Source organism: Ectopseudomonas toyotomiensis, assembly GCF_900115695.1.
GTDB classification, from domain to species: domain Bacteria; phylum Pseudomonadota; class Gammaproteobacteria; order Pseudomonadales; family Pseudomonadaceae; genus Aquipseudomonas; species Aquipseudomonas toyotomiensis.
This window is the reverse complement of the sequence record NZ_FOXK01000004.1, coordinates 343,671-453,298: the sequence shown is the minus strand read 5'-3', so window position 1 is coordinate 453,298 and position 109,628 is coordinate 343,671. Positions and strand designations below refer to the sequence as shown.

At 61.9% G+C, this 109,628-nt stretch carries 111 protein-coding genes, 1 tRNA gene and 1 pseudogene (2 of these 113 cut by a window edge); 58 read left to right on the top strand and 55 right to left on the bottom strand.

The features are described 5' to 3' along the window. Together BM186_RS10890 and BM186_RS10885 are read right to left on the bottom strand one after the other, a co-directional pair. Positions 1-148, bottom strand: partial view of an SCP2 sterol-binding domain-containing protein gene (locus tag BM186_RS10890; protein ID WP_003459932.1) — the beginning only. 164 nt of this gene lie to the left of the window's left edge; 148 of the gene's 312 nt are visible here — the first part of the coding sequence; the start codon lies at positions 146-148; its stop codon lies off the left edge, out of view. Positions 149-204: 56 nt separating this feature from the next. Next, complete coding sequence (locus BM186_RS10885; protein WP_074915229.1) at positions 205-903, bottom strand: histidine phosphatase family protein; 699 nt, start codon at positions 901-903, stop codon at positions 205-207. A gap of 199 nt (positions 904-1,102) precedes the next feature. Here BM186_RS10885 and sohB point away from each other — a divergent pair, with 199 nt between their 5' ends. Together sohB and BM186_RS10875 are read left to right on the top strand one after the other, a co-directional pair. Further along, the gene (gene sohB, locus BM186_RS10880; protein WP_074915227.1) at positions 1,103-2,122 is read left to right on the top strand and encodes a protease SohB; all 1,020 of its coding nucleotides are present in this window, start codon (positions 1,103-1,105) and stop codon (positions 2,120-2,122) included. A gap of 61 nt (positions 2,123-2,183) precedes the next feature. Next, the gene (locus BM186_RS10875) at positions 2,184-3,173 is read left to right on the top strand and encodes a YhdH/YhfP family quinone oxidoreductase (RefSeq protein WP_074915226.1); all 990 of its coding nucleotides are present in this window, start codon (positions 2,184-2,186) and stop codon (positions 3,171-3,173) included. A gap of 37 nt (positions 3,174-3,210) precedes the next feature. Here BM186_RS10875 and BM186_RS10870 read toward each other — a convergent pair whose 3' ends face one another. Next, complete coding sequence (locus BM186_RS10870) at positions 3,211-3,648, bottom strand: hotdog fold domain-containing protein (RefSeq protein WP_072423850.1); 438 nt, start codon at positions 3,646-3,648, stop codon at positions 3,211-3,213. A 103-nt stretch (positions 3,649-3,751) separates the two neighbouring features. Between BM186_RS10870 and BM186_RS10865 the strand changes: the two genes are divergently transcribed. After that, a complete protein-coding gene (locus BM186_RS10865; protein ID WP_074915224.1) occupies positions 3,752-4,336 on the top strand; it encodes a TetR/AcrR family transcriptional regulator in 585 nt (194 codons plus the stop codon). Here BM186_RS10865 and BM186_RS10860 read toward each other — a convergent pair. Then, positions 4,333-5,100, bottom strand: a complete 768-nt coding sequence (locus BM186_RS10860; protein WP_072424203.1) for a DODA-type extradiol aromatic ring-opening family dioxygenase — start codon at positions 5,098-5,100, stop codon at positions 4,333-4,335. The genes BM186_RS10865 and BM186_RS10860 overlap by 4 nt on opposite strands. 105 nt (positions 5,101-5,205) lie before the next feature. On the opposite strand from BM186_RS10860, the gene BM186_RS10855 reads away from it, so the two are divergent. Next, positions 5,206-5,862: a thiopurine S-methyltransferase gene (locus BM186_RS10855; RefSeq protein WP_072423852.1), complete on the top strand. Its 657-nt coding sequence runs from the start codon at positions 5,206-5,208 to the stop codon at positions 5,860-5,862. 58 nt (positions 5,863-5,920) lie between these two features. Here BM186_RS10855 and htpX read toward each other — a convergent pair whose 3' ends face one another. The 3 genes from htpX to BM186_RS10840 form a co-directional block, all read right to left on the bottom strand. Beyond that, complete coding sequence (gene htpX, locus BM186_RS10850; protein WP_072423853.1) at positions 5,921-6,793, bottom strand: protease HtpX; 873 nt, start codon at positions 6,791-6,793, stop codon at positions 5,921-5,923. 94 nt (positions 6,794-6,887) lie between these two features. Beyond that, positions 6,888-7,334, bottom strand: coding sequence for a hypothetical protein (locus tag BM186_RS10845; RefSeq protein ID WP_074915222.1), 447 nt, complete (start codon positions 7,332-7,334; stop codon positions 6,888-6,890). A 6-nt stretch (positions 7,335-7,340) separates the two neighbouring features. After that, entirely contained in the window at positions 7,341-8,552 is a 1,212-nt protein-coding gene (locus BM186_RS10840) for a pyridoxal phosphate-dependent aminotransferase (RefSeq protein WP_074915221.1), read from the bottom strand. 273 nt (positions 8,553-8,825) lie between these two features. Here BM186_RS10840 and msrB point away from each other — a divergent pair, with 273 nt between their 5' ends. Further along, positions 8,826-9,221, top strand: a complete 396-nt coding sequence (gene msrB, locus BM186_RS10835) for a peptide-methionine (R)-S-oxide reductase MsrB (protein ID WP_017676757.1) — start codon at positions 8,826-8,828, stop codon at positions 9,219-9,221. Between the two features lie 41 nt (positions 9,222-9,262). On the opposite strand, the gene BM186_RS26630 is transcribed toward msrB, so the two are convergent. Next, the gene (locus BM186_RS26630; protein WP_162843953.1) at positions 9,263-9,436 is read right to left on the bottom strand and encodes a PA1571 family protein; all 174 of its coding nucleotides are present in this window, start codon (positions 9,434-9,436) and stop codon (positions 9,263-9,265) included. Between the two features lie 147 nt (positions 9,437-9,583). Between BM186_RS26630 and BM186_RS10830 the strand changes: the two genes are divergently transcribed. Genes BM186_RS10830 through BM186_RS10810 form a run of 5 tightly spaced genes read left to right on the top strand, consistent with a single transcriptional unit; the run spans position 9,584 to position 13,896 of the window. After that, positions 9,584-10,699, top strand: coding sequence for an ATP-NAD kinase family protein (locus BM186_RS10830; RefSeq protein WP_074915219.1), 1,116 nt, complete (start codon positions 9,584-9,586; stop codon positions 10,697-10,699). A 9-nt stretch (positions 10,700-10,708) separates the two neighbouring features. After that, complete coding sequence (locus BM186_RS10825) at positions 10,709-11,299, top strand: DUF1287 domain-containing protein (RefSeq protein ID WP_074915217.1); 591 nt, start codon at positions 10,709-10,711, stop codon at positions 11,297-11,299. Continuing rightward, positions 11,296-11,730 carry a thiol-disulfide oxidoreductase DCC family protein gene (locus tag BM186_RS10820; protein ID WP_074915215.1) on the top strand — a complete coding sequence of 145 codons (435 nt, stop codon included), beginning with the start codon at positions 11,296-11,298 and terminating at the stop codon, positions 11,728-11,730. Before BM186_RS10825 ends, BM186_RS10820 begins: the two co-directional genes overlap by 4 nt. Beyond that, entirely contained in the window at positions 11,723-12,130 is a 408-nt protein-coding gene (locus BM186_RS10815; protein WP_074915213.1) for a DoxX-like family protein, read from the top strand. The genes BM186_RS10820 and BM186_RS10815 overlap by 8 nt, the downstream gene beginning before the upstream one ends. An 8-nt stretch (positions 12,131-12,138) precedes the next feature. Next, positions 12,139-13,896: an ABC transporter transmembrane domain-containing protein gene (locus BM186_RS10810; RefSeq protein ID WP_074915212.1), complete on the top strand. Its 1,758-nt coding sequence runs from the start codon at positions 12,139-12,141 to the stop codon at positions 13,894-13,896. Here the strand turns inward: BM186_RS10810 and rhtA are convergent. The 3 genes from rhtA to BM186_RS10795 form a co-directional block, all read right to left on the bottom strand. Beyond that, positions 13,893-14,744 carry a threonine/homoserine exporter RhtA gene (gene rhtA / locus BM186_RS10805; RefSeq protein ID WP_072423860.1) on the bottom strand — a complete coding sequence of 284 codons (852 nt, stop codon included), beginning with the start codon at positions 14,742-14,744 and terminating at the stop codon, positions 13,893-13,895. The two genes, BM186_RS10810 and rhtA, sit on opposite strands and share 4 nt — an antisense overlap. A 234-nt stretch (positions 14,745-14,978) precedes the next feature. Next, positions 14,979-15,260, bottom strand: coding sequence for a pyrimidine/purine nucleoside phosphorylase (gene ppnP / locus BM186_RS10800; RefSeq protein ID WP_072423861.1), 282 nt, complete (start codon positions 15,258-15,260; stop codon positions 14,979-14,981). Between the two features lie 121 nt (positions 15,261-15,381). Continuing rightward, on the bottom strand, positions 15,382-15,930 hold the full coding sequence (locus tag BM186_RS10795) for a 3'-5' exonuclease (RefSeq protein ID WP_045735996.1): 549 nt from the start codon (positions 15,928-15,930) through the stop codon (positions 15,382-15,384). Between BM186_RS10795 and BM186_RS10790 the strand changes: the two genes are divergently transcribed. The 3 genes from BM186_RS10790 to BM186_RS10780 all read left to right on the top strand — a co-directional run bounded on the left by BM186_RS10790 (position 15,922) and on the right by BM186_RS10780 (position 17,983). Then, positions 15,922-16,992, top strand: a complete 1,071-nt coding sequence (locus BM186_RS10790; RefSeq protein ID WP_338153441.1) for an NAD(P)-dependent oxidoreductase — start codon at positions 15,922-15,924, stop codon at positions 16,990-16,992. The two genes, BM186_RS10795 and BM186_RS10790, sit on opposite strands and share 9 nt — an antisense overlap. A 73-nt stretch (positions 16,993-17,065) precedes the next feature. After that, positions 17,066-17,317, top strand: a complete 252-nt coding sequence (locus BM186_RS10785) for a YkgJ family cysteine cluster protein (protein ID WP_074915210.1) — start codon at positions 17,066-17,068, stop codon at positions 17,315-17,317. Positions 17,318-17,383: 66 nt separating this feature from the next. Further along, a complete protein-coding gene (locus tag BM186_RS10780) occupies positions 17,384-17,983 on the top strand; it encodes an START domain-containing protein (protein WP_079783685.1) in 600 nt (199 codons plus the stop codon). Between the two features lie 67 nt (positions 17,984-18,050). On the opposite strand, the gene gltA is transcribed toward BM186_RS10780, so the two are convergent. Further along, positions 18,051-19,334 (bottom strand): citrate synthase, encoded by a 1,284-nt coding sequence (gene gltA / locus BM186_RS10775; protein WP_017676770.1) that lies wholly within the window; start codon positions 19,332-19,334, stop codon positions 18,051-18,053. A gap of 363 nt (positions 19,335-19,697) precedes the next feature. Between gltA and sdhC the strand changes: the two genes are divergently transcribed. From sdhC to sucD, 9 genes are all read left to right on the top strand, one after another. Next, positions 19,698-20,072, top strand: coding sequence for a succinate dehydrogenase, cytochrome b556 subunit (sdhC, locus tag BM186_RS10770; protein WP_072423864.1), 375 nt, complete (start codon positions 19,698-19,700; stop codon positions 20,070-20,072). Next, positions 20,066-20,434 carry a succinate dehydrogenase, hydrophobic membrane anchor protein gene (gene sdhD / locus BM186_RS10765; RefSeq protein ID WP_024308045.1) on the top strand — a complete coding sequence of 123 codons (369 nt, stop codon included), beginning with the start codon at positions 20,066-20,068 and terminating at the stop codon, positions 20,432-20,434. The genes sdhC and sdhD overlap by 7 nt, the downstream gene beginning before the upstream one ends. Before the next feature lie 3 nt (positions 20,435-20,437). After that, a complete protein-coding gene (gene sdhA / locus BM186_RS10760; RefSeq protein WP_003459985.1) occupies positions 20,438-22,210 on the top strand; it encodes a succinate dehydrogenase flavoprotein subunit in 1,773 nt (590 codons plus the stop codon). 11 nt (positions 22,211-22,221) lie between these two features. Continuing rightward, positions 22,222-22,929 (top strand): succinate dehydrogenase iron-sulfur subunit, encoded by a 708-nt coding sequence (locus BM186_RS10755; protein WP_013715382.1) that lies wholly within the window; start codon positions 22,222-22,224, stop codon positions 22,927-22,929. 249 nt (positions 22,930-23,178) lie between these two features. Continuing rightward, entirely contained in the window at positions 23,179-26,010 is a 2,832-nt protein-coding gene (locus BM186_RS10750; RefSeq protein WP_072423865.1) for a 2-oxoglutarate dehydrogenase E1 component, read from the top strand. A gap of 65 nt (positions 26,011-26,075) precedes the next feature. Next, complete coding sequence (odhB, locus tag BM186_RS10745; protein WP_074915208.1) at positions 26,076-27,305, top strand: 2-oxoglutarate dehydrogenase complex dihydrolipoyllysine-residue succinyltransferase; 1,230 nt, start codon at positions 26,076-26,078, stop codon at positions 27,303-27,305. Positions 27,306-27,371: 66 nt separating this feature from the next. Then, positions 27,372-28,808 carry a dihydrolipoyl dehydrogenase gene (lpdA, locus tag BM186_RS10740; protein WP_072423867.1) on the top strand — a complete coding sequence of 479 codons (1,437 nt, stop codon included), beginning with the start codon at positions 27,372-27,374 and terminating at the stop codon, positions 28,806-28,808. A gap of 244 nt (positions 28,809-29,052) precedes the next feature. Next, a complete protein-coding gene (gene sucC, locus BM186_RS10735; protein ID WP_017676775.1) occupies positions 29,053-30,219 on the top strand; it encodes an ADP-forming succinate--CoA ligase subunit beta in 1,167 nt (388 codons plus the stop codon). Then, positions 30,219-31,106 carry a succinate--CoA ligase subunit alpha gene (gene sucD / locus BM186_RS10730; protein ID WP_017676776.1) on the top strand — a complete coding sequence of 296 codons (888 nt, stop codon included), beginning with the start codon at positions 30,219-30,221 and terminating at the stop codon, positions 31,104-31,106. The genes sucC and sucD overlap by 1 nt, the downstream gene beginning before the upstream one ends. A 156-nt stretch (positions 31,107-31,262) precedes the next feature. Here sucD and BM186_RS10725 read toward each other — a convergent pair whose 3' ends face one another. Beyond that, positions 31,263-33,347 carry a TonB-dependent receptor family protein gene (locus BM186_RS10725; protein ID WP_074915206.1) on the bottom strand — a complete coding sequence of 695 codons (2,085 nt, stop codon included), beginning with the start codon at positions 33,345-33,347 and terminating at the stop codon, positions 31,263-31,265. 196 nt (positions 33,348-33,543) lie between these two features. Here BM186_RS10725 and BM186_RS10720 point away from each other — a divergent pair, with 196 nt between their 5' ends. From BM186_RS10720 to gntR, 4 genes are all read left to right on the top strand, one after another. Then, on the top strand, positions 33,544-34,665 hold the full coding sequence (locus tag BM186_RS10720; RefSeq protein ID WP_072423869.1) for a gluconokinase, GntK/IdnK-type: 1,122 nt from the start codon (positions 33,544-33,546) through the stop codon (positions 34,663-34,665). Between the two features lie 49 nt (positions 34,666-34,714). Next, on the top strand, positions 34,715-35,992 hold the full coding sequence (locus BM186_RS10715; RefSeq protein WP_072423870.1) for a TRAP transporter large permease: 1,278 nt from the start codon (positions 34,715-34,717) through the stop codon (positions 35,990-35,992). A 57-nt stretch (positions 35,993-36,049) separates the two neighbouring features. Beyond that, complete coding sequence (locus BM186_RS10710; protein WP_074915204.1) at positions 36,050-37,063, top strand: TRAP transporter substrate-binding protein; 1,014 nt, start codon at positions 36,050-36,052, stop codon at positions 37,061-37,063. A gap of 177 nt (positions 37,064-37,240) precedes the next feature. Then, on the top strand, positions 37,241-38,260 hold the full coding sequence (gene gntR, locus BM186_RS10705) for an HTH-type transcriptional regulator GntR (RefSeq protein WP_017676780.1): 1,020 nt from the start codon (positions 37,241-37,243) through the stop codon (positions 38,258-38,260). A gap of 3 nt (positions 38,261-38,263) precedes the next feature. On the opposite strand, the gene BM186_RS10700 is transcribed toward gntR, so the two are convergent. Both BM186_RS10700 and BM186_RS10695 read right to left on the bottom strand, forming a co-directional pair. Further along, positions 38,264-39,295: a lipase secretion chaperone gene (locus BM186_RS10700; RefSeq protein WP_074915202.1), complete on the bottom strand. Its 1,032-nt coding sequence runs from the start codon at positions 39,293-39,295 to the stop codon at positions 38,264-38,266. A 127-nt stretch (positions 39,296-39,422) separates the two neighbouring features. Beyond that, positions 39,423-40,376 (bottom strand): triacylglycerol lipase, encoded by a 954-nt coding sequence (locus tag BM186_RS10695; protein WP_017676782.1) that lies wholly within the window; start codon positions 40,374-40,376, stop codon positions 39,423-39,425. A 512-nt stretch (positions 40,377-40,888) separates the two neighbouring features. Here BM186_RS10695 and BM186_RS10690 point away from each other — a divergent pair. Then, entirely contained in the window at positions 40,889-41,197 is a 309-nt protein-coding gene (locus BM186_RS10690; protein WP_017676783.1) for a hypothetical protein, read from the top strand. A gap of 98 nt (positions 41,198-41,295) precedes the next feature. Here BM186_RS10690 and greB read toward each other — a convergent pair whose 3' ends face one another. The 3 genes from greB to BM186_RS10675 are packed head-to-tail and all read right to left on the bottom strand — an operon-like array spanning position 41,296 to position 45,035. Beyond that, positions 41,296-41,793 (bottom strand): transcription elongation factor GreB, encoded by a 498-nt coding sequence (greB, locus tag BM186_RS10685; protein WP_003460007.1) that lies wholly within the window; start codon positions 41,791-41,793, stop codon positions 41,296-41,298. Between the two features lie 54 nt (positions 41,794-41,847). Then, positions 41,848-44,352: an ABC transporter permease gene (locus BM186_RS10680; RefSeq protein WP_074915201.1), complete on the bottom strand. Its 2,505-nt coding sequence runs from the start codon at positions 44,350-44,352 to the stop codon at positions 41,848-41,850. Next, on the bottom strand, positions 44,352-45,035 hold the full coding sequence (locus BM186_RS10675; protein WP_072423874.1) for an ABC transporter ATP-binding protein: 684 nt from the start codon (positions 45,033-45,035) through the stop codon (positions 44,352-44,354). The genes BM186_RS10680 and BM186_RS10675 overlap by 1 nt, the downstream gene beginning before the upstream one ends. Before the next feature lie 11 nt (positions 45,036-45,046). Here BM186_RS10675 and BM186_RS10670 point away from each other — a divergent pair, with 11 nt between their 5' ends. From BM186_RS10670 to BM186_RS10660, 3 genes are all read left to right on the top strand, one after another. Further along, on the top strand, positions 45,047-45,652 hold the full coding sequence (locus BM186_RS10670) for an arylesterase (protein WP_074915199.1): 606 nt from the start codon (positions 45,047-45,049) through the stop codon (positions 45,650-45,652). Positions 45,653-45,741: 89 nt separating this feature from the next. Next, positions 45,742-46,023: a hypothetical protein gene (locus BM186_RS10665; RefSeq protein ID WP_074915198.1), complete on the top strand. Its 282-nt coding sequence runs from the start codon at positions 45,742-45,744 to the stop codon at positions 46,021-46,023. 70 nt (positions 46,024-46,093) lie between these two features. Next, positions 46,094-47,050: a L,D-transpeptidase family protein gene (locus BM186_RS10660; protein ID WP_074915196.1), complete on the top strand. Its 957-nt coding sequence runs from the start codon at positions 46,094-46,096 to the stop codon at positions 47,048-47,050. 153 nt (positions 47,051-47,203) lie between these two features. On the opposite strand, the gene oprI is transcribed toward BM186_RS10660, so the two are convergent. Beyond that, a complete protein-coding gene (oprI, locus tag BM186_RS10655; RefSeq protein ID WP_003239826.1) occupies positions 47,204-47,455 on the bottom strand; it encodes an outer membrane lipoprotei OprI in 252 nt (83 codons plus the stop codon). A gap of 271 nt (positions 47,456-47,726) precedes the next feature. On the opposite strand from oprI, the gene BM186_RS10650 reads away from it, so the two are divergent. Next, positions 47,727-49,100 (top strand): GntP family permease, encoded by a 1,374-nt coding sequence (locus tag BM186_RS10650; protein WP_072424205.1) that lies wholly within the window; start codon positions 47,727-47,729, stop codon positions 49,098-49,100. 145 nt (positions 49,101-49,245) lie between these two features. After that, complete coding sequence (locus tag BM186_RS10645) at positions 49,246-49,518, top strand: GNAT family N-acetyltransferase (RefSeq protein WP_017676791.1); 273 nt, start codon at positions 49,246-49,248, stop codon at positions 49,516-49,518. 91 nt (positions 49,519-49,609) lie between these two features. Here BM186_RS10645 and BM186_RS10640 read toward each other — a convergent pair whose 3' ends face one another. Then, positions 49,610-50,686: a 3-deoxy-7-phosphoheptulonate synthase gene (locus BM186_RS10640; RefSeq protein ID WP_072423888.1), complete on the bottom strand. Its 1,077-nt coding sequence runs from the start codon at positions 50,684-50,686 to the stop codon at positions 49,610-49,612. 207 nt (positions 50,687-50,893) lie between these two features. Beyond that, entirely contained in the window at positions 50,894-51,307 is a 414-nt protein-coding gene (locus tag BM186_RS10635; RefSeq protein ID WP_074915194.1) for a PilZ domain-containing protein, read from the bottom strand. On the opposite strand from BM186_RS10635, the gene BM186_RS10630 reads away from it, so the two are divergent. From BM186_RS10630 to cysB, 5 genes are all read left to right on the top strand, one after another. After that, positions 51,306-51,692: a YbbN family protein gene (locus tag BM186_RS10630; RefSeq protein ID WP_074915192.1), complete on the top strand. Its 387-nt coding sequence runs from the start codon at positions 51,306-51,308 to the stop codon at positions 51,690-51,692. The genes BM186_RS10635 and BM186_RS10630 overlap by 2 nt on opposite strands. Beyond that, on the top strand, positions 51,692-52,648 hold the full coding sequence (locus BM186_RS10625; protein ID WP_074915190.1) for a putative 2-dehydropantoate 2-reductase: 957 nt from the start codon (positions 51,692-51,694) through the stop codon (positions 52,646-52,648). Before BM186_RS10630 ends, BM186_RS10625 begins: the two co-directional genes overlap by 1 nt. Before the next feature lie 2 nt (positions 52,649-52,650). Beyond that, positions 52,651-53,556, top strand: a complete 906-nt coding sequence (locus tag BM186_RS10620; protein ID WP_072423891.1) for a 5'-nucleotidase — start codon at positions 52,651-52,653, stop codon at positions 53,554-53,556. 129 nt (positions 53,557-53,685) lie between these two features. After that, the gene (locus BM186_RS10615) at positions 53,686-54,186 is read left to right on the top strand and encodes a universal stress protein (protein WP_017676797.1); all 501 of its coding nucleotides are present in this window, start codon (positions 53,686-53,688) and stop codon (positions 54,184-54,186) included. Between the two features lie 106 nt (positions 54,187-54,292). Continuing rightward, positions 54,293-55,267: an HTH-type transcriptional regulator CysB gene (gene cysB / locus BM186_RS10610; protein WP_017676798.1), complete on the top strand. Its 975-nt coding sequence runs from the start codon at positions 54,293-54,295 to the stop codon at positions 55,265-55,267. 64 nt (positions 55,268-55,331) lie between these two features. On the opposite strand, the gene BM186_RS10605 is transcribed toward cysB, so the two are convergent. Next, entirely contained in the window at positions 55,332-55,952 is a 621-nt protein-coding gene (locus BM186_RS10605; RefSeq protein WP_045736021.1) for a phosphoadenosine phosphosulfate reductase domain-containing protein, read from the bottom strand. 175 nt (positions 55,953-56,127) lie between these two features. On the opposite strand from BM186_RS10605, the gene thrH reads away from it, so the two are divergent. Then, positions 56,128-56,745 carry a bifunctional phosphoserine phosphatase/homoserine phosphotransferase ThrH gene (gene thrH / locus BM186_RS10600; protein WP_074915188.1) on the top strand — a complete coding sequence of 206 codons (618 nt, stop codon included), beginning with the start codon at positions 56,128-56,130 and terminating at the stop codon, positions 56,743-56,745. A 52-nt stretch (positions 56,746-56,797) separates the two neighbouring features. Here thrH and pabB read toward each other — a convergent pair whose 3' ends face one another. Next, positions 56,798-58,156: an aminodeoxychorismate synthase component I gene (gene pabB / locus BM186_RS10595; RefSeq protein WP_074915186.1), complete on the bottom strand. Its 1,359-nt coding sequence runs from the start codon at positions 58,154-58,156 to the stop codon at positions 56,798-56,800. A 164-nt stretch (positions 58,157-58,320) separates the two neighbouring features. Here pabB and BM186_RS10590 point away from each other — a divergent pair, with 164 nt between their 5' ends. Both BM186_RS10590 and BM186_RS10585 read left to right on the top strand, forming a co-directional pair. Next, positions 58,321-61,035 carry a winged helix-turn-helix domain-containing protein gene (locus tag BM186_RS10590; protein WP_241519880.1) on the top strand — a complete coding sequence of 905 codons (2,715 nt, stop codon included), beginning with the start codon at positions 58,321-58,323 and terminating at the stop codon, positions 61,033-61,035. Further along, positions 61,032-63,755, top strand: a complete 2,724-nt coding sequence (locus BM186_RS10585) for a helix-turn-helix transcriptional regulator (RefSeq protein ID WP_074915184.1) — start codon at positions 61,032-61,034, stop codon at positions 63,753-63,755. Before BM186_RS10590 ends, BM186_RS10585 begins: the two co-directional genes overlap by 4 nt. A gap of 84 nt (positions 63,756-63,839) precedes the next feature. Here the strand turns inward: BM186_RS10585 and BM186_RS10580 are convergent, their stop codons facing one another. The 3 genes from BM186_RS10580 to rloA are packed head-to-tail and all read right to left on the bottom strand — an operon-like array spanning position 63,840 to position 66,899. Next, the gene (locus BM186_RS10580; protein WP_072423895.1) at positions 63,840-64,826 is read right to left on the bottom strand and encodes an alpha-L-glutamate ligase-like protein; all 987 of its coding nucleotides are present in this window, start codon (positions 64,824-64,826) and stop codon (positions 63,840-63,842) included. 4 nt (positions 64,827-64,830) lie between these two features. Beyond that, on the bottom strand, positions 64,831-66,357 hold the full coding sequence (gene rloB / locus BM186_RS10575; protein ID WP_074915182.1) for an osmotic stress tolerance membrane protein RloB: 1,527 nt from the start codon (positions 66,355-66,357) through the stop codon (positions 64,831-64,833). A 5-nt stretch (positions 66,358-66,362) separates the two neighbouring features. Further along, a complete protein-coding gene (rloA, locus tag BM186_RS10570) occupies positions 66,363-66,899 on the bottom strand; it encodes a retropepsin-like aspartic peptidase RloA (protein WP_074915180.1) in 537 nt (178 codons plus the stop codon). A gap of 305 nt (positions 66,900-67,204) precedes the next feature. On the opposite strand from rloA, the gene BM186_RS10565 reads away from it, so the two are divergent. The 5 genes from BM186_RS10565 to prpF all read left to right on the top strand — a co-directional run bounded on the left by BM186_RS10565 (position 67,205) and on the right by prpF (position 73,962). Then, entirely contained in the window at positions 67,205-67,942 is a 738-nt protein-coding gene (locus BM186_RS10565; protein WP_072423897.1) for a GntR family transcriptional regulator, read from the top strand. Then, positions 67,939-68,826 carry a methylisocitrate lyase gene (gene prpB, locus BM186_RS10560; protein WP_021488995.1) on the top strand — a complete coding sequence of 296 codons (888 nt, stop codon included), beginning with the start codon at positions 67,939-67,941 and terminating at the stop codon, positions 68,824-68,826. Before BM186_RS10565 ends, prpB begins: the two co-directional genes overlap by 4 nt. Before the next feature lie 30 nt (positions 68,827-68,856). Then, positions 68,857-70,014, top strand: a complete 1,158-nt coding sequence (prpC, locus tag BM186_RS10555) for a bifunctional 2-methylcitrate synthase/citrate synthase (RefSeq protein WP_072423898.1) — start codon at positions 68,857-68,859, stop codon at positions 70,012-70,014. Between the two features lie 14 nt (positions 70,015-70,028). Next, positions 70,029-72,638 carry a Fe/S-dependent 2-methylisocitrate dehydratase AcnD gene (gene acnD, locus BM186_RS10550; RefSeq protein WP_162843955.1) on the top strand — a complete coding sequence of 870 codons (2,610 nt, stop codon included), beginning with the start codon at positions 70,029-70,031 and terminating at the stop codon, positions 72,636-72,638. 136 nt (positions 72,639-72,774) lie between these two features. Next, entirely contained in the window at positions 72,775-73,962 is a 1,188-nt protein-coding gene (prpF, locus tag BM186_RS10545; protein WP_074915176.1) for a 2-methylaconitate cis-trans isomerase PrpF, read from the top strand. Positions 73,963-74,027: 65 nt separating this feature from the next. Here the strand turns inward: prpF and ppsR are convergent, their stop codons facing one another. Then, the gene (gene ppsR, locus BM186_RS10540; protein ID WP_017676811.1) at positions 74,028-74,846 is read right to left on the bottom strand and encodes a posphoenolpyruvate synthetase regulatory kinase/phosphorylase PpsR; all 819 of its coding nucleotides are present in this window, start codon (positions 74,844-74,846) and stop codon (positions 74,028-74,030) included. A gap of 36 nt (positions 74,847-74,882) precedes the next feature. Then, on the bottom strand, positions 74,883-75,080 hold the full coding sequence (locus BM186_RS26860) for a hypothetical protein (protein ID WP_230874291.1): 198 nt from the start codon (positions 75,078-75,080) through the stop codon (positions 74,883-74,885). Here BM186_RS26860 and ppsA point away from each other — a divergent pair. The 8 genes from ppsA (at position 75,027) to BM186_RS10495 (ending at position 83,140) form a co-directional block, all read left to right on the top strand. Continuing rightward, positions 75,027-77,399 (top strand): phosphoenolpyruvate synthase, encoded by a 2,373-nt coding sequence (gene ppsA / locus BM186_RS10530; protein ID WP_074915174.1) that lies wholly within the window; start codon positions 75,027-75,029, stop codon positions 77,397-77,399. The two genes, BM186_RS26860 and ppsA, sit on opposite strands and share 54 nt — an antisense overlap. A gap of 169 nt (positions 77,400-77,568) precedes the next feature. Beyond that, a complete protein-coding gene (locus BM186_RS10525) occupies positions 77,569-78,558 on the top strand; it encodes an alpha/beta fold hydrolase (protein ID WP_074915172.1) in 990 nt (329 codons plus the stop codon). 213 nt (positions 78,559-78,771) lie between these two features. After that, positions 78,772-79,260: a ribonuclease E activity regulator RraA gene (rraA, locus tag BM186_RS10520; RefSeq protein WP_017676814.1), complete on the top strand. Its 489-nt coding sequence runs from the start codon at positions 78,772-78,774 to the stop codon at positions 79,258-79,260. 4 nt (positions 79,261-79,264) lie between these two features. Then, positions 79,265-80,251, top strand: coding sequence for a zinc transporter ZntB (locus tag BM186_RS10515; RefSeq protein ID WP_017676815.1), 987 nt, complete (start codon positions 79,265-79,267; stop codon positions 80,249-80,251). Positions 80,252-80,306: 55 nt separating this feature from the next. Beyond that, positions 80,307-80,552: a hypothetical protein gene (locus BM186_RS10510; RefSeq protein ID WP_017676816.1), complete on the top strand. Its 246-nt coding sequence runs from the start codon at positions 80,307-80,309 to the stop codon at positions 80,550-80,552. A 1-nt stretch (position 80,553) separates the two neighbouring features. After that, a complete protein-coding gene (locus tag BM186_RS10505) occupies positions 80,554-81,378 on the top strand; it encodes a mechanosensitive ion channel family protein (RefSeq protein WP_017676817.1) in 825 nt (274 codons plus the stop codon). Between the two features lie 82 nt (positions 81,379-81,460). Further along, a complete protein-coding gene (gene sigX, locus BM186_RS10500) occupies positions 81,461-82,051 on the top strand; it encodes an RNA polymerase sigma factor SigX (protein WP_017676818.1) in 591 nt (196 codons plus the stop codon). A gap of 108 nt (positions 82,052-82,159) precedes the next feature. Then, entirely contained in the window at positions 82,160-83,140 is a 981-nt protein-coding gene (locus BM186_RS10495) for an OmpA family protein (protein WP_017676819.1), read from the top strand. Between the two features lie 114 nt (positions 83,141-83,254). Here the strand turns inward: BM186_RS10495 and cobA are convergent, their stop codons facing one another. The 12 genes from cobA to BM186_RS10435 form a co-directional block, all read right to left on the bottom strand. Beyond that, on the bottom strand, positions 83,255-83,998 hold the full coding sequence (cobA, locus tag BM186_RS10490) for a uroporphyrinogen-III C-methyltransferase (RefSeq protein WP_074915266.1): 744 nt from the start codon (positions 83,996-83,998) through the stop codon (positions 83,255-83,257). 146 nt (positions 83,999-84,144) lie between these two features. Further along, positions 84,145-86,862 carry a nitrate reductase gene (locus BM186_RS10485; RefSeq protein ID WP_074915170.1) on the bottom strand — a complete coding sequence of 906 codons (2,718 nt, stop codon included), beginning with the start codon at positions 86,860-86,862 and terminating at the stop codon, positions 84,145-84,147. A gap of 87 nt (positions 86,863-86,949) precedes the next feature. Further along, positions 86,950-87,267, bottom strand: coding sequence for a nitrite reductase small subunit NirD (gene nirD / locus BM186_RS10480; protein WP_003460074.1), 318 nt, complete (start codon positions 87,265-87,267; stop codon positions 86,950-86,952). Then, positions 87,264-89,720 (bottom strand): nitrite reductase large subunit NirB, encoded by a 2,457-nt coding sequence (gene nirB, locus BM186_RS10475; RefSeq protein WP_074915264.1) that lies wholly within the window; start codon positions 89,718-89,720, stop codon positions 87,264-87,266. The genes nirD and nirB overlap by 4 nt, the downstream gene beginning before the upstream one ends. Before the next feature lie 356 nt (positions 89,721-90,076). Further along, a complete protein-coding gene (locus BM186_RS10470) occupies positions 90,077-91,744 on the bottom strand; it encodes a bifunctional protein-serine/threonine kinase/phosphatase (protein ID WP_074915168.1) in 1,668 nt (555 codons plus the stop codon). A gap of 116 nt (positions 91,745-91,860) precedes the next feature. After that, positions 91,861-93,072 (bottom strand): nitrate/nitrite transporter, encoded by a 1,212-nt coding sequence (locus tag BM186_RS10465; protein WP_017676824.1) that lies wholly within the window; start codon positions 93,070-93,072, stop codon positions 91,861-91,863. 699 nt (positions 93,073-93,771) lie between these two features. Then, positions 93,772-94,215 carry a thioesterase family protein gene (locus BM186_RS10460; protein WP_074915166.1) on the bottom strand — a complete coding sequence of 148 codons (444 nt, stop codon included), beginning with the start codon at positions 94,213-94,215 and terminating at the stop codon, positions 93,772-93,774. A gap of 48 nt (positions 94,216-94,263) precedes the next feature. After that, a complete protein-coding gene (locus tag BM186_RS10455) occupies positions 94,264-94,953 on the bottom strand; it encodes a polysaccharide lyase family 7 protein (RefSeq protein ID WP_074915164.1) in 690 nt (229 codons plus the stop codon). Positions 94,954-95,049: 96 nt separating this feature from the next. Then, a complete protein-coding gene (locus BM186_RS10450; RefSeq protein WP_074915162.1) occupies positions 95,050-95,841 on the bottom strand; it encodes an ABC transporter ATP-binding protein in 792 nt (263 codons plus the stop codon). A 117-nt stretch (positions 95,842-95,958) separates the two neighbouring features. Continuing rightward, positions 95,959-96,810: a nitrate ABC transporter permease gene (gene ntrB / locus BM186_RS10445; protein WP_074915160.1), complete on the bottom strand. Its 852-nt coding sequence runs from the start codon at positions 96,808-96,810 to the stop codon at positions 95,959-95,961. Positions 96,811-96,822: 12 nt separating this feature from the next. After that, positions 96,823-98,106 (bottom strand): CmpA/NrtA family ABC transporter substrate-binding protein, encoded by a 1,284-nt coding sequence (locus tag BM186_RS10440; RefSeq protein WP_074915158.1) that lies wholly within the window; start codon positions 98,104-98,106, stop codon positions 96,823-96,825. A 387-nt stretch (positions 98,107-98,493) separates the two neighbouring features. Continuing rightward, positions 98,494-98,808: a hypothetical protein gene (locus BM186_RS10435; RefSeq protein ID WP_012018520.1), complete on the bottom strand. Its 315-nt coding sequence runs from the start codon at positions 98,806-98,808 to the stop codon at positions 98,494-98,496. Positions 98,809-98,962: 154 nt separating this feature from the next. On the opposite strand from BM186_RS10435, the gene BM186_RS10430 reads away from it, so the two are divergent. Beyond that, on the top strand, positions 98,963-99,355 hold the full coding sequence (locus BM186_RS10430; protein ID WP_074915156.1) for a hypothetical protein: 393 nt from the start codon (positions 98,963-98,965) through the stop codon (positions 99,353-99,355). A gap of 119 nt (positions 99,356-99,474) precedes the next feature. On the opposite strand, the gene BM186_RS10425 is transcribed toward BM186_RS10430, so the two are convergent. Then, positions 99,475-100,164 carry a crotonase/enoyl-CoA hydratase family protein gene (locus BM186_RS10425; RefSeq protein WP_074915154.1) on the bottom strand — a complete coding sequence of 230 codons (690 nt, stop codon included), beginning with the start codon at positions 100,162-100,164 and terminating at the stop codon, positions 99,475-99,477. 187 nt (positions 100,165-100,351) lie between these two features. On the opposite strand from BM186_RS10425, the gene BM186_RS10420 reads away from it, so the two are divergent. Both BM186_RS10420 and BM186_RS10415 read left to right on the top strand, forming a co-directional pair. Beyond that, the gene (locus BM186_RS10420; RefSeq protein WP_074915152.1) at positions 100,352-100,570 is read left to right on the top strand and encodes a hypothetical protein; all 219 of its coding nucleotides are present in this window, start codon (positions 100,352-100,354) and stop codon (positions 100,568-100,570) included. Positions 100,571-100,663: 93 nt separating this feature from the next. Next, positions 100,664-100,753 (top strand) — tRNA-Ser (locus tag BM186_RS10415). A 55-nt stretch (positions 100,754-100,808) separates the two neighbouring features. On the opposite strand, the gene BM186_RS10410 is transcribed toward BM186_RS10415, so the two are convergent. The 14 genes and pseudogenes from BM186_RS10410 to BM186_RS10355 form a co-directional block, all read right to left on the bottom strand. Continuing rightward, entirely contained in the window at positions 100,809-101,816 is a 1,008-nt protein-coding gene (locus BM186_RS10410; protein ID WP_074915150.1) for a phage integrase, read from the bottom strand. Continuing rightward, entirely contained in the window at positions 101,816-103,093 is a 1,278-nt protein-coding gene (locus BM186_RS10405; protein WP_074915148.1) for a hypothetical protein, read from the bottom strand. The genes BM186_RS10410 and BM186_RS10405 overlap by 1 nt, the downstream gene beginning before the upstream one ends. 145 nt (positions 103,094-103,238) lie before the next feature. Further along, positions 103,239-104,417 (bottom strand): zonular occludens toxin domain-containing protein, encoded by a 1,179-nt coding sequence (locus BM186_RS10400; protein ID WP_074915146.1) that lies wholly within the window; start codon positions 104,415-104,417, stop codon positions 103,239-103,241. Between the two features lie 12 nt (positions 104,418-104,429). Next, complete coding sequence (locus BM186_RS10395; RefSeq protein ID WP_074915144.1) at positions 104,430-104,756, bottom strand: DUF2523 domain-containing protein; 327 nt, start codon at positions 104,754-104,756, stop codon at positions 104,430-104,432. Beyond that, positions 104,756-106,252, bottom strand: a complete 1,497-nt coding sequence (locus BM186_RS26855) for a virulence factor TspB C-terminal domain-related protein (protein WP_241519879.1) — start codon at positions 106,250-106,252, stop codon at positions 104,756-104,758. Before BM186_RS26855 ends, BM186_RS10395 begins: the two co-directional genes overlap by 1 nt. A 146-nt stretch (positions 106,253-106,398) precedes the next feature. Continuing rightward, the gene (locus BM186_RS10385) at positions 106,399-106,605 is read right to left on the bottom strand and encodes a major capsid protein (RefSeq protein ID WP_074915142.1); all 207 of its coding nucleotides are present in this window, start codon (positions 106,603-106,605) and stop codon (positions 106,399-106,401) included. Between the two features lie 5 nt (positions 106,606-106,610). Beyond that, positions 106,611-106,829, bottom strand: coding sequence for a hypothetical protein (locus BM186_RS10380; protein WP_074915140.1), 219 nt, complete (start codon positions 106,827-106,829; stop codon positions 106,611-106,613). Positions 106,830-106,839: 10 nt separating this feature from the next. Further along, on the bottom strand, positions 106,840-107,019 hold the full coding sequence (locus tag BM186_RS10375) for a hypothetical protein (protein ID WP_074678296.1): 180 nt from the start codon (positions 107,017-107,019) through the stop codon (positions 106,840-106,842). A 15-nt stretch (positions 107,020-107,034) separates the two neighbouring features. Then, positions 107,035-107,418 (bottom strand): hypothetical protein, encoded by a 384-nt coding sequence (locus BM186_RS10370; protein ID WP_064496026.1) that lies wholly within the window; start codon positions 107,416-107,418, stop codon positions 107,035-107,037. Positions 107,419-107,781: 363 nt separating this feature from the next. After that, complete coding sequence (locus BM186_RS10365) at positions 107,782-108,069, bottom strand: hypothetical protein (protein WP_074915138.1); 288 nt, start codon at positions 108,067-108,069, stop codon at positions 107,782-107,784. Between the two features lie 4 nt (positions 108,070-108,073). Then, a complete protein-coding gene (gene pflM, locus BM186_RS26850; RefSeq protein ID WP_241519881.1) occupies positions 108,074-108,373 on the bottom strand; it encodes a lysogeny maintenance protein PflM in 300 nt (99 codons plus the stop codon). 121 nt (positions 108,374-108,494) lie between these two features. Further along, a pseudogene (locus BM186_RS26980) lies at positions 108,495-108,617 on the bottom strand (Arc family DNA-binding protein); the annotation flags it as partial. Continuing rightward, positions 108,614-108,763: a hypothetical protein gene (locus BM186_RS26625; RefSeq protein WP_162843952.1), complete on the bottom strand. Its 150-nt coding sequence runs from the start codon at positions 108,761-108,763 to the stop codon at positions 108,614-108,616. The gene BM186_RS26625 and the pseudogene BM186_RS26980, both read right to left, overlap by 4 nt. Next, positions 108,760-108,975, bottom strand: coding sequence for a hypothetical protein (locus BM186_RS10355; RefSeq protein WP_013715705.1), 216 nt, complete (start codon positions 108,973-108,975; stop codon positions 108,760-108,762). Before BM186_RS10355 ends, BM186_RS26625 begins: the two co-directional genes overlap by 4 nt. A 127-nt stretch (positions 108,976-109,102) precedes the next feature. Between BM186_RS10355 and BM186_RS10350 the strand changes: the two genes are divergently transcribed. Further along, the gene (locus BM186_RS10350) at positions 109,103-109,378 is read left to right on the top strand and encodes a helix-turn-helix domain-containing protein (protein WP_074915134.1); all 276 of its coding nucleotides are present in this window, start codon (positions 109,103-109,105) and stop codon (positions 109,376-109,378) included. 141 nt (positions 109,379-109,519) lie between these two features. After that, positions 109,520-109,628, top strand: partial view of an NACHT domain-containing protein gene (locus BM186_RS10345; RefSeq protein ID WP_074915132.1) — the beginning only. 1,724 nt of this gene lie beyond the right edge of the window; only the first 109 of its 1,833 coding nucleotides appear in the window; the start codon lies at positions 109,520-109,522; its stop codon lies off the right edge, out of view.

Here is a 109,628-nt window from a genome sequence, read left to right as displayed (position 1 = left end):
CTTGCTCGAGGGCGCAGGTGCCGTCCTTGACGATCAGCGCGTAGTTCTCGCCATCTTCGATGTTGAATTGGAATACCAGATCCAGGCCTGCAGCGGCGCTGGCGTTGAACTTGGACTGCATGGTTTGGGCGATGTCAGCAACACTCATGGTCTTATCCTTTTTCGGTTTTTTCGCGCAGCCTCACGGCCGCAGTGGGCTGGAGCTCATCGGTAGGTGATGAGCTCCGGCGCCTTCAGCAGCTGTAAATGCACATGGCTGTTGAAGGAAGCCAGACTCACCTCGCTGCCGCGGAATTTCAGCTGGCTGAGCGAGGTATTGACGATTTGCCAATTCAGTTCGAAGGCCTTTGCCGCCGGGACGCCAGTAATCAGGCGGAGCAGGGCGGTGATGGTGCCACCGGAGGTGAACACGGCGATATTCTGTTTGCTGGTGGCCTGTTCGAGGATGCGCCGCAGACCGCCTTCGACCTGTTCGACATAGGCCTGCCAGCTTTGCAGGCCGGGCTTGTCATGCTCCCCGGAAATCCAGCGGCCGATCAGCTTGGCGAACAGACGCTGGAACTCGGCGCGGTTATGCGCACCGTTACGCAGGATATGCAGGGCTTCGGGTTCTTCCGGCAGCAGATCCGGTAGCAGCGTGCGAATAACCGCATCGGCATCGAATTCGTTGAAGGCTTCGTCGACATCCAGCGCCGGCGCTCTGCTCATGTGCTCCAGGGCGGCGTTGGCAGTGTGTTGCTGGCGACGCAGACTGCCACTGACGCAACGATCGAGACTGATGCCGAGTTGCTCCAGGTGCTTGCCCAGCACTTCGGCCTGGCGTATGCCAACGGGTGACAGGACATCATAGTCGTCTGCACCGAATGAGGCCTGGCCATGTCGAATCAGATAGATGCTGCCCACGTCCGTATTGGTCCCGGCACGTTGAATGTTTCGCGAGGGTATGAGGAAGCTCGGGGGCTGTCAATGAAAAAACATACGCTTGTTTGAATTGCTTGTATGTCCATTGTGCAGTGCTGCCGCGCTTGGCCGGCGAGTCGCTGCGCCGGTATGCTTGAGCCTTTGTGCGCTCAGGCGCCGCTGCATTGTCCAAGGGGGATCCGTGGAGTTTCTTAGCGAGTACGCCAGCTTTCTGGCGAAAACCCTGACCCTGGTGGTCGCCATCGTCGTGGTTCTGGTGGCGATCGCCGCCACGCGCAGCAGAGGGCGGCGCGGCGGTGGTCAGTTGCAGGTGCAGAAGCTCAATGATTTCTACAAGGATCTGCGCGAGCGCCTGGAGCACAGCGTGCTGTCCAAGGATCAGCTCAAGGCCACGCGCAAGGCGCAGGCCAAGGCGGCCAAACAGGAAAAGAAAGCGCCGCCCAGCAAACCGCGGGTGTTCGTGCTGGATTTCGATGGCGATATCAAGGCGTCAGCTACCGACAACCTGCGCCACGAAGTGACGGCCCTGTTGTCCATGGCCAAGGCCGAGGACGAAGTGGTGCTGCGCCTGGAAAGTGGTGGCGGCATGGTGCATAGCTACGGCCTGGCTTCGTCGCAACTGGTGCGTATCCGCGATGCGGGTATCCCGTTGACGGTGTGCGTGGACAAGGTAGCGGCCAGCGGCGGCTACATGATGGCCTGCATCGGACAGAAGATTCTCAGTGCGCCTTTTGCCATCCTTGGCTCCATTGGCGTGGTGGCGCAGTTGCCTAACGTGCATCGTCTGCTGAAGAAGCACGAAATCGATTTCGAGGTGCTGACGGCCGGCGAATACAAGCGCACGCTGACCGTATTCGGTGAGAACACGGAAAAGGGCCGGGAGAAATTCCAGGAAGACCTGGAGACCACCCACGAACTGTTCAAGGGCTTCGTTGCTCGTTACCGCCCTCAGCTGGATATCGATGCCATCGCCACCGGTGAGGTCTGGCTGGGCATGGCGGCGCAAGAGCGCCTGCTGGTTGACGAACTCAAGACCAGCGACCAGTACCTGGCCGAGCGCGCCGTCGAGGCTGAACTGTTCCATGTGCATTTCGCTCATAAAAAGAGTCTGCAGGAGCGTGTCGGGCTGGCGGCCAGCATTGCGGCAGATCGCTTCGTCCTGACCTGGCTGAGCAGGCTCAATCAGCAGCGCTTCTGGTAACGCTTCGTTCATGATGGGCTGCGCGCCGCGTAGCCGCGAACCACGACAAGAGGAGAGGGTGATGACCGAGTTCAAGGCCTTGCTGGTCAGCGAAGGCGCCGATGGCGGTTTCCAGCGTGAAGTGGTCCAGCGCAACGTCGAGCAACTGCCGCAGGGCGAGCTGCTGATTCGCGTGCGCTATTCCTCTCTCAACTACAAGGACGCCCTGTCCGCCAGCGGCAATCGAGGTGTGACCAAGGCCTACCCGCATACGCCCGGTATCGACGCGGCCGGTGTAGTCGAAACCTCCAGCGTTGCCGAGTTCGCCGTGGGCGACGAGGTGATCGTTACCGGCTACGATCTGGGCATGAACACAGCCGGCGGTTTCGGTCAGTACATCCGCGTCCCGGCCGCCTGGGCGATCAAGCGCCCACAAGGTTTGCCGCTGCGCGAGGCGATGATTCTCGGTACCGCCGGCCTGACCGCTGCCCTTTGTGTGGACAAGCTGGAGCAGGCCGGCGTTACTCCGGAGTCCGGCACCGTGCTGGTCACCGGCGCCACAGGCGGCGTTGGCAGCATCGCCGTGGTGCTGCTCAAGCAACTCGGTTATCGCGTAGCCGCCGCGACCGGCAAGGCTGAACAGGGCGATTTCCTGCGTGGTCTCGGTGCTGATGAGATCGTCAGCCGCGAAGAGCTGCAGCAAGGTAGTGAGCGTCCGATGCTGAAGGAACGCTGGGCGGGAGCGGTAGACACAGTGGGTGGCGACATCCTGTTCAATGTAGTCAAGTCGCTGCGCCACAGCGGCAGCGTGGCCTGTTGCGGGCTGACTGCCGGTGTCGGCTTCCAGGCCAGCGTGCTGCCGTTCATCCTGCGTGGGGTCAACCTGCTGGGCGTGGACTCGGTGGAGCTGCCGCTGGTGGTCAAGGCATCGATGTGGGACAAGCTGTCGCTGCAGTGGAAGCTCGATCTTGCGCCGCTATGTCAGGAAATAGGCCTGACGGAGTTGCCGACGGCCATCGAGCGGATACTCTCCGGCGGTATGGTGGGCCGTATCCTGGTGCGACTCGATTGAGTGGATCAGAGGCCCGTCAATGACGGGCCTCTGTATTTCAGGCCGGGCTGACGTACATGGTAATTTCTGCGCGGAACACCGGCTTGTCACCAACGTAGGCCATCACTGGCACCTTGATGTCGCCGGTCTGATCCCAATCCACCTTGCTGCCATCGGCCACCGTGCGGATGTCGCCGTCTGCCTTGGTCAGGTATTCCACCGTCATCCCTTTGGGAATCCAGCGGCAACCGTCAGGAATGGAAGCGTCGGTCATGCTGCCGGCGGCAAGCTCGGCAGCATTGCACAAGGCGATGGCGTGCACCGTACCGATATGATTCAGCACTTCACGGCGTTTGGCGAAGCGGACCTCGGCATAGCCGGGGCGCAGCTCGACCATCTGCGGGGCGATGCTGGCGAAGTAGGGGGCGACCTGGCCAATCATCGCGCTGAATTGGGCAGCGCCGGCCTGCTGGAACATCTGCAACATCTGACTCATGACTCTCTCCTGCGTGTTTGCGATTGAAGATGAGCGCGCGCCGGAGCAGTATACGAGCATTAGAAAGTTATTCTAGAAAAATATTCTAGTCATAAGGAGCGGCATGGCCCGTCCATCACGCAAAGACGAGATCCTGCGGGCTGCACTGGCCTGCTTCACCGAGCACGGTGTCGATGTCACCACCATCGAGATGATCCGTGACCGTTCTGGTGCGAGCACCGGCAGTCTGTATCACCACTTCGGCAACAAGGAGCGGATCATCGCTGCGCTCTATCTGGCCGGCACCGAACAATACGCCGAGCTGCTGCAGCGCGGATTTGCCAGCGCGGCCAACGCCGAGGCCTGCGTCAAGTTGCTGGTGACCAGCTACATCGACTGGGTGGTGGCCAATCCTGATTGGGCGCGTTTCATCCTGCACAGCCGTAGTCGGGTCGAGGCGGGGGAAATGGGCGATGTACTGCGCGAAGCCAATCGTCAGCATTTTGCGCAGATTCTCACGGCGCTCGCCGAGTACCGTCGGCAGGGACTGTTCAGGGCGCTGCCGGACGACTGTTTCGCCTCGGTGGTGATCGGCCCGACGCATGATCTGGCGCGCAACTGGCTGGCTGGCCGCACTCAGAGCGAGCTGAGCGAGTGCCGCGAGCTACTGGCGCAGATCGCCTGGGATAGCGTGAAAAACAGCGGCTAGCCGAAGCGATAGATATCCATCCCCAGGGCTCCGTAGGTGAAACCGCTGTGCTCAATCGTGAAGGTACCGCCAGCACCACGTGCGAAGAACAGCGGTAGCAGGTGTTCTTCGGTAGGGTGATTGCGCACGGCATTCGGCGCCAGCTGGCGGTAATGGTGCAAGGCCTCTTCGTCGTCCGCTTCGAGCTTTTCCACCACCCAGTCGCGAAACGTCTTGGCCCAGGGCGTGATGACGTCCGGGCCGGCACGCCAGTTCAGCTCGCCCAGGTTATGGGTGATGCTGCCGGAGCCAATCAGCAGGATGCCTTGTGTACGCAGGTTGGCCAGCGCACGGCCCACGCGGGTCTGTAGCTCGGGGCCAAGGCGGCTGGGTAGCGATAGCTGCAGAACGGGGATGTCGGCTTGCGGATACATCAGCGACAGCGGCACCCAGGCGCCATGGTCGAAGGGGCGTTGCGTATCGAGCTGTGCGGACAGACCTGCGTCGTTCAGTTGCTGGGCGATCTCCTCGGCCAGCTTCGGTGCGCCGGGTGCCGGATACTGCACGGCATACAGCTCGGCTGGAAAACCGCCGAAGTCGTGCCAGGTCTGCGGGTGCTCGCCCGCCGTCAGCAGCAGGCGCTGGCTTTCCCAGTGCGCCGACACCACCACTATGGCGTTGGGTCTGGGTATATCGGCGGCCAGTTTGGCCAGCGCCGGGCCGCTGGCACCGGGCTCCAGGGCCAGCATGGGGGAACCGTGGGAAATGAACAGACTGGGCAGCATGACGATCAGCTCCTGAAGTAGGATGACGCCATCTTCGTTGCTGGATCTATCGGATTCCAGCATAAATAGTTGGTCATTCCTATCGAATTTATGGAGGTTTTATTCATGCATGAGGCGTTCTGGCAGGACAGGTGGGCGCGCAGCCAAATCGGTTTTCATCAGGAAAAGGTCAACGGCTACCTGCGTCGTCACTGGCCCGCGCTCGGGCTGGCGAAAGGTGCGGCGGTGCTGGTGCCGCTGTGTGGCAAGAGTCTCGATCTGGTCTGGTTGGCGGAGCAGGGGCATGCGGTGATCGGTGTGGAACTGGCCGAGCGCGCGGTGCAGGATTTCTTTGCTGAGCGTGATGTGCAGCCACAGGTGTCGCAGTACGGTGCGTTCAAGGTCTACCAGGCGGGCACGCTGCGGATTTTGTGTGGCGACTTTTTTGCCTTGGGCCGTGAGGACGTTGCCGAGTGCCGGGCCTTCTATGACCGCGCTGCGCTGATCGCCTTGCCGCCGGAAATGCGCGAGCGCTACGTCGCTCATTTGCAGGCGATATTGCCGGATGCCTGCCAGGGACTGCTGGTGACGCTGGTATACGACCAGCAGCGCATGGATGGCCCACCGTTCTCGGTAGAAGATGCCGAGGTGGACCGGCATTTCACCGCCGGCTGGACGCTGCGCATGGTCGAGGAAAAGGACGTGCTGACGGGGAATCCGCGCTTCGCCGAGAGCGGACTCGCGGCGGTAGACGAGCGAGTCTTCCATCTGACGCGCCGCTAGCGGCGGCCCAATGAAAAAGGCGACCAGAGGGTCGCCTTTTTCGTGTGCAGCCGAGGGATCAGCCCAGGCGGCGCAGTGCCTCGATACGGTCTTCCAGCGGCGGGTGGGTCATCAGCAGGCCGGCCAGGCCGTTCTTCAGGCCGCCGTTGATGCCGAAGGCGGTGAGACTGTCAGGCATATGCACCGGCACACCCTGTTCGGCGCGCAGGCGCTGCAGCGCGGCGATCATCGCGCCGGTGCCGGCCAAGCGAGCACCGGCTTCGTCGGCCTTGAACTCGCGTTTGCGCGAGAACCACATGACGATGATGCTGGCGAGGATGCCCAGTACCAACTCGGCGAAGATGGTCGCGACGAAGTAGCCGATGCCGTGGCCGTCTTCGTTCTTCAGGATCGCCTTGTCGACGAAATTGCCGAAGATGCGCGCGAAGAACATGACGAAGGTGTTCACCACGCCCTGGATCAGCGCCAGGGTGACCATGTCGCCATTGGCCACGTGGCCGATTTCGTGGGCCAGCACCGCACGCACTTCATCGGGGGAGAAGCGCTCGAGCAGACCCTGACTGACCGCGACCAGTGCGTCATTCTTGTTCCAGCCGGTGGCGAAGGCGTTGGACTCGTAGGCCGGGAAGATGCCGACTTCAGGCATCTTGATCCCGGCTTCGCGCGACAGCTCCTCGACGGTCTGCAGCAGCCACTGTTCGTGACGGGTGCGCGGCTGGGTGATGATCTGCGTGCCGGTGCTCATCTTCGCCATCCACTTGGAGATGAACAGCGACACCAGCGAGCCGGCGAAACCGAACACGGCGCAGAAAATCAGCAGGCTGCCATGGTTCTGGCCGGTGAAGCGGTCGACCCCCAGCAGTTTGAGGGTGATGCTGGCGATAACCAGAACCGCCAGGTTGGTGGCCAGGAACAACATAATGCGCATCATGGTGTGAACGGACTCCTCACGGGGAAAGACGTACGAGTAATGCCGGCTATATAAGGGCGCCCCCCTGGGGCTTTCAACCAGCGACTATTTCAAACTATGTCTCTTGACCCTGTAGCGTGCTCTCGAACAGCAGGCGAGTGAGGCGGGCGGTGCGCTCGCCGTGCTGCTGGGCCAGGGCCTCGCGCAGTTGAAATGCCAATGTGGTGTGTACGCGGCGCACGCTTGGCGGCAGCACTTCACCCTCGCGCAAAGCGTGGGGAATGGCGCGCGACAGGCGCAGAAAACCTTTCTCGCTCAGCACCGCCTGATCCAGCGCGTCGTAAGCGATTGTCGACTCGAAGCGCAGATAGCCTTCCTCGGCCAGCCACAGCAATGCGCCGAGACAGGCCTGGTGACGCTTGCTGGGCAGGCCGAATTCGTCCGGCTCCTCGCGCCCGATCAGGTCTTCCACGTAGAGCGCCATCTTGCGCGGGAAGGCCTGATAGAGCATGAGCAGGCCGCTGGCGGCGTCCTTGTAGAAATCGTCGATCTGCAGATCCATGTCGGCTTACTGGCTGTAACCTTTGAGGAAGTTGCCGATACGACCGATGGCCTGCTCCAGGTCGTCGACGCGGGGCAGGGTGACCACACGGAAGTGATCCGGCCACGGCCAGTTGAAGGCGGTGCCCTGGACGATCAGCAGTTTTTCCGACAGCAGCAGGTCGAGGACGAACTTTTCGTCGTTGTGGATCGGGCAGATCTTGGGGTCGATCTTCGGGAAGGCGTAGAGCGCGCCCATGGGCTTGGCGCAGCTGACCCCGGGAATGTCGTTGAGCAGTTCCCAGGCGCGGTTGCGCTGCTCCAGTAGGCGGCCGTTGGGCAATACCAGGTCATTGATGCTCTGGTAGCCGCCGAGCGCGGTCTGGATCGCGTGCTGGCTCGGCACGTTGGCGCACAGACGCATGTTGGCCAGGATATCCAGGCCTTCGATATAGCTCTGCGCCCGGTGCTTGGGTCCGGAGATGGCCACCCAGCCGGAGCGGAAACCCGCCACGCGGTAGCTCTTGGACAGGCCGTTGAAGGTCAGGCAGAGCACGTCCGGTGCCAGCGAGGCGGTGCTGATGTGCACGGCCTCGTCGTAGAGGATCTTGTCGTAGATCTCGTCGGAGAAGATCACCAGGTTGTGTTGGCGCGCCAGTTCGACGATATCCAGCAGCACTTCCCTGGAGTACACCGCGCCGGTCGGGTTGTTCGGGTTGATCAGCACCAGGGCCTTGGTATTGGGCGTGATCTTGGCGCGCATGTCGGCGATATCCGGGAACCAGCCAGCCTGCTCGTCGCACAGGTAGTGCACCGGCTTGCCACCGGACAGCGCCACGGCAGCGGTCCACAGCGGATAGTCGGGTGCGGGGATGAGCACCTCGTCACCGTTATTTAGCAGTGCCTGCATGGCCATCACGATCAGCTCGGAGACACCGTTGCCGAGGTAGATGTCCTCGATGGTGACGCCTTCGACCTGCTTCTGCTGGTAATACTGCATCACCGCCTTGCGCGCGCTGAACAGCCCCTTGGAGTCGCTGTAGCCCTGGGCGGTTGGCAGGTTGCGGATGACGTCCTGGAGAATTTCTTCCGGTGCCTCGAAACCGAACGGCGCCGGGTTGCCGATGTTCAGCTTGAGGATGCGATGGCCTTCCTCTTCCAGACGCTTGGCGTGCTTGAGCACCGGCCCGCGAATGTCGTAGCAGACGTTGGCGAGCTTGTTCGATTTGCTGACCTGCATGTAAGGATTCCCGAGCTATGGAGAACCCACTGAAGTACGCTGCAAAATTCTCCCGGCAGGGAATCTTGGCAGCCCGTAACGTGGGTGACAGACTGGGGTCGAATCATACGTGGCGACCTGAGCGCGGCAAAGGTATCAGCCCTGCTTTTTTCTGGCCTGCCACGCGGCGCACAGAGGCGCTGCAGTCGCAGAAACCTCGCTCTCGAAGCTGCCAGATGCTGGTGCTGCCTGTACTGCTGCGTATTGCCCAATTACCGAGGAGGAACCCTATTCGTGGATAAAGTCGACAAACCCCTGGATAGCTGGCGCGAAGAGCTGACTGACGAGCAATTTCATGTCTGTCGTCTGGGCGGCACGGAGCGGCCGTTCACTGGCGCTTATCACGACAGCAAGACCCCAGGCATTTACCACTGCGCCTGCTGTGGCGAGGCGCTGTTCGATTCGGATGCCAAATATGATTCTGGCAGCGGTTGGCCGAGCTACTTTCAGCCGATCAACGACGAGGTGATCGCCAGCCTCGACGACTACAGCCATGGTATGCATCGAATCGAAGTCAAATGCGCCAAGTGCGACGCGCATCTGGGGCACGTGTTCCCTGATGGCCCCCGTCCGACGGGGTTGCGCTACTGCATCAACTCACTGTCGCTGAAGCTGGTGCCACGCGATTGAGGCAGGCACGCCAGGCACATTGCGTGCCTGGCGCCTTGGGTTCAAGCCTGCTGGCTGGCGCGCTGGCGGCCTTCTTCCAGGGCGTCGCAGGCCTGTTTGATCATCTCTTCGGTAATGGGCACTTCGCGGCCCTGACCATCAATGATAAAACCGCCCACCGGCTCCTGTTGATGTTTGTTGGTGGGGTACTGGGCAGCGTTGTCTTGCAAGCTCATGGCCTGTCTCCTCATCAGTAATGCGCGCCAGTCTAGGGCTGTTAGATGAAGGCGCGGTGACAGTTGCGACGGCGGAACTCCGTCACAAAACACTTAGCAAAAGTCGTATAGCAGGCTGCGTGCCAGCCTGTGTGGAACGAGGAATTCATGTCGCGTTTTCATATCGGTTTGATCATCAATCCACTGGCCGGGCTGGGTGGTCCTGCAGCCTTCAAGGGCAGCGACGGCATGGCCGAGCAAGCGCTGGCTCTGGGTGTCGAGCCAAAGGCGGCGCAACGTACACGCACCGCGCTTGAGCAGTTGTTGACTCTGCATGAGCGCATCGAGTTCGTCAGCTACCCGGGCGCCATGGGTGGCGATCTTTTGGCGCAGATGGGCTTCGAACATCGCCTGCTGGGGCAGGTCGGTGCGCAGCCGACCACTGCCGAAGACACCCGCCAGGCAGTGCAGCAGCTACAGGACGCCGGTGTGGCGCTGATTCTCTTCGCTGGCGGTGATGGTACTGCGCGTGATGTCTGTGCCGCCGTCAGGGACGGCCAGCCGGTGCTGGGTATTCCGGCGGGGGTGAAGATCCAGTCCGGCGTCTACGCCATCAGCCCGCGAGCGGCAGGCGAGCTGACTGCGCGCCTGGTGGAGGGCGGCCTGGTACGACTGGCCAGCGGCGAGGTGCGTGACATCGACGAGAGCGCCCTGCGCGAAGGCCGCGTCACCGCGCGCTGGTACGGCGAGCTGTGCGTGCCGCAGGAGGGCGGCTACGTGCAGGCGGTCAAGCAGGGTGGTGTGGAGTCCGAAGAGCTGGTGTTGGCTGATCTGGCCGCCTGGCTCGAGAGTGAGTGGGAGCCGGGTGCGCGCTACGTGTTCGGTCCCGGCTCGACCTTGCACGGTCTGGCGCAGAATCTTGGCCTGGAAACCACCTTGCTCGGCGTCGATGTGATCGAGGATGGTCGAGTCATCGCCCGCGACGTCAATGAAGTCGAGCTGTTCGCCCTGGTCGAAGGGCGCCCGACTTATCTGCTGGTCACCGCGATTGGCGGTCAGGGCCATATCATCGGCCGCGGCAACCAGCAGATCAGCCCGCGCGTGCTGCGCACCGTTGGCCTGGAGCGCCTGCGGGTGGTTGCGACCAAGCGCAAGCTGGCAACACTGGAAGGCCGGCCGCTGCTGGTCGACAGTGGCGACGTGAGCCTGGACGACGCTTTTCCCGATGTAGTGCGGGTCTGGGCCGGTTATAAGGAAGAACTGCTGTACCCCCTGAGTCGATAGGAGATCGATATGCGCATGCTGATCGCGCTGCTGCTCTGGTCGCTGGCGTTTGCTGTGCAGGCCATCGAGGCGGACAGGCTGGTGCTCGATGCTCGCCAGCAGGTCGGCGTGACCCTGAGCTATGACCCGGCTTATCGCCGCCTGAGCTATCCGGGCGGCGACGTGCCCATGGCCACCGGGGTCTGCACCGACGTGGTGATCCGCGCACTGCGTCAGCAGGGGCTGGATCTGCAGGAAGCGGTGCATCGCGACATGCGCGGCAACTTCTCCGTCTATCCGAAGAATTGGGGGCTGAGTCGCCCGGACAGCAATATCGATCACCGCCGCGTGCCCAACCTGATGACCTGGTTCAAGCGTCAGGGCTGGTCGTTGCCGGTCAAGCAGTATGCCGCGGCTTACCAGCCCGGCGATATCGTCACCTGGGATTTGGGTCGTGGCCTTACTCATATCGGCATCATCAGTGATCGTCAGGCGCCAACGGCTACGCCGCTGGTGCTGCATAACATTGGTCGCGGCACGCAGGAGGAGGACATTCTGTTCGCCTACCGCATCACCGGCCATTACCGTCCGCTTGCCCAGCGGGCGAGTGCTGTGCAATGACCGCGCAATCGCTGCCGCCCGGTCTTGCCGCTGGCGAGCGCGTGGTGCTGTTCGACGGCGTCTGCAAACTCTGTAGTGGCTGGGCGAAATTTCTCATTCGGCATGACGGCCAGCGCCTGTTTCGATTGGCTTCGGTGCAGTCGGCGCAAGGCCAGGCATTGCTGGCCTGGCATGGGCTGCCGACCGACCGTTTCGACACCATGGCGCTGATCGATGAGGCGGGGCTGCATGTACGCTCGGACGCGCTGCTGCGCATCCTTGTTCGCCTGCCACAGCCCTGGCGTGCGCTTGCCTGGCTGCGTCTTATCCCGCGCCCGCTGCGCGATTGGTGCTATGACCGCATCGCGCTGAATCGCTATCACCTGTTCGGGCGGCACGAGGTCTGCCTGCTGCCCAGCGCGGACCATGCCGAGCGTTTTTTGCATGACTGAACGGCGTCTGGCGCAGATCGCCTGGCTCGCTCGCTTGGCTCTGGCACTGGTATTCATCTGGCACGGCCTGGCGCCGAAGATTCTCTGGCTCAGCCCTGACGAGGTGGCGATGATCGCGGCCCATGGTCTGCCAGATCATCCGCTGTTCGCGCCGCAACTGATTGCGGCTGTCGGCGGTATTGTCGAGATCCTTCTGGGCGTCCTGCTGCTGACGGCACGGCGCCAGCGTTGGCCCTTGCTGGTCGCTGGCGGGGTGTTGCTGGTATTGCTGCTTGATGTTGTGCTGCTGAGCCCCCATCTGTTGATTCAGGCGTTCAATCCGCTTTCGACCAACCTGGCTGCGCTGGCCTTGTGCGCAGTGGCCTGGCTGGCTGAAGCGCCCTCGGCTGCTGACTCCTGAGACCCGTCATGACATCGATGCTTTCTTCTCGCCAGCGTGGCGCCATACGCCTGGCCTGGCGCTTTATTGCGCCTTATCGCGGCCGAGTGCTGGGCGCGCTGCTGGCCCTGATGTTCACCGCGGCAATCACCCTGTCCATGGGCCAGGGCATCAAGCTGCTGGTGGATCAGGGACTGGCCACGCAGTCGCCGGCCGCGCTGCGCCAATCCCTGCTGCTGTTCTTCGTGCTGGTATTGGCGCTGGCGTTCGGCACCTACACGCGCTTCTACCTGGTGTCGTGGATCGGCGAGCGTGTGGTCGCGGATATCCGTCGACGGGTATTCGATCACCTGATCGAGTTGCATCCCGGTTTCTACGAAAGCAATCGCAGCTCGGAAATCCAGTCTCGGCTGACCGCCGATACCACCTTGTTGCAGTCGGTGATTGGCTCGTCGCTGTCGATGGCACTGCGCAATCTGATCATGTTGATCGGTGGTAGCGTGCTGCTGGTGGTCACCAATCCCAAGCTCAGCGGTATCGTTCTGTTGGCTCTACCCTTGGTGGTGGCGCCTATCCTGCTGTTCGGCCGTCGTGTGCGCGCGCTGTCGCGGCAGAGCCAGGACCGCGTGGCCGATGTCGGCAGTTATGTCGGTGAGGTGCTGGGGCAGATCAAGACGGTGCAGGCCTACAACCACCAGAATGAGGACAAGCGCCGTTTCGGCGAATCCGCCGAGGCCGCCTTCGATGTGGCGCGCAAGCGCATCGCCCAGCGTTCCTGGCTGATCACCGTGGTTATCGTGCTGGTGCTCGGTGCGGTGGGGGTGATGCTCTGGGTCGGCGGTATGGACGTGATCGCCGGGCGTATCTCCGGTGGCGAGCTTGCGGCTTTCGTGTTCTACAGCCTGATCGTTGGCTCGTCCTTCGGCACGCTGAGCGAGGTGATCGGTGAATTGCAGCGCGCCGCAGGCGCCGCCGAGCGTATCGGCGAGCTATTGCGTGCCAGTAATGCCATCGTGGCGCCAGAACAGCCGCAGCATCTGCCACAGCCGGTACAGGGGCGTATCGAGCTGCAGGATGTGCGTTTCGCCTATCCGTCGCGTTCGGACAGCTACGCCATCGATGGCGTCGACCTGCAGGTGGCGGCAGGCGAGACGCTGGCACTGGTGGGGCCGTCCGGCGCTGGCAAGTCGACGCTGTTCGATCTGCTGCTGCGTTTCTTTGATCCGCAGGGCGGGCGCATCCTCATCGACGGCGTGCCGATCGATCAGCTTGATCCGCGCGAGCTGCGCGCCAGTTTCGCCCTGGTTTCGCAGAATCCCGCGCTGTTCTTCGGCTCGGTGGAGGACAACATTCGCTATGGTCGTCTGGATGCCAGCCAGGCCGAGGTGGAGGCAGCCGCGCGGGCAGCGCATGCGCACGAGTTCATTCAGCGCCTGCCACAGGGTTACCAGACTCATCTGGGGGAGGCCGGGCTCGGGCTATCCGGGGGGCAGCGTCAGCGCCTGGCGATTGCCCGTGCCTTGCTCGCCGATGCGCCTATCCTATTGCTCGATGAGGCTACCAGCGCGCTGGATGCCGAGAGCGAGCACCTGATCCAGCAGGCGCTGCCGTCACTGATGGCCGGGCGTACCACATTGGTGATCGCCCATCGCCTGGCTACGGTCAAGCAGGCGGATCGCATTGCGGTGATCGAGCATGGCCGTGTGGCTGCCATCGGCAGCCATGCCGAGCTGATCGAGAGTAGTCCGCTCTATGCGCGTTTGGCCGAGTTGCAGTTCGGCAACTAGCTCTTGGGTTTGATGGTCGCGGCTGCCCCGGCCGAGGCGATGATGATCGCACCGACGGCCAGCCACTGGCCCCAGAGCAGCTTCTCGCCGAGAAAGGCCAGGCCGCACATTGCCGCGACTGCCGGCTCCAGGCTCATCAGCACGCTGAAAGTGCGTGCGGGCAGGCGCGTCAGGGCGATCATCTCCAGGCTGTAGGGTAGGGCCGAGGACAGCACCGCGACACCGAGGGCGATGGGTAGCAGGTCCACGCTCAGCAGGTCCGTGCCGGCATGCCAGATGCCAATGGGCAAGACCAGCAAGGCGGCGACCCAGGTGCCCAGGGCGACGGTGTGGCGGCCATGCTGGGCGCCGGCTTTCTGCCCGAAGATGATGTACAGCGACCAGCACACACCCGCGCCGAGGGCCAGAGCTGCGCCGAGAGGGTCGATGGCGCTTTGCGTGGCGCCGGTTGGCAGCAGCATCCATAACCCGATGATGGCCAGAATCACCCAGACGAAGTCCAGCAGGCGGCGCGAGGAAAACAGCGCCAGAGCCAGTGGGCCGGTGAATTCCAGCGCCACGGCGATGCCCAGCGGGATGCTCTGCAGGGACATGTAGAACATCAGATTCATGCCGCCCAGCGCCAGGCCGTAAGCGAGCAGGGCATGGCACTTGCGCAGATCCAGTTTGGCCCGCCAGGGCTGCATCACCAGCGACAGAATGATCGCGCCGAGCACCAGGCGCAGGGCTGTGGTGCCTTCGGCGCCGACCAGCGGGAACAGGTTCTTGGCCAGCGACGCGCCGCTCTGGATCGAAACCATGGCCACCAGCAACAAGGCAATGGGGACGAGAAGTGCACTGCGTGACATGGGCTATGTCCAGGTGGTGATCATCAAAGAAAAAAACCGGCCGCTGGGGCCGGTTCTTCGTGGCGCCTGGTGGCTGCCAGGCCGTTGAAAAAACGTAGGCGAGGCAGGCAAGACAAGGCAAAAGTGACCGAAAAAGCGGAGTTTACAGGCTGTAAATGAGCATTTTGACTGGGCTCGCACGCGAGGTCGCTTTTAACGCGGTATTGCCAACGTAGGTAGTTTTTCAACGGCCTGTTAGCGGTATTCGCAGAGGTAGGCGGTGTCTACGGCCACCTTGAGCTGGAACTTGCTGTTGGCCTCGACGGTGAACGTGCTGCCGGCTTCGAAGGTGTTCCAGCTGTCGCTACCCGGCAGTTTGACGGTCAGGGCGCCGGCGATGACATGCATGACTTCCAGTTGGCTGGTGCCGAATTCGTATTCGCCCGGGGCCATTACGCCGATGGTGGCAGGGCCTTCAGCCATGGTGAAACCGATGGATTTGACGGTGCCGTCGAAGTATTCGTTGACCTTGAACATCTGCGATTCCTCGAAAGGGGTTGGAAAAGTTGCAGGGAGCCATTTTAAACGTCGCGTAGCGACGGCCCGAAGGTAGGCTTTAAAAGGGCCGCCAGTATGCCCAAGCGCCTTTTCTTCGTCATCAGTCTTTGAGAGGCAGTACCAACGGCAACAGGCGCGCGGTGTTGCGTGCATCTTCCAGGGCGCGGTGTTGTTGTCCCTGAAACTGCATGCCGGCCAGCTGCAGCGCGCTGTGCAGGCCTACCGGGCGCTGTAGCTGGCGAGCCTTGGCGAAAGCCTGCTTGAGATTGAGGTGTGGCACATCGGCCAGCAGACTATGCAAGCGGTGCTGGCGCCACTCCTGTTCCAGTTGACGTCGATCATAATCCCCCCAACTGCTCCAGCCGACCAGGCGTGAGGCGTGCTGCATCAGCCAGCGTTCGAACTGAGCCCAGACTTGAGGTAAGGGTGCTGCATTGTCGACGTCGGTCTGGCTGATGTGGGTGAGTTCGCGGCAGAAGTCGGTCAGGCACGGGCGGCGCTGTGGTTTGACGATGCGCTGAAAGTGATCCCGCTCATGGCCATCCACGCCAACCAGGCTGGCGCCGATCTCGATGATTTCCATTTCCTCCATCGCCCAGCCGCCCTCATCGGTGGTGGCCTCCAGGTCGATGACTAGCCAATGCCCCATGGGCGCTCCTTAGAACCTGTCTGCGATCTGTTGCGCTTCGGCCTCGCTGCATGGAAAAGGTTCCTGGCAAGGGCCAGGCTCCAAGCTCAAGCACCCGTTCTGAATAGAACCGCAGGCAGTATGGAAGGCCTTTTCGACCAGGGCAAACGTCGTGTTAGGCTCTGGCGCCTATATCTGCAGGAGGTTGCTATGGCAAAGGTCGCGTTTCTCGGTTTGGGCGTCATGGGGTATCCGATGGCCGGGCATCTGGCTCGCAAAGGGCATCAGGTGACGGTCTATAACCGCTCGCCGGGCAAAGCCGAGCAATGGATGGGCGAGTACGCCGGCAGCTCTGCGCCGACCCCGCGTGAGGCGGTGGCGGGCGCCGAACTGGTGATGTGTTGCGTCGGTAACGATGACGACCTGCGCAGTGTGATTCTGGGCGAGCAGGGCGCGTTCGCCGGTATGGCGCCGGGCGCCATTCTGGTCGATCACACCACCGCCTCGGCCGATGTGGCACGTGAGCTGGCCGCTGTTGCGGCCGAGCGTGGCCTGGGTTTTCTCGATGCACCGGTATCCGGTGGTCAGGCCGGTGCGGTCAATGGCGTGCTGACCGTGATGGTCGGTGGCGAGGCCGAAACCTATGCGATTGCCGAACCGGTCATCCAGAGCTACGCGCGGATGATGCGCCTGATGGGGCCGGCCGGCAGCGGCCAGTTGAGCAAGATGGTCAATCAGATCTGCATCGCCGGGCTGGTTCAGGGCTTGGCAGAGGCGCTGAACTTCGCTCAGTGCGCAGGGCTGGATGGCCATGCGGTGGTCGATGTGATCAGCAAGGGCGCGGCGCAGTCCTGGCAGATGGAAAACCGCTACAAGACCATGCTGGCGGGCGAGTTCGATTTCGGCTTCGCGGTCGACTGGATGCGCAAGGATCTGTCGATCCTGCTCGACGAGTCGCGTCGCAACGGCGCACAGCTGCCGGTGACGGCGCTGGTCGATCAGTTCTACGCCGACGTTCAGGCCATGGGTGGTGGGCGTTGGGATACCTCCAGCCTGCTGGCGCGCCTGCAGCGTAACCGCTGATCGCCAAAGGCCTCGACGGACGGCGCGTGCCTCATTAGGATCGCCGCCGTTCGCTTCCTGTTGAGGTCGTTTAATGGAGTGTCGTGCCGGTTGCGGTGCCTGCTGCATCGCGCCTTCCATCAGTTCACCGATTCCGGGCATGCCTGAGGGCAAGCCCGCTGGCGTGCGCTGTATCCATCTCAATGCCGAGTTTCTTTGCGCCATCTTCGGTAGCCCGGAGAGGCCCGCAGTGTGCGCTGGGTTCAAGGCGGAAGAGCAGCTGTGCGCGGATGATCGCGAAAGCGCCATTCGTATGTTGGGTTGGCTGGAGCAGGCGACTGCCTGACGATGTGAACCGCTCACGGCCCGTGCGGGTCGAAACGCAAACAGTCCCACCGGGAGTTGCTCGAAGATGATGCGTTATTCCGTTCTGGCCATGATGTTGTGCGCGACCGCTGTCCAGGCTGCCGAGAGGCAGTGGCAGCTGGAGCGCGAAGAAGACGGTGTGAGCGTTTACCTGGCTGACGTGCCCGGATCCAAGTACAAGGCCTATCGCGGTGTGGTGACGATCAACGCTGATCTGGCCGCGGTACAGGCGGCGCAGGAAGATGTCGCGGGATCCTGCTCCTGGATCTTCAGTTGCCAGCAGCAGCGACTGCTCGAGACCGAGGGTAATGTGAGCGAGCTGTACACCCGTTTCGAGATGCCCTGGCCGGTGAAGGCGCGTGATTCGGTGATTCAGGTGACCACGCGCACCGATGCTGACGGCGCTGTCACGCGCCTGCTCAAGGCGGTGCCGCAGCGATTGCCGGAGGAGAAGGGGTTCGTGCGGGTGCAGCGTGTCGACGGCGAGTGGCATCTCAAACCGCTGGACCAGGGCAGGGTGGAGGTGACCTACGAGGTGCACACCGAGCCGGGTGGAAGCGTGCCCTCCTGGCTGGCCAACAGCTTCGTCGTCGATGCGCCGCTGCAGACGCTGCAGGGTTTGCGAGCGAAAGTGGAAGGGCGCTGAGCGAGATACTCGCCAGGCAATAAAAAAAGGCTGCCAGATTGGCAGCCTTTTTCGTCTCAGGACGCTATCAGTCGCGGTTGGTCGGCAGGTCGCGCTGCTCGTAACCGGTGTACAGCTGGCGCGGACGGCCAATCTTGTACGGACCCGAGAGCATTTCCTTCCAGTGCGAGATCCAGCCCACGGTACGTGCCAGGGCGAAGATAACGGTGAACATCGAGGTCGGAATGCCGATGGCCTTGAGGATGATGCCCGAGTAGAAGTCGACGTTCGGGTACAGGTTGCGCTCTTTGAAGTACGGATCAGTCAGGGCGATCTCTTCCAGGCGCATGGCCAGTTCCAGCTGCGGGTCATTGGTGATGCCCAGCTCGCCGAGGACTTCGTCGCAGGTCTGCTTCATCACGGTGGCGCGCGGGTCGCGGTTCTTGTAGACGCGGTGACCGAAGCCCATCAGCTTGAACGGGTCGTTCTTGTCCTTGGCCTTGGCAATGAACTTGTCGATGTTCGAAACGTCACCGATCTCGTCGAGCATGGCCAGTACGGCTTCGTTAGCGCCGCCGTGTGCCGGGCCCCACAGCGCGGCGATACCGGCTGCGATACAGGCGAACGGGTTGGCGCCCGAGGAGCCAGCCAGGCGTACGGTGGAGGTGGAGGCGTTCTGCTCATGGTCGGCATGGAGGATGAAGATCTTGTCCATCGCCTTGGCCAGCACCGGGCTGATCGGTTTGATCTCGCACGGCGTGTTGAACATCATGTGCAGGAAATTTTCCGCGTAATTCAGGTCATTGCGCGGGTACATCATGGGCTGACCCATGGAGTACTTGTAGGTCATGGCAGCGATGGTCGGCATCTTGGCCACCAGGCGCATGGCCGACACTTCGCGGTGCTGCGGGTTATTGATGTCCAGCGAGTCGTGATAGAAGGCGGACAGGGCGCCAACCACCCCGCACATGATGGCCATCGGATGGGCATCGCGGCGGAAACCGTTGAAGAAGGTCTTCAACTGCTCATGAACCATGGTGTGGTTCTTGATGGTGCTGACGAACTTGGCCTTTTCTTCCTTGCTCGGCAGTTCGCCATTGAGCAGCAGGTAGCAGGTTTCCAGGTAGTCGGACTGCTCGGCGAGCTGCTCGATGGGGTAGCCGCGGTGCAGCAGGATGCCCTTGTCGCCGTCGATATAGGTGATCTTCGACTCGCAAGAGGCGGTCGACATGAAACCAGGATCAAAGGTGAACCGACCCGTGGCGGTCAGGCTCCGCACATCGATTACATCGGGACCAACAGTGCCGGTCAGAACGGGCAGTTCGACGGGGGCATTGCCCTCGATGATCAACTGCGCTTTTTTGTCAGCCATATGTGGCCTCCTAGTTATGCTTGAAATCATCAGACAGCCCCCCACGCAGGGCCCGCACCACTATAGTGGGATAAATCCGAAAGTCAATTTGCGAGAACCCAGGCAGTAGAAGGGTTTGAACGGTATTTTCAACGAAAAAAGGGCGCTATTTACGCCATTTGTTTAAAGGCTGCAATGCGCTTTTTGGGGGAGGGCATTGCATTGTCATTAGTCTGCTAACTGTCTATACTCTGCGGCCGACCGCCACAGGCTTTAGGGCCGTGTCATGGCGGTTGTCACTCATTGGGTGATGGGTACCTTGCCAGTGCACTTCCCAACAACTTTGCCCTGATCGTTAGGGGCTCTCAGTGTGATAAAAAAGCCGTGAATAGCCAACGACCTGTAAACCTAGACCTTCGGACTATCAAGCTTCCGATCACCGCTTACACGTCCATTCTTCACCGTATCTCCGGTGTCATCCTCTTTGTCGGTATCGCCATTCTGCTGTTTGGCCTCGACAAGTCGTTGACCTCCGAGGAGGGCTTCGCCCAGGTGAAAGAATGCCTGACCAGTCCGCTGGCCAAGTTCGTGATCTGGGGTCTGTTGTCCGCTCTGCTGTACCACCTGGTGGCCGGTGTGCGCCACTTGATCATGGATATGGGCATCGGTGAGACGCTGGAAGGCGGCAAGCTGGGCTCGAAAATCGTCGTCGTCGTGGCGGTGGTAGTGATCGTGCTGCTGGGGGTGTGGATATGGTAACTAATGTCACGAATTTCTCGCGTTCGGGCCTCTATGACTGGATGGCTCAGCGCGTTTCTGCGGTCGTTCTCGCGGCTTACACGCTGTTTCTGCTGGGCTATGTGATCTGTAATCCGGGTATGGGCTACGCCGAATGGCATGGTCTGTTCTCGCATACCGCAATGCGCATCTTCAGCCTGCTGGCCCTTGTTGCACTGAGCGTGCACGCCTGGGTTGGCATGTGGACCATCTCCACCGACTACCTGACGCCGATGGCGCTGGGCAAGTGGGCGACTGGTGTGCGTTTCCTGTTCCAGGCCGTGTGTGGCATCGCGATGTTCGCGATGTTCGTCTGGGGCGTGCAGATTCTGTGGGGTTTCTGATTCATGGCTAGCATCCGTACTCTTTCCTATGACGCCATCATCGTGGGTGGCGGCGGCGCCGGCATGCGTGCTGCGCTGCAACTGGCCCAAGGCGGTCACAAGACTGCCGTGGTCACCAAGGTGTTCCCGACTCGTTCGCACACCGTTTCCGCTCAGGGTGGCATCACCTGCGCCATCGCTTCGGCCGATCCGAACGATGATTGGCGCTGGCACATGTACGATACCGTCAAGGGTTCCGACTACATTGGTGACCAGGACGCTATCGAATACATGTGCTCCGTCGGTCCGGAAGCCGTGTTCGAGCTCGAGCACATGGGCCTGCCGTTCTCCCGTACCGAGCAGGGCCGCATCTACCAGCGTCCGTTCGGTGGCCAGTCCAAGGGGCCGGACAATCCGACCCAGGCTGCTCGTACCTGCGCTGCTGCCGACCGTACCGGTCATGCACTGCTGCATACCCTGTATCAGGCCAACTTGAAAGCCGGCACCTCGTTCCTCAACGAGTGGTACGCGGTTGACCTGGTGAAGAACCAGGACGGCGCCATCGTCGGCGTTATCGCCATCTGCATCGAGACTGGCGAAACCGTCTACATCCGCTCCAAGGCCGTGGTTCTGGCCACCGGCGGTGCGGGTCGTATCTACGCCTCCACCACCAACGCGCTGATCAACACCGGTGACGGCGTGGGCATGGCCCTGCGTGCCGGTGTGCCGGTGCAGGACATCGAAATGTGGCAGTTCCACCCGACCGGTATCGCCGGCGCTGGTGTGCTGGTCACCGAAGGCTGCCGTGGTGAGGGTGGTTACCTGATCAACGCCCATGGCGAGCGCTTCATGGAGCGTTATGCGCCGAACGCCAAAGACCTGGCCGGTCGCGACGTGGTTGCGCGCTCGATGGTCAAGGAAGTCATCGCCGGCAACGGCTGTGGCCCGGACAAGGACCACGTACTGCTGAAGCTCGACCACCTCGGCGAAGAAGTGCTGCACAGCCGTCTGCCGGGTATCTGCGAACTGTCCAAGACCTTCGCTCACGTCGACCCGGTCGTCGCTCCGGTCCCGGTCATCCCGACCTGCCACTACATGATGGGCGGCGTGCCGACCAACATTCATGGCCAGGCCATCACTCAGGACGCCAACGGCAATGACAAGATCATCGAAGGTCTGTTCGCTGTAGGTGAAGTGGCGTGCGTATCGGTGCACGGTGCCAACCGTCTGGGCGGCAACTCCCTGCTCGACCTGGTGGTATTCGGCCGTGCCGCTGGCCTGCACCTGGAAAAAGCGCTGAAAGAAGGCGTGGAGGTCCGTGGCGCCAGCGAAACCGACATCGAACAGTCGCTGTCGCGCCTGGCCGGTGTCAACGAGCGCAGCACCGGCGAAGACGTTGCCCCGCTGCGTAAAGAGCTGCAACAGTGCATGCAGAACTACTTCGGTGTATTCCGTACCGGCGAATACATGCAGAAGGGCATCCAACAACTGGCCGACCTGCGTGAGCGCATCGCGAAAGTCAAAATCGCGGACAAGAGCCAGGCGTTCAACACTGCGCGTATCGAAGCGCTGGAACTGCAAAACCTGCTCGAAGTCGCCGAAGCGACCGCGGTCGCGGCCGAGGCTCGTAAAGAGTCCCGTGGCGCCCACGCTCGTGAAGATTTCGAGGAGCGCGATGATCAGAATTGGCTGTGCCACTCCCTGTACTTCCCAGGCGAGAAGCGCGTTGCCAAACGTGATGTCAACTTCGCGCCGAAGACCGTTCCGGCATTTGAACCCAAGGTTCGGACTTATTAAGGGTGACTGATATGTTGCAAGTCAGTGTTTATCGCTACAACCCGGAGAAGGACGCTGCTCCGTTCATGCAGGACTTCCAGGTCGACACCGGCGGCAAGGACATCATGGTCCTCGACGTGCTGGCGCTGATCAAGGAGCAGGACGAAGGCTTCTCCTACCGTCGTTCCTGCCGTGAAGGCGTATGCGGTTCCGACGGCATGAACATCAACGGCAAGAACGGCCTGGCCTGCATCACGCCGATCTCCGCTGCCGGCCTCAAGGGCGGCAAGCTGGTGATTCGTCCGTTGCCGGGTCTGCCGGTCATTCGTGACCTGGTCGTCGACATGAGCATCTTCTACAAGCAGTACGAGAAGGTGCAGCCGTTCCTGCAGAACGATACGCCGGCTCCGGCCATCGAGCGTCTGCAGTCGCCGGAAGAGCGCGAGAAGCTCGATGGCCTGTACGAGTGCATCCTGTGCGCGTGCTGCTCGACCAGCTGCCCGTCGTTCTGGTGGAACCCTGACAAGTTCCTCGGTCCCGCTGCACTGCTGCAGGCCTATCGCTTCCTGGCCGACAGCCGTGACACCAAGACCGCTGAGCGTCTGGCTTCGCTGGACGATCCGTTCAGTGTGTTCCGTTGCCGCGGCATCATGAACTGCGTGAACGTTTGCCCCAAGGGTCTGAACCCGACCAAGGCGATCGGCCACGTGCGTAACATGCTGCTGCAGAGCGGTACCTGATTCGCAAGTTGCTATACCTGTAACACCTGCGAGTCCGGCTCAGGCCGGCCTCGCAGTAAAGCCAGAGCCGCAGCCCACAAAGCCGCGGCTCATACTCGAAAAATATGACGACCAGCAGGGGCATCCGGGCTGGTACCCGGACTATCTGCGGGAACCCAAGTGGCTTTATCCGAGTCGCAGCATCATGACTTTGATCAGGACCATGCGGTATTCACGCCGGTGGTGTCCCCTTACCGAGGGTGACCAAGCATGCAAGAAAGCGTGATGCAGCGCATGTGGGACAGTGCCCACCTATCCGGTGGCAACGCTGCCTACGTGGAAGAGCTCTACGAGCTCTACCTGCACGATCCCAACGCTGTGCCAGAAGAGTGGCGCACTTACTTCCAGAAGTTGCCGACCGACGGCAGCGCTGCAACGGACGTATCGCATTCGACCATTCGCGATCATTTCGTCCTGCTCGCCAAGAATTCGCGTCGTGCCCAGCCGGTTTCCGCCGGGGCCGTCAGCAGCGAGCACGAAAAGAAGCAGGTGGAAGTGCTGCGCTTGATCCAGGCCTACCGCATGCGTGGCCATCAGGCCGCCCAGCTCGACCCTCTGGGTCTGTGGGTGCGCACTGCGCCATCTGACCTGTCGATCAATCACTATGGCCTGACCGACGCGGATCTGGACACCACATTCCGCACTGGCGAGCTGTATATCGGCAAGGAAGAGGCAACGCTACGCGAAATCCGTGATGCGCTGCAGCAGACATATTGTCGCACCATCGGTGCCGAGTTCACCCACATTGTCGATTCCGGCCAGCGCAACTGGTTCGCCCAGCGCCTGGAAAGCGTGCGCGGTCGTCCGCAGTTTTCTGCCGAGGTGCAGGCGCATGTGCTCGAGCGCGTCACCGCTGCCGAAGGCCTGGAAAAGTACCTGGGTACCAAATACCCGGGCACCAAGCGTTTCGGCCTGGAGGGTGGCGAGAGCCTGATCCCGCTGCTGGACGAAATCATCCAGCGCTCCGGCTCCTACGGCACCAAGGAAGTGGTCATCGGCATGGCCCACCGCGGCCGTCTGAACGTGCTGGTCAATACCTTCGGCAAGAACCCGCGCGACCTGTTCGACGAGTTCGAAGGCAAGAAGACCGAAGGTCTGTCGTCCGGTGACGTGAAGTACCACCAGGGCTTTTCCTCCAACGTCATGACTGCCGGTGGCGAAGTGCACCTGGCGCTGGCGTTCAACCCCTCGCACCTGGAAATCGTTTCGCCGGTGGTCGAGGGCTCGGTGCGTGCTCGTCAAGATCGTCGTAGTGACGCCACTGGCGACAAGGTACTGCCGATTTCCATCCACGGTGACGCGGCTTTCGCCGGTCAGGGCGTGGTCATGGAAACCTTCCAGATGTCGCAGACCCGCGGCTACAAGACTGGCGGCACCATCCACATCGTGATCAACAACCAGGTCGGCTTCACCATCAGCAACCCGCTGGATGCGCGCTCCACCGAGTACGCGACCGACGTGGCGAAGATGATCCAGGCGCCGATCTTCCATGTGAACGGCGACGATCCGGAAGCCGTGCTGTTCGTCACTCAGTTGGCTGTCGATTACCGCATGCAGTACAAGCGTGACGTGGTCATCGACCTGGTCTGCTACCGCCGTCGTGGTCACAACGAGGCCGACGAGCCGAACGGTACTCAGCCGCTGATGTACCAGCAGATCGCCAAGCAGCGCACCACCCGTGAGCTGTACGCCGACGCTCTGATTGCAGCCGGCGTGCAGAGCAGCGACGACGTGCAGGCCAAGATCGACGAGTACCGTACTGCGCTGGACAACGGTCAGCACGTGGTCAAGAGCCTGGTCAAGGAGCCCAACAAGGAGCTGTTCGTCGACTGGCGTCCTTACCTGGGCCATGCCTGGACCGCGCGTCACGACACCCGTTTCGATCTGAAGACCCTGCAGGATCTGTCTTCCAAGCTGCTGGAGATCCCTGAGGGCTTCCTGGTTCAGCGTCAGGTCGCGAAGATCCTCGAAGACCGTCAGAAGATGGGCGCGGGCGGCTTGCCGATCAACTGGGGCTTCGCCGAGACCATGGCTTACGCCACTCTGCTGGTCGAAGGTCATCCGATCCGCATGACCGGTCAGGACATCGGCCGTGGCACCTTCTCGCACCGTCACGCGGTGCTGCACAACCAGAAGGATGCCTCGACCTACGTTCCGCTGAAGAACCTGTACGACGGTCAGCCGAAGTTCGAACTTTACGACTCCTACCTCTCCGAGGAAGCGGTACTGGCGTTCGAATACGGCTATGCCACCACCACGCCGAACGCGCTGGTGATCTGGGAAGCCCAGTTTGGTGATTTCGCCAACGGTGCCCAGGTGGTATTCGACCAGTTCATTTCCAGCGGCGAGACCAAGTGGGGCCGTCTCTGCGGTCTGACCGTTCTGCTGCCGCACGGCTATGAAGGGCAGGGGCCTGAGCACAGCTCGGCGCGTCTGGAGCGTTATCTGCAACTCTGTGCCGAGCACAACATGCAGGTGTGCGTGCCGACCACCCCGGCGCAGGTCTATCACATGCTGCGTCGCCAGGTGATTCGTCCGCTGCGCAAGCCGCTGGTGGTGCTGACGCCCAAGTCGCTGCTGCGTCACAAATTGGCCATCTCGACCCTGGAAGATCTGGCCGAAGGCTCCTTCCAGACCGTAATCGGCGAGATCGATTCGCTGGACCCGAAAAAGGTCGAGCGCCTGGTGCTGTGCAGCGGCAAGGTCTACTACGACCTGCTGGAAAAACGTCGTGCCGAGGGTCGCGAAGACATCGCCATCATTCGTATCGAGCAGCTCTATCCGTTCCCGGAAGACGACCTGGCCGAGGCGCTAGCGCCGTACAAGAACCTCAAGCACATCGTCTGGTGTCAGGAAGAACCGATGAACCAAGGCGCTTGGTACTGCAGCCAGCACCACATGCGTCGCGTCGCTACCGCGCACAAGAAGTCGCTGTTCCTGGAGTACGCCGGTCGTGATGCGTCGGCAGCGCCAGCCTGCGGCTATGCGTCGATGCACGCCGAGCAGCAGGAAAAACTGCTGCAGGACGCCTTTACTGTTTAACGCCTTCATCCGCTAGGTGGCAGGTGCCATCTGGCGGTAAAACCGAATTTAAGGAAACGCATACAATGGCTATCGAGATCAAAGCCCCAACCTTCCCGGAATCGGTTGCCGACGGCACCGTGGCCACCTGGCACAAGAAGCCGGGCGAAGCGGTCAAGCGCGATGAGCTGATCGTCGACATCGAAACCGACAAGGTCGTGATCGAAGTACTGGCCGAGGCCGATGGTGTTCTGGCTGAAATCATCAAGAACGAAGGCGACACCGTTCTCTCCAACGAGCTGCTGGGCAAGCTGACCGAAGGTGGCGCTGCCGCCGCTGCTCCGGCTGCCGCTCCGGCCGCTGCCGCCGCTCCGGCTCAGGCTGCTGCCCCGGCTGCCGCTGCTGGCGACGACGCCATCCTCTCGCCGGCCGCGCGCAAGCTGGCCGAAGAGAACGGCATCGACCCGAACAGCATCGCCGGCACCGGTAAAGGTGGCCGTGTGACCAAGGAAGACGTGGTCGCTGCCGTCGAAGCGAAGAAGAACGCTCCGGCTGCCGCTGCCAAACCGGCTGCTGCTCCGGCTGCTGCCGCTGCTGTCGTCGCCACTGGTGATCGCACCGAGAAGCGTGTGCCGATGACTCGCCTGCGCGCCAAGATCGCCGAGCGTCTGGTCGAGGCCCAGTCCTCCATGGCCATGCTGACCACCTTCAACGAAGTCGACATGACGGAAGTCATGGCCCTGCGTTCGAAGTACAAGGACCTGTTCGAGAAGTCCCACAATGGCGTGCGCCTGGGCTTCATGTCGTTCTTCGTCAAGGCCGCCACCGAAGCCCTGAAGCGCTTTCCGGCAGTCAACGCCTCGATCGACGGCAACGACATCGTTTACCACGGCTACGCCGACATCGGCGTTGCCGTGTCCAGCGACCGCGGTCTGGTGGTTCCGGTACTGCGTAATGCCGAGCAGATGAGCCTGGCTGAAATCGAGAGCGGCATCGCCACCTTCGGCAAGAAAGCCAAAGACGGCAAGCTGTCGATCGAAGAAATGACCGGCGGCACCTTCACCATCACCAACGGTGGTACCTTCGGTTCGATGATGTCGACGCCGATCGTCAACCCGCCGCAGGCTGCCATCCTGGGTATGCACAACATCATCCAGCGTCCGATGGCAATCAATGGTCAGGTGGTGATCCGTCCGATGATGTACCTGGCGCTGTCTTACGACCACCGCCTGATCGATGGTAAGGAAGCCGTGACCTTCCTGGTGACCATCAAGAACTTGCTTGAAGACCCGGCTCGCCTGCTGCTGGAAATCTAAAAGCCAGTCTCCTCCACGGCGGCCCTGTTCTCAGGGCCGTCCGGTTTATTCGAGAAGGAATACGTTATGACCCAGAAATTCGACGTGGTAGTCATCGGTGCCGGCCCTGGTGGCTATGTAGCCGCCATCAAAGCAGCGCAGCTCGGCCTGAAGACTGCCTGCATCGAGAAGTACCAGGGCAGCGACGGCAAGGTCGCTCTCGGCGGCACCTGCCTGAACGTCGGTTGCATTCCTTCCAAGGCGCTGCTGGACAGCTCCTGGAAGTATCACGAAGCGAAAGACGGTTTCGCCGTGCATGGTATCGAAGCCAAGGGCGTGACCATTGACGTCCCGGCCATGGTGGCGCGCAAGAACACCATCATCAAGAACCTCACCGGCGGTGTTGCCGGACTGTTCAAGGCCAACGGTGTAACCCTGCTCGAAGGCCACGGCAAGCTGCTGGCCGGCAAGCAAGTGGAAGTCACTGGCACCGACGGCAAGACCCAGGTGGTCGAAGCCGCTCACGTGATCATCGCCTCTGGCTCCAAGCCGGTCGAGATCCCGCCGGCCCCGGTCGATCAGGACGTCATCGTTGACTCCACCGGTGCCCTGGAATTCCAGAGCGTACCGAAGAAGCTGGGCGTTATCGGCGCTGGTGTGATCGGTCTGGAGCTGGGCTCGGTATGGGCTCGCCTGGGTGCCGAAGTCACCGTGCTGGAAGCCATGGACAAGTTCCTCGCTGCCGCCGACGAGCAGGTCGCCAAGGAAGCCCTGAAAACCCTGACCAAGCAGGGGCTGGACATCCGCCTGGGCGCCCGCGTCACGGCTACCGAGGTCAAGAAGAAGCAGGTTACCGTCACCTTCACCGACGCCAATGGCGAGCAGAAGATGGTGTTCGACAAGCTGATCGTGGCCGTTGGCCGTCGCCCGGTGACCACCGACCTGTTGGCCGCTGACAGCGGTGTGGATCTGGACGAGCGTGGCTTCATCTTCGTCAATGACCAGTGCGAAACCAGCGTTCCGGGTGTATACGCCATCGGTGACGTGGTGCGCGGCATGATGCTGGCTCACAAGGCCTCGGAAGAGGGCGTGATGGTTGCCGAGCGTATCGCCGGCCACAAGGCGCAGATGAACTACGACCTGATCCCCTCCGTGATCTACACCCACCCGGAAATTGCATGGGTCGGCAAGACCGAGCAGCAGCTGAAGGCCGAAGGCATTGCCGTCAATGTCGGCACCTTCCCGTTCGCTGCCAGCGGTCGTGCCATGGCGGCCAACGACACCGGCGGCTTCGTCAAGGTCATCGCTGACGCCAACACCGACCGTGTACTGGGCGTTCATGTGATCGGCCCAAGCGCTGCCGAGCTGGTACAACAAGGTGCGATCGGCATGGAATTCGGCACCAGCGCCGAAGACCTGGGCATGATGGTCTTCTCCCACCCGACCCTGTCCGAGGCGCTGCACGAAGCGGCCCTGGCGGTCAACGGTGGCGCGATCCATATCGCCAATCGCAAGAAGCGCTGAGTGTGCAAGTGGCCGGTAATGTCCGGCCACTGCAGTAGTTGTTGTAAGCCGCCGTGGTAGGCGGGGCGTCGTGTAATCGCCTCATCGCTACGGTGGTGTTTGCAAGCAGAACCACGTCGGGTGGCCCGCGTCGAGTTTGACTCGCGGCGGAAGGCCTGGCGGACTGCTTCGGCAGTCACAGGTGGCGCGGTATCACAAGTGCAGCGCCGAATGCGCAATACCTAAACGAAGACGGTAGACAAGCATGAATCTTCACGAGTATCAGGGTAAGCAGCTGTTCGCTGAATACGGCCTGCCTGTATCCAAGGGCTTCGCGGTAGACACCCCGGAAGAAGCCGCAGAAGCCTGCGAAAAAATCGGCGGCAGCGAGTGGGTCGTCAAGGCTCAGGTCCACGCTGGTGGCCGCGGTAAAGCCGGTGGCGTAAAGCTGGTCAAGAGCAAAGAAGACGCCAAGGCCTTCGCCGCCAACTGGCTGGGCAAGCGTCTGGTGACTTACCAGACTGACGCCAATGGTCAGCCGGTCAGCAAAATCCTGGTCGAATCCTGCACCGACATCGCCAAGGAACTGTACCTGGGCGCTGTAGTGGACCGCTCCAGCCGTCGCATCGTGTTCATGGCTTCCACCGAAGGTGGCGTGGACATCGAGAAAGTGGCCCACGAAACCCCTGAGAAGATCCTCAAGGCCACCATTGATCCGCTGGTTGGCGCTCAGCCGTACCAGGGTCGTGAGCTGGCTTTCCAGCTGGGTCTGGAAGGCAAGCAGGTCGCTCAGTTCGCCAAGATCTTCGTAGGTCTGGCCAAGCTGTTCAAAGATCACGATCTGGCTCTGCTGGAAGTCAACCCGCTGGTCATCAAGGCTGACGGCGACCTGCACTGCCTGGATGCGAAGATCAACATCGACGCTAACGCCATGTACCGTCAGCCGAAGCTGAAGACCTTCCACGACCCGTCGCAAGACGATCCTCGTGAAGCCCACGCTGCCAGCTTCGAGCTGAACTACGTGGCCTTGGAAGGCAACATCGGCTGCATGGTCAACGGTGCCGGTCTGGCCATGGGTACCATGGACATCGTCAACCTGCACGGCGGCAAGCCAGCCAACTTCCTCGACGTAGGTGGCGGCGCAACCAAAGAGCGCGTGACCGAAGCGTTCAAGATCATCCTGTCCGACAGCAACGTCGCTGCCGTTCTGGTGAACATCTTCGGCGGCATCGTTCGTTGCGACATGATTGCCGAAGGCATCATCGGCGCCGTGAAAGAAGTCGGCGTGAAAATCCCGGTGGTCGTCCGCCTGGAAGGTAACAACGCTGAGCTGGGCGCCAAGGTCCTGGCTGAAAGCGGCCTGAACATCATCGCGGCAACCAGCCTGACCGACGCTGCTCAGCAAGTCGTCAAAGCTGCGGAGGGCAAGTAATGAGCGTCCTGATCAATAAAGACACCAAAGTCATCTGCCAGGGCTTCACCGGCTCGCAGGGTACTTTCCACTCCGAACAAGCCATCGCCTACGGCACCAAGATGGTTGGCGGCGTGACTCCGGGTAAAGGTGGCACTACCCACCTGGGCCTGCCAGTGTTCAACACTGTCAAAGAAGCTGTCGAAGCCACTGGCGCTGACGCTTCGGTCATCTACGTTCCGGCTCCGTTCTGCAAAGACTCGATTTTGGAAGCTGCATTCGGTGGCATCAAGCTGATCGTCTGCATCACTGAAGGCATTCCTACCCTGGACATGCTGGATGCCAAGGTCATCTGCGACGAGCTGGGCGTTCGCCTGATCGGCCCGAACTGCCCGGGCGTGATCACTCCCGGCGAGTGCAAGATCGGCATCATGCCGGGTCACATCCACCTGCCAGGCAAGGTAGGCATCGTGTCGCGTTCCGGCACCCTGACCTATGAAGCCGTCAAGCAGACCACCGACGCCGGCTTCGGCCAGTCCACCTGCGTGGGCATCGGCGGCGACCCCATCCCGGGCTCCAACTTCATCGATATCCTGAAACTGTTCCAGGAAGATCCGAAGACCGAAGCGATCGTCATGATCGGTGAGATCGGCGGTTCGGCTGAAGAAGAAGCGGCTGCCTACATCAAGGCCAACGTCACCAAGCCTGTAGTTTCCTACATCGCTGGTGTGACCGCTCCTCCCGGCAAGCGCATGGGCCATGCTGGCGCCATCATTTCCGGCGGCAAGGGCACTGCAGACGAGAAATTCGCTGCACTGCAGGACGCTGGCGTGAAAACCGTGCGTTCCCTGGCTGACATCGGTAAGGCCCTGGCCGAGCTGACCGGTTGGGAAGTCAAGAAGGCCTAAGCCTTCGCTGACTGCTCGCGAAAAGGCCACCTTCGGGTGGCCTTTTTGTTTTTGAGCGCGTGCGTATCTGGCGATACGTATCCTCTGGCGCCTTATCCCACGAGCGGGGCAGGGGGCCTCAGGCCGGACATTGGATGCGCACATGCGCCGCGAGCCTTAATCGAACTGATACTGCACGCCCGCGCCAACATACCAGGCGCGCTCCGGGCCGGGTTCGTAGTAGCGGCCGTTGCCGTCACCGACTATCACCGATCCGATGTACTCGCGATCCAGCAGGTTGTCGATGCGCAGCACCTGGTTGAAGGTCAATGCGCCGGCCTTCTGCTCGAAGCGCGCCTGCCAGTTGAACAGCGCATGGCTGGGCGCCGTCTTGGCGGTATTGCTGTCCTCGACATAGAGCTTGCTGCGGTACAGGCCTTCGACGGCGGTGCTGAAGCCTTCGACCGGTTGCCAGGCCAGTTCGCCATACAGCGTGCGTGCGGGAATGCCGGGCAGGTGGTTACCTTCTTCGATCAGGCGGCCGTTGCTGGTGAAATCCTTGCTGTAGGTGGCATCGATCTCGGTGTAGGCGAGGTTGGCGCGCAGGGTGTCGCTCAAGCGGCTTTCCAGTGCCAGCTCGAGGCCCCTGCGGCGAGTCTGTGCGGCGTTCTGGAAGCGTGAGCGGCCGCCGCTGGCCGACGCCACCACCAGCTCGTCGTCGGTGTCGATCTGGAACAGCGCCAGTTGCAGGCTGGTCGCTTGTGCGAGGCGGGCCTTGAGACCGATTTCAATTTGCTCGCTGGTGGCCGGTTTCAGCTCGAAGCCGAAGCTGTTGTCGGGACCGGAATAGGACAGCTCGTTCAGCGTCGGCGTCTCCAGCCCCTTGCCCCAGCTGGCATAGATATTCAGATCTGGTAGCAGGGCGTAACTGGCGCCAAGAGTGGGCGTGAGCTCACGGTAGGTGACCGAGCCGCTGTCGTCGCCATTGCTCAGAAAGCGGTCATCCACGTCGAACTCCACCTGGCTGTGGCGCAGACCAGCCTGCAGGTCGAGTTTGCCCAGTTGCCAGGCTGCCTGGACGTAGGGCGACAGGCTGGTGACCTCGTTGCGCTCGTCGCGGCGCAGATTACCTTTCACGCCCAGGGTGGTGCCGATGAAGTTCTCGTAGCCCTGACGGTCATCGCGCGAATAGTCGTAGTCCAGGCCGGTGGTGACAGTCAGCAGGCTGCTGCCGAGGTCGAAGGAGTGAATCCAGCGGTTGCCGATGCCGTGGAAGCGGCGTTCGAAATCGATCACGCCACCGGACTGAGAGGCCGGTGTCTGCGCGGCCACAGGGATCGACTGGTACTGGATCACCCGCCGCGTGCCGCTGTAGACCGTGCTCTGCCAGGTGCCGGCGGCGAAGCTACGCTCGTAGTTGAGGGCGAACTGGCGATGATCGACGGTCTTGCGCGTATCGAACTGCAGTGCGCTGGGCGCGGCAGATCGCCGATCAGCCTGTACCTGATCCCAGCTCAGACCCTGCGGGTCTTGTGTGCCGTTCTGATCCAGTTCACTGAAGCTGAGGCTGAGCTTGCTGAGGTCATCCGGGTACAGGGTCAGTTTGGCGAAGGTCTTGTCGAGGATGGCGCCGCTGTGGTCGCGGTAACCGTCTGTCTCGAAATGCGAGCGGTTGATGATGAAACCGGCTCTGTCGTTGCCGCCTTCGGCCGAGACACGGGTACGGCTGGTGCCGTAAGTGGCCTGGGAGGTGTCCAGCGCGACCTTGGGGGCACCTTCGCCATCGCGCGAGAACAGCTGGATGACACCGCCGGAGTTGCTGCCGTAGACGCTGGCGAATGGCCCACGCAGGACCTCGATGCGCTCCAGGGAGTCGAGGTCGAAGGTCGCCGCCTGGCCCTGGCCGTCCGGATTGGACAGCGGCACACCATCAGCCAGCAGCTTGATGCCACGAATGCCAAAGGCCGAGCGGGCGCCGAAGCCGCGTGAGGATATTTGCAGGTCCTGCGCATAATTTTGCCGATTCTGCACCACCAGTCCCGGGACGCTGCCGAGTGCTTCGGAGAGGTTGACGCCGGGTTTGCCCAGAGTGGCTTGTTCGGCATCGATGCGGTTGACCGAGAAGGGCAGTTGCCAGCCGCTGGCCTGATACCGGCTGCCGGTGACCACCAGTGGGTCGGCCTGGTAGGTGGAGTTTTCGGCCTGTGCAGCCAGTGGCAGGAACAGTGTGGGCAGCCAGAAGCGGGGGCTCAGCCGGTACATAAGCGAAATGTCTCCCTCGGGGCAGGTAGGCGATATTGAACGTGTCAGTCAGCAGCGGACCAGAGCTGGGTGATAGCCATTAGCGGAAATGCTCTACGAAATGTTGCCGAAAGAGGGTTGTCGGATGATTTGGATAGCGCTAACATCCGGATCAAACAATGAGCGGTGCCACCTCGATGGTGCCCATGGAGTTCCCATGCAACAGCAGCCTTGCGCATTGCCTGCCCGTACCACCCTGGTGGTCATGGGGGTCAGTGGCTCCGGCAAGAGCGAGATCAGCCAGGCGGTCGCCACCGCACTCGGTTGGCGCCATATCGAAGCCGATCATTTCCATCCTCCCGAAAACGTAGCGCGCATGCGCGCGGGCATCCCACTGAGTGACGAAGACCGTCGCCACTGGCTGGATGCGCTGTGCGAGCAGATGCTGGCCGCGCAGGCCGCGGGTGAATGTTTCGTACTGGCTTGCTCGGCGCTCAAGCGCGCTTACCGCGAGCGCCTGCGTCAGTCGGTTCCGGGGTTGCAGTTCGTGCACCTGGATATCGACCACGCCACCGCGGTGCAACGTGTCGGCGCTCGGCCCGGACATTTCATGCCGACTTCGCTGGTCGACAGCCAGTTCGCCACCCTCGAAAGCCCGGCAGGCGAACCATACGTACGAGTCGTCGATGCGCAGCAGTCGCGGCAAGCGTTGGTGGCCGACATTCAGGCTTGGGTACGTCGCGAAGCGGTGGAGGCCGTGTCGAGCCAGGCTCAGGATATGCTCGATAGCGAAATTGATAGCGCTAACCAGGCGGCTCAGCTAGGCGCCGAGCCGATCTACGAAGGCCGCATCGCGCGCATGTTCGATCGCCTGACCGATGGGCTGATGGCGGTTCTGATGGCCTTCATGGTGGTGGCGGTGTTTACCAATGTGGTGCTGCGCTACGCCTTCGGCACCGGCTGGCCGGGTGCCGAGGAGCTTTCACGGCTGGCGTTCGTCTGGCTGGTCTTCGTCGGTGTGGCCTCTGGTATGCGCCGCGGCGAGCTGATGACCTTCCGCATGATTCGCGACCGCTTCCCGCTGCTGGCGCAGCGATTGGTGGATTCACTGAGCTGGATTCTCGTGGCAGGAGCGAGCCTGCTCTCGGCCTTGGGTGCCTGGAATCAGGTGCAGTTCGGCTGGGGCAATGTCAGTACCGTGGTCGGTTATCCGGTGGTGCTGGCGATGCTGCCGGTGCTGGCGAGCATGCTGGTGCTGGCGATTCTGGCGGTGGTGCAGTTGGTCAACCTCTGGCGGCGTACGCCGCAGGTGAGGCTGACCCAGGCTCACGTCGAATGATGCTGGCCCAATTCCAACAATACGGGCACTGCCCAGCGAGGACCTGCCGATGACTGTCGCGGTATTTCTTTCTTCCCTGCTGGGGTTCATGGCATTCGGCATGCCCATCGCCTTCGCCCTGATCCTCACCGCGGCCGTACTGATGTGGTACCTGGATTTCTGGGACGTGCAGTTGCTGGCGCAGAACCTGCTCGCCGGCGCTGACAGCTTCCCGCTGCTGGCGGTGCCGTTCTTCATACTGGCTGGCGAACTGATGAACGCCGGCGGTATTTCCCGGCGCATCATCGCCATGGCGCAGGCCTACTTTGGCCACCTGCGCGGAGGCCTCGGTTACGTTGCCATTGCGGCCGCCGTGCTACTGGCCAGTATGTCCGGTTCGGCACTGGCCGATACCGCGGCACTGGCCACCTTGCTGTTGCCGATGATGCGCCAGCGCGGTTATCCGGTGCATTCCTCGGCGGGACTGGTAGCCGCTGGCGGCATCATCGCGCCGATCATTCCGCCATCGATGCCGTTCGTGATCTATGGCGTGGTCACCAACACCTCCATCAGCCAGCTGTTCATGGCAGGTCTGGTGCCGGGGCTGATCATGGGCGCAGGTCTGATCATTGCCTGGACTCTGATCGCCCGGGGTTTCACCGAGCCAACGCCACCCAAGGCCAGCGCCGCCGAGCGTCGTCGGGTGCTGATCGACGGTGCTGCGGCGCTGATGTTGCCGGTAATCATCGTCGGTGGTCTGCGCTTCGGTATCTTCACCCCTACCGAAGCGGCGGTGGTCGCTGCGGTCTACGCCTTGGCCGTTTCCACCTTGCTCTACCGCGAGCTGAGCTGGGGCGATCTGATGGAAACCCTGACCCGCGCCAGCCGCACCACGGCGTCGGTGATGTTCCTGTGCGCCGCTGCCACGGTATCGGCCTACATGATCACCCTGGCGCAGTTACCGGACGAGATTGGCGCCATGCTCGGGCCGTTGGCCGAACACCCGCGACTGCTGGTGCTGGCGATCATGCTGCTGATGATCGCAGTGGGCATGGTGCTCGACCTGACCCCGACCATCCTGATTCTGGCACCGGTACTGGCTCCCATCGCGATCAAGGCCGGTGTCGATCCGGTGTACTTCGGCGTGATGTTTGTGCTGATCGGCTCCATCGGCCTGATCACGCCGCCTGTGGGCACCGTGCTTAACGTCGTCGGTGGTATCGGCAAGTTGCGCATGGAAGTGCTGGTACGCGGCGTCATGCCGTTCTTCCTGATTTACCTGATCATCGTCGCGATGCTGGTGGCGTTTCCGTCCATCGTCACCGTGCCGCTGGCCTGGCTGCGCTGAGTTGACCTGACGGCGTTGGCGCGCCGACATCATTCACAACAATAAGAGGTAGACCCGATGAAACGTCCACTGCTCGCCATCCTCACCGCTGCCATGCTGTGCAGTCCGCTCGCCAGTTTCACCGTCCATGCCGATGACGTGCGCTCACGCATGATCCGCTTCGGTTACGGTCTCAACGAGAACAGCAATCAGGGCCGCGCGGCCAAGTTGTTCGCCGAGGAGGTCGCCAAGGCCTCCGACGGCAAGCTGAAGGTGCGTACCTTCGGTGCCGCCAGCCTGGGCTCGGATGATCAGATGCAGAGTGCGCTGATTGGCGGCGCGCAGGAAATGATGGTCGGTTCCACCGCGACCCTGGTGGGCATCACCAAGGAAATGGCGGTGTGGGACACGCCTTTCCTGTTCAGCAGTGCCGAGCAGGCCGATGCCGTGCTCGACGGCCCGGTGGGCCGCCAGGTAATGGACAAGCTGGAAGAGAAGGGCCTGGTCGGCTTGGTGTACTGGGAGAACGGCTTCCGCAACCTGACCAACAACACGCGGCCGATCAGCAGGCTGGAGGACCTCTCCGGCGTCAAACTGCGCGTGATGCCCAACCCGGTATTCCTCGAGACCTTCAAACTGATGGGCGCCAATGCCGTGCCGCTACCATTCTCCGAGCTGTTCACCGCGCTGGAGACCAAGGCCGTCGACGGCCAGGAAAATCCCTTCAACACCATTCTTTCCTCGAAATTCTACGAGGTGCAGAAGTACCTGACCGTGACCAACCACGTGTACAGCCCGTGGATCGTCACCGTGTCCAAGCGCTGGTGGGATGGCCTGTCGCAAACCGAGCAGAACATCCTGCTGGAAGCGGCGAAGAAGGCGCGTGACTTCGAGCGTAAGGACACCCGCGAGGAAGCTGCCCGTGCCCTGGCCGAGCTGAAAGACAAGGGTATGCAGATCAACGAAGTGGAAGCGGCGCAAGTGCAGCGCATGCGTGAGCAGGCCGCGCCAGCGATCCAGAAGGTCGTCGACACAGTCGGTCAGCAACTGTTCGATCAGGTGCAGGCTGAGGCCGAAAAGGCCGCTCTATAAGGGCTTGCCCAGGATTGGCGCGCTCAGTGCGCCGCTGATTCTGGGCAGGTTCGCAGTTTCGCGGGGCACGCAGGTGGTAACGCTCCTTGCATGGTGGCGTTACCCCGGGCGGCGTGTCCCGCGCTTTATTCCCCGGTGGGGCTGGTAGAATCGGCCGCTGAAATCATTGGAGGCGCTATGAGCCAACGCCGTCGCCGGTCCGCAGAACGTGTCACCTTGTCCGACGTGGCCAAGGCCGCGGGCTGCTCGTTGATGTCCGCTTCGCGCGCGCTGTCGCAGCCGGGGCGGGTGTCCGATGCGTTGCGCGAGCAGGTGATGCGCGCGGCCCAGGCGCTGGGTTACGTGCCTAATCCGGCTGCGCGGGCATTGGCCAGTTCACGCTCGAACCTGGTGGCGGTAGTTATCCCGTCGCTGTCGAACTCGGTGTTCGTCGATACCGTGGAGGCCATCCAGCGGGTGCTGATGCCGGCCGGCTTCGAAATGATGATCGGCGTCAGTCATTACCGGGTCGAGGAGGATGAGCGTCTATTGCGTTCCTATCTGGCGCACCAGCCAGCGGGGCTGCTGCTCACTGGCTTCGAGCGCAGCGATGCGGCGCGCGAAATCCTCGGTGCCAGCAGTTGCCCATTGGTGACGTTGATGGAATTGAGCGAGGAGCCGGAGGATTACTGCGTCGGCTTCTCTCAGGTCGAAGCGGGGGCCGCGATGACCCGTGCCCTGGTGCAGCGTGGTTACCGCCATATCGCCTTCGCCGCAGCGCAGCTTGACCCACGCACCCTGCAGCGCGCAGAAGGCTACCGTCAGGTGATGCGCTACCTCAATCGACATGATCCGGCGTTGGAGTTGCTGACACCGCAGTTGTCATCCATCGGCTTGGGCGCCGAGTTGCTCGATCGCCTGCTGGCACAGCAGCCGCAGATCGATGCGGTGTTCTTCAACAACGACGACCTGGCCATGGGCGCGCTGTTCCGCGCGCGTCAGTTGGGTCTGGACGTGCCGGGACGCCTGGCCATCGCCGGTTTCAACGATTTGCCAGCTGCAGCCTGGATGCATCCGGCCTTGAGTACCGTGCGTACCACCCGTGGTCGTGTCGGTGAGCTGGCGGCGAACATGCTGCTGGCGCTGATGCGTGGCGAAACGCCGGAGCAGCACTGCATCGACGTCGGCTTCGAACTGGTGATGCGCGACAGCGCCTGAGGTCTACTGCTTCTTGTTGGCCGCCGCCAATTGCTCGGCGGCGTCCAGGCGCAGGCGTTCACGCTCATCGAAACGTTCTGCTGCCAGGGCCTCGATCGCCACGCGCTTGTCGCTGTTGCTGAGCCCCTCATTGGCCTGAATCTTCGTCTTGGCGGTGATGTAGTCATCCAGACGTCGCTGCCAGTTCTGTCGTTGGCTATCCAGCGCCTCCAGGCGCGTGGTGGCTTCGGCGCCTACCAACTGCTGACGCATCTGGCGGATCTGCGCCGCGCTGGCGCCTTCGGCCTGCAGGCGTGCGGTGTGCTGCCGCAGTTCCTGCTGCAACTGCGGCAGTACGGCGTCCTGCAGCTCTTCAGGCAGGGATGCGCGCAGGCGGTCGATGGCAACGCCTCTTTCCTCTGCGCTCATTGTGCTGTCGTGCTGGATGGCCAGGCGCTCCAGAGTGAAGCGATTGTAGCCTTCCTCACGGGCGAAGAAGGCCTGGTGGGTTTCGCTGTCGAACAACCTTGCGCGCAGGGCCTGCACGGCGGTCTCGCGCTGGCGCATGGCGTCCAGGCTGGCCATTTGTGGCAGGTCGCGCTCCAGCAGCACCAGCTCTCGCTTGTAGCTCAGGTATTGCTCCAGCAGTGCCTGCGCGCGGGCTCGTGCAGGTTCCTGCAATTGGCTGTCAATGTAATTGCGCAGGCGTGACACGCTGGCATCCAGGCTTTCCTCGCCGATGCTGGCGAGGAAGTAATCGAAGATCCGGCGGATGTCTTCGCTGATGATCAGATTGCCGGCAGCGTCCACGCGAAAGCTGCCGTCGACTTCGGTGCCGACGAAGGAGCTGGGCAGGGTCGGCGTCGTGGCCTTCTTCTGCGTTTTTTGGTTGGTCGCTGTTAAGGCCTCTGCAGCCGGGGCCGGTCCAGGCTGCGTAGCCTTGGCAGTGGCGGCGGGAGGCATGAATTGGGTCGGTTGGTGTCCGGGTTGCAGGTAAAGCATCAACGCCAGGCCGGCAACGATCAGTAAAGGCAGGGCGAACAGGGTTTTCTTCACGGCAGGTTCCAGTAAGGCGTTCGAACCATTGCTCAGCGCTGGTACCTCGCAGGGTGCGCCGAGCGCACCGAAATGCCGACGTTCCCAGCATCCGGTGCGCGCGGCGCACCCTACGAAGCGCAGCAGTTCAGAGCCCGGCGTTCTTCAGGCGGTTGGCGTGCTGGCGATAGACAGTCACCGGGTCGGTCTCGAACAGACTGGTCAGGCCCAGGGTCTGGTTGACCTCGTCGAGATGGTTCATTCGGTAGTTGTCACGAATCACCTGGCCCATGCGCGAGCTGCAGCGGCCGACCAGACCGTCGTTGGCTTCGTTGCCGAAGGTCAGTGAGGAGGCGCCCATCAGCAGGTCGCTCGGGTCGAGCAGGTTGGTCAGCGGGCTGGTGCCGCTCCAGGAGTAATAGCGCACGCCGTTGACGCTATAGGCACCTTCGCCGCAGGCGCTGGTGGGTATGCCTTGTGGGAACTTGGCATTGAAGCGTGCTGCACCCTCGCTGTTGAGCGACTCCAGCGAGCCCAACGCATTCTGTGGGGTGGTACTGGAACTGCCGGAGAGGAAGTTGATCAGCGTCCCCAGTCCGTTGACGATGCCAACCAGCAGCGGGGTGGCGACCGGACCTGCCGGGCCGTCGCTGATGCCCTTGAGGAAGTCGGCGGTGGCCGAACCCTTGTGCGGTGCACCGACGCTGGTGACCGATGCCACCAGATCCGGGCGTACGGCGGCGACGTACCGGGTGGTTGGGCCGCCATGGCTGTGGCCGATCAGGTTGACCTTGCCTTTACCGCTGATGGCGACGATGTCCTCGACCTGCTGCAGCAATTGCTCGCCGCGCGCTTCGGAGGTGTCCAACTGGCTGACTTCGGTGACATAGACACTGGCACCGTCACGGCGCAGTGCCGCCGGGATGCCATACCAGTAATCGACGCCGAGGATGCTGTCGAAGCCGAGCATGCCGTGGCCGAGGACGATCGGGTACTTGGTCTGGGTGTAGCCGGATGAACCGAACCAGAAAGCCTGGGTCTGGCCGCTGGCGAGCAGGCCGGTACCGAGGCAGAGGGCGAGCAGGGTTTTATTGTTCTTCATGGGCGCTCTCGATGATTTTTGTTGAGGCAGTCAGCTGCTTCCCGCAACACAGATCACGCCCATTCCGTGGCGCGTACGGCGCAAGAGCGATGGCAGGAAACATGCCATCGTCCTGCAGATTCCAGCGAGCCCTCTATACAAGCGGTTTCCGGGATTTTCGGGCAACTTGGCGTAGATATCGTTGCGTGTTTTCTGTTACGTGGCGAAACGTCAGGTCGCGCCGAGGGCCGCAATCGATCTGGCCAGGCGGGGCGTCCATGGCCAGGAACGGGTCTTTTGAGCGGATGGAAATGCGCGGATCGACCGTCGCCCAATCGAAGGTTGGGGTCGAAGTGGGGTGCGCCTTGACAGTTTGCCGTGGGCTTCTCTAGGATGCGCCCTGCGCCGATTTAAACAGCTACTTGCGGGGCGCCACAGGGTGTTGTCATCAACGCCTGAAATTCCGCTAAAGCGCTGGTTCGGTGTCGCCTCTCACCGCTGCCCAGCGGGATTCTCGAGGCGGAGACTCGACCATGATCTGTCCCCAACCCCTTATTCGTCTGGCGCCCATCACCTCGGGCCTGCTGCTGCGCAATCCGCGCGTGCTGCTGGGCGGCAGCCACCAGCCTACCTTGCTGCGCTATCTCGAAGGCTGGCCCAAGCGCTGGGCCGGGTCGCGTGCCTTTCGCATCCAGTTCGTGCAGAACGGCGAGTCGCTGAGCCGCTTCGCGCGCGACAGCTTCGATCTGGCCGTGATCCAGGCCCCCAGCGCCGAGGACCTGGCACAAACTGTCGGTGAGCTGGTGCGGGTGGCGCGTCAGGGGCTGATTACCCGGCGCTAGCTGGGCTGTGGGGAAGTCGGCCATCTGCGTAGGAGCGAGCTCTGCTCGCGAAGCTTTTTAAACGCCATTATTGCGAGCAGAGCTCGCTTCTACAGCACCTAGGGATATTCGATCTCGACGATATAGCAGGTCTTCTCTCCACTGGGGCTGTGCACCCGCACTTCGGCGTCCAGCTCCTTGCCGACCAGGGCGCGGGCCAGAGGCGAGTCGATACTGATCAGGCCCTGTTTCAGGTCCAGCTCGTCGGGGCCGACAATGCGGTAGCGCGACTGTTCGCCGTCTTCGTCTTCGATGGTGACCCAGGCACCGAAGTACACCTTGTTCGGATCGGACGGTTTGTCGCTGACGACCTTGAGCTTCTCCAGACGCTTGGTGAGAAAGCGCACACGGCTGTCAATCTCGCGTAGCATCTTCTTGCCGTAGGTGTATTCGGCGTTCTCCGAACGATCGCCCTGCGCCGCCGCTTCGCTGACCGATTGCGTCACCTGTGGCCTGCGCACATGCCACAACTCGTGAAGTTCGGCGCGCAGTCGTGCTTCGCCCTCTGGCGTGATCAGTGGTGTACCGGCAGGGCGAGGGGGGCGATAGCGGCTCATGGTGTCTCGGGTATGAAGAGGGGCGCCAAGTTTAGCAAACCCCTCTCACGGTTCTCAGCCTTCGCGTAGCACGCTCAACGGGCTGGCATTCAGTGCGCGGCGAGTGCCGAGCACGCCAGCCAGACCGATCAGCAGGGCGCCGATCAGCGGCAGCAGAAGCAGCCAGGGGTGCGGTTGCCAGCTCATGTCGAATGCGTAGCGATAGAGCAGAAAGCTCACCAGCTCGCAGCCAAGCGCGGCCAGCAGGCCGGCAGCCGCGCCGAGCAGGCCGAACTCGGCGCGGCGAGCGCTGATCAGCAGCTTGCGTTCGGCACCCAGTGCGCGCAGCAGCGCGCCCTGGCGGATGCGTTCGTCCAGTGTCGCCTGCAGCCCAGCGAGCAGCACGGTGATGCCGGCGGCGAGTACGAACAACAGCACGTACTCGATGGCCAGGGTGACCTGAGCGAGGATGCTGCGCAGTTGCGCCAGCAGGGCGTCGACCTGCAGCAGCGTCACGCTGGGGAAGGCGCGACTGAGCGTTATGAGCTCCGCATCCTGGCCGGGCGGCAGGTAAAAGCTGGTCAGATAGGTGGCAGGCAGGTCCTGCAGGGTCTGCGGCTCGAAGATCATGTAGAAGTTGGGCTGGAAGCTGTCCCAATCCACCTGGCGCAGACTGGTCACCTGCGCGTCGCGTTCGATCCCGCCGACGTTGAAACGCAACTGGTCGCCGAGCTTCAGTTGCAGGCTTTCGGCCAGCTCGGATTCGACGGAAACGCCAGGCAGCTCGCTGGCGTGCGCAGCGCCCCACCAATTACCAGCGGTGATCAGGTTGTCGGATGGCAGGTCCTCGGCCCAGGTCAGGCTCAGGTCGCGCTGGATGGCGCGCTCGCCGCGACTTTCCTTGGTTACCAATTGGCGTACCGGCTCACCGTTGATCATGATCAGTCGGCCCGGCACCACGGGATACAGCGGGGCAGGATGCGGCGATAGCTCGGCCAGGCGTGCGGCGAACGCGTCGCGCTCGGCAGGCAGCACATTGAGGGCGAAATGATTGGGCGCGTCCTCCGGCAACTGGTCCTGCCAGGTATCGAGCAGCTCGCCGCGCAGCAGGGCGATCAGCGCCATGGCCAGCAGGATCAGGCCGAACGCCAGCGATTGCCCGGCTGCAGCCAGCGGATGGCGTAGCAGTTGGCCCAGGCCCAGGCGCCAGGGCAGGGCAGCGCGCTGCAGCAGGCGGCGCAGGCTTTGCAAGCCGAGCAACAACAGGCCGCCGAGTAGCAATGCGGCGAGTAGTCCGCCACCCAGTAATGCCAGCGTCAGGCGCAGATCCAGGCTCAGGCGCCACATGATCAAACCCAGTGCGATCAGCGCTGCACCGTAGACCAGCCAGGAGCTGGCCGGCACCGGCAGCATATCGCGGCGCAAGACGCGCAGCGGCGGCACGCGGCCGAGCGCGGCCAGCGGCGGCAGGGCGAAACCGGCCAATGCCACCAGGCCGGTGGCCATGCCGGCCAATGCGGGCCACAGGTCGGCAGGCGGCAGATCATCCGGGATCAGCCCGCGCAGCAGATAGAAGAGCACGTGTTGGCCGGCCCAGCCCAGCAGCGCGCCGATCAGGCAGGCGATCAGCCCGAGCAACGCCAGCTGCAGGCCGAACAGGGCCAACGCTTCACGCCGTGATAGCCCGAGGCAACGCAGCAGCGCGCTGGCATCGAAGCGCCTCGCCGCGAAGCGAGCGGCCGAGAGTGCTACCGCGACACCAGCGAGCAACACAGCTGCCAGGCTGGCCAGGTTCAGATAACGTTCCGCGCGGCCGAGGGCGCCGCCGACCTGGCGATTGCCATCGCGAGCGTCGTCCAGGCGCTGATTGGGTTCCAGGCCGGCTTCGACTGCCTGACGGTAGGCCGCCAGGGCATTGGCATCGCCGCGCCAGAGTTCACGAAAGCGTACACGGCTACCGGGTTGTACCACTTCAGTCGCGGCAAGGTCGTCCAGGTGCATCAGCACGCGCGGCGTCAGGCTGTAAAAGTCGCCAGCAGTGTCCGGGTCATAGGTGAGCACACGGCTCAAGCGCAGGGTTTTGGCGCCTATTTCCAGTTCATCGCCAATCTTCAGATTCAGCGCGACCATCAGGCGCGCTTCGGCCCAGACTTCTCCGGGGCGCGGGCCGGAACCCGCTTCCTCTGGTGCGTAGGGTTCGGTAGCGCTCCTCAGTTCGCCGCGCAGCGGATAAAGGCTATTGGCTGCCTTGACGCTGGCCAGCTGAATGCCTTCCTGGGCCGCCACCACACTGGAAAACTCCACCGCTTGTGCGTGATCGAGACCCAGCTTGAGCCCCGCGTCTATCTGTTCCTGGCTGGCCGGCGAGCTGCCGCTTAGACGTAGATCTGCAGCGAGAAATTCGCTGGCACGCAGCAGCATGGCGTCATTCAGGCGTGCGCTGAAATAACCGATGGCGCTGCTGGCGGCCACCGCGACCAGCAAGGCGAAGAACAGCACCCGCAACTCGCCGGCGCGGGCATCGCGCAGCAGTTGGCGTGCAGCGAGCGAAAACAGGCGAGTGACGGGCACGCGTTTCATCAGGGCTCCACGCGATCGATCAGGTGTCCGGCTTCCAGGCGAATCAGACGCTGGCAGCGGTGCGCCAGGCGCTCGTCGTGGGTGACCAGCACCAGGGTGGTACCGCGTTCCTGGTTGAGCTGAAAGAGCAGATCGCTGATGCGTTCTCCGGTGTGGCTGTCGAGGTTGCCGGTGGGCTCATCGGCGAACAGCACGTCCGGCTCTGCAGCGAAGGCGCGGGCAATGGCCACGCGCTGTTGCTCGCCACCGGATAGCTGGCGTGGGTAGTGCGTCAGACGTTGACCCAGGCCGACGCGCTCGAGCAGCGCCCGGGCACGCTGGCGCGCATCGGCGTGGCCTTCCAGCTCCAGCGGCAGCATCACGTTCTCCAGCGCGTTGAGGCTGTCGAGCAACTGGAACGACTGGAATACGAACCCCACATGCTCGGCGCGCAGGCGCGCACGCTGGTCTTCATCGAGTTCGCTGAGGTTCTTGCCGGCCAGCAGTACGGCGCCGCCGCTTGGCAGGTCCAGACCGGCGAGCAATCCGAGCAGGGTGGATTTGCCAGAGCCTGAGGCGCCGACGATGGCCAGGCTGTCGCCTTTGCTCAGTTCAAGATCGAGGTCATGGAGGATGGTCAGCTCGCCTTCCGCGCTGCTGACCACTTTGTTAAGGTTCCGCGCAGCGAGAATGCTCGAAGTCATGGAGATTCCAAATGCGTGCATGGTGGTTGAGTGGTGCCTTGACCCTGATGCTCTGGGCTCAGGGAACGGTTGCAGGCACCCTGCTTGTGGTCGGCGATAGTATCAGCGCCGCTTTTGGCCTGGATAGCCGCCAGGGCTGGGTCGCCTTGCTGGAAAAACGCCTCGAAGAAGAGGGTTTCGAGCATTCGGTGGTCAATGCCTCGATCAGTGGCGACACCAGCGCAGGCGGCGCTGCGCGGCTCTCTGCGCTGCTTGCAGAGCACAAGCCGGAACTGGTCATCATCGAGTTGGGCGGCAACGATGGTCTGCGTGGCCAGCCCCCAGCGCAATTGCAACAGAATCTTGCGTCGATGATCGATAGATCGCAGTCTGCCGGTGCCGATGTGCTGCTTCTCGGTATGCGTCTGCCACCCAACTATGGTGCGCGCTACACCACGTCTTTCGCCCAGGTTTTCGCTGATTTGGCGGAGCAGAAGAAGGTGCCGCTGGTGCCATTCTTTCTCGAGGGTGTCGGTGGTGTGCCGGGGATGATGCAGGCCGATGGCATTCACCCGACCGAGTCCGCGCAGGCGGTGTTGCTGGAGAATGTCTGGCCGACGCTCAAGCCGCTGCTGTAAGCAACTGTTTCGGCGGAAAACAGAGTAGGCACAGGCTTTTCCGCCTCAAGCCTTTCGGCTAATGTGGCCGACCTGTCACGGAGCCCCAGATGCCGCGTCCCGCCTGGTCCCTTTATGCCTACCAACTGATCGAGCCGGATGAGCAGCTGGATCTGTTCGCCTGTCGTGAGGTACGTGTACATCTGGTGGCCCGCCAGTTGCGCCTGGGCGGGTATGCTGATCGCACGCTCTGCGGTGGCTTGCTGCCGGCGCAACCGCGTTGGCGGGCGCTGGAAAAGGTCTGGTTGCGTGACCGTCGTCTGTGTCCTGCTTGCCTGGCGGCATTCGAGGCGCAGCGCCAGGGGCTGTGCTCGAATTGGGCGGATGGCTGACGTCTGCCCGGCTTGCGAACCACGGTGTACAATCGCCGCAATATCATTCAATTCTTCAAGGGACTCCCGGATGTTGTCGCGCTTTTCTGCGGTCAACCGCTGCCTGACTCTGGTCGCACTGTGCTCCAGCGCTGCGGTACAGGCACTCGAACTTCCACTGCCGCCGCCAGGCGAGGATGTGGTGGGCCAGGTACAGGTGATCAAGGCCAAGTACGAAGATACCTTCGCCGATCTGGGAACGGCCAATGATCTAGGCTATCTGGAAATGGTCGCGGCCAACCCGGGTGTCGATCCCTGGTTGCCGGGCGAGGGCAGCGAGATCATCCTGCCTACTCGCTACGTGCTGCCTCCAGGGCCGCGTGAGGGCATCGTGATCAACCTGGCCGAATATCGTCTGTATTACTTCCCGAAAGGCCAGAACGTGGTGCACACCTTCCCGCTGGGCATCGGCCGTGAGGGCTGGGGTTCGCCGCTGGGCACAGGCCGCGTGACCGTGAAAACGCCGAACCCGGCCTGGTATCCACCGAAGTCGATTCGCGAAGAGCATGCGGCCGAGGGCGACATTCTGCCCACTGTGGTGCCGCCTGGCCCGGATAACCCGCTGGGGCCGTACAAGATGACGCTGTCGTTCCCTGGCTACCTGATCCATGGCTCGAACAAGAAGTTCGGCATCGGCATGCGCGTCAGTCATGGCTGCTTCCGCATGCTCAATCACAACGTGCTGGAGCTGGCGGGTATGGTGCCGGTCGGTACGCCGGTACGCATCATCAACGAGCCCTACAAGTTTGGTGTAAGCAGCGGCAAGATCTATCTGGAAGCACATGCGCCACTGGATGATGAGGGTGACCCCTCTGTTGTCGACAAGCACACTGCGGTGATCAATGCGTTGCTCAAGCGTGACGAACTCAGCGGACTGCGCCTTGACTGGGAGATGGTCCGTGAGGTGGTTGCTGCCGAGGACGGTATGCCGGTACCTATCGCGGCGCAGACCGATAACGTGGTGGCGAGCAACGACAACCCGTTCTGATTCGGCAAAGTTGCAGAAAGCCCGCTTGCATTCGTGTACGCGGGTTTTTTATTGCCCGGCAATCAAGCTGTTCAGAGAGGGCCAGGTCATGAGCAGGCAATAAAAAAGCCGCACCAGTTGCCTGGGGCGGCTTTCGAAAAAAACGAGTCGCAATTACTTGCGGCTGGCTTTTTCCAGCATGCGCAGAGCGCGCTCGTTAGCTTCGTCAGCAGTCTGCTGAGCTTTCTGAGCAGCGGCCAGAGCTTCATCGGCCTTGCGGTAGGCTTCGTCAGCACGGGCTTGAGCGCGAGCAGCTGCGTCTTCGGTAGCAGTCAGACGAGCTTCGGTTTCTTTGGACATGCTGCTGCAACCGGTAGCCAGAACTGCGGCCAGAGCCAGAGCAGAGAATTTCAGAACGTTGTTCATCGTGTTCCCCTTGAGGTGGAGTTTTCCATAAAGAGCAATTCCCCAACTGCGGGAAATTAGCCGGCATACATACTACCTATTACTTTTAGTAAGTAAACGGAGCCAGGGCAAGAGTTGCAGTTTTTTTTCTTGCGGCAGGACGCCGAAGGATAGAGCCTGCGTGGGCTGGCTAAAAAATAGTCAGTTACGCATTCGATACAGTGCAGCGGTTGTACGAGCTGTTATAACTGTCCCGGTTTTCAAACTAAAACAATAAAAGAGGGAGATGCAGATGCTTGGGAATCTGGGGCTTTTGCTGGGCTTGTCGCTACTAATTTTCATGGCGTTGCGCGGGGTGAACATATTCATCGCCGCATTGCTGTGTTCGATTCTGGTGGCTCTCACCAATGGCGTCGCCGTATCAGGTGCATTGCTCGAGCACTTTCCATTCGGCCCGTTGGGCGCATTCACCTTTGCTGGCAAGTTCTTCGTGCTGTTTCTCTGTGGTGCGATCTTCGGCAAGGTCATGGCGGCCAGCCAGGCAGCCAGCAGTATTGCGCAGGCCATTACCCGCGGCCTGGGCACGCAGCGTACGCTCTGGGTGGCGATGCTGGTGTGTGCGGTTCTCACCTATGGCGGGGTGGTGGTATTCGTGGTGATCTTCACCATGTATCCGCTGGGCATCACCCTGATGCGCGAGGCCAATCTACCCAAACGATTGTTCTGTGCCGCCACTGCACTGGGGGCGGGAACCTTCACCATGACGGCCTTGCCTGGCTCACCGTCGATTCATAATGTGATCGCAGCCAGTGCGCTGGGCACCGACCTGTTCGCCGGCGCCTGGATTGGTCTGTTCGCCTCGCTGGTGATGATCGCTCTGGGCATGGCCTATCTGCAGCGCGAATGGCGCCTGGCGCGCGAGCGAGGCGAGGGGTTTGAGCCGAACGCGCAGGACGAGCGTATGCAGCAGCTTGCCGGTGTGCCGGGTAGCGGTCCACATTGGGGTATGGCGTTGGTGCCGATCATCGTGGTGTTGGGGATCATTCTCCTGCCGCGTCTGCTCGCTCTGTCTGGTGCAGCTGTGCCAGGTGCGGGGGCGCTGGGTGGGCTGTTGGCCTTCAGTCAGGCGCAGCCGATTCTCTGGCCCAGTCTGGCCCTGGTGATCGCTACCGGGGTGGCTGTGCTGATGTTTCCGGCGTTGCGCCGCAATACCGTCGGCTTGCTGGGGCAGGGGGCTGACGATGCAATCATGCCGCTGCTCAATACCGCTGCGGTGATCGGCTTTGGCGGGGTGGTTACTCAGACCGCAGGTTTCGCCCAATTCGCTCAATGGATACTGGGGGTGGATCTGCCGCCGCTGTTGTCGGTGTTCGCCTCGGTCAGTGTGGTCTCGGGGATCGTCGGTTCGTCGTCTGGTGGCCTGCAGATTTTCATGCAGACGCTGGCGCCGCGGTATCTCGAGATGGGTGTAGAGCCCGAGGTGCTGCACCGTATCGCCAACATCACCGCTGGCGGGCTCGATTCGCTACCGCATTGCGGAGCGGTGATCGCGATGCTGATGATCATGGGGCTGACTCACAAGCAGGCATACAAGGATATCTTCGTCATCACGGTACTTATCCCGGTGATTGCGGCTCTGCTCTGCATTGCAGTCTTGAGCTTCTGATTGCTCGTGGCTGGGCAGTTCGGCGGCTGATAAGCTTGGCCAATGGCGTGGCCGGAAGTGGCAGCGGAATTTGCGCTTTTGCCAAAGCACCGGTATGAAGTAAAAATAGATGCGCCGCTAACGGTTTGCGGCTAGAGGAGTGAAGATGAGCGACGGGTTGTCCATCCACCATGACCAGGCGAGTCACCAGTTCGTGACCACCGTCGACGGTGATCGTGCCTATCTGGCCTATATGGATCTGGGCAAGCAGACGCTGGACATCTATCGCACCTTCGTACCCAACGGCCTGCGCGGCCGTGGCATCGCCGCCGCGCTGACCGAACATGCCCTGCAATATGCCGAAGGCAAGGGCTACACGGTGATTCCGTCGTGCTCTTATGTCGAGCGCTACATGGAGCGACGTTCGCGTCACCAGTAGGAGACTGTTCGGGGGCTGAAGCCCACCCTGCGTGTGAATGCGGATACAAAAACGCCGGGCAATGCCCGGCGTTTTCATTGCTGTTGCGCTCTTAACCGCGAGGGCGCTTGGGCAGCACGTCCTTGAGCTTGGCGTGCATGCTGCGCAGGCTCTTCTCGGTGGTATCCCAGTCGATGCAGGCATCGGTGATGGATACGCCGTACTTGAGGTCGCACAGATTCTTTGGAATCGACTGGCTGCCCCAGCCCAGGTGGCTCTCGACCATCAGGCCAACGATGGAGTTATTGCCTTCCAGGATTTGGTTGGCCACGTTCTCCAGCACCAACGGCTGCAGAGCCGGGTCCTTGTTGGAGTTGGCGTGGCTGCAGTCGACCATGATGTTCGGGCGAATGCCGGCTTTTGTCAGTTCCTGCTCACAAATGGCAACGCTGACCGAGTCATAGTTCGGCTTGCCGTTGCCACCGCGCAGTACCACGTGGCCATAGGCATTGCCCTTGGTAGTGACGATGGATACGCCACCTTCCTGGTTGATGCCGAGGAAGCGGTGCGGGCTGGAAACTGATTGCAGGGCGTTGATGGCCACGGTCAGACCGCCGTCGGTACCGTTCTTGAAACCAACCGCCGAGGACAGGCCCGAGGCCATTTCGCGGTGGGTCTGGGATTCGGTGGTGCGCGCGCCGATGGCCGACCAGCTGATCAGGTCCTGCAGGTACTGCGGGGAAATCGGGTCGAGCGCCTCGGTGGCGGTGGGCAGGCCCATTTCTGCCAGGTCGCGCAGCAGCTTGCGGCCGATGTGCAGGCCGTCCTGGATCTTGAACGAGTCGTCCAGGTACGGATCGTTGATCAGACCTTTCCAGCCGACCGTGGTGCGTGGCTTCTCGAAGTACACGCGCATGACCAGGAACAGGCTATCGGACAGCTCGGCAGCCAGTACCTTGAGGCGCTCGGCATACTCGTGAGCGGCCTTGATATCGTGGATGGAGCAAGGGCCGACGACCACGAACAGGCGATGATCCTTGCCGTCGAGGATGTCGCGTACCACCTGACGGCCATGGGCCACGGTCTTGAGCGCAGCATCGGTCAGAGGAATCTCGCGTTTGAGCTGATCGGGGGTGATCAGGGTTTCGTTGGAAGCGACGTTGAGGTCGTCGATCGGTAAATCAGCCATCGTGCTATTCATCGGGTCAGGTCGTCAGGTCACGGGTGCCGGCCGCCAGCGATCCCCCTATGGCGGTGCACAGCTAGTTGGTGCAGGGGGAGCCGAACCTTAGCGCGTACGCGGCTGCGCGACAATGGGCGTTAAGTTCAATAAGGCTGATGGAGTGGCAGCATGAGGGTGTCTTGTTACCCTCGTTGTTGGGTGGTTGCAGCGTATTCAGGCGAGATAGGGAAACTCGGCGGCATGCTTGGCAATCCAGTCCTGAGCGCACTGCTCGATGGCCATGGGGTGGCCTGATGCCTGCTCCAACTGTTGTCGGTAATGCTGAATCTGGCAAACCTGCTCGACCATGCGCGCGCGGAACAGGGTGTCTTCATCGAGAAAAGCGATGCCTACCAGATAATCGGTGTCCTGGCGCCGACACCAGGCCACTACGCCGGGATAGCGCGCCTGTTCGCCCAGTAGCGGGATGCGCAGTTCGACCGAGGTGCCGCGGCGAAAGCCACGTGTCGAGTTGCACGCAACCCCGCCGAGGCTGATATTGTTCAGCCGCTGCCGAGGAATGCAGGCTTGTTTGCGCAGCACCAGTTCAACCGGCATGTTGCTTGGATGACGCAGAAACTTACGCATGAACACCGACCTTGAATGCAGGCAAACTGACATCAGTGAATTCAGTATAGCGACGCAATTGGAATTGACCGATCTGGATGCCGACCGCCGGCTACTCGATCTTCCCGGTACCTCGCTACTAGTGTTCACAAGCACGGGCTGTGCCAGCTGCCGCTGGGCACGTCAGGCCTTGCCTGGCATGCCGCTGCCCATAGAGCGCCTGTGCTGGGTCGATGCCGGGCATAACGCCGGATTGGTGACGCGATACGAGGTATTCCATCTGCCGGCGCTGTTTCTGGTCAAGGACGGTCATTTCTTTGGCGCATTGCACACGCGTCTTATCCATTCTGATCTGGTTAACGCCATGGGCGAGGCCCTGCTTCGCCCGGCTGAGGAGCTTCCCTGATGTCTCAATACCCTGCGCCGCGTATCGGCATCATCGGCACCGGTGCCATTGGTGGTTTCTACGGAATGCTGCTGGCTCGCGCTGGTCATGACGTGCACTTTTTGCTGCGTAGCGAGTACGGTGCGGTGGTCGAGCGAGGCCTGCAGTTGAACAGCGTGGTACATGGTGCACTGAACCTGGCGCCGGTACAGGCCTACCAGCATGTCGACGAGATGCCACCGTGCGACTGGTTGCTGGTCGGCGCCAAGACCACGGCCAATGCCGAGCTGGCGCCGCTGATTGCCAAGGCTGCAGCGCCAGGCGCCAAGGCGGTGCTGCTGCAAAATGGCCTGGCAGTGGAAGATGAGCTGCGCCCACTGTTGAGCGATGACCTGCATCTGTTGGGCGGACTCTGTTACATCTGCGTTCATCGCAGTGCGCCGGGTGTGATCGAGCATCAGGCTTTGGGTGCGATCAACCTGGCCTACCACTCCGGGTCGATGGATGACGACGAGACGCGCCTTGCACTGGTCGAGGAGGGCGCGAGCCTGCTGCGCAGCGCCGGCCTGGACTCGGCAGCGATGCGCGACCTGGCGCAGACGCGTTGGCAGAAACTGGTATGGAATATCCCTTACAACGGCCTGTCGGTGCTGCTCGATGCCGATACACGGCGCCTGATGGGTAATGCCGACAGCCGCGCACTGATCGCTGACATGATGCAGGAAGTGGTGCAGGCTGCTCAGGCACTGGGCTACGTCATGCCGGACAGCTATGCGGACAAATTGTTGGCCGCCACGCAACGCATGCCCGATTACCTGCCGAGCATGTACCACGACTTTGCCCAGGGGCGACCGGCCGAGCTGCACGCCATCTATGAAGCGCCTCTGGCGGCTGCCGATGCAGCGGGCTTCGATATGCCCAAGGTGCGCGCTCTGTATCAGGCGCTACGTTTCATTCAGGCTCGCCGGGAGGCCTAAGCATGGGTAAGGGGCTGGGGGACAAACTGGTGCTGGCGATTTCCTCGCGGGCGCTGTTCGATCTGAGTGAAAGTCACCAGATCTACGAAAGCGAAGGGGTGGAAGCCTATCGCCGCTATCAGATTGAGCATGAAGACGAAGTGCTGATGCCGGGCGACGCCTTTCCGCTGGTGGAAAAGCTGCTTGGGCTGAACACACGGCTCAGCGAACAGCGCGTGGAGGTCATCCTGGTGTCGCGTAACAGCGCCGATACCGGGCTGCGTGCGTTCAACTCGATCCAGCACTACGGGCTCGGCATATCCCGCGCCGCCTTCGTCGGCGGTCGTAGCCCCGATCCTTATCTGGCGGCCTTTGGCTGTCATCTGTTTCTGTCTACCCACGCCGATGACGTGCGCAACGCACTGAAAGCCGGTTTCGGCGCGGCCACGCTGCTTTCCGGTGGTGCGCGGCGAGCGAACAGCAACGAGCTGCGTATCGCCTTCGATGGCGATGCCGTGCTGTTTTCCGACGACTCCGAGCGCGTCTACCAGAGTGGCGGCCTCAACGCGTTTCAGGATCATGAGCGTGAATCCGCTCGGCAGGCCCTGCCTGGCGGGCCTTTCAAGCCGTTTCTCGCTGCGTTGCATGCGCTGCAGCAGGAATTTCCCGAAGCCGAATGCCCGATTCGTACGGCGTTGGTCACCGCGCGTTCGGCCCCGGCGCATGAGCGTGTGATTCGCACCCTGCGCGAATGGAACATCCGCCTGGATGAATCCTTCTTCCTTGGTGGGCTGGACAAGTCGGCGGTGCTGGAGGCCTTCGCTGCCGATGTGTTCTTCGATGACCAGACCGGACACTGTGAAAAAGCTCGCCAGGTGGTGGCGACCGGTCATGTCCCCCATGGCGTCAGCAACGAGTTGGTGCCCTGAGCCTGGGCCTGTGCAGGCGCTCAAGCGCCTGCATATAGCCATTCGTCCTAAATAACGCTGCCGATCTTGCTTTGTCTGATGCGCTGCTAAGCTCAATCAAGGGCCTGCGCCAGCAGTCGAGGAGGCCGCGTGATCCGCTCGATACTCTATGCCACCGATCTGGGGCTTTACGCCTCCTACGTGCTGCAGCACGCCCTCGCTATGAGCCGCAGCTTCAAGGCCGATCTGTATGTGGTGCACGCGGTTGAGCCCATGGGGCTATTCGCCGAATCCGTGCTGCAGACCTACCTGGACGAGGACACCCTCGGGGAGCTGCGTCGTAATGGGCTGAATACCGTCATGGCCAGTATCGAGCAGCGTGTGCTGGAGGGCTTTCGCGACGAACTGGGTGATGGTCAGCAGGATCTCCAGTTGATTCGTGCGGTGCGGGTGCTTCAGGGGGATCCGCCTGCGGTGATTCTTGAGGAAGCGCAGAAACTTGGGGTGGATCTGCTGGTCGTAGGCAGTCATAGCCATGGCGCAGATCTGGCCGTGCCGCTGGGGCGTACGGCTGCGCGCATCGTGCAGTTGTCGGAGGCGCCGGTATACCTGGTGCCCATGCTGCAGCATCGTGGTCATGGGGATTTGTAAAAGGGGGTACCTAATAAAACGTTCTAGGCTGTTCGATTAAACCAATAATATGGTTATATAAGGCATTGGCAGTTGTTGGCCTGCCTTACTGCTCTGAGGGAAACATATGAAGCTTCAGCAATTGCGCTACATCTGGGAAGTTGCGCACCACGACCTCAACGTATCGGCTACCGCTCAGAGCCTGTACACCTCGCAACCAGGGATCAGCAAGCAGATTCGCTTGCTCGAGGATGAGCTGGGCGTGGAAGTCTTCGCCCGCAGCGGCAAGCACCTGACCCGCGTGACCCCAGCCGGGGAGCGCATCATCACCACTGCCGGCGAGATTCTGCGCAAGGTCGAAAGCATCAAGCAGATCGCCCAGGAGTTCTCCAACGAGAAGAAAGGCACGCTGTCCATCGCCACTACCCATACCCAGGCACGCTACGCGCTGCCGCCGGTGATCAGCGCTTTCATCAAGCAGTACCCGGACGTTGCCTTGCACATGCACCAGGGCACGCCGACGCAGATCGCCGAGATGGCCGCCGATGGCAGTGTCGATTTCGCCATCGCCACCGAGGGTCTTGAACTGTTCAACGACCTGATCATGATGCCCTGCTACCGCTGGAATCGCTGCGTGGTGGTGCCGCAGGGGCACCCGCTGACCAAGCTGCCGAAGCTGACCCTCGAGGCCCTGGCCGAGCATCCCATCGTCACTTACGTATTCGGTTTTACCGGGCGTTCGAAACTGGACGAAGCCTTCAGTCATCGCGGCCTGACGCCCAAGGTGGTGTTCACCGCCGCCGACGCCGACGTGATCAAGACCTACGTACGCCTGAACCTGGGCGTTGGCATCGTGGCCAAGATGGCGGTCGACGCCAAGCTCGATCCGGATCTGGTGGTGCTCGATGCCGATGACCTGTTCGAACCCAGCGTGACCAAGATCGGTTTTCGTCGCGGCACCTTCCTGCGGGGGTTCATGTGCGATTTCATCGAGCGTTTCGCCCCACACCTGACCCGCGAGATGCTGGCCAAGGCGGTGCAGTGCCATAACAAATCCGAACTCGAAGAGCTGTTCGCAGGTGTCGAGTTACCGATGCACTGAAGCAAAACAACCGAAACGAAACATGGCGCCCAAGGGCGCCATGTTTCGTTCTAGCCAACGTCAATCAATGACTGAGGTGCAGGCCGCACTCGCGATTGTCTTCACCCTTGGTCGGGTCGAAGTAATCGAACTCGTTCGGCAGGTCGTGGGCGACCAGGTACTGATACAGATCCTTGGAAGACCAGTGCAGCAGCGGGGCGACTTTGATCAGGCCGTCCGGGTTGATGCTGATGGGGTCCATCTGCGCGCGCACGGCGGTGTCGGTGGCCCGCAGGGCGGTGAACCAGACGCTGGGTGCGGTTTCGCGCAGGGCGCGGGCGAAGGGCTCGAGCTTCACTTCTTCGGTGAACGCGGCGTGGCGCGGATCATCCAGGCCGGGCACCGGGCCGTCGATGGCCTCGCGGTGCGCGCGCGAGCGCTTGGGCAGGTAGGTGATCAGGTTGAGGCCCAGCTTGCGCGTCACCTCGTCGGCGAAGCGATAGGTGGCTTCGGTGTTGTAGCCGCTGTCCATCCAGACCACCGGGATATCCGGTTTGACCTGGCTGACCATGTGCAGGATCACCGCTTCGAAGGGGCGGAAGTTGGTGGTGCAGATGGCGGGTTTGCCCAGTCCTATGGCCCACTGCACCAGCTTTTCAGGCTGGTTGCCGAATTCGGCGTTGAGCGCGTCCAGGTCGAGTTCCATGTTGAGGACTCCAGATCGTGTGCGTGAGGGCGCGATGGTAACAAAGCCCGGTTATGCGGCTAAATAACTAAGGCGATTTATGTCCTTCGTTCCGGTTATAAGAAGGCCGCATTGCGCCAGTCAGGCCCAGCGGCTAGAGTGCCGGCTCCTTTTTGGCTCAACCGAGGAGTGGCCTGTGGAAATCGCGTGTCTCGACCTGGAAGGCGTACTGGTTCCGGAAATCTGGATCGCCTTTGCGGAAAAAACCGGCATCGAGTCGCTCAAGGCGACCACCCGCGACATCCCCGATTACGACGTGCTCATGCAGCAACGCCTGCGTATTCTCGATGAGCACGGCCTGAAGTTGAAGGACATCCAGGACGTGATCGCTACCCTGAAGCCGCTCGATGGCGCTGTGGAGTTCGTCGACTGGCTGCGTGAACGTTTCCAGGTGGTGATTCTCTCCGACACCTTCTACGAGTTCTCCCAGCCGCTGATGCGTCAGCTCGGTTTCCCGACCTTGCTGTGCCACCGTCTGATCACCGACGAGAATGATCGTGTGGTCAGCTACCAGCTGCGCCAGAAAGATCCCAAGCGTCAGTCGGTCATCGCTTTCAAGAGCCTGTACTACCGCGTTATCGCCGCTGGCGACTCGTACAACGACACCACCATGCTCAGCGAAGCCCATGCCGGCATCCTGTTCCATGCGCCGAACAACGTGATTCGCGAGTTCCCGCAATTCCCGGCCGTGCACACCTTCGAAGCGCTCAAGCAAGAGTTCCTCAAGGCCTCGAATCGCAAGCTGAGTCTGTAACGCCGATGTATGAAAAACGCCGCGATTTCGCGGCGTTTTTCGTTTGGGGGCTCTATTCGGCTGTAGCCGACAGGCGCTCCAGCGTTTCCAGCAGCACTTTCACCTTGGTGATGGACTCCTGATATTCGGCCTGCCAGTTGGAGTCGGCGACTATACCGCCACCACCCCAGCAACTGACCTTGCCATCCTTGACCAGCAGGCTGCGGATGGCGATGGAGCTGTCCATCTCGCCGCGTACATCGAGATACAGCAGCGAGCCGCAATAGAGCCCGCGCCGTGTCGGCTCCAGCTCATCGATGATCTGCATGGCGCGGATCTTCGGGGCGCCGGTGATGGAGCCACCAGGAAAACTGCAGGCGATCAGGTCCAGCGCATCCCTGCCGGGCGCCAGCTCGGCGGTGACGCAACTGACCAGATGATGCACGTTGGGATAGCTCTCCAGGGCGAACAGCTCCGGTACTTTCACCGAACCGATGCGGCAGCTGCGGCCCAGATCGTTGCGCAGCAGATCGACGATCATCAGGTTCTCGGCGCGGTCCTTGCGGCTCGCCAACAGCTCCTGCGCCTGCAACTGGTCATCGTCGGTGTCATCGCCGCGGCGCCGAGTGCCCTTGATCGGACGGGTTTCCACCTGACCGTTGCTGACCTTGAGAAAGCGTTCGGGCGACAGGCTGAGAATGGCGTCGCCATCGCCCAGGCTCTGAAAACCCGAGAAAGGTGTGGGGCAGGCCTGGCGCAGTGCCAGGTAAGCCGCCCAGGGATCACCCGTGCAGGGTGCCTGAAAGCGCTGGGCGAAATTCACCTGATAGCAATCGCCAGCGAGGATGTAGCCCTGGATGCGCTCGATTGCCTGGCGATAGCGGTGCTGGTCGATAGCGGCCTGGAACGGCTGAGTCAGTCGGAAGGGCGCGAGTTCCTCGCTATGAGGTGCTTCGAACAGTGTACGCAGGCGCTGGCGCTCTGCCTCCGGCAGCGCCGGGTGAAACAGCAGGGCGCTGGTACCCAGCTGATGATCGCTGATCAGCGCCCAGGCGTAGAGACCGAAACGAGCATCCTCGAGATCGAGATCATCGACGCTCTGCTCGGGCAGCACTTCCAGGCGACGGCCGAAGTCATAAGACAGGTAGCCGATCAAACCACCGACGAATGGCAGCTCTTGCTGCGCTGGCACTTCGGCGGGCCCAAGGCTCTGCAATGCACCTCGCAAACGTTGCAGAAAGTCGTTGGCCGATTCGTCGGGCGTGGGTGCCAGTTCTGCCAATGGCCAGGCGCTCATAAGGTCATAGCGTCCACGCGTGGCACTTGGTCGTCCTGCATCCAGCATTACGGCGCCGGGGGCCTGGCGAATGCGCTGGAAGTAGTCGCTGGGGTCGGTGCGGTAAGGAAGAGGGTGCAAAGAGCAGCTGGGCATGCGTGGTAGTCGAAGGGGGGGAAGGAGCGATTGTAGTCCGTCGCTAATATTCATCCTAGGGCTTCGGCCAGGTTTGCTCCGGTACGCTCGGCTGATTAGTATGGAGTCGTGCCAGGATGTTGAACTACCGTGCCAAAACAATAATGAATGAAGGAATCCAGGCCATGGATGTAGTCATCGGTCCAGCCGCTGGAAGCCTGCTGCGTTCAAAACTGTCGCCGCCCCAGGCATCCGCGGACTATCTGGCAAGGCCCCAGGTGGAAGCCGCGCTTTCGGCCCACCCCCATGCCCGCCTCGTGCTGTTTTGCGCTCCTGCTGGCTTTGGCAAGACCACCGCTTTGGCGATGCTGGTCGAGCAGCGTCGTCAGGCCGGCAGCGCTGTTGCTTGGCTATCGCTGGGCTCTGCTGATGATGAGCCGGTACGTTTCTTCCAGCAACTGATCGACGCATTGGGACGTGCACTGCCCGGCCTGGGTGATTACGCCCTGGGTTACCTGCGCAATACCATGCGGGTGCCGGTCGAGGCCGTGATGGAAAGTCTGCTGGTGGATCTGTCGCAGCGTTCGGAGCCGTTGCTGCTGGTGCTCGACGATCTGCATCTGATCCAGGATGGCGAACTGCTCGCTGCACTCAATCGCCTGGTCAAGATGGCGCCCCCGAATTTCACCCTGGCCATCGGCAGCCGTTCGCAGCCCGCCCTGAGTCTTGCCACGTTACGCGCCAAGGGATTGTTGCTGGAGTTGGGCAGTGATGAGCTCAGGCTCAATCCTGAAGAGACGCGCGGTTATCTGGAACGCAGCGGCCTGCAGCTCGATCCAGAGACGTTTGGCGCACTTTACCGTCATACCGAGGGCTGGGTGGTGGGGGTGCATCTGGCCAGCTTGTGGCTGCGCAACCACCCGCAACCGACTGAGCGCCTGGCCGAATTGGGCGCAGACAAGAACGTGGTAGGCGATTACTTGCTGCGCTCGGTGTTCGAACAGTTGCCTGGCGAGCGCCAGGAACAGCTGTTGGCGCTAGGGGTGGCGCAGCAGCTCAGTGGCGAGCTGGTCAACGCCCTGACCGCGCGTCAGGATGGCCAGCAACTGCTGGAAGAGCTGGAGGCCATGCAGCTGTTTCTCCTGCCCATGGATCGAGAACGCCAGTGGTATCGCTTCCATAATCTGTTCGCCGAGTTTCTCCGCAGCCGTCTCAAGGATCGCGACCCGGAGCGCTTCAAGCAGCTGCATTTCAATGCCAGCCTGTGGTTCACCAACCACCATATGCAGAACCTGGCCATCGAGCACGCCTGTCTGGCCGAAGATGCCGAGATGCTCGCCGCGCTGCTCGACGGCTGCGGCCTGGAGCTGATCAACCGCGGCCAGCTCAACCTCATCTACAAATGGCGACAGCATGTGCCGGACGAAATCGCCGCGCGCTTTCCGGTGCTGGTGCTTGCCGATGTCTGGACCCGTGCGGCCGAGCTGGGCCTGAACGAGGCCAACGGCGTGCTCGATGAGCTGCTGGAGCGCTGGGCCGATTCGCGCGCCAGTGGGCCGTTGAGCGACAAGGTGCTGGCGACTCTGGCGATCAAGGCGGTGATCGCCTTGCAAAAGGATGATCTGGATACCTGCGTCGATCTGGCGCGGCGCATCGAGGCGCAGCTGGGGCAGCACACCGCGTTTCTCGAAGTGGCGATCCTCACCGTTGGCGCCTTGGCCAACGTCATGCTTGGCCAGGGCGAGCAGGCGCGCAAACTGCTGGCGCTGGCGCAGCAGCGCAACCATTTCCTCGAAGGCCGTTACCTGGACATGCAGTTGGCCAACGTGGAAGTGCTCCTGTGTCTGGAGCAAGGGCGGGTAAAGCAGGCGCAGCTGCTGTTCGAGCAGTTGCGTGCGCGGATGATGCCCTGGTTCGGCGAAAAGTCCCGAGCCCTGGTTCTGCCAACCATCAGCGAGTCGCTGATCGCCTATCACCAGGGCCGCCTGGACGGTCTGCAGGATCGGCTGCGCTGGGCGTTGGCCACGGTCGACGTGATCAACCCGATCGACCTGTATGCCCAGGCGATGCTTTGCCTGGCGCGGGTTCAGCGCCAGCAGGACGCGCCGAAAGAAGCGATCGCTACCCTGGTGCTGATGCAGAACCTGGCGGCGCGCAATCAATCCTGGCGTTTCTACGTGCAGGCCGTAGGCGAGGAGATTGCGCTGATTCTGCAGGAGCCGGTGGCCGACCGCAGCAAGCGCGCAGAACAACGTCTGAAATCTGTGGATTGGAGCAAGCTGGCGGGGTACTACACGCAGTGCAGTTTCAATCCGGTGCCGTGGGTGCTCGGTCTGACTCGTGTTCGTCTGCAGCAGGCGCGGGGCCATTTCAGCGAGGCGCTGCATGAGATCACCCAGTTGCGCAGCCAGTTGCAGGATGGCCGGCACGGGCTGCATCAGCTGCGCCTGGATCTGCTCGCTGCGCTGAGCTACCAGCGCCTGGGCTACCGGGAGCGTGCGCAGAGCCTGCTGGTGCAATGCCTGATTGGCGCCGAGCGGGAAGAGGCGCGCAGCCTGTTCATCGAGGAAGGCGAGGCCATACGCCAGTTGCTGCAGCAGTTGGAATCCGTCGAACGCCAGCCCGCGCTGCAGGTGTTCATCCGCAGCTTATTGAGTGCCTGGCCCGGTCAGGAGTCGTATCACACCCTGGACGCGCTGGAGGAGGGGCTGACCGAGCGCGAGCGTGAGGTGGTCTGTCTGGCCGCCAAGGGCCTGTCCAATGAAGAGATCGGCCAGCAGTTGGCGCTGGCCCTGGGTACCGTCAAATGGCACCTGCACAACATCTACGAAAAGCTCAAGGTGCGTAATCGTACTCAAGCTATCCGCCGTGCCCGCGAACTGAGCCTACTCGAATCATGAACAGCCAGAATCCGTCCTGCCCATCCGCTGCGCCGCTGCTGCTTACCAAGCTGTATCCCGCCCATGCCGAGGGTGCGCCGCTGCTGGAGCGCGCGGCCTTGCTCGAGCGTTTGCTGGACGCCAGCGAGCAGCGCCTGATCGTGCTCAGCGCACCCGCCGGCTTTGGCAAGAGCACTATCCTCAGCCAGCTGCGTAGCCGTTTGCAGGTGCAGGGGGCGCGGGTCGCCTGGCTGTCGTGCGATGAAAGCGATAGCGAACCGGCGAGGTTTCTGCCGTATCTGGTTGCGGCGGTTGCCGCCGCCTGTCCCGGCTTCGGCAGTAGTGCCGCGGCGCTGCTGCAGGGCGAGATCAGTTGGCCGCTGGAGGCGGTGATAGATGCGCTGCTCGACGATCTAAAAGAGCTGCCGGAAACGCTCTATCTAATGCTCGACGACTTTCACCACATTCGCCATCCGTCTCTCGGGCAGGGCGCGCGCTATCTGATCGAGCGTCTGCCCAAGCAAGTGCGCCTGGTGGTCAGCACGCGTTATCAACCGCGTTTTCTCGAAGAGCCGCCGTCGCTCGGCGCCTGGGCGTTCTGGCTCAAGGCTGAGGACCTGCGTCTGACTCGCGCGGAAACGGCTGCGTATCTGCGCAAGATCAAAGGTCTCGCGCTTGAGGAAAGTGAACTCAACCAGCTGCATACGCGCACGGAAGGCTGGATCACTGCGTTGCACCTGGCGTCGCTGGCCTTGCCACGCCAGCGCGATCGCACTGCCTTTCTCGCCGGGCTGTCAGGGACCGAACGCAACATTGCCGATTATCTGGCCGAAGATGTGGTGGCCAGCCTGCCGGAAGCCATGCAGCTGTTTCTCGACCAGACCTCGGTCCTCGACGAATTCAACGCTGAGTTGTGCAACGCGCTGACTGGGCGCCAGGACGGTCGTGACATGCTGCGCCGGCTGCAGGCCGAGCAACTATTCGTGATCGCGCTGGACGAGCAGGGCCAATGGTTCCGTTATCACCACCTGTTTGCTGACTTCCTGCAGGGGCGTCTGGCCAGGCGCGGCGATCCGGTTCATCTGTTGCACGCCGCTGCGCGCTGGTGCGAAAGCCATGATCTGGCCGACAAGTCGATCAAGTATGCCCTGCGCGCTCGCGATTATGCTTTCGCCGCCGAGCTGTTGGAGCGTCAGGGCGCGCGTCTGATCGCCGGTAATCGGGTCTACGGCATCCTCGCCATTCTCAAGGATATTCCACCGCTGGTGATCACCGAGCAGCCGGTGTTCCAGATTTTCTATGCCTGGCAGCTGGCCTTTGAACAGAAGTTTGCCGAGTCCGAGGCGTTGATCGAGGAGGTCAGCGCACGCCTGACGCAAGGGCGCGGCACAGGCATCCACTTTGGCCTGATCGAGCTGCTGGCTGCCGCTCAGGTGCTCAAGGCACTGGTGTTGCTCTACCAGGACAAGCTCGACGCCTGTCTCAAGGTCGCCAGTCACTGGCTGGCACTGGTACCAAAGAATCAGCCGGTATTTCGCGCCAGTCTGGCCTGCGTGCAGGCAGCGGCGTTCGCTCTGCTCGGTGAGTTCGGTGAGGCGGCCAAGGCGATTGCCGTGGCGCGGGAGAACCTGCGTCAGTGCGAGAGTGAGTACCTGCACGTGATGGCCAGCCTGATCGAGGCGCTGATCTGCAAGGAGTACGGCGAACTTGAGCGCGGTCGCTCCCTGGCCGAGGCCGCGCGGGCGAGGGTCGAGCAGGTGTTCGGGCGGCGCAGCCGGGTTGGCGGTCCGCTCGGGTTGGCTTATGCCGATCTGCTTTACGAACAGGATCGCCACGCTGCGATTCTCGCCGAGCTGCCGCTGGCCACCACCTGGCGTGATGTTGCCACGCCGGTGGAGTTGATCAGCCGCGGCAAGCTGGTCATGGCGCGTGCGCGCTTCTTTGCCGGTGCCGGTGAGCAGGGGCTGGAAGAACTCGACGAGTGGTTGAGCGGTTTGCAGGGGCCGGGCTACGAGCGGGTGTTCGCCATCGCCATGGGGTGCAAGGTGCAGTTCCTGCTGTGGTTACGCAGGCCCAACGAGGCGCAGCGTATTTATCTGCAGTTGGAGCGTCATCTCGCTGTATTGCCCATCGAACGCTATGGCGATGCACATACGGCGCTGGCGCTGAGCCAGGCGCGCCTGGCGCTGAGCGAGCAATGGGTGGAGAGAGCCCAGGCCAGCCTGGAGGCGTGCCTGGCCAAGCAGGGAGCGGACCACCAGCGTGATCGGCGTCTGCACCTGAGCCTGCTCCTGTCAGTGGCTTACTGGAGCAAAGGTCACGGCGAAAAAGCCTTCGCGCTGTTGCAGGCGACACTCGAAGAGGCCTGGCAATGTGGCTATCGCCGCTTGTTTCAGGACGACGCACTGTGGCTGCTGCCACTCTGGAATGCCTGGAGCCGCGCCGAGCCCAAGCGCGCCGCTGTCTGGCAAGGCGTTGCCGAAATGCTGCGCGAGCAGTGCCGCAGGTTGGCTATCGATCCAGAAAGTCTCGAGGAAAATCAGGGTGTCAGCCATCGCGAGCGGGAGATATTGCGGCTTGTGGCAGCCGGTCTATCGAATCGCGATATCGCCGAGGCGGTGCACCTGTCCGAGGCCACCATCAAATGGCACCTGCATAACCTGTTTTCCAGGTTGGGCGTACGCAGCCGCACGCAAGCGGTACTCAAGGGCAAGAGCCTGGGGCTGCTGAGCGAGGCATGAGACGGTGTGCGAGTGAGGGTGGGAGCTGGCGACGGTGCATTGAGCGCGTCGTAAGGTGCAGCAGCACCTTACGACGTTCGCTGGTCAGACTTCCTTGCTGACGATGTGACCAAACAGCTCCTGGGAAAAACGCACGCGCTCTTCGGCGTCTTCCTGAATGCCCTTGGCTTTCAGTTCTTCCAGGCGGGCTTCCACGGCATGGGCGCGGTGGGTCAGGCCACAGTCGTTGGCGATCTGGATGTTCAGGCCGGGGCGGGCGTTGAGCTCGAGAATCAGCGGGCCCTTGTCCTGATCCAGCACCATGTCCACGCCGATGTAACCCAGGCCGCACAACTCGTAGCAGCCGGCAGCGAGCTTCATGAAGCCGTCCCAGTTCGGCAGTTGCACGCCGTCCACCGCGTTGGTGGTGTCCGGGTGCTTGCTGATCTTGTTGTTCAGCCAGGTGCCACGCAGGGTGACGCCGGTGGCCAGATCCACACCCACGCCGATGGCACCCTGGTGCAGGTTGGCCTTGCCGTTGGACTGGCGGGTCGGCAGGCGCAGCATGGCCATCACCGGGTAACCCATCAGCACGATGATGCGGATGTCCGGCACGCCTTCGTAGCTGATGCTCTTGAAGATGGTGTCCGGGGTGACGCGGTACTCGATCAGCGCACGGTCGCGGTGACCGCCGAGCGAGTACAGACCGGAGAGGATGCTGGAAATCTGTTGCTCCAGCTCCTCGTGGCTGACGATCTTGCCGGACACCGTCTTGAAACGGTCCTCGAAGCGGTCGGCGATGACCATGATGCCATCGCCGCCGGCGCCTTGCGCCGGCTTGATGACGAAGTCGGTGCGCCCGGCGATGATCTCGTCGAGCTTGTCGATTTCCTTCTCGGTTTCGATGATGCCGTACATCTCGGGCACATCGATGCCGGCCTCGATGGCCCGCTCCTTGGTGATGATCTTGTCGTCGACGATCGGATACAGGTGCCGTTTGTTGTACTTCAGCACGTAGTCCGCGTTGCGTCGGTTGATGCCCATGATGCCCTTGGCTTCAAGGGCCTTCCACGTCTTGATCAGGCCGAACATGGTCTTAGTCCTTGAGGAAGGCTTTGAAACGGAACAGTTCGGTCAGGCGGTAACCGCGGTAACGCCCCATCGCCAGCATGAAGCCCACCAGGATCAGCAGGATCGCCGGGAAGGTGAACACGAAGTACACAAGCTCCGGCACGCTCATCAGCAGGTGCGCGATGGTGGCGGCGAACAGGGTGCCGATGGCGACCTTGAAGGCATGGCTGCCGCCACGCTCTTCCCAGGTGATCGACAGGCGCTCGATGGTCATGGTCAGAATCACCATCGGGAACAGCGCAACCGACAGGCCGCGCTCCAAGCCCAGCTTGTGGCTGAACAGGCTGATGGCGGCGATCAGTACCACGACGAAAGTCAGCACCACCGACAGGCGCGGCAGCATCTGCAGTTTCAGATGTTCCAGGTAGGAGCGTAATGACAGGCCGAGCGCGGTTATCACGGTGAACAGGAAGATACCGAAGCCCAGTTGGGTTTCGCGGAAGGCGAGGGCGATCAGCACTGGGGTAAAGGTACCCAGGGTCTGCAGACCGCCGAGGTTGCGCAGGATCAGAATGACCAGCACGCCGATCGGGATCATCACCATGATCATGAAGGTCTGCTGGGTCTGCAGCGGCAGGCCGTATAGCGAGTATTCAAGGAAGCTGGCGTCGGTGTTCTCATCGGTCAGTTTGGCCAGGCGGATGGCGTTCATCTCGCTGTTGTTCAGACTGAAGCTGACTTGCGCCTGACGGCCGCCTTCGAGGCTGACCAGATCACCGTCGCCGATCCACCAGACCAGGCGGTCGTCCGGCAGGCCCTGCTCACCGGTTTCCGGGTTGAAGTACAGCCATTTCTGGCCATTGAAGCTACGTAGCCAAAGCTCCGGCGACTGAGCGACCTCGGCCTGCAAGCGAATGGTGTGTACGCGCTCCATCGGCACGTGGGCGATGGACAGCAGCAGGTCGACGACTTTGGCCTTATTGGCGGTGGAGGCATCGCCGCCTAGCAGCAGTTTCACGTTGTCATCGTTGACGTTATTGGCGCGCTTGATGGTTTCGCTGATGAAGGTCTCGACATCCGCCGAGTGCTGGCGAATCGGTGCCAGCAGGGCTTCGGCGGCGATCTTCTCGGGGCCTTCGACCGGGATGCTGTCGCGGAAGATCGGGCCTTTTGCAGGCGCCTGCTCGCCGCTGTAACGCTTGGTCAGAACCAGTCGGTAATAGAGGGTCTGCTTGCCATTAGCACGACGTGCCGACCAGGTTACGCGGCGGTTGCCGTCGACACGGTTGACGCTGACGCCGTAATTGTTGGAGATGAAGCTCTCGTTGAGGCTCACGTAATCCTGGTTCAGCGGCGGCACGAACATCTGCAGCTTCACCGGCTCACGCGGAGTCGCCTGGAATTCGACCTTGGCATCGATGTTCCACAGATCGTCGGTCTCGTCCTCGGTCACCGGAATGCCGAGAATGAAGATTTGGTATGCCGTAATCAGAACGCCCATGGCCACCAAGAGGGTGATCAGGACTTTCAGATGCAGGTTCAGAGAGCGCATGGGAATTACTCGCCAGGGGTTGCGTCATTGGTGCAGTCGGGTTTGCCGGCTGCATATTTAAGGCTTGGATCGACCATGGCCTCGAAGTGCTTGAGCGCTTCGGAGCCGATCAGAAGCGGGTATTGGAATGCGCTTCGGTCGGTCAAGTTCACTTCGATCGTGCGCAGGGTCTTGCCCATGCACAATTCAAGGTCGATTACCGGGCGTGCCGTATAGGTCTTGCCTTCATCGGGGTCGAAATCGCCAGCACGGCGTTTGATCTTGCTGATTCGCGCCAGCGGACGCTCGATGGTGCGCTCATGGGCATCGTCGATGGCCAGCACGAAACGCACCCAGGTTTCTCCGTCACGCTTGAAGCGTTTGATATCGCGGGCGCTCAAGGACGCAGTTTTGGCGCCAGTGTCGAGTTTGGCGGCTACCTGCAGGTCCAATTCTTCTATGTGAATATATTCATTCAGACCATAGATCGACTTGCCCATGGCCAGAGCCGGGCAGGACAAGGTCAGCAGGCAGATCAGCAAAGAGAAGGGTTTCAGTCTCATGTGTCCTTGAGAAGGTATTGCCAGGGGCGGGATGGAGGCAGCGACTGGCAGGCATCCTGCCATACAACTTTCTGCCGTGAAGTTTAGCAGGCATGGCAAAAGGCGATGGCCGGGCATGAACGGACGGATTCTAACATGGGGATTTTCCGTGCTGACAGACGCTTATGTAGCTTTCTGCAAGTAGGGTCGCGGTTCGCCTGATCGGGTGAGCTGGAGATATTGTCGACAATACTTTGGTCTGCTTTGACGAATTTGCCTTCATGGCGTAGTTTTATCGCCATGAAAAGCTATTTGTGTTGACAATCATGCTGCTCGAATCAGATGTGTCTACAGCGCCGCAGGTGGATTCGGAAACACTTTCCGAGCACGTGTTCCGCCTGATCCAGGCTGCCATCGTCAAGGGCGAGATCGCCCCGGGGAGCAAGATCTCCGAGCCTGAGCTGGCGCGCACCTATGGCATCAGCCGAGGGCCATTGCGCGAGGCGATCCATCGCCTGGAAGGGCAGAAGCTGCTGGTACGCGTGCCGCATGTAGGGGCGCGGGTGGTGTCGCTCAGTCATGCCGAGTTGGTCGAGCTGTACGAGATTCGCGAGTCGCTCGAAGGCATGGCTTGTCGCCTGGCGGCCGAGCGCATGACTCAGCAGGAGATCGGCGAGCTGCGCCGGGTACTAGAGCTGCATGAGCAGGATGCCGCGTTCAAGGCTGGTGTCGGCTACTACCAGCAGGAAGGCGACTTCGACTTCCACTACCGCATCATCCAGGGCAGCGGCAACCGTACTCTGGCCAAGCTTTTGTGCGACGAGTTGTACCAACTGGTGCGCATGTACCGCCTGCAGTTCTCCACTACACCCAATCGGCCGCATCAGGCCTTCGCCGAGCACCACCGCATTCTCGACGCCATCGAAGCTCGCGACGGTGAACTGGCCGAACTGCTGATGCGCCGTCACATCGGCGCCTCCAAGCGTAATATCGAGCGCCACTACGTTTCCCAGCGTGGACAGGAAGCGCTCATCCCTTCATCCAAGACTCGAGGTGATTCATGACTCAGTTTTCCGCCGGCCAGCGTTTCCGTCAGGCCCTTGCCGAAGAGCAACCGCTGCAGGTGATCGGCGCGATCAACGCCAACCATGCATTGCTGGCCAAGCGTGCAGGCTTTCGTGCCATCTACCTGTCCGGTGGCGGTGTCGCCGCCGGCTCGCTCGGACTGCCGGATCTGGGCATCAATACCCTGGATGACGTGCTGACCGACGTGCGCCGCATCACCGATGTCTGCGACCTGCCGCTGCTGGTAGACATCGACACTGGCTTCGGCCCTTCGGCTTTCAATATCGAGCGCACCATCAAGAACCTAATCAAGGCCGGCGCCGCCGCCGCGCATATCGAGGATCAGGTCGGCGCCAAGCGCTGCGGTCATCGGCCGGGCAAGGAGATCGTCTCCTGCGAGGAGATGGTAGACCGCGTGAAGGCCGCCGCCGATGCCAAGACCGACCCGGACTTCTTCCTGATCGCCCGCACTGACGCCATCCAGGCCGAGGGTGTGGATGCCGCCATCGAGCGTTGCCAGGCCTACGTCGAGGCCGGTGCCGATGGCATCTTCGCCGAGGCGGCCTACGACCTGCCCACTTACAAGCGTTTCGTCGAGGCGCTGAAGGTGCCGGTGCTGGCCAATATCACCGAATTCGGCGCCACGCCGCTGTTCACCCGCGACGAGCTGGCTTCGGTAGGCGTGGCCATCCAGCTCTATCCGCTGTCGGCCTTCCGCGCAGCGAACAAGGCGGCCGAAAGTGTCTACACCTCGATCCGCCAGAACGGCCACCAGAAGGACGTGATCGAATTGATGCAGACCCGCGCCGAACTCTACGACCGCATCGGCTACCACGCCTTCGAGCAGAAGCTCGATGCGCTGTTCGCTGCTGGCAAGAAATAAAGACAAGAACAAGGATTCGAGGAGATAACCATGAGTGCCACCGAAACCACCCCTGGCTTCAAACCGAAGAAATCCGTTGCCCTGAGCGGCACCGCCGCCGGCAACACCGCGCTGTGCACCGTTGGCCGCACAGGTAACGACCTGCATTACCGTGGCTATGACGTGCTCGATTTCGCCAACCGCTGCGAGTTTGAGGAGATTGCTCACTTGCTGGTGCACGGCAAATTGCCCAACGTCGCCGAACTGGCCGGCTACAAGGCCAAGCTCAAGGCCCTGCGCGGCCTGCCGGCCGGGGTCAAGGCCGCCCTGGAAACCCTGCCGCCATCGGCGCATCCGATGGACGTGATGCGCACCGCCGTGTCCGTGCTCGGCTGTCTGGCACCGGAGAAGGACGATCACAACCACCCTGGCGCCCGCGATATCGCCGACAAGCTGATGGCCTCGCTGGGGTCGGCGCTGCTGTACTGGTACCACTACAGCCACAACGGCAAGCGCATTGAGGTGGACACCGACGACGACTCCATTGGTGGCCACTTTCTGCACCTGCTGCATGGTGAGAAGCCGCGCGAATCCTGGGTGCGCGCCATGCACACCTCGCTCAACCTGTATGCCGAGCACGAGTTCAACGCCTCGACCTTCACCTCGCGGGTGATCGCCGGTACCGGTTCCGACCTGTTCTCCTGCATCGCCGGCGCCATTGGCGCGCTGCGCGGGCCGAAACACGGCGGCGCCAACGAAGTGGCCTTCGAGGTGCAGAAACGCTACGACAACCCTGATGAAGCCGAGGCCGACATCCGTGAGCGGGTAGGGCGCAAGGAAGTGGTGATCGGTTTCGGTCACCCGGTCTATACCGTCAGCGACCCACGCAACAAGGTGATCAAGGAAGTGGCCCGCGAGCTGTCCGAGGAGCAGGGCAATACCAAGATGTATGACATCGCCGAGCGTCTGGAAAGCGTGATGTGGGAGATCAAGAAGATGTTCCCCAACCTCGACTGGTTCAGCGCCGTGAGCTACCACATGATGGGGGTGCCCACCGCCATGTTCACTCCACTGTTCGTTATCGCCCGTACCGCCGGCTGGTCCGCGCACGTCATCGAGCAACGCATCGACGGCAAGATCATCCGCCCGAGCGCCAACTACACAGGCCCCGAAGACCTGAAGTTCGTGCCGCTCAAGGACCGTAAATAACCATGAATGACACCGTGAATAGCCAATACCGCAAGCGCCTGCCCGGCACCGCGCTGGATTACTTCGATGCCCGTGAGGCGGTCGAGGCGATCCAGAATGGCGCCTGGAGCAAGCTGCCCTACACCTCGCGCGTGCTCGCCGAGCAGCTGGTGCGCCGCTGCGATCCGCAGGATCTGACTGCCTCGCTGGAGCAACTGGTCCATCGCAAGCGCGACCTGGACTTTCCTTGGTACCCGGCGCGCGTGGTCTGCCACGACATTCTTGGCCAGACCGCACTGGTCGACCTGGCCGGCCTGCGCGATGCCATCGCCGAGCAGGGTGGTGACCCGTCCAAGGTCAACCCGGTGGTGCCGACCCAGCTGATCGTCGATCACTCCCTGGCCGTCGAGGCACCGGGCTTCGACCCGGACGCCTTCGAGAAGAACCGCGCCATCGAGGATCGGCGCAACGAGGATCGCTTCCACTTTATCGACTGGACCAAGACCGCGTTCAAGAACGTCGACGTGATCCCGGCCGGCAACGGCATCATGCACCAGATCAACCTGGAGAAGATGAGCCCGGTGATCCAGGCGCGCGGTGGCATCGCCTTCCCCGACACCTGCGTCGGCACCGACTCGCACACCCCGCATGTCGATGCGCTTGGCGTGATCGCCATCGGCGTCGGCGGCCTGGAAGCCGAGACAGTGATGCTCGGCCATCCATCGATGATGCGCCTGCCCGACATCGTCGGCGTCGAGCTGACCGGCAAGCGCCAGCCTGGCATCACCGCCACCGACATCGTCCTGGCCATCACCGAGTTCCTGCGCAAGGAGCGCGTGGTCGGTGCCTGGGTCGAGTTCTTCGGCGAGGGTGCCGACAGCCTGACCATCGGCGACCGCGCCACCATCTCCAACATGTGCCCGGAATACGGCGCCACCGCCTCGATGTTCTATATCGACCGCCAGACCATCGATTACCTCAAGCTCACCGGGCGCGAGCCGGAGCAGGTGGCATTGGTTGAGAACTACGCCAAGACCCTTGGCCTGTGGAGCGACGCGCTGAAAACCGCCGAGTACGAGCGCGTGTTGCGCTTCGATCTGGGCAGCGTGGTGCGCAATATGGCCGGCCCAAGCAACCCGCATCGTCGCCTGCCCACTTCGGCGCTGGCCGAGCGCGGCATCGCCGACGAGGCCAAGCTGCAAGCCGGCAAGGGCGAGGAGGCCCAGGGGCTGATGCCCGATGGCGCGGTGATCATCGCCGCTATCACCAGTTGCACCAATACCTCCAACCCGCGCAACGTCATCGCTGCCGGTCTCGTGGCGAAGAAGGCCAACGCCCTGGGCCTGGTGCGCAAACCCTGGGTCAAGACTTCGTTCGCACCGGGTTCGAAAGTCGCCAAGCTGTACCTGGAGGAGGCCGGCCTACTACTGGAGCTGGAAAAGCTCGGCTTCGGCATCGTCGCCTACGCCTGCACCACCTGCAATGGCATGTCCGGCGCGCTGGAACCAAAGATCCAGAAGGAAATCATCGACCGCGACCTGTACGCCACCGCCGTGCTCTCGGGTAACCGCAACTTCGACGGGCGCATCCACCCCTATGCCAAGCAGGCCTTCCTTGCCTCGCCGCCACTGGTGGTGGCCTATGCGATCGCCGGCACCGTGCGTTTCGACATCGAGCAGGATCCACTGGGCAGCGATGCCCAGGGCAACCCGATCACTCTCAAGGACCTGTGGCCCAGCGACGAGGAGATCGACGCCATCGTCGCTGCCTCGGTGAAGCCCGAACAGTTCAAGCAGATCTACATCCCGATGTTTGACCTGGGTAGCGTGCAGGAGGCAGAGAGCCCGTTGTACGACTGGCGCCCGATGTCCACCTATATCCGCCGCCCGCCTTACTGGGAGGGTGCATTGGCCGGTGAGCGTACGCTCAAGGGCATGCGCCCGCTGGCGATCCTGCCGGACAACATCACCACCGACCACCTGTCGCCGTCCAACGCCATCCTGGCGGACTCGGCCGCCGGTGAGTACCTGGCGAAAATGGGCCTGCCGGAGGAGGACTTCAACTCCTACGCCACCCACCGCGGCGACCACCTGACCGCGCAACGCGCCACCTTCGCCAACCCGCAACTGGTCAACGAGATGGCCGTGATCGACGGACAGGTGAAGAAGGGTTCGCTGGCCCGCGTCGAGCCGGAGGGTAAGGTGATGCGCATGTGGGAGGCCATCGAAACCTACATGAACCGCAAGCAGAACCTGATCATCGTCGCCGGTGCCGACTACGGCCAGGGTTCGTCCCGTGACTGGGCGGCCAAAGGCGTGCGTCTGGCGGGTGTCGAGGTGATCGTCGCCGAAGGCTTCGAGCGTATTCACCGCACCAACCTGGTGGGTATGGGCGTGCTGCCGGTGGAGTTCAAGCCGGGCACCACACGCCTGACCCTGGCCCTGGACGGTACCGAGACCTATGACGTGGAAGGCGAGATTTCGCCGCGCTGCGACCTGACCCTGGTGGTCAATCGCCGCAATGGCGAGGTGCTGCGCGTACCGGTGACCTGCCGTCTGGACACTGCTGCCGATGTCAGCGTGTACCAGGCTGGCGGCGTGCTGCAGCGCTTCGCCAAGGACTTCCTCGAGGGCGCGGTGGCTTGACCTGACCTGACGTGACATGCCGGCCCGTTAATGGGTCGGCACAACTCCTATAGGTGCGTGTAGCCCGGATGAATCCGGGGAGAACTGCGCCGTCATTCCCGGATTGCATCCGGGCTACTTTTTCAGGGCTGCGTGTATGTCCCATTTACCGCAAGTGAAAATCCCCGCCACCTACATGCGTGGCGGCACCAGTAAGGGCGTGTTCTTCCGTCTGCAGGATCTGCCCGAGCGTTGCCAGGTGCCTGGCGAGGCGCGCGACAAGCTGTTCATGCGTGTGATCGGTAGTCCTGATCCTTATTCGGCGCAGATCGACGGCATGGGCGGCGCCACCTCGAGCACCTCCAAGTGCGTGATCCTGTCGAAAAGCACTCAGCCCGACCATGACGTCGATTACCTCTATGGCCAGGTGTCCATCGACAAGGCTTTCGTCGACTGGAGCGGTAACTGCGGCAACCTCTCGACCGCGGCGGGCGCCTTCGCCATCCATGCCGGCCTGGTCGATCCCGCGCGGATTCCCGACAACGGCACCTGCGTGGTGCGTATCTGGCAGGCCAATATCCACAAAACCATCATCGCCCATGTGCCGGTCAGTAATGGCCAGGTGCAGGAAACCGGCGACTTCGAGCTGGACGGGGTGACCTTCCCGGCAGCGGAGATCGTGCTGGAATTCCTCGACCCATCTGATGATGGCGAGGAGGGCGGTTCGATGTTTCCCACCGGCAACCTGGTCGATGACCTCGAAGTGCCGGGCATCGGTACCTTCAAGGCGACCATGATCACCGCCGGCATCCCGACCATCTTCGTCAATGCCGAGGATATCGGCTACCAGGGCACCGAGCTGCGCGAGGCCATCAATGGCGACTCGGCGCAACTGGCGCGCTTCGAGCAGATTCGCATTGCCGGTGCGCTGCGCATGGGGCTGATCAAAACGGCCGAGGAGGCTGCGACACGTCAGCACACCCCGAAGATCGCCTTCGTCAGTCCGCCCAAGGACTACCGCACCTCCAGCGGCAAGGAGGTCAAGGCCGGCGAGGTCGATCTGTTGGCGCGGGCGCTGTCCATGGGCAAGCTGCACCACGCGATGATGGGCACCTGCGCGGTGGCCATCGGTACGGCGGCAGCGATTCCGGGCACGCTGGTCAACCTGGCCGCCGGTGGCGGCGAGCGCGAGGCGGTGCGTTTCGGCCATCCGTCCGGCACCCTGCGTGTCGGCGCGCAGGCCAAGCGGGTCGATGGTCAGTGGACGGTGACCAAGGCGGTGATGAGCCGCAGTGCGCGCATCCTGATGGAAGGCTGGGTGCGCGTACCCGCTGAAAGCTTCTAGGCCCTGAATGAGAAAAGGCTCGAAGTTTCGAGCCTTTTCCCTTTATAAACATGTGCTTGCAGTGATTATTTAAGGCGTCTTTCAACACCTTTTTCCACCAGAATCTTGGCCGAAATTTCCTCGACCGAGAAATGCGTGGAGTTGATGAAGGCAATGTTTTCGCGGCGGAACAGGCCTTCCACCTCACGCACTTCGAACTCGCACTGGGCGAAGCTGGCGTAGCGGCTGTTGGGCTTGCGCTCGTGGCGGATGGCGGTGAGGCGATCCGGGTCGATGGTCAGGCCGAACAGCTTGTCACGGTACTTTTTCAGTGAGTCTGGGAGCTGCAGGCGCTCCATGTCGTCTTCGGTCAGCGGGTAGTTGGCGGCGCGGATGCCGTACTGCATGGCCATGTACAGACAGGTAGGCGTCTTGCCGCAGCGCGACACGCCGACCAGGATCAGATCGGCCTTGTCGTAATAGTGGGTGCGCGCGCCATCATCGTTGTCGAGGGCGAAGTTTACCGCCTCGATGCGCTCCATGTAGTTGGAGTGCTGGCCGATGGAGTGTGACTTGCCGACCGAGTAGGAGGAGTGCGAGCTCAGCTCCTGCTCCAGGGGGGAAAGGAAGGTCGAGAAAATATCGATCATGAAACCATTGGCGGTATCGAGGATCGCACGAATATCGCGGTTGACGATGGTGTCGAAGATGATCGGGCGGGCGCCGTCCCTTTCAGCGGCGGCATCGATTTGTTGTACCATGGCGCGCGCTTTTTCGATGCTGTCGATATAAGGGCGCGTCAGTTTGGTGAACTGAATGTTCTCGAACTGTGCGAGCAGGCTCTGGCCCAAGGTTTCGGCCGTGATGCCGGTGCCGTCGGAGATGAAGAAAGCGGTTCGTTTCATTTGCGCCAAAGGCCTTAAGCTGAGTTCGATTCTTGGCTATGATAGGCCGCGTTTTACGCCGGGCCCACCGGGTTCGGCATTGTTACTTATACAAGGGCAAGGCCACAATCGCGCGACCTCGGTCGTTCGACATTGCGCAGCCCACTGAGCTTTTCCAATACAGTTAGTGGAGAGATCACCTTGGTAGAGTACGTAGTTTCCCTCGATAAGCTCGGCAATCACGATGTTGAGCATGTGGGGGGCAAGAACGCATCCCTCGGCGAGATGATCAGTAACCTGGCCGGCGCCGGTGTCTCGGTTCCCGGCGGTTTCGCCACTACGGCTCAGGCCTACCGCGATTTTCTCGAGCAAAGCGGCCTGAATGCGCAGATCCACGCAGCGCTTGACGCACTCGATGTCGATGACGTCAACGCCCTGGCCAAGACCGGCGCGCAGATTCGCCAGTGGGTGATGGACGCCGAGTTCCCGGCCGAGCTGGACAAGCAGATCCGCGAAGCCTTCGCCATCATGAGCGCCGGCAACGACAACATGGCCGTGGCCGTGCGTTCCTCCGCCACCGCCGAAGACCTGCCGGACGCCTCCTTCGCGGGCCAGCAGGAAACCTTCCTCAATATCCGCGGTGTGGACAACGTGATCCGCGCTGCCAAGGAAGTCTTCGCTTCCCTGTTCAACGACCGTGCTATCGCTTATCGCGTGCACCAGGGCTTCGACCACAAGCTGGTCGCTCTGTCTGCCGGTGTGCAGCGCATGGTGCGTTCGGAAACCGGCACGGCCGGTGTGATGTTCACCCTGGACACCGAGTCCGGCTTCCGTGACGTGGTGTTCATCACCGGCGCCTATGGCCTGGGTGAGACCGTCGTGCAAGGTGCGGTGAACCCCGACGAGTTCTACGTGCACAAGCCAACCCTGGAAGCGGGGCGCCCGGCGATCCTGCGTCGCAACCTGGGCAGCAAGGCGATCAAGATGATCTACGGCGACGAAGCCAAGGCTGGTCGCTCGGTGAAGACCGTCGAAGTCGACCGTGCCGAGCGCGCGCGTTTCTGCATCACCGACGCCGAGGTCAGCGAGCTGGCCAAGCAGGCGCTGATCATCGAGAAACATTACGGCCGCCCGATGGACATCGAGTGGGCCAAGGACGGTGATGACGGCAAGCTGTACATCGTGCAGGCCCGTCCGGAAACCGTGAAGAGCCGCGCCAGCGCCACCGTGATGGAGCGCTACCTGCTGAAAGAGAAGGGCACTGTGCTGGTCGAAGGCCGTGCCATCGGCCAGCGCATCGGCGCCGGCAAGGTACGCGTGATCCACGACGTATCCGAGATGGACAAGGTGCAGCCGGGCGACGTGCTGGTCTCCGACATGACCGACCCGGACTGGGAGCCGGTGATGAAGCGCGCCAGCGCCATCGTCACCAACCGCGGCGGCCGTACCTGCCACGCAGCGATCATCGCCCGTGAGCTGGGCATTCCGGCCGTGGTCGGTTGCGGCAACGCCACCAGCGTGCTCAAGGACGGTCAGGGTGTGACCGTATCCTGCGCCGAAGGCGATACCGGTTTCATCTTCGAAGGTGAACTGGGCTTCGACATTCGCAAGAACTCGGTCGACGCCATGCCGGATCTGCCGTTCAAGATCATGATGAACGTCGGCAACCCGGATCGCGCTTTCGATTTCGCTCAACTGCCGAACGAAGGGGTTGGCCTGGCTCGCCTGGAATTCATCATCAACCGCATGATCGGCGTGCACCCGAAGGCGCTGCTGAACTTCTCCAGCCTGCCGCCGGAGATCAAGGACAGCGTCGAGAAACGCATCGCCGGTTACGGTGACCCGGTCGACTTCTACGTCGAGAAGCTGGTCGAGGGTATCAGCACCCTGGCCGCCGCCTTCTGGCCGAAGAAAGTCATCGTGCGCCTGTCGGACTTCAAGTCCAACGAATACGCCAACCTGATCGGCGGCAAGCTGTACGAGCCGGAAGAAGAGAACCCGATGCTGGGCTTCCGTGGCGCTTCGCGCTACATCAGCGAATCCTTCCGTGACTGCTTCGAGCTGGAATGCCGCGCGTTGAAGAAAGTGCGCAACGAGATGGGGCTGACCAACGTCGAGATCATGGTGCCGTTCGTGCGTACCCTGGGTGAGGCCTCGCAAGTGGTCGAGCTGCTGGCCAGCAATGGCCTGGCCCGTGGTCAGGATGGCCTGAAAGTCATCATGATGTGCGAACTGCCGTCCAACGCCATTCTGGCCGAAGAGTTCCTCGAGTTCTTCGACGGTTTCTCCATCGGCTCCAACGACCTGACCCAGCTGACTCTGGGCCTGGACCGTGACTCCGGTATCGTCGCCCATCTGTTCGATGAGCGTAACCCGGCGGTGAAGAAGCTGCTGGCCAATGCCATCGCCGCCTGCAACAAGGCTGGCAAGTACATCGGCATCTGCGGCCAGGGCCCGTCGGACCATCCAGATCTGGCCAAGTGGCTGATGGAGCAGGGTATCGAGAGCGTGTCGCTGAACCCGGACTCGGTACTCGACACCTGGTTCTTCCTGGCTGAGGCTCAGCCCGCCTGAGGTCTGTGATCGATCCAGAAAGGGCGGGTTGATCCCGCCCTTTTTGGTGTCCATCGCGTTTTGCCTGTCATCCCAAGCCGTCGCCAGCGATATGCAATATCGCTCCCGGCGGTTTTTTATGCGTGTCGTTATTCTTTTATGGCGTCTCGCCAGTGCGGTCATCTGATCCATGCAAAGCAGTAGTGAGCTTTTTCCCGTTTCCCTGATGAGTGCCGAACTGCGTGGCGATCTCAGTGAAGACGTCTATCTTCTCAAGCCCAATAACAGCCCGGACTCCAGCGTCGAGCTGGCCTTGACCCGGCTCGGCCGCGCAGGGGCAGAAGGCGAGCGTGGCATGCCTGTGGTATTGCTGCACGGCAGCTTTTCCAATCGGCGCTTCTGGTATTCGCCCAAGGGCATTGGCCTGGGGCCTTACCTGGCGCGCGCGGGATTCGATGTGTGGATCGCCGAAATGCGCGGCCACGGCCTGTCGCCGCGCAACGAAAACTATCGAGACAACCACGTGGCGCAGTACGTGCGCTATGACCTGCCAGCCATTGCTGATTTCATCATCGAGCAGACCGGGCAAGCCGCGCACTGGGTCGGCCACTCCCTCGGTGGAGTGATTCTGGCGGCGGCGCTAGGGGGCGGTTATCTCGGCGAGTCGCGTGCGCGTTCGGCGGCATTGTTCGGCAGCCAGGTCAGCCGTATCTACTGGCCACTCAAGCTGCCGCCTGTGGAGTGGGGCGGTCGCCTGCTGTTGCGTGCCTTTCCCTACCTGTCCGGGCGTCGGCTGAAGCGCGGCCCTGAAGACGAGCCGACCGGCCTGGCACTGGAAACCCTGCGCTGGCTCAGGCTGTTCGGGCGTTTCGGTGATGCTGATCAGGATTGGTGGGCGGGCCTGACTCAGGTGCGCGTGCCGATTCTGGCGGTAGGAGCTGCGGCCGATCAGCAGGATCCAGCCTGGGCCTGTCGCAAGCTGCTGGAACAGTGCAGTGCGGCGCCGTCGCAGTTCTTGCTGCTGGGCAAGGAGAACGGTTTCTCCAGTGACTTCGGGCATATCGAAATGCTGGTCAGCAAGGAGGCGCAGCGCGAGGTGTGGCCCTTGACCGAATACTGGTTGCAGCATCTGCAACTGCCCGCCGGCTTTGCCGAGCAGGCCTCTGCTATAGGATCTTGAGCTGCTGCTTGAGATCGTCCCGGCCGTTTCTTCGGCACGGGCTTAGCGGTAAGATGTGACGCATCATGTGTGGGTGGTCATTTCAGGTTCAAGTGCTTGTTTGTCGTTCATGTCGGGCGAGTTCGCAGCGATAGCGCGATGCTGAATTGTCCCGCTTCAAGCAGGTCCATGAAGGTGGCTGCCTTCTCATCCATTGTCGAAAGGAGTTCTGTCATGCACTACATCACCCCTGATCTGTGCGATGCCTATCCGGAACTGGTTCAGGTCGTCGAGCCCATGTTCGCCAACTACGGCGGCCGCGATTCTTTCGGCGGTCAGATCGTCACCATCAAGTGCCATGAGGACAACTCGCTGGTGAAGGAGCAGGTCGATCTGCCTGGTCAGGGCAAGGTCCTGGTCGTGGATGGCGGCGGTTCCCTGCGACGTGCGCTGCTCGGTGACATGCTGGCCGAGAAGGCCGCGAAGAACGGCTGGGAAGGCATCGTCGTATATGGCTGCATCCGTGACGTCGACGTCATCGCGCAGACCGATCTGGGCGTGCAGGCGCTGGCCAGTCATCCGATGAAGACCGACAAGCGCGGCATTGGCGACCTGAATGTGCCCGTCAGCTTTGGCGGCGTGACCTTCAAGCCGGGCGATTATCTGTACGCCGACAACAACGGCATCATCGTTTCCCCGCAAGCCCTGAGCATGCCGGAATAAGCCGATGCAGGATCAGGATTCGGCGTTGCTGCATGCCTTCGTGCTCGATGGTCGGGGCGGTGCACGCAGCATCACTCGTCATGAACTGGATGGCCTGCAGCTAGGCGAGCAGGAAAGCCTGTGGCTGCACTGGGATCGCGGCCAGGAGCAGTCACAGCGCTGGTTACGTGAGCACAGCGGGCTGGATGAATTCAGCTGCAACCTGCTGCTCGAGGAAAATACCCGGCCGCGTCTATTGCCCCTGCCCGACGATGAGCTGCTGTTGTTCTTGCGCGGGGTCAACCGTAATCCCGGCGCAGAACCGGAAGACATGGTTTCGGTACGTATCTTCGCCGATGCCCGGCGGGTTATCTCCCTGCGTCAGCGTCCATTGCTCGCGACCGATGCACTGATTGCCGATCTGTTGGCGGGCAAGGGGCCGAAGACGTCGTCAGAGCTACTCCTGGAGCTCGCCCGTCACCTCACCAGTCGCGTCGATGATCTGATCGCCGAGTTGAGCGAGCAGCTCGACGTCGAGGAGGATGGCCTCGATGGTGATGAGCGGTATCGTCCCGATCACGGCCTGGTGTTGCAGGTGCGTCGGCGTGCGGCCAGCTTGCGTCGGTTTCTCGCGCCGCAGCGCGATCTCTACGCGCAGCTGGTGCGTAATCGACAGCCCTGGTTCGTCGAGGACGACGGTGACTACTGGAACGAGCTTAACAATCGCCTGACCCGCTATCTGGAAGAGCTGGAGCTGATTCGCGAGCGCGTCGGCCTGGTACTGGAGGCGGAAAGCCGGCGTCTCGGTGAGCGCATGAATCGCATCATGTATCGCTTCACCGTGATCACCGGGATGTTCCTGCCGCTGACCTTTCTCACGGGGCTGCTGGGCATCAATGTCGGCGGGATTCCGGGTTCTGAAAGTCCGATTGGTTTCTTCATCGCCTGCGGCCTTATGGTCCTTCTGGCGCTGGGTCAACTGCTGCTTTTTCGACGTTGGCGTTGGCTGTGATGTGTGACTCATCCGCCGGCTACTGCGTCTAGCCGTGACATCCCGTGAGGTGCGCATGCACGATCCATTCGAAGAGTCTCTACGCGATTTGCTCAAGTCCTCGTCGTCCAGCCATGACGACGATGCTTGCCTGCACCGGGTTCTCAAGACCGCCAACCGCCAGGTCGGCGCTGGTGACCTGTTCAGCCTGGTAGGCCACTGGGCGCAGGCCCTGATGATCGCCCTGAACAACGGTTCGGCGCATGTCGCGCCGGTTTCGCGCCGTACCCAATCCTCTGCTTCTGCTGATAAGGCTGACTGAAATGGAACTCGATCCCTGGACCCAAAGCCTGATCTCCGCGATGACCGCATTGTGGACCAAGGTTGCCGGATTCATTCCCAACCTGTTCGTTGCGCTGGTGTTGGTACTGCTTGGCTTCGTCGTGGCCAAGTTGCTCGACACGCTGCTGTCCAAGCTGCTCGGCAAGGTCGGACTGGATCGCCTGATGACAGGTACCGGTCTGACCAAGCTGCTGGCGCGCGTCGGCATTCACGCGCCGGTATCGACCCTGATCGGCAAGATCGTCTATTGGTTCGTGCTGCTGATCTTCCTGGTTTCGGCCGCTGAATCGCTTGGTCTGCAACGGGTTTCCGCGACCCTCGACGTGCTGGCGCTGTACCTGCCCAAAGTCTTCGGCGCCGCCCTGGTGCTGCTTGCCGGTGTGCTGCTGGCGCAACTGGTCAGCAGCCTGGTGCGCGGCGCTGCCGAAGGCGTCGGTCTGGAGTATGCCAACGGGCTGGGGCGGGTCGCGCAAGGTCTGGTCATCATCATCAGCATCTCCGTGGCCATCGGTCAGCTGGAGATCAAGACCGACCTGCTCAACAACGTGATCGCCATCGTGCTGATTTCCGTTGGCCTGGCGGTCGCGCTGGCATTGGGCCTGGGTAGTCGCGATATCGCCAGCCAGATTCTCGCTGGCATTTATGTGCGCGAGCTGTATCAGGTCGGGCAACAAGTGCAGGTTGGTGAGGTCGAAGGGCAGATCGAAGAGATCGGCACAGTGAAAACCACCCTGTTGACCGATACCGGTGAGCTGGTATCGGTGGCAAATCGAGTGATGCTCGAACAACGCGTGAACAGTCGCTGACGCCAATCTGTTATTTTATGCCGCTGCCCGGCAGGCGTGACCTGCCGGGCACTTTTCGTCCTGACTGTCGGCCCGACTCGTTTTGAACAAAGCCCAGCCCTTGCCCACGCGCTACGACCCCCGCGAGCTCACTGATGAAGAGCTGGTGGCGCGCGCCCACGACGAGCTGTTTCATATAACTCGTGCTTATGAAGAGCTGATGAGGCGCTACCAGCGAACATTATTTAACGTTTGCGCGCGTTATTTGGGGAACGAAAGGGATGCTGATGATGTCTGTCAGGAGGTGATGCTCAAAGTTCTCTATGGCCTTAAGAACTTTGAGGGTAAATCCAAGTTCAAAACTTGGCTCTACAGCATCACCTACAACGAATGCATTACTCAGTATCGAAAAGAGCGGCGAAAGCGTCGATTGGTTGACGCCTTAAGTTTGGACCCGCTCGAAGAGGCTTCCGACGACAAGACACCCAAAGTCGAGGAGCGAGGCGGTCTGGATCGCTGGTTGGTTCACGTCAACCCGATCGATCGCGAGATTCTGGTGCTACGTTTTGTCGCAGAGCTCGAGTTTCAAGAGATTGCCGACATCATGCACATGGGCTTGAGCGCAACGAAGATGCGCTACAAGCGAGCATTGGATCGGTTGCGGGATAAATTTTCGGACACTTCCGAAACTTAGTTCAGCTTCCCGACCACTAAGGGAGTGGCGAACCCTGATATAATCGCCGCCAAGTTGCCGACTGAAGTTAACGGCGACTTATTAACCACCAAGATGGGGATTTAACGGATGAAAGTAAAAAACACCTTGGGCGTAGTCATTGGCTCTCTCGTTGCCGCAACCTCCTTCGGCGCGCTGGCGCAAGGCCAAGGCGCTGTCGAGGTGGAGGGCTTCGTCAATCGCTACTTCACCGACGTTCAGCGTGATTACGCGCACAACGAAGGCAACCTGTTCGGTGGCAGCATTGGCTACTACCTGACTGACGACGTCGAACTGGCGCTGTCCTATGGCGAATACCACGACCTGCGTGGCGAAGGTTCGCAAGGCAGCAAGAATATCAAGGGTAACCTGACCGACCTGAAGGCCATCTACCACTTCGGTCAGCCGGGTGTTGGTCTGCGTCCGTACGTCTCTGCCGGTTTCGGCCATCAGAGCATCGGCGACGCCAACAGCGGTGGTCGTAACCACTCCACCCTGGCTATCGCTGGCGCTGGTGCCAAGTACTACTTCACCGAAATGTTCTACGCCCGTGCTGGCGTTGACGCTCTGTACAACATCGACCAGGGCGACACCGAGTGGCAAGCTGGCGTGGGTGTTGGTCTGAACTTCGGTGGCGGCAGCAAGCCTGCTCCGGCTCCGGTCGTGGCTGCTGCGCCCGAGCCGATGCCTGAGCCCGCTCCTGAGCCGGTGATGGAAGCTGTTCGCGTTGAGCTGGACGTCAAGTTCGACTTCGACAAAGACCGCGTCAAAGAAGAAAGCTATGGCGATATCAAGAACCTGGCTGACTTCATGAACCAGTACCCGCAGACCACCACCACTGTTGAAGGTCACACCGACTCCGTTGGTAGCGACGCTTACAACCAGAAGCTGTCCGAGCGTCGTGCAAACGCCGTTCGTGACGTTCTGGTCAACCAGTACGGTGTTGACGGTAGCCGCGTGAACACTGCCGGTTACGGTGAAACCCGTCCGGTTGCTGACAACGCCACCGACTCCGGTCGCGCTATCAACCGTCGCGTTGAAGCTGAAGTGGAAGCCCAGATCCAGCAGTAATGCTTCTGGCGCTCCAAGAAAAACCCGGCCTCGGCCGGGTTTTTCTTTTCTGGAATAAAAAAGCCCGCCGAGGGGGCGACGGGCAAACAACGTCTTCACAGGAGCGCGAAGCGGTCAGGCATGCAGGAGCTGGGGCATGCTGATCTGTGTGCTGGCGCGGGCGACTTCGCCGATCACCAGAATGGCCGGGCTCTTCAGGGCGAATGCTGCGGCATCGTCTTGCATCGCGCCCAACTGGCTGCGGCACTCACGCTGTGCGGGCAACGAGGCGTTCTCGATCATGGCCACCGGCATCTCGGCGCTCATGCCGCCGGCGAGCAGGCCGTCGCGAATATCCGCCAGTTTGGCGACACCCATATAGACCACCAAGGTGGTGCCGCTCTGCGCCAGTGCCGCCCAGTTCAGGCTGCTGTCGTCCTGGGTGTGGGCGGTGACCAGGGTCACGCCACGGGCCACACCGCGCAGGGTCAGGGGGATACCGCAGTTGGTGGCGCCGGCCAGCCCGGCGGTGATGCCGTTGACCAGCTCCACTTCGATGCCGTGCTCGCCGAGCCAGTCTGCTTCCTCGCTGCCGCGGCCGAAGATGCACGGATCGCCGCCCTTGAGGCGCACCACGCACTTGCCCTGGCGCGCATAGCGCAGCATCAGGCGATGGATAAAGGCCTGCGGGGTGGAGCGGCATCCGCCGCGCTTGCCCACCGAGACGATACGCGCGCCGGGGCAGTGCTCGAGCACGGCCGGGTTGACCAGATCGTCGATCATCACGATCTCGGCCTGGTTCAGCGCCTTGACCGCCTTGAGGGTCAGCAGCTCGGGATCACCGGGGCCCGCGCCTACCAGCCAGACTTTTGCACTCATGTTCACCACCTCTCTCGTGTCACGTGCCGGCGTTTGCCGCTGGTTCCCACGCTCCGGCGTGGAAAGGATTCGGGGGACGCTCTGCGTCCCATGAGACGCGGAGCGTCTCGGCCTGCGTACCCACGCAGAGCGTGGGTACGATCAACTCATGCGTTCACTGCAGTGGGCTGTTGCGCCAGCAGACGTTTGATTTCGGGTACGCAGGAGCCACAACTGGTGCCGCACTTGAGCTCCTGCCTGAGGCCGTCCAGGTCCAGGCCGCGTGCGATGCCGGCGCACACCGCGCCTTCGCTGACGTTCAGGCAGTTGCACAGGGTCTTGCCGCGCGTGTTGGCGGCTGCATTGCCTGGCGGCGCGGAGACCGGGGCGAGCAGCCAGCGACGCAGATCGGCGTCGGCCTGGCCGTCCAGCCACAGGCTCCTGAGCCATTCGCTGGCGGCGGTTTCGCCGGCCAGGCGGATGCTGACGATGCGGCCATCCTCGATGCGCACGCGCTTGCCCACCGCACGGCGCGGGTCGTCGTAGGCCAGCACCGGACCTTCATTCAGGCGCAGCAGGCGGTCGATCTGCGCCAGCAGCTCTGGCTGCGGCGCCACGGCGCTGGCGGCGCGAATCAGCAGAGCGGGGCGCTCGCGGCCGGTGGGGGTGAGGCTGGCGTAGGCGAACTCCTCGAACAGCGGGCGCAGGGCCTCGAAGCGGCTCTGCACCTCTCCCTCGACCAGGGCGAACAGCTGCCAGGGCAGCTCGACCTTGTCCACCTCGACACCAGCATGCTTGAGCTCCGGTTGTTTGGATAACGGATCGAAAGCCGGCTGGGTCAGCACGTTGGTGCCCAAACCCTTGAGGAAGCGATCGCCCCAGTGCATCGGCAGCCAGGCCTGACCGGGGCGCACCGATTCGTCGGTTTGTACCGGCAGGATCAGGCTGCCGCGACGGCTGCGCAGCTTGATCAGATCGCCGTCCTGCAGGCGACGACGACGCAGCTCGTCCGGGTGCAGGCCGAGCACGGCGGCCTCGACATGGCCGAACAGGCGCGCGGCGGTGCCGGTGCGGCTCATGCCGTGCCACTGATCGCGCAGGCGACCGGTATTGAGGGTAAGCGAGTAACGCGCCTCGCGCTTTTCCTTCGGCGCACGGTAGGGGTCGGCATGAAACTGCGCGCGCCCGCTGGCCGTGGGGAAGCGGCCATTGGCATAGAGCCGCGCGGTGCCGTGGCGTGCGCCGGCCGGGAACGGCCATTGCTGGGGACCTTGGTCATCAATCAGCGCGTAGCTCAGCCCCGAGAGGTCGAGGTCGCGCTGGGCGGTCAGGTGCTTGTATTCCTCGAACAGCGCTTCGCTGTCGGCGAAATCGAACAGGCTGGGCAGGCCGGGGCGGAGCAGAGTTTCCAGGCGACGGGCGAAGTCGCAGGTGATCGACCAATCGGGCCGCGCCTCTGCGGGCGCTGGCACGGCGCGGCGCACATGGCTGACGCGGCGCTCGGAGTTGGTCACCGTGCCTTCCTTCTCGCCCCAGCTGGCGGCGGGCAGCAGCAGGTCGGCGTAGCGGCAGGTCTCGGTGGTGAAGAAGGCCTCTTGAACGACAACGAAGGGGCAGGTGGCCAGAGCCTCGTGCACCTTGTTCTGGTTCGGCAGCGACTGCGCCGGGTTGGTGCAGGCGATCCACAGCGCCTTGATGCGGCCGTCGTGCACCGCATCGAACAGCTCGATGGCGGACAGCCCCGGCGTCTCCGGCAGGGCGTCGACGCCCCAGTAGGCGGCGACTTCGGCGCGGTGTTCGGCGTTGCCCGCCTCGCGGTGGCCCGGCAGCAGGTTGCTCAGGCTGCCGGTCTCGCGGCCGCCCATGGCGTTGGGCTGGCCGGTCAGCGAGAAGGGGCCGGCGCCGGGCCTGCCGATCTGTCCGGTGGCCAGGTGCAGGTTGATCAGCGCGCTGTTCTTCGCGCTGCCGGACGAGGACTGATTGAGCCCCATGCACCACAGAGAAAGGAAGGAGGGCGCCTTGCCGATCAGCTCGGCGCAGCGCTGCAGGCTGTCCAGGCTGATGCCGCAGATATCGGCGGTGGCCGCCGGGCTGTAGTCGTGCACCAGGTTCTTCAGCGCCTCGAAGCCTTCGGTATGGGCGTCGATATAGCGGCGGTCGATCCAGCCTTCCCACAGCAGGATATGCAGGATGCCGTGAAACAGCGCCACGTCGGTGCCGGGCAGGATCGCCAGGTGCAGGTCGGCCAGCTCGCAGGTGTCGGTGCGCCGCGGATCGATGACGATGATCTGCATCTCGGGGCGGCGAGCCTTGGCTTCTTCCAGGCGGCGGAACAGCACCGGGTGGGCGTAGGCCATGTTGGAGCCGGCGATCAGCAGGCAGTCGCTTCGCTCGATGTCTTCGTAACTGCAGGGCGGGGCGTCGGCGCCGAGGCTGCGCTTGTAGCCGACCACCGCGCTGGACATGCACAGCCGTGAGTTGGAGTCGATATTGTGGGTGCCGACCAGGGCGCGGGCGAGCTTGTTGAAGGCGTAGTAATCCTCGGTCAGCAACTGGCCGGAGATATAGAAGGCCACGCTGTCCGGGCCGTGCTCGCGGATGGTCTCGGCGAACACCGCCGCGGCGTGGTCCAGGGCGCTGTCCCAGTCCGTGCGGGTGCGGGCCAGGCCTTTGCCCAGGCGCAGCTCGGGGTACAGGGCGCGGGCATCAAGGTCGCCAGTCAGGTGCAGGGTCGAACCCTTGCTGCACAGTTTGCCGAAGTTGGCCGGGTGGCTGGGATCGCCGGCGACGCCGAGAATCTTCTCGCCGTCGTGCTCGATCAGCACGCCGCAGCCCACGCCGCAGTAGCAGCAGGTGGAGGCGGTGACTTGAGTGGGGCTGGCCATGTTCGGAGCTCCTGAGGCGCGGGGAAGTTCTGGTGGGAGGGGCTTCAGCCGCGACCGTCGCCGCTGAAGCGCCTCCCACAGGGCTGGCTAGTTGCGTTGCGCGAATGCCAGCAACACGCGGCCGCTCTCCACCTTGGCATGGTGCCGATGGGCGCAGCCCACGTCCGGCGCCACGGCCTCGCCGGACTCCAGCTCGATCTGCCAGTTATGCAGCGGGCAGGCCACGCGCTTGCCGTAGATCAGCCCCTGGGACAGCGGCCCGCCCTTGTGCGGGCAGCGGTCGTCGAGGGCGAATACTTCATCGTTACTGGTGCGGAAGATGGCGATATCGCCTTTCGGCCCGGCGATGATGCGCGAGCCGAGCACGTTGATCTCTTCCAGGGCGCAGATATCCAGCCAGTTCATACGGTGGCCTCCTCGATTTGCACGACCTTGATGGTGTCGAACTCTTTCTTCAGTTGCGGCGTTTCGATGCGCTGCTTCCAGGGATCCTGTTCGAACGACAGGGCGTAGTGCAGGCGCGCAGCCAGGGCCTTGCGGTTGGCCTCGTCTTCCAGCACCGCCTTCTTGATGTGCTCCATGCCGACGCGCTGCAGGTAGTGCACGGTGCGCTCGAGGTAGAAGGCCTCCTCGCGGTACAGCTGGAGGAAGGCGGCGTTGTACTCGCGCACTTCCTCGGCGGTCTTGACCTTGACGAAGAACTCGGCCACCTCGGTCTTGATCCCGCCGTTGCCGCCGATATACATCTCGAAACCGGAGTCCACACCAATGATGCCGACGTCCTTGATGCCGGCCTCGGAGCAGTTGCGCGGGCAGCCGGAGACAGCCAGCTTGACCTTGTGCGGCGACCACATGTTGAACAGGTCGTGCTCCAGGTCGATGCCCAGCTGAGTGGAGTTCTGCGTGCCGAAGCGGCAGAACTCGCTGCCGACGCAGGTCTTCACCGTACGGATGGACTTGCCGTAGGCGTGGCCGGAAGGCATGTCCAGATCCTTCCACACCGCCGGCAGGTCGTCTTTCTTGATGCCGAGCAGGTCGATGCGCTGGCCGCCGGTGACCTTGACCATGGGTACGTTGTACTTGTCGGCCACATCGGCGATGCGGCGCAGCTCGGAGGGATTGGTAACGCCGCCCCACATGCGCGGCACCACCGAGTAGGTGCCGTCCTTCTGGATATTGGCGTGGGCGCGTTCGTTGATCAGGCGCGACTGCGGGTCGTCCTTGGCCTCGCCCGGCCAGGTGGAGATCAGGTAATAGTTGAGCGCCGGGCGGCAGGTGGCGCAGCCGTTGGGCGTGCTCCAGTTGAGAAAGGCCATGGTCTGCGCCATGGACGTCAGGTGCTGCTCACGGATGGCCTTGCGAATCTGCCCGTGGTTGAGGTCGCTGCAGCCGCAGATGGCCTTCTCGCTCTTGGGCTTGACATCCGCCGCGCCGCCGACCGTGCTGATCAGGATCTGCTCGACCAGGCCGGCGCAGGAGCCGCAGGAACTGGCAGCCTTGGTGTGTTTCTTGACCTCGTCGACCGAGAACAGCCCGTTCTCCTGGATGGCCTTGACGATGGTGCCCTTGCACACGCCGTTGCAGCCGCAGATTTCCATGCTGTCGGGCATGTTGGCGGTCTTGTCGGCGCCCTGGTGGCCGACGTCGCCGATGGCGCCTTCGCCGAACATCAGGTGGTCGCGGATCTCGCTGACGTTGTGATTCTCACGAATCTGGCGGAAGTACCAGCCGCCGTCGGCGGTGTCGCCGTACAGGCAGGCGCCGACCAGCACGTCGTCCTTGATCACCAGCTTCTTGTACACGCCGCCAATGGGGTCCGACAGCGTTATCGTTTCCGTTCCCTCGCCGCCCATAAATTCACCGGCGGAGAACAGGTCGATGCCGGTGACCTTGAGCTTGGTCGAGGTTACCGAGCCCTGATAGCGGGAGAAACCGAGCTGGGCCAGGTGGTTGGCGCAGACCTTGGCCTGCTCGAACAGCGGCGCCACCAGGCCGTAGGCGATGCCGCGGTGGCTGGCGCACTCGCCGATGGCGTAGATGCGCGGGTCATAGGTCTGCATGGTGTCGTTGACCAGGATGCCGCGGTTGCAGGCGATGCCGGCGCTCTCGGCCAGTTCGCTGTTGGGGCGGATGCCGGCGGCCATCACCACCAGGTCGGCGGGAATCACCTCGCCGTCCTTGAATTTCACCGCGCAGACGCGGCCTTCGCCGTTGTCCAGCAGCTCGGCGGTGTGCTTGGGCAGAAGGAACTTCAGGCCGCGGTCTTCCAGGGATTTCTGCAGCAAACGGCCTGCGGTGCTATCGAGCTGGCGTTCCAGCAGCCAGTCGCCGATATGCACCACAGTGACGTCCATGCCGCGCAGCTTGAGGCCGTTGGCCGCTTCCAGGCCGAGCAGGCCGCCGCCGATGACCACCGCGTGCTTATGAGTCTTGGCGGTGTCCATCATCATCTGAGTGTCGGCAATGTCGCGATAGCCGATCACGCCCTGCAGGTCCTTGCCCGGAATCGGCAGGATGAAGGGGTTGGAGCCGGTGGCGATAAGCAGGCGGTCGTACTCGGCCTCGCTGCCATCGTCGGCAATCACCAGGCGCTTCTTGCGGTCGATCTTGATCACCTTGCGCCCGAGCAGCAGCTTGATGTCGTTTTCCGCGTACCAGTTGAGATCGTTGAGCACGATCTCCTCGAAGGTCTGTTCGCCGGCCAGTACCGGGGAGAGCAGGATGCGGTTGTAGTTGGGGTGCGGCTCGGCGCCGAACACGGTGATGTCGTAGAGATCGGGGGCGAGCTTGAGCAGCTCCTCGAGGGTGCGTACACCCGCCATGCCGTTGCCGATCATCACCAGCTTGAGTTTTTGCATGCCGGCCATCTCCTGAAGAAAAATCACGGTCGAAAAAATTGTCGGGAGCAATTTTTAACGTCGCTCCGCGACGGCTCGAAGAGTGGCCGCCAGGGATGGCAGGCCATAAAAAACAAAAAAGGCGTCCCGCTAGTCACCTAGCGAGGACGCCTTTGTCCAGGTCCCGTTCTATCGGGAAGTGCAGCCTTCGTCGTTGAAGGTCGCGCTTTATGTGGTTTGTGGTAGTTGTGAATGCAGCCCTTGTGCCAACTCGATCAGGTCACGGTTTTTCAGGCTTTTCAGTCACTTGGCTGGCGCTGTAGGTTGGGTTTATGCACCGTTGAGAGGCGTTTTGCGCTGCTTTGGTGCGGGGTGGGCTATTTGAGCAGCAGGAACGCCAGCAGCAGGTTGAGCAGCAGCGACACCAGCGCCACGCTGCGCCACACCAGTAGCGGCTCGCGCTCCAGCAGCGGTCGTGGGCGGTTGTTCAGGGATTGGCGCTCGCCACTTTCCAGGGCCAGCAGCCACTCCTCGGCGGTCTCGAAGCGCTGCGCTGGGGCGGCGGCTACCGCGCGGCTCAACACCTCATCGAGCCAGGCAGGCAAGTCCGGGCGGTAGCGGCTGGCCGGCACCGGCTGACCGAAGCGCGGGTGCTGGAAGGCTTCGACTTCGCCATGGGGATAGTGTCCGGTAAGCAGGTGATAGAGCGTCACGCCCGCGGCGTAGAGGTCCTGCTGCGCACTGGGCAGGCTGCCGGCGAAGGCTTCGGGGGCAATATAGCTGGGCGTGCCGGGCAGGCTGTGGGCCTCGTCGCGGGTCAGGCCCGGGCAGTAGGCCAGGCCGAAGTCGAGCACGCGCAGTTCGCCGTCGTCGCCGAGCAGCAGGTTCTCGGGCTTGATGTCGCGGTGGATGATATTGCGCCTGTGCAACAGGCCGAGGGTCTTGATCAGGCGCGGCGCCAGGTCCTGCCAGTCGGCCAGGCTCAGCGGGCCGTGCTGGCGTAGGCGCGCGGCCAGGGTCTGGCCGGCATATTCGCGCTGCACGTAATACAGATGCTGGCGCTGCGGCAGAGCATGCAGCTCGGGAAAGTGGCGACCGGCGACGCGGCGCAGGAACCATTCCTCCTGCAGCAGCGCCGGGCCGGCCTGCTCCTCGCCGGCGCGGCTGGGCGGCAGGGTCTTGAGCAGCCAGGGCAGGTTGTCAGCATCGCGCACCCGGTAGATCAGCGACTGGCGCGATTCGCCGAGCAGGCCTTCGACCTGCCAGCCCTCGAACTCCTGGCCTTCACGCAGGCGCGGCGGCAGAGGCCAATGTTCGAGCTGGGCCAGGGTGTCGGCCAGCGCGGCTTCTGGGAGCTGCTCGATGTGCACCAGCAAGGCGCTGGCGTTGTCCTGGCTACCGGCGTGGTGCGCCTCGTCGACCAGTGCCTGGCAGATCGCTTCGGCGTCATCGTCTCGTTGCAGCAACTCGCCGATGCGTTTGTCGTTGAGGCAGGCCCAGACGCCGTCGCTGACCAGCAGGAAACGGTCACCGGCCTGCAGCTCGCCGTCGCGGTAGTCCACCACCAGGTGTTGATCCAGGCCCATGGCGCGCTTGAGCACGTGCTGCATGCCCGGCTGTTCCCACACATGGTCCTCGGTCAGGCGCAGCAGCTGGCCGTCGCGCCACAGGTAGGCGCGGCTGTCGCCGATGTGCGCCAGGGTGTAGCGCCGCCCGCGCAGCACCAGGGCGGTGAGGGTGGTCAGCAGCGGCTGGCCGCCGCCGTTGGCCTGTAGCCAGCGGTTATGCGCAATGAGCAGGCGGTCCAGGCTGTGCTGCACCGGCCAGGTTTCCGGGGTGGAGTAGTAATCCAGTGCCAGCGCCTGCAGGGTCGCGCGTGCGGCCAGGCCGCCGTCGGCGCACTGGCTGACGCCATCGGCCAGACCGAGCAGGTAGCCCTTGCTGGCGGCCAGGGCCGGCGCCGGGGTGACCACACGCAGGGCGTCCTGATTCTCGCTGCGCGGGCCGATGGCGCTGGTTTCGCCGATGCTCAGTTGCAGGGCCATGATGCGGTTTCCGTAGATCTTTGGACCGTAGGGTGCGCCGTGCGTACCAGGCTCGACGCAAATCGCTGGTGCACGCGGCGCGCCCTACGGAGTGTGGCCGGTCGTTGAGAACTCGCTCACACCCGTGCGGCGGTCACCGCGGCGCTACCCCAGGTGGTGCGCCAGCGCTGCTTGACCCCATGCAGGCCGACCCAGGCCAGCACGCCGAGGCTGGCGAACAGCCAGAGGCCCAGTTGGTAGTCGCCGGTGTGCTGCTTGATGGTGCCCAGGCCTGCCGCGAGGAAGAAACCACCGATGCCGCCGGCCATGCCGATCAACCCGGTCATCACGCCGATTTCCCTGCGAAAACGCTGCGGTACCAGCTGGAACACCGCGCCATTGCCAGCACCAAGGCCGAGCATGGCGGCGACGAAAAAGGCCAGGGCGGCGTTCGCGCTGGGCAGGTTGAAGCCCACTACGGCAATGCACAGCGAGGCGATGGTATACATCATCAGCAGTGTACGAATGCCGCCGATGCGGTCGGCCAGAGCGCCGCCCAGCGGGCGCAGCAGGCTGCCGGCGCAGACGCAGGCGGCGGTGTAGTAACCGGCGGTCACCGGGTTCAGCCCGTACTGGTCGCTGAAGTAGCCGGGCAGGGCGCTGGCCAGGCCGATGAAGCCGCCGAAGGTGACGCTGTAGAAGAACATGAACCACCAGCTGTCGCGATCGCCGAGGGCCTTGAGGTAGTCGCCGAAGGCCTTGGGCTTGGGCCGCTCCGGCGCATTCTTGGCCACCAGGGCGAAGATCACCAGGGTCGCCAGCAGCGGGATCAGCGCCCAGCCGAACACGTTCTGCCAGCCGGACAGCGCGGCCAGGCCGGGGGCGAACAGCGCTGCCAGCACGGTGCCGGAGTTACCGGCGCCGGCGATGCCCATGGCCTTGCCCTGGTGCTGCGGCGGGTACCACTGCGAGGCCAGCGGCAGGGCCACGGCGAACGCCGCGCCGGCGAAGCCGAGGAACAGGCCGAGCAGCAGCGCCTGCTCGTAGCTGCCGATGCCGATCTGCCAGGCGCAGAACAGCGCGACTATCACCACCACCTGGCCGAGCAGGCCGGCGGTCTTCGGCGACAGACGGTCGGCGAGAAAGCCCATCAGCAGACGCAGCACGGCGCCGGCGAGAATCGGCGTGGCCACCATCAGGCCGCGTTGCTGGGCGTTGAGGTCGAGGTCGGTAGCGATCTGCACCGCCAGTGGGCCGAGCAGGTACCAGACCATGAAGCTCAGGTCGAAATAGAGGAAGGCGGCAAACAGTGTGGGGGCGTGGCCGGCTTTCCAGAAACTTGTATTCATCTATCACCTCATCAGCGAGAAGGAGCCCGGCCAGGCGCGGCGAACCGTGGTCGTGGACACGGCGGCCGTGCCTGCCGGGAAGGCCGTGCACTTGTGGTGCAGAGCCCTGCGGCCGAAGCCACAGCAGGTTTGAGCGATTGCGGTGCAGGCTCGGATCGCGATGCCTGCGCCGGCCCCGGTCACTGGGGCGAACACGAAAAAAAACGCCGCTTCACCACAGGCCATGAAGGCGAGGTGAGGCGACGTCTTTGTCGTGAGGGAGGTGGCCGCCGTTGGCTACCTGGTGCGAGGGAATAAGCAAGAGCCGAGCCAACCGAACAGAGGCCCTGGGGTCAGGCGCTACGCACCTTCAATACGCGCAGTACTGCCGTAAAACGAGGCGTTTGCGCCGTCTATGCCCCCGAATGGGGCGATCGCTGCGTACTGAGAGTGGCTTGAGACTGGACGCTGGAAAGTTGGGTAACGCTGGTTGCGTGAGTGGGTAGCGGCGCGGTCAGCAGGGCGAGCGCCAGCAGATTGCTGAGCAGCCCCGCCTGACGGGCACGGCGGTAGGTGTCGGTCATCCTCGATCCCCCCTTTTTTCTGTTCTGACCTAGGCGTAGCAGACGAATGACGATGTGTCACGTTATTAGCAGCAATAACTGTGCAAGTTTGCAGACGCCTGTTCGCCCTGGGCCCTGAAGCAGTGGAATCGCTGAGTCAGTCGAGCCGATTGACCTTGGGGAACTTGGCGCTGAAGGATTCCGGCATTGGCACCACCTTCGACTGCAGATAATCGAAGAACACGAAGCCGGACTTGGCCATGGCCACCAGCGTGCCGTCAGCCGGACGGGTGATGCGAAAGGTGATGTCACCGCCATATCGGTTGAAATCCATCACACCGACCTCGAACAGCAACTGGTCGCGGGCATGGGCCTCGGCGCGGTAGGTGGTGGCCAGGTCGGTGACGATGATACCGATGCCGCTGCCATCGGTTTCGCGGATGCCGAACTCGAAGAGAAAGCGGGCGCGTGCCTCGGAAATCATCGAGATCATCGAGTCATTGCCCAGGTGGTTGGCACCGTTGATGTCGGTAACGCGCACGGTCAGGTGGGTGCTGTAGCAATACTGGTCTTCGGGAAAATCGAGGGTCAGGCGTGCCATGGTCGAGCCGTCGTCGAGGGGAGCGGCGATTGTAAACCGCCGCGTTCCTCAGCGGTGCAGGCTGTTGAGGTGATAGAACGTGACGCGGCCACCTTCGCTATCCGGTCCGTAATTGTCCTGGATATACGCGCCCGCCTTGAAGTACAGGTACTGCTTGCTCCAGCTGCTGCTCAACTGGCGGTAGAGCGAGCCATTGTCGCCATCCGTGCTGGCCACACTGATGCCGATGCGTCCGCTGGGCGTGACGCGCAGGTCGTAGCCGAAGCGCTCGCCAAGCTGGATGTTCTCGGCCAGCAGGATGTTTTGCACGTCGCTGTCGCCTGGGCGAGCGCGCAGCAGCAGCTCCACCCGGCCAACGCCGCGTCGATAGTGATATTGCAGCTTGAGCAGCGGGTCGTTCTGGCTGCCCGGCACATCGGTACTATGGATCTGGCCGATCACCACCTTGTTGCGGCTGGGCACCTGGTCGACCTGCAGCACAGCGCTGAGATAGCTGTCCGAACTGGCGTGGAGCCAGTTGTCGAGTCTGCCGTCGTGCTGGGTTTCGCGTAGCTCGCTGCGTGGATAGCGGGCGTCGGCAGTGGTCGAGCCGGTGACTGGTACCCAGAAGGTCACGCTGCCGTCGGCATTGCGCCGAAAGTAACGGCTTGTATAGCCGTTATTCAGCCGTTCGGTGGTGATGGTGGTCGGCGCCGGTTCGGTGGGAATCGACAGATTCCAGGTGGTGAGGTCGAGCACGGGGTTCTCTGCTTGTCAGTTGAGGGCCCTTGTTCGTCCCTGCAAAGGGCCAGAGGTTCCGCCGCCCCAGCCCTTGAGCCAGAGCGGTTTTGACGCTTAGGCGGCCGGGCGCTGCTGGCGCTGGTAGAGAAACTCCAGCACGGCGGTACGGTAGCCGTGGTACTGCGAGTCATTTGCCAGCGCCAGGCGGTCGCGCGGGCGCGGCAGGTCGACGGCGAGGATTTCGCCGACGGTGGCGGCCGGGCCGTTGGTCATCATCACGATGCGATCAGACAGCAGCACGGCCTCGTCGACGTCATGGGTGACCATCACCACGGTGCTCTGGGTCTGCCCGACGATGCGCAGCAGCTCGTCCTGCAGGTGCGCGCGGGTCAGGGCATCGAGGGCGCCGAATGGCTCGTCCATCAACAGCACCTTGGGCTCCATGGCCAGGGCGCGGGCGATGCCGACGCGCTGCTTCATGCCGCCGGAGATCTCGTTAGGGTGCTTGTGCATGGCATGGCTGAGGCCGACCATGTTCAGCGCCTGCTCGGTGCGAGCCTTGAGCTGGGCCTTGTTTTCGCGTGCGCCGAAGACCTTTTCCACGGCCAGGTGGACGTTGCCGAAGCAGGTCATCCAGGGCAGCAGGCTGTGGTTCTGGAATACCACGGCGCGTTCGGGGCCGGGGCCGTCGATCTCGCGACCGTTGCAGATCAGCCCGCCCTCGTTGGCGTCGAGCAGGCCGGCGATCAGGTTGAGTACCGTCGATTTGCCGCAGCCGGAGTGGCCGATCAGCGCCACGAACTCGCCGCGGGCGATGCTCAGGTTGACGTCTGCCAGTGCCTGGAAGCGGCCTTTCTTGGTGTCGAAGTGCTTGCTGACAGCGGTCAGCTCTACGAATTTGTCCATCGGAGTTCTCCCGGTCCCCGGATGCGACCGGGGAATCGTTGTCATGTTGATCCGGAATTAATTCGGATAACTTGTCTTGTAAAACAAAGACTTGTGGTCTACTCCTGAAAGTCTTTGTTAACTCGCGTAGTCAAAGCGCTTGGCGATCAACAGCAGCATCTGTTCCAGCGCCAGGCCGACCAGGCCGACGATGATGATGGCGATGAGAATGTGCTCGACGTTGAGGTTGTTCCATTCGTCCCACACCCAAAAGCCCAGGCCGATGCCGCCGGTAAGCATCTCCGCGGCGACGATCACCAGCCAGGCCACGCCGATGGCCAGGCGGATGCCGGTCATCAGGTGCGGCAGCACGGCGGGGAAGAGGATGCGCGTCAGTACCTTGAATTCAGACAGCTTGAGCACGCGGGCCACGTTGAGGTAATCCTGCGGCACGCTGGCCACTCCGGCTGCAGTGTTGAGGATGATCGGCCAGATCGAGCTGATGAAGATCACCCAGATCGACGCCGGGCCAGCCGCCTCGAACACCAGGAGACCGATCGGCAGCCAGGCCAGCGGCGAAACCGGACGCAGCAGGCTGATGATCGGCGCGAGCATACCGGCGAGAAAGGCGAAGCGGCCGATGGCGAACCCCAGGGGAATGCCCACCAGCGCCGCCAGGCCGAAGCCGACCCCGACGCGGCCGAGCGAGTTGAGGATGTTCCAGCCGATGCCCATGTCGTTGGGGCCGTTGTCGTAGAAGGGATCAGCGAACAGTACCAGGGCGGCTTGCCAGGTGCTCAAGGGGCCGGGCAGGCCCTCGCTGTACTGCGCCAGCAGCGACCAGAAGCCGATGAAGGCGATGATGCCCAGCAGCGGGGCGATGCCGGCCTTGAGCAGGCCGCCCAGTGCAGTGGCGCTTGGCAGCAAGGCCTGCACAGAGAGACGCGGCTTGGCGATTGGCGGCAGTGGTGTTTTCAGGGGGGCATTCATGGTCACCTCCGGTCAGGCTTTGATGGCGAAGGAGTCGGCGTAGGCGGCCGGATTGCTACCATCCCAAACCACGCCGTCGATCAATGTGCTGCTGCGCAGCGGGCTGCTCGGCACCGTCAGCTTGAGGGCGCTGGCAGCCTCGGCGTAGAGCGCGGTCTGGTTGATCTGCGCGGCCACGGCGGCGTAATCCGGCGCATCCCTGAGCAGGCCCCAGCGCTTGAACTGGGTGAGGAACCACATGCCGTCGGAGTGATAGGGGAAGTTGACGCTGCCGTCCTTGCAGAAGGCCATGGCGTGTTCGTCCTTCCAGCTGTTGCCGAGGCCGTCCTCGTACTGGGCGAGAAAGCGCGGCTCGATCACCTGCACCGGCGCGTTGACGTAGGCCTTGCCGGAAATCAGCTTGGCGGTACTCTTGCGGTTCTCCTCGCTGGCTTCGATGAAACGGCTGGCCTCGAGAATCGCCATGATCAGCGCGCGCGCCGCGTTGGGATACTGCTCGATGAAGGCGCGGGTGGTGCCCAGTACCTTCTCCGGGTGGTCCGGCCAGATCTGCTGCGTGGTGGTGGCGGTGAAGCCGATCTTGTCGAAGATCGCCCGCGCGCCCCAGGGCTCGCCGACGCAGAAGCCATCCATGTTGCCGACACGCATGTTGGCAACCATCTGCGGCGGCGGCACGACGATGGTCTTCACGTCGTTCATGGGGTTGATGCCCAGGCTGCCGAGCCAGTAATACAGCCACATGGCATGAGTGCCGGTGGGGAAGGTCTGGGCGAAGGTCAGCGGGTTACCGCCTTTCTTCACGTGTTCGGCCAATTGCGCGCCGTTGGTCACACCAGCGTCGCGCAACTGTTTGGAAAGGGTGATGCCCTGGCCGTTCTGGTTCAGGCCCATCAGCACTGCCATGTCCTTCTGCGGGCCGGCGAGGCCGAGCTGGGCACCGTACATCATGCCGTAGAGCACGTGGGCCGCATCCAGTTCGCCAGTATTGAGCTTGTCGCGCACGCCGGCCCAGGAGGCTTCCTTGCTCGGGTTGATGGTCAGGCCATATTTCTCGCCGAAACCCTGAGTAGCGGCTACCACCACCGAGGCGCAATCGGTCAGGGGAATGAAGCCGACCGTCAGCGCGGCCTTCTCCGGTGCGTCGGAGCCGGCGGCCCAGGCTGCACTGCGCAGCGAAGCGGGGGCGGACAGGCCGAGTGCGGCGATGCCGCTCACGGCGCCGGCCAGGGCGATGGATTGCTTGAGGAAGTTACGGCGGCTGGTGGCCAGGGGCTTGTTCGAATCACGATCGGTCATGGGTCTAATCCTTGTCAGGCGCATAAACAAAAACGGCGTACGCCAGGCCGCCTCAAATGAGAGGGAGGTGACCTGACGGACGCCGTTGTCCGTGATCCTCGGCCCGCCGCCGTTGGCGTGCTACGCAGGATGGTTGACAGGGACTTAGCAAGGGGCTTGCCAGCTTTCGTGCACAGTGGCCGAGCAACGGCATGTGGCACCTGACAGGTAGTGGCTAGATGCAATCTAGCCAGTGGCTAGCTGTTTAGGATCAATAGGTTGAAGCTGTATTCTGAAAATATTGTGAAGTGTGTGGAGCGAACACACGCTCAGTTCACCCCGCATGCTTCTGAGCCAATGCCGTGCATGAACAGGCGACGCTGAGCCTTTTTGGTTCGCCTGGAGGGCTCAGGAAGCCGGTTGAACGCGCGCTTCCTCGACAAAGTCACGCAGCCAGCGCAGCACTTCGACGGCTTCCCAGCGAGCCGGATCGAACAGCGCATAGGCCAGCCCCTGATAGCCGACCACATCCAGTTGCCGATGGTAGCCGGCGCGCTGCAGCAATGCCTCGATCTCGGCGAAGCAGGTATTGAAGTGCTGACGATTGAAAGGGGTGCGGCTCTCGGTGACGATGCCCTCGAGCTGCAATTCCTCGACCATCTCGCGTACTCGCTCCAGCGGCATGCGGTTCACTCGGTGTTTTAGCTGCAGTACGTCCAGCATGATGGCGCTCCTGTGCAATCGATCATTTACCTGCGATATAGCCTAATCGAAAAATACTGTACAAATAAACAGTATCGAGTGATATTGGCCTCACTTAGGCGACAACAACCCGTCCACTGCCTGAAGGTGGGCGCCTTGCAAGGGGGTATTGGCAATGCAACAGATGCTGATGACGATTGTGCTATTGGCCCTGCTGGGCGGCTGCGCGCAACCGCAGATTGATCGACCACAGGCCAACGGTGCCTACCTGGTGATCGAGGGCGAGCAGGCCTGGGCCGTGCTGGTTTCCGATGGCCAGCGCGTCGAGGAGGCGGGCATAGTGCTCGACGTGATTCGACTGCCCAGCCACCACTCCAACATTGCCGCCAGTTACGTGATCGAAACGCCCAACTGCGGCAAGCTGCAGTGGCTGACCGAGCGTCATGGCGCTGCAGAGGGTGAAACCACGCTGTTGCCGGCCGCCTTCAACGAGCAACTGAGCAAGCCCGGCTGCGTGCTCGCGCAAGGCCTGAGCCGAGCTTGGACGGCCCTGGATTATTCCGGCTGATCCGTAGGGTGCGCCGTGCGCACCGGCATTCGCCGGCGGGTTAATTGGCGAGACGCGTAAAGAAAAAGCGCCGCGACCTCAACGGAAGCGGCGTTTTTCATTTATGGGTTACCGAGTGCTTACAGCAGGTGTTGCTTGTCCATCTCGATGGCGGCATCGAGTGTTTCCAGCAGCGCCTTGCGCACCTTCAGCTTGGTGTTCTTGTGCGCGGTCATGTTGATCTTCTTCATCTGCTGCGCCACCACCTGAGTGGTGGCCAGCAATTGCTCGGCCGGTACCACCTTGTCCAGGAAGCCGGCCTCTACCGCGCCAGCCGGGTCAAACATCTCGCCATTGATCACCGAACGATGGAATGCCGACTTGCGCAGACGGTCGCGGGCCAGCTCGATGCCGACGTGGTGCATGGTCATGCCGATCTGCACTTCGTTCAGGCCGATATTGAACGGGCCTTCCACACCGATACGGTAATCGGCCGACAGCAGGATGAACGCACCCTTGGCCACGGCATGACCTGGGCAGGCGACGATGATCGGGTAGGGATGGGCGAGCATGCGTCGCGCCAGCGTGGAGCCAGCAGCCACCAGGTTGATTGCATTTTGCGGGCCCGAGGTCATCACCTTCAGGTCATAGCCGCCAGAAAGAATCCCCGGCTGGCCGGTGATGACGACGATGGCGCGATCCTGTTCGGCGCGGTCGAGGGCGGCATTGAACGCAGCGATCACGTCAGGCGAGATGGCATTGACCTTGCCATTGCTCAGGGTGAGGGTGGCGATGCCGTCTTCGAGTTGATAGCTGATCAGGTCGCTCATGGCGGTATTCCTTGTTAGAGCCTTGGGGGCGAATGTGGGCAGAAGGTACTCAGCCGAAGCGTTCTGGTAAAGCGCCGCGGCTGACTGGCTGGTCAGTGTTTTTGCCTATCGCGGCGATGCCGGATGGCAATTGGTCGAACGCAAAGCCAGGCCTTTAAGGTGCGCAGCGAACCGAAGGAGCTGCCCCATGAACATCCTCTACTCCATCCTTTATATGCTTGCCATGATCGGCCTGCTGCTGGCATCGGTCGTGCTCAGCGAAACCCTCTACCTGCGCAGCCCATCCGGCGTGCTGATGCTATTTGGCTTGGGCCTGTTCATGTCCCTGGGTTTTCTGCTGTTCGGCCACATTCGCTTCGACGAGCAGCCCTGTGAGGAGCGCGACGAAAACCCGCTTCGCTCTTAAGCGCATGAATCCTTTAAAAAAAATTTGCCATCGAGAAAACATTCGACTACATTAGCGCGCCTCGACGGGGTAAACGCCAAAACGTCGAGATCCGGTGAAGTGTCCGAGTGGTTGAAGGAGCACGCCTGGAAAGTGTGTATACGGGAAACCGTATCAAGAGTTCGAATCTCTTCTTCACCGCCACTTTCGCAATACCTAAAGCCCTGAAAGCTGAGAAGTTTTCGGGGCTTTTTGCTTTTCAGCTTTCGGCAGGTGTCGAAGAAGTGTCGAAAAGCGGATTCAAGGTCAAAGCATCCTGCAGATGGTCCGGCGACAGGTGCGCATAGCGCATGGTCATTGCTAGCGACGTATGCCCCAGGATCTTCTGTAGCGTCAGGATGTTCCCGCCCCGCATGACGAAGTGACTGGCGAAGGTGTGCCGCAGTACGTGCGTGGCCTGGCCGGCCGGGAGCTTGATCGAGGTCTTCTCCAGTACACGGCTAAAGGTCAGCATGCAGTTGGTGAACAGGCCGTGCCGCTTGAAGTGGACGTGCAGTGCCTTTTCCAGCTTGCTATCGATAGGAATCGACCGGGTTCGCTTGGACTTGGTATTGGCGAACGTCACCATGCCGTTTCTGACACGCTCGGGCACCAGTGCTTGGGCCTCTCCCCAGCGGGCACCGGTACTCAGGCAAACACGAGCGATCAGGCCAAGCCCCGGGCTGGTCTTGCGTTCGTCCAGCGCATCGAGCAGCTCGGCTATCTGGCAGTGAGACAGAAAGGAAATCGGACGTTCCTGCAGGCGTAGCGGGCGAACCTTGGCCAGCGGGTTGGGGTAGTCGATATCGCCCAGGCGGTGCAGCTCGTTGAACATGGCTTTGAGGTAACCAAGCCGGTTGTTCAGCGTCTTGCCTTGAATGCCAGCCTTGAGCAGCTCGCTGCGTGTTTCACAGAAGGCATTGCCGGTGAGCTTGATTGCCAAAGGGTCGCCTAGATCCTTGGCCAGGTTCTGCAGCGTGCGGAGTATCGCGGCACCGTCAGCCAGGGCATGGCCGTGCAGTTCGTGATAGCGGGTGCAGAGTTCGGAGAGCCGGCGACGGTCTTTCGGCTTGGGCGTCCAGGCCGGTGAGTCGATGCAGTTAGCCCTGCAGGTGGCTTCAAAGCGTTGGGCCTCACCCTTGGTCTTGAAGGTCTTGCGAAAGCGCCGGCCCTTGATGGGTTCAACGTCGACTTTCCAGCGACCATCAGGCAGTTGCTCGATAGCCATCAGACAGCACGCCCCCAGCGCACATGCCGTTCTTCAAGGATGCCTTTGATGTGCTTATACAGGCCGTCTTCATCCATGCCCTTGGCGGCATAGTGGTCGCGGATCACCGGCCAGCACTCCCAATCCTTGAGCCGGTGAAATGCTCGCCTAGCGCCCACTCGCTCCCGTGCCAGCAGGCTGACGAAGTTTCCCAGGAATAGCTCGACGTTCTTCCCCGAGAAGCCCCGAGACGTCTTGTATTGGCGCTTGTACTCGGTTTCATCGACGAGGGAATCGACCGGCAGATCGACGCGCACATCGTCACGGATCAGCGTCCAGATGGGTTCGAAGTAGCCAGGGCGAGCCAGTAACTTGAACTGGCGCAGACCATAGCGCCACAGGCCGTCTAGGTGCGGAGCAAAGGCGGCATAGCTGTTGGTTTCGATGGTTTCGCCGCTGTGCAGATCGAACGAGCCAGAGGCGAATTGCTGGATCACTGAGTGGTGATAACGCAGCTCTACGCGCCATACGTCTTGGTCGGGGTTGTAGTTGTCCGGATCGGCTTCGTCGAAGCTGTCGCGACGCTTCCAGACGTTTTCCCAGTAGTCGAGCTTGTCGATTGCTCGGGCCTGTTCGGTCTTGTTGTAAATCCCGAGCTGGACGCCACCAGCGGAGCCGAACAGGTAAGACTGGCCTTTGCCGTAGGTGGCAGACTCCAGCGTCCACTGGATTTCCTTGATGCCGGAGATATCGCGTGCAGCGCGTGCGCGGCAGTGCATGCGGGCGACCAGATCGGCGGGCGGTTGCCATCCCTGCAGGTCTAGCGCGAGGTGAACGGCGCATTGGTTGCGTTCGACGTTGGTCAGTACGTGGCTGGCGTAGTAGTCGAGACGTTCTTGCAGGCGCTCGGGGCAGAACTGGTCGATGGCATGCGGAGACACTTCGATTTTCAGGTGAGGGCCGATGTTCTCGAGCTTGGCGTTGAAGTTCTTCACCAGCAGGATGATGCCCAGGTCTGCATTCTGCAGCTTGTACTGATAGCCCGAATCCTTGCTGACACGACCCGAGTGCCAGCGCTGGCCGGCGAAATCAACGATGGTCCCCGGCTTCTCGAACAGGCTCATGATTTCCGGGCGGATCAGGCCGCGATACAGCTGGCGGACTGTATCGACGCTGCAGGCCAGGATTCGGACGTTGGAAAGGTCAGTTATCCGAGCGGTCATGCTGTCGAAAAACAGCCTACCGGTCGGGGTTTTATTGAACTCACGATCAACACGGAGTTGGTCTTTAACTGCCATTTTCTAATGCTCCAAATAGTGCCGAATCGACACGTTTAACCTTGGTTTATCTGACGTGCTACAGGGACGTCAGCAGGCGCGTTCTGCGCGCCCGCTCGTCCCTCGCAGGCGTTCGCAGAACGCGCACACGACGTCCCATTGCTGATCACCACAAGAACTTGCCTTTCTCATAGGTGACGACCGTTACGGGTGCCTGCTGGGGCTGCTGGGTGGGATACCCGGTGACGGGCTGCTGCATCGGCTGTTGCTGCGCTTGGCCGTACTGCTGCTGTTTGCTGCGATCAGCGATGGCCGGGTCGAAGTAGCCGTTTTCAACGATGTTCAGGCAGAACTGAAAATCCGTTTCGACCTTGGTGCCTTGCTGCGTGTAGCACTGGCAAACGGTCTGCTGGCCATTGACGATGCCACTGGGGCGCTTGGCGAAGTGCCGTCGGTATATCTCTGGATCGGTGCTGGACATGCAGTAGAGCCGCGGGAAGGCTTGCGGCTTGGTCAGGTCGTCATAGAGCGGGGCAGAGGCGGGGAGCTGAGGCACCCGAGGTATTCGCTCGGTCAGGTAGGTGGCTGTGTTCTTTTTGCCTTGTTCCGGTGCCTGCTGGCCAAGCGGGTTGATGAAGGAGCCAATAGCGCCTTTGGCTTGATCCACCATGCTAGGTTCGGGCGCATCGGCTGCGCGCGCTTGCTCGTCGGCTGGTGCGTATTGCCCAATGAAGCGATACGACCAGACAACGGCTATCGCGATGACAGCCGCTGCCAGGATGAACTTGGTCGGCACCGTGGTCTGAAAGTGGTGCTTGGCGTTGGTGCTGGTGTAGGACCCGAAATAGCGTTTATCGAGGCGAAGCGTTTTCTTGTCGGCATCCTTGAAGCTGGTTTTGACTTCGACCTTTTCCACCACCACTTCGGATTCGAAGCGCAGCAGCTGGGAGGACTTGAAGACGCGCCAGTAGTGGATATGGCTGTTGCACAGGCGGCGAAGGTGCACATCCAGGTAGCGCGGGTCCTGGGTGACCAGGTGCACTTCGTGGCCTTGGTGGCGCATGGTTTCGAAGCGGGTGATGTGCTCCGGTGGACGTGCCCTTGGATCACGGGCGCCAAACCAGCCTTGCGCTTCATCGATCACGACGATGCTGTCTTTCGGCAGCTCGTACCACTTTTCCGGATCATCGAACTCGAACCACTGCGCCTGCAGGGTTTCAGGTTTGAGGCCGTTGATGTTGTGGAAGTAGACCACACGCCCTTCGGCCAGGGCTTTCTGGTCCACTTCGCGGATGGTGTTGAGGGTCTTGCCGTGGCCGGGTTTGCCGGTGCGGATAACGAGCATGGTGCGGCCCCCTTATGCTTCGATGGAGGTGCCGCCCGGCTTGCGCCAGACCTGATTACGCTTGCGGTCCTGAGCCTTGTCGATCCCCGCCAGGATGAACCGCGTTGCGATGGCCGCGAAGTACATGTTGACGATGATGTCGAAGTTCGCGAGGCCGAGAATGCCGCTGATTTCAGCACCGAGCTGGCCCATGCTCGACTGCATGTAGCCACGGGCCTGATCGATCACCAGATTGAAGCCGATATAGGACACGAAGCCGAAGCCAATGACGCGCAGGGCCATTTTCACCAGTGGGCCGACAATCATGATCAGGAGCTGTGCCAGGAATAGATAGTGCATTAGTTACCTCCTACGGAACGGCCGACGTAGAGCGCGCATATAACGGCGGTGACGGCGACTAGAAAGGGGCCGAGTGCGCTGGCGAAGCTGCACAGGGGCTGAAAGGACAGGCCAACAGAGCGCCCGGCCATGGACAGGGACACGACGCGATCAGGTGGGCAGGATGGGCTGAGAAAGCGGGTGCCCTGGCTGATGAAGGACGGCACGTCGATATCGCCGCTGCCTTCGTTGAGTTCGAAGTTTTCGCCCTGGAGCAGGCCTTCGACTTCGGATTTGTTGCCGTCGAAATCGCTCATTTCTTCGGCGTAGCACTGCTGTTCTTTCTGCTGCTTGAGGATGGCGCAGTCGATGGGATCACCCGCGCAGGAGAAACCGCCGTCACAGGTGCCGACTGTGGCGGTTCGCTCTTCGCCTTGTTCGCCTTCTTCTTTGCCCTCAGTGCCGCTGCCGTCGGTTTTATCCGGGTTGCAGCCATCACCGACGCAGTTACCGTTTTTGGTGGAGTTGCCGTTGGGGTCGGTGTTTTCCGACTCGGTTTCGGTCTTGCTGGAGGACTCGCACGGCTTGGTGCCTTTGCACTCGGTCTTGGTGGTGTCGGTCTTGGTGGTGGTCTCGCTGGAGCCGTCCGGGTTGTCTTTCTTGGTGGTCTCCTGCTCGACGTTGGTCTCTGATTTTTGCGGCGGCTTGTTCTTCGACGGCGTGCACGTAACGCTGCTGCTGAAACCCGAACCCGCCGTGCCGCCTTTGCACTCGACTTCGCCTTCATCCTTGTACGAGGTATTGGCGGTGCAGTTGCGCTTGACCGTGCCGTCGGGCTGAGTTTCCCAGCCCGAGCAATCGTTACTGGTGGCGTACTCCGGCGCTTTGGTGACTGGGTCCTTGGCGGGCGGCTGATCAAAGACGGATGGGTCGTTGGCCGATGGGGTGCAGCTGACACCGTTGCCCTTGTACTCGAAGGAGCCGACGAGCTGATCAGGCGGGCCGAAATCACGCTTGGAGCTGAAATCGCCGAAGGTGTGGGAATACTGGCAGCCGCTTTTGCAGACGGTTACGGGTGGGTCAGCGGAAGGGTTGCCGTCACTGCCGAGGCTGGCAAAGCGAAACTCGTGATGGACGACATTACCAATGGTGGACTCGCATTGGTCAGGCTCAGGAGCCTCGCATTCACCGGTTTGGGGGTTATATGTGCCTGAACTACAGGAATCGCCATGGCGCGCTACAGCATGCTTGTTATAGATGCCGGGGGTCGCCGTCCAGTAACCCGCGCAATTGCCAGATAACTCATTGGTCGGCTCATAATGGGAATAAACATAAGTACGGCCGGATACGACATAGGGAAAGATCGCATTACAGGCGGCAATGGCCGATGAATAACGGGGGCCGTTTGGATCGTTCTGCCTAGTCCAATAATAATCCTCAGCCTGGGTTAGCCCCGAGTAAAACCCCGCCGAAACAATCAGTAGAACCAGCGCGATATAGCCTTGAAATCTGCGCACCTCACACCCTCCCGAAGAACACGAGATACAGCGCCAGTACGGTGATGATCAGCACGAAAAGTTGATAGCTCATGGCGGTATCCGGAAAAGAAAACCCCGCCGAGGCGGGGCTTTGCTTGCTTCGGCACATACGTGCAGTTGCTGGGTTACATGGCACGGCGCATGTACTTGAACGCGGCAGCCGCGATCAGCACGACGAGGATCAGGCCACCCAGCTCGACAACGTCGGTCTTGGTGGTGTCGAGCTGGGTGCTAACCTCGGTGGGCAGGGCGGCGTAGGCCTGTTGAACAGACAGCAAGCCGATTGCAGCAGCGGTGCCGAGCGAACGGCGCAGGGTTTTGATGTGTTGCATGGGTATTACCTCGATTTCAGGACTTTTTTCAGGACGAGAAACCCGAACACGGTGGCGAACAGAATCATTGCTTCGCCTTGCAGTTCGGACACGTCATCCCAGGTGAGCGCAGAGCCGATCAGGCCCTGCATTTCGTCGTCTGCGATGGAAACCAGCTGACCCGTGCACAGGAGTTCACCCGAAGCACCAGCCGACCACTCCCCATCGCAGGCGATGAAATTCATGCGCCCTCGCTTACTCGGCCAGGCTGGGGTCACGAATGACCTCAGCCATGGCGATGCAGTCGGGGCAGATCACGAGGTCGGGCGCCTTGTTCAGATCGGGCAGCAGGTCGGGCTGGGGGGCGGACTGGTTGTAGAGCTGGCCCATGGGCTGCCCGCAGCAGTCACACAGCACGCGATCAACGATCAGCACGGCGGCGCCCTCCCGTTAGGCCTTGGCCGCGTCCGGCTGGGTGCCGGTCGGCTTGGGCTGTTGTTGGGAGCCTTGCGGGGCAGCAGGCTTGGCGGCCTGGCCTTTCGGGTTCACCGCCTCGATATGAACAGCCAGGTTGTTACCTTTCTGCTTACCAGCACGCGCCACTTCGAAGGTGATGCGGACCGTTTCGAGCGGGGCAAATTGGGCGCCAGAGGCGAACACCTCATCTGCAACGTCGGCAGGCACATCCATGCTCACAATGGACAGGCCGTTTTCGGTGATGCCGTCTGGCTCATCGCCGTAAAACACCTTGACGATTTTTACGTCGGTGCCGTTTTGGTTGAACGCCAGTTTCTGAGTGCCAAGAAATGCAACTTCCATAGTCGAACGTGCCATTTGTGTTTCCTCGCTTAGTTGCGCGTTATTGCGCGGTTTTGCCTTTTTGCAGGCCGAGTTAGCCCAGGCAGAGGAACTTGTTAAGTTCGCCAATGCCAGGGGTTGCGCGGCTTGCAACGGGTTTCTGTGTGCCTAGTTATACGCTACTGAAAAGCTAAAAAATCACTCTTGCATAAATATCATCGGTTAAAACTTATTGAGCCAAATAGTGACGCAATGAAACTTTTAACTTTTGTGATAATTAACTTTTGATCATTAATCTGGATAACACTAAGGGCTTTGCCCTTGTCATCCCACTCTTGCCGCCGAGGGCTCGGGAGCGCGGGGCGGTGGAGCTGCCCCACACTCACGAGCGGAGGCTATTCAGGGTGGTGGGTGTTCAAGGGTTCGCTCTGCCCGTGCCTCCGTTTGGCCGAACGGTGGAGCGTGTTCGGACAAGCCGGGGGCGCGGCCCTTGACCGACATAGCAACGAGCGCGGCGGTCAGGCCTTTGAAGAAGCCGCGTGTTTCCGCCTGGGAGTTGGCTAGGCGCGGGTCCGCAGGGCGGGCAGTGCGGGCACCGTCCATGCGGCCAAACCAGTAGGCGACGCCGATGCAGTTAACAAGCAGTAGGCCGAGCATGACGATAGAGGGAGTGTCGAGAACAATCATGCGATCACCCCACCAGTTCGAACGGTTCGCGTAGCGGCACGAAGGGCGTTGGTTTGCCGGTGTCGTGCACAACGCTCCAGTACTTCGGCGGTCGGTTCGACGGCTTGTGTTTCTCGCAGGTATAAGCCGGCGTAACGTGGGTCCGACCATTTACCACGGACCATTGCGCGGGGTGGCAGTCGGTGCATGGTGTGGATCGGTAGGTATCCGAGTTCGACGATGTCGGGAGCGTCGCCCAGTTTCGATTGACGTAGCACACAGAGCAGTCGCAGTTCTCGGGGTGCGGGTGTCGCACGAACGCCATGTACTTGCCCTGGGGATTGCGGGCGAAGCAGCCCGGACAGCCGCACTCCCTGGGGTGTGACAGCAGGTACTGACTCGTGTTGGTCATTGGCCGACACCTCTGGCTTTGCTTTGGCGAAGCTGGCTTGCAGGCGGGTGACGATTTCGGCGTTCAGGGAGCGGTTCGCCTGTTCGGCGGCTTGCTCTACCTGGGCGCGGAGGGCTGGCGGCATGCGCAGCTTGAATTGCGGGTCAGTGCGGCTCATTGGTTCACCCCCGGAAACAGCACCACGCGGGTTTTGCCGAGCTTTACGCTCTCGACGGCGCCGGTTCTGATCCAGTGCGCGACCTGTTCGACGGGAACACCCGCCAGGGCGGCGAAGGCGGCTTGCGTATAGAAAGGAGGATTCATGCCGTCCACTCCTGTTCCAGCAGCCAAGTGCGGAGCAGGGCGCTGTTGACCATGCGGCGCTTGCCTAGCTTTACGGTGGGAAGAACGCCTTTCATTGCCCAGGCACGCGCGGTGCCGTAGGTCAGGCCGTTGCGGTCGGCCCAGGACTCGACGGTTTCCACGTCCTGTTGCGGGCCTATCAGCTTCGAAGGTTCCAGCTCTTCCAGTTCCATGCTCGTTCCGTCACTATTCGTGTCAATGCCAGTTATTCAGCACTGCGTTATCCAAAATGGATCGTGTCGAAACGGATAATGCCATTGTTGATCCATATCGGATATATCAACTATAGATCAAGTGGCTATGATTAAAGAGCGCGTTATAACTATTTTGAAAAGCTCAGGGATTCGGCTTCCTGAGCTAGAGGAGCGCACTGGCATCAGTCGCTACACCTGGAACAACCTGAAGAACACCGCCAGAAAGCGCGAAATCAAGGCAGAGGAGATCGAGGCTATCGTTAAGCTCTTTCCTCAATATGCCTTGTGGGTGGTCAGTGGCGATGTAGCTCCAGAAGCAGGGCAGACAAGCCCCGAATACGATCAGGCCGATTCAAACTTGCCCAATCAAAACGCGGGATAGCGATTACAACTGAAGTAGCTAGGCGCTGGTACGCCCAAGGAAAGGGATAATTGTGATGCGTGCTTCTTTCTTAGAATGCAATCAGTGAATTATAAGTTTACGCTAAATTAAAATAATCTATTTTAGGCTGAGTGAGAAAGCATGTCTGAAGCTGAAGGTATGAGTGGGTTAGTAAGCTCCTTGGTGGCAGGGTTTGTTAAAACAGTATTTGAAGGCGCGGGGGGGATGGGTAGGGAGGCAAATGATAAGC

Excerpts from the sequence above, each read along its gene's own strand:
- rloB (WP_074915182.1), bottom strand. The coding sequence starts at position 66,357 with ATGCGCTCTCTGAACCTGCATCTGAAAGTCCTGATCACCCTCTTGGTG.
- BM186_RS10625 (WP_074915190.1), top strand. The coding sequence starts at position 51,692 with ATGTCTCAATACCCTGCGCCGCGTATCGGCATCATCGGCACCGGTGCC.
- BM186_RS10755 (WP_013715382.1), top strand. The coding sequence starts at position 22,222 with ATGTTGCAAGTCAGTGTTTATCGCTACAACCCGGAGAAGGACGCTGCT.
- prpB (WP_021488995.1), top strand. The coding sequence starts at position 67,939 with ATGACTCAGTTTTCCGCCGGCCAGCGTTTCCGTCAGGCCCTTGCCGAA.
- BM186_RS10675 (WP_072423874.1), bottom strand. The coding sequence starts at position 45,035 with ATGACTTCGAGCATTCTCGCTGCGCGGAACCTTAACAAAGTGGTCAGC.
- BM186_RS10860 (WP_072424203.1), bottom strand. The coding sequence starts at position 5,100 with ATGCTGCCCAGTCTGTTCATTTCCCACGGTTCCCCCATGCTGGCCCTG.
- BM186_RS10365 (WP_074915138.1), bottom strand. The coding sequence starts at position 108,069 with ATGATTGTTCTCGACACTCCCTCTATCGTCATGCTCGGCCTACTGCTT.
- BM186_RS10715 (WP_072423870.1), top strand. The coding sequence starts at position 34,715 with ATGACTGTCGCGGTATTTCTTTCTTCCCTGCTGGGGTTCATGGCATTC.
- BM186_RS10380 (WP_074915140.1), bottom strand. The coding sequence starts at position 106,829 with ATGAATTTCATCGCCTGCGATGGGGAGTGGTCGGCTGGTGCTTCGGGT.
- cobA (WP_074915266.1), bottom strand. The coding sequence starts at position 83,998 with ATGAGTGCAAAAGTCTGGCTGGTAGGCGCGGGCCCCGGTGATCCCGAG.
- BM186_RS10395 (WP_074915144.1), bottom strand. The coding sequence starts at position 104,756 with ATGCACTATCTATTCCTGGCACAGCTCCTGATCATGATTGTCGGCCCA.
- BM186_RS10790 (WP_338153441.1), top strand. The coding sequence starts at position 15,922 with ATGCCCCATGGGCGCTCCTTAGAACCTGTCTGCGATCTGTTGCGCTTC.
- BM186_RS10720 (WP_072423869.1), top strand. The coding sequence starts at position 33,544 with ATGCAACAGCAGCCTTGCGCATTGCCTGCCCGTACCACCCTGGTGGTC.
- BM186_RS10355 (WP_013715705.1), bottom strand. The coding sequence starts at position 108,975 with ATGGAACTGGAAGAGCTGGAACCTTCGAAGCTGATAGGCCCGCAACAG.
- oprI (WP_003239826.1), bottom strand. The coding sequence starts at position 47,455 with ATGAACAACGTTCTGAAATTCTCTGCTCTGGCTCTGGCCGCAGTTCTG.
- cysB (WP_017676798.1), top strand. The coding sequence starts at position 54,293 with ATGAAGCTTCAGCAATTGCGCTACATCTGGGAAGTTGCGCACCACGAC.
- sdhA (WP_003459985.1), top strand. The coding sequence starts at position 20,438 with ATGGCTAGCATCCGTACTCTTTCCTATGACGCCATCATCGTGGGTGGC.
- BM186_RS10485 (WP_074915170.1), bottom strand. The coding sequence starts at position 86,862 with ATGGCCAGCCCCACTCAAGTCACCGCCTCCACCTGCTGCTACTGCGGC.
- BM186_RS26625 (WP_162843952.1), bottom strand. The coding sequence starts at position 108,763 with ATGAATCCTCCTTTCTATACGCAAGCCGCCTTCGCCGCCCTGGCGGGT.
- BM186_RS10660 (WP_074915196.1), top strand. The coding sequence starts at position 46,094 with ATGTTGTCGCGCTTTTCTGCGGTCAACCGCTGCCTGACTCTGGTCGCA.
- BM186_RS10590 (WP_241519880.1), top strand. The coding sequence starts at position 58,321 with ATGGATGTAGTCATCGGTCCAGCCGCTGGAAGCCTGCTGCGTTCAAAA.
- prpC (WP_072423898.1), top strand. The coding sequence starts at position 68,857 with ATGAGTGCCACCGAAACCACCCCTGGCTTCAAACCGAAGAAATCCGTT.
- BM186_RS10830 (WP_074915219.1), top strand. The coding sequence starts at position 9,584 with ATGTCGCGTTTTCATATCGGTTTGATCATCAATCCACTGGCCGGGCTG.
- BM186_RS10585 (WP_074915184.1), top strand. The coding sequence starts at position 61,032 with ATGAACAGCCAGAATCCGTCCTGCCCATCCGCTGCGCCGCTGCTGCTT.
- BM186_RS10680 (WP_074915201.1), bottom strand. The coding sequence starts at position 44,352 with ATGAAACGCGTGCCCGTCACTCGCCTGTTTTCGCTCGCTGCACGCCAA.
- gntR (WP_017676780.1), top strand. The coding sequence starts at position 37,241 with ATGAGCCAACGCCGTCGCCGGTCCGCAGAACGTGTCACCTTGTCCGAC.
- BM186_RS10840 (WP_074915221.1), bottom strand. The coding sequence starts at position 8,552 with ATGCAGGTCAGCAAATCGAACAAGCTCGCCAACGTCTGCTACGACATT.
- BM186_RS10510 (WP_017676816.1), top strand. The coding sequence starts at position 80,307 with ATGCACGATCCATTCGAAGAGTCTCTACGCGATTTGCTCAAGTCCTCG.
- BM186_RS10435 (WP_012018520.1), bottom strand. The coding sequence starts at position 98,808 with ATGCTGGACGTACTGCAGCTAAAACACCGAGTGAACCGCATGCCGCTG.
- BM186_RS10810 (WP_074915212.1), top strand. The coding sequence starts at position 12,139 with ATGACATCGATGCTTTCTTCTCGCCAGCGTGGCGCCATACGCCTGGCC.
- BM186_RS10565 (WP_072423897.1), top strand. The coding sequence starts at position 67,205 with ATGCTGCTCGAATCAGATGTGTCTACAGCGCCGCAGGTGGATTCGGAA.
- nirD (WP_003460074.1), bottom strand. The coding sequence starts at position 87,267 with ATGAACTGGCTGGATATCTGCGCCCTGGAAGAGATCAACGTGCTCGGC.
- BM186_RS10865 (WP_074915224.1), top strand. The coding sequence starts at position 3,752 with ATGGCCCGTCCATCACGCAAAGACGAGATCCTGCGGGCTGCACTGGCC.
- BM186_RS10430 (WP_074915156.1), top strand. The coding sequence starts at position 98,963 with ATGCAACAGATGCTGATGACGATTGTGCTATTGGCCCTGCTGGGCGGC.
- rloA (WP_074915180.1), bottom strand. The coding sequence starts at position 66,899 with ATGAGACTGAAACCCTTCTCTTTGCTGATCTGCCTGCTGACCTTGTCC.
- BM186_RS10505 (WP_017676817.1), top strand. The coding sequence starts at position 80,554 with ATGGAACTCGATCCCTGGACCCAAAGCCTGATCTCCGCGATGACCGCA.
- BM186_RS10820 (WP_074915215.1), top strand. The coding sequence starts at position 11,296 with ATGACCGCGCAATCGCTGCCGCCCGGTCTTGCCGCTGGCGAGCGCGTG.
- BM186_RS10470 (WP_074915168.1), bottom strand. The coding sequence starts at position 91,744 with ATGGCCCTGCAACTGAGCATCGGCGAAACCAGCGCCATCGGCCCGCGC.
- BM186_RS10750 (WP_072423865.1), top strand. The coding sequence starts at position 23,179 with ATGCAAGAAAGCGTGATGCAGCGCATGTGGGACAGTGCCCACCTATCC.
- BM186_RS10640 (WP_072423888.1), bottom strand. The coding sequence starts at position 50,686 with ATGGCTGATTTACCGATCGACGACCTCAACGTCGCTTCCAACGAAACC.
- nirB (WP_074915264.1), bottom strand. The coding sequence starts at position 89,720 with ATGCAAAAACTCAAGCTGGTGATGATCGGCAACGGCATGGCGGGTGTA.
- BM186_RS10780 (WP_079783685.1), top strand. The coding sequence starts at position 17,384 with ATGATGCGTTATTCCGTTCTGGCCATGATGTTGTGCGCGACCGCTGTC.
- BM186_RS10370 (WP_064496026.1), bottom strand. The coding sequence starts at position 107,418 with ATGGCACGTTCGACTATGGAAGTTGCATTTCTTGGCACTCAGAAACTG.
- BM186_RS10875 (WP_074915226.1), top strand. The coding sequence starts at position 2,184 with ATGACCGAGTTCAAGGCCTTGCTGGTCAGCGAAGGCGCCGATGGCGGT.
- BM186_RS10450 (WP_074915162.1), bottom strand. The coding sequence starts at position 95,841 with ATGGACAAATTCGTAGAGCTGACCGCTGTCAGCAAGCACTTCGACACC.
- BM186_RS10420 (WP_074915152.1), top strand. The coding sequence starts at position 100,352 with ATGAACATCCTCTACTCCATCCTTTATATGCTTGCCATGATCGGCCTG.
- BM186_RS10440 (WP_074915158.1), bottom strand. The coding sequence starts at position 98,106 with ATGACCGATCGTGATTCGAACAAGCCCCTGGCCACCAGCCGCCGTAAC.
- BM186_RS10620 (WP_072423891.1), top strand. The coding sequence starts at position 52,651 with ATGGGTAAGGGGCTGGGGGACAAACTGGTGCTGGCGATTTCCTCGCGG.
- BM186_RS26860 (WP_230874291.1), bottom strand. The coding sequence starts at position 75,080 with ATGCTCAACATCGTGATTGCCGAGCTTATCGAGGGAAACTACGTACTC.
- BM186_RS10635 (WP_074915194.1), bottom strand. The coding sequence starts at position 51,307 with ATGCGTAAGTTTCTGCGTCATCCAAGCAACATGCCGGTTGAACTGGTG.
- BM186_RS10645 (WP_017676791.1), top strand. The coding sequence starts at position 49,246 with ATGAGCGACGGGTTGTCCATCCACCATGACCAGGCGAGTCACCAGTTC.
- ppnP (WP_072423861.1), bottom strand. The coding sequence starts at position 15,260 with ATGTTCAAGGTCAACGAATACTTCGACGGCACCGTCAAATCCATCGGT.
- gltA (WP_017676770.1), bottom strand. The coding sequence starts at position 19,334 with ATGGCTGACAAAAAAGCGCAGTTGATCATCGAGGGCAATGCCCCCGTC.
- BM186_RS10725 (WP_074915206.1), bottom strand. The coding sequence starts at position 33,347 with ATGTACCGGCTGAGCCCCCGCTTCTGGCTGCCCACACTGTTCCTGCCA.
- BM186_RS10580 (WP_072423895.1), bottom strand. The coding sequence starts at position 64,826 with ATGTTCGGCCTGATCAAGACGTGGAAGGCCCTTGAAGCCAAGGGCATC.
- pabB (WP_074915186.1), bottom strand. The coding sequence starts at position 58,156 with ATGCCCAGCTGCTCTTTGCACCCTCTTCCTTACCGCACCGACCCCAGC.
- BM186_RS10870 (WP_072423850.1), bottom strand. The coding sequence starts at position 3,648 with ATGAGTCAGATGTTGCAGATGTTCCAGCAGGCCGGCGCTGCCCAATTC.
- htpX (WP_072423853.1), bottom strand. The coding sequence starts at position 6,793 with ATGATGCGCATTATGTTGTTCCTGGCCACCAACCTGGCGGTTCTGGTT.
- sdhD (WP_024308045.1), top strand. The coding sequence starts at position 20,066 with ATGGTAACTAATGTCACGAATTTCTCGCGTTCGGGCCTCTATGACTGG.
- BM186_RS10605 (WP_045736021.1), bottom strand. The coding sequence starts at position 55,952 with ATGGAACTCGACCTGGACGCGCTCAACGCCGAATTCGGCAACCAGCCT.
- BM186_RS10670 (WP_074915199.1), top strand. The coding sequence starts at position 45,047 with ATGCGTGCATGGTGGTTGAGTGGTGCCTTGACCCTGATGCTCTGGGCT.
- BM186_RS10795 (WP_045735996.1), bottom strand. The coding sequence starts at position 15,930 with ATGGGGCATTGGCTAGTCATCGACCTGGAGGCCACCACCGATGAGGGC.
- BM186_RS10495 (WP_017676819.1), top strand. The coding sequence starts at position 82,160 with ATGAAAGTAAAAAACACCTTGGGCGTAGTCATTGGCTCTCTCGTTGCC.
- BM186_RS10460 (WP_074915166.1), bottom strand. The coding sequence starts at position 94,215 with ATGGCACGCCTGACCCTCGATTTTCCCGAAGACCAGTATTGCTACAGC.
- BM186_RS10400 (WP_074915146.1), bottom strand. The coding sequence starts at position 104,417 with ATGCTCGTTATCCGCACCGGCAAACCCGGCCACGGCAAGACCCTCAAC.
- BM186_RS10710 (WP_074915204.1), top strand. The coding sequence starts at position 36,050 with ATGAAACGTCCACTGCTCGCCATCCTCACCGCTGCCATGCTGTGCAGT.
- odhB (WP_074915208.1), top strand. The coding sequence starts at position 26,076 with ATGGCTATCGAGATCAAAGCCCCAACCTTCCCGGAATCGGTTGCCGAC.
- BM186_RS10690 (WP_017676783.1), top strand. The coding sequence starts at position 40,889 with ATGATCTGTCCCCAACCCCTTATTCGTCTGGCGCCCATCACCTCGGGC.
- rraA (WP_017676814.1), top strand. The coding sequence starts at position 78,772 with ATGCACTACATCACCCCTGATCTGTGCGATGCCTATCCGGAACTGGTT.
- lpdA (WP_072423867.1), top strand. The coding sequence starts at position 27,372 with ATGACCCAGAAATTCGACGTGGTAGTCATCGGTGCCGGCCCTGGTGGC.
- BM186_RS10815 (WP_074915213.1), top strand. The coding sequence starts at position 11,723 with ATGACTGAACGGCGTCTGGCGCAGATCGCCTGGCTCGCTCGCTTGGCT.
- BM186_RS10515 (WP_017676815.1), top strand. The coding sequence starts at position 79,265 with ATGCAGGATCAGGATTCGGCGTTGCTGCATGCCTTCGTGCTCGATGGT.
- BM186_RS10845 (WP_074915222.1), bottom strand. The coding sequence starts at position 7,334 with ATGGATCTGCAGATCGACGATTTCTACAAGGACGCCGCCAGCGGCCTG.
- BM186_RS10855 (WP_072423852.1), top strand. The coding sequence starts at position 5,206 with ATGCATGAGGCGTTCTGGCAGGACAGGTGGGCGCGCAGCCAAATCGGT.
- BM186_RS10630 (WP_074915192.1), top strand. The coding sequence starts at position 51,306 with ATGAACACCGACCTTGAATGCAGGCAAACTGACATCAGTGAATTCAGT.
- BM186_RS10525 (WP_074915172.1), top strand. The coding sequence starts at position 77,569 with ATGCAAAGCAGTAGTGAGCTTTTTCCCGTTTCCCTGATGAGTGCCGAA.
- BM186_RS10465 (WP_017676824.1), bottom strand. The coding sequence starts at position 93,072 with ATGAATACAAGTTTCTGGAAAGCCGGCCACGCCCCCACACTGTTTGCC.
- prpF (WP_074915176.1), top strand. The coding sequence starts at position 72,775 with ATGTCCCATTTACCGCAAGTGAAAATCCCCGCCACCTACATGCGTGGC.
- BM186_RS10650 (WP_072424205.1), top strand. The coding sequence starts at position 47,727 with ATGCTTGGGAATCTGGGGCTTTTGCTGGGCTTGTCGCTACTAATTTTC.
- sucC (WP_017676775.1), top strand. The coding sequence starts at position 29,053 with ATGAATCTTCACGAGTATCAGGGTAAGCAGCTGTTCGCTGAATACGGC.
- BM186_RS10785 (WP_074915210.1), top strand. The coding sequence starts at position 17,066 with ATGGAGTGTCGTGCCGGTTGCGGTGCCTGCTGCATCGCGCCTTCCATC.
- BM186_RS10385 (WP_074915142.1), bottom strand. The coding sequence starts at position 106,605 with ATGCAACACATCAAAACCCTGCGCCGTTCGCTCGGCACCGCTGCTGCA.
- BM186_RS26630 (WP_162843953.1), bottom strand. The coding sequence starts at position 9,436 with ATGAGCTTGCAAGACAACGCTGCCCAGTACCCCACCAACAAACATCAA.
- BM186_RS10425 (WP_074915154.1), bottom strand. The coding sequence starts at position 100,164 with ATGAGCGACCTGATCAGCTATCAACTCGAAGACGGCATCGCCACCCTC.
- rhtA (WP_072423860.1), bottom strand. The coding sequence starts at position 14,744 with ATGTCACGCAGTGCACTTCTCGTCCCCATTGCCTTGTTGCTGGTGGCC.
- BM186_RS10695 (WP_017676782.1), bottom strand. The coding sequence starts at position 40,376 with ATGAAGAACAATAAAACCCTGCTCGCCCTCTGCCTCGGTACCGGCCTG.
- pflM (WP_241519881.1), bottom strand. The coding sequence starts at position 108,373 with ATGGCGTTCGTGCGACACCCGCACCCCGAGAACTGCGACTGCTCTGTG.
- sucD (WP_017676776.1), top strand. The coding sequence starts at position 30,219 with ATGAGCGTCCTGATCAATAAAGACACCAAAGTCATCTGCCAGGGCTTC.
- ppsR (WP_017676811.1), bottom strand. The coding sequence starts at position 74,846 with ATGAAACGAACCGCTTTCTTCATCTCCGACGGCACCGGCATCACGGCC.
- BM186_RS10350 (WP_074915134.1), top strand. The coding sequence starts at position 109,103 with ATGATTAAAGAGCGCGTTATAACTATTTTGAAAAGCTCAGGGATTCGG.
- BM186_RS10825 (WP_074915217.1), top strand. The coding sequence starts at position 10,709 with ATGCGCATGCTGATCGCGCTGCTGCTCTGGTCGCTGGCGTTTGCTGTG.
- ntrB (WP_074915160.1), bottom strand. The coding sequence starts at position 96,810 with ATGAATGCCCCCCTGAAAACACCACTGCCGCCAATCGCCAAGCCGCGT.
- BM186_RS10410 (WP_074915150.1), bottom strand. The coding sequence starts at position 101,816 with ATGGCTATCGAGCAACTGCCTGATGGTCGCTGGAAAGTCGACGTTGAA.
- greB (WP_003460007.1), bottom strand. The coding sequence starts at position 41,793 with ATGAGCCGCTATCGCCCCCCTCGCCCTGCCGGTACACCACTGATCACG.
- BM186_RS10405 (WP_074915148.1), bottom strand. The coding sequence starts at position 103,093 with ATGGCAGTTAAAGACCAACTCCGTGTTGATCGTGAGTTCAATAAAACC.
- BM186_RS10665 (WP_074915198.1), top strand. The coding sequence starts at position 45,742 with ATGCCGCGTCCCGCCTGGTCCCTTTATGCCTACCAACTGATCGAGCCG.